This window comes from Clostridium saccharobutylicum DSM 13864 (assembly GCF_000473995.1).
Classification (GTDB): Bacteria; Bacillota; Clostridia; order Clostridiales; family Clostridiaceae; genus Clostridium; species Clostridium saccharobutylicum.
This window is the reverse complement of sequence record NC_022571.1, coordinates 4,226,343-4,341,685: the sequence shown is the minus strand read 5'-3', so window position 1 is coordinate 4,341,685 and position 115,343 is coordinate 4,226,343. Positions and strand designations below refer to the sequence as shown.

Here is a 115,343-nt window from a genome sequence, read left to right as displayed (position 1 = left end):
AATAAGTGAAATTATGACTGGATTAATTTTGGGATACATAACAAATTTAGTTTTTGAAATTGCAAGGCTTGCAGGGTCATGGATGGATATTCATGCTGGATTCTCAATGGTTACTATATTAGATCCAACAAGTAAAACTACAACAACATTGCTTGGAAATTTATCATATTTTCTTTCAATGGCATTTTTCTTTCTAGTAGATGGTCATCATGTAATTATAAATATGATAGCTGAAAGTGTAAAGATAGTACCGATTGGAAAAACGATAGTGTATCAAGAAACTATGATGGGAGTAATGCAAACAATATTTAATTATTTCACTTTAGGAATAAAGATGGCTATACCATTGGTATTAATAATTGTTATAACAGATGTATGTTTTGGATTAATTGGAAGAACAGTACCAACAATTCCGATTATGGTTTTGGGAATGCCTATTAAAAATTTACTGGGACTTATTACATATATAATACTAATGCCGGTCATGTTAAAATTAATAAGTACTGCAATATATAATTTGCCGAATATTTTCAGGGAAATAATTAATGTATTGCCAGCAGCACCATTGGTGTTAATTTTTGCTGGAGATGATAAAACAGAAGAAGCAACTCCAAAGAAAAAATCTGAATCAAGAAAAAAAGGTCAAATTGCTAGAAGTAAAGAAGTTGGAGTTGCACTTACAATGATTATATGTACAATGCTTATTTCAACGCTATGGGGAATGTTAACAGATGGATTTAAAAGCGTAATTATTTATTTTCTTCAATTTCCAATGTTAAAAAATTTTGATGAAGTAACAATTTTTAATATATCAACGACTGTGGTGTTAAAAATAGGGGCACTACTATTACCTTTTACATTACCAATAATGTTTGGAGGAATTGTAGCCAACTTGATGCAAACAAGATTTTTATTTACAACAGAACCATTAAAACCTTCCTTTGGAAAATTAAATCCATTATCAGGAATGAAAAATATTTTTTCAAAAAGAAGTCTTGTAGATTTAGGAAAAAATTTGATAATAGTTACAATAATATCAGTAATCGCTTATAAATATGTGAAGTCGAACTATCAAAATATATTAGGAATTTCTAATTTATATTTACCATCATTATCAAATGAGATTAGAAATTTAGTTTTGGGTATTTTTAAGCAGATTTGTATAGTTCTTGTTATCATTGCAGCTGTTGATTATTTTTTTCAAAATAAAATGCATGGTTCAGATATGAAGATGACAAAACAAGAAATTAAAGACGAATATAAACAACAAGAAGGAGATCCTCAAGTAAAAGGCAAAATTAAGCAAAAGCAAAAAGAGCTTGGGATGAAAAGAATGATGCAAAATGTTGCGGATGCTACAGTTGTAATAACTAATCCTACGCATTTAGCGATTGCATTGAAATATGAAGAAGGTGGGAACATGGAAGCTCCAAAGGTTGTAGCAAAAGGGGCAGATTATGTTGCCATTAAATTAAAGGGGATAGCAAAGGAACATGATGTTCCTATTATTGAAAATAAGCCACTAGCAAGAATGATGTATGAAAGAGTAGAAATAGACGAAGATATACCACAAGATTTGTATCAAGGTGTAGCTGAAATTTTAGCAGTGGTAATGAAGCTTAATAAAAAGTAATTAATAATAAATATGCAAAATACTAATGAGTTTTGATAGATGATAAAAATATGCAGTATGATTTTTTTAAATTGCATATTATGCATTGAAGAGAGGGATGTGTGAAATTTGGTGCTTGGTGGCAAAAAGCTAGATATAAAAGAAAATTTAGATATAATAGTAGCATTTGGTGTTATAGGTATAGTGCTTATGATAATAATACCATTACCGAAGATATTGCTAGACTTACTTTTAGCATTGAATATAACGATATCTATAATTATAATGCTGATAACTATGTTTACAACTAATGTATTGCAACTTTCAGTTTTTCCTACATTGCTGTTAGTTACAACATTATTTAGATTGGGGCTTAATATATCGTCAACAAGATTAATATTAACAGAAGGAGATGCAGGTCATATTATTACGGCTTTTGGTAATTTTGTTATACGTGGTAATTATGTAGTTGGTATTATTATATTCTTAATTATAGTTGTAATTCAATTTATGGTTATTACTAATGGTGCTGGAAGAGTTGCAGAAGTATCAGCAAGATTTACACTTGATGCTATGCCAGGTAAACAAATGAGTATCGATGCTGACTTGAATTCGGGTATGATAGATGAAGCTACTGCAAGAAAAAGAAGACAGGATCTTCAATCAGAAGCGGATTTTTATGGATCTATGGATGGTGCGTCTAAGTTCGTAAAAGGGGATGCAGTGGCAGCTATTATAATTACAGTTATTAATATATTGGGTGGTATTGTAATAGGTGTACTTCAAAGAGGATTATCAGTAGGGGATGCAGCTGGAACTTACGCTATATTGTCTGTTGGTGATGGACTTGTAAGCCAAGTACCAGCGTTATTAATATCAACAGCTTCTGGTATTTTGGTTACTCGTTCGGGAAGTGCTGACAATTTTGGTAAAACTATGACAGCTCAATTAACTGCATTCCCTATAGCTACTGGGGTAGCTAGTGCTATAATGTTATTTCTAGGCCTTGTACCTAATATGCCTAAATTAGCATTTTTCACAGCTTCTATAGCAACTGGAGTATTAACTTATATGCTTTATAAGGAAGAAGCAGCTAAGCAAGTAGAAGAGTATGTAAGTGAAGAAGAAGAGATTATACAAGCAGAACGTAAGGAACCTGAAAATGTTATGAATTTAATATCTGTGGAATCAATGGAAGTTGAAATTGGATATGGACTTATACCATTAGCTGATGAAGCATCTGGAGGGGATTTGCTTCAAAGAATTGCATCTGTTAGAAGGCAATGTGCTATAGAAATGGGAATTGTGGTTCAACCAATAAGAATTAGGGATAATCTTCAACTTAAAACTAATGAATATATAATAAAGATTAGGGGTACAATGGTTGTTTCATCAGAGTTGATGCCAAGTATGTTATTATGTATGGATCCAACAGGAGAAAATTCAGAAATACCAGGAATAAAAACAATAGAGCCAACTTTTGGGTTACCTGCAATTTGGATAAACAAAGATCAAAGAGAAGAAGCGGAAATTAAGGGATTGACAGTTGTTGACCCAACAACAGTTATGGTTACACATTTAACTGAAACAATAAAAACTCATTCCTATGAATTACTTGGAAGGCAGGAAGTTCAGCTTATTGTTGAAAATGCAAAAGAAAAATACAGTGCAGTTGTTGAAGAACTTATACCAGATTTGTTAACTATTGGTGAGCTTCAAAAGGTATTACAAAACCTATTGAGAGAGAAAGTTCCTATTAAAGATATTGTAACTATAATGGAATCATTGGCGGACAATGCCAGAAATACAAGAGATCTAGAAGTTTTAACTGAATATGTTAGATTTGCATTAGCGAGAACGATTTGTAATCAAGTAATTGATGAGGAAAGAAAAATTACAGTAGTCACATTAGACCCTAATGTAGAAGAGATAATAGCAAATAATATCCAAAAATCAGTTCAAGGATCATTTCCAACAGTTGATCCTGATACAACTACTAAAATACTTACAAGTATAAAAGAAACTTTGGAATCAGTTTATTTTTATAATAATCAACCAATTATTTTGGTATCACCTAATATAAGAGCTGTATTTAGAAAATTAATAGAAATGGTATTTCCTCATGTTATGGTAATTTCATTGAATGAAGTGCCAAATGATGTTCAAATTAATAGTGAAGGAGTTGTGCGATTATAGATGGTAATAAAAAGATATCTTGTAAGTAATATGAATGAAGCATTAACAAGAATTAGATATGAATTAGGAAAAGATGCTATCATAATAAGTCAAAGAAAAGTTAAAAAGTCTGGAATTAAGGGTTGGTTTTCAAAAAAAGTAATTGAAGTAACAGCAGCAGTTGAAAATTTTGAAGAAGAAAAATCTACTTTAAATAGCGAGCAAGAATTTAGAAATTCATTAGAAAATATTAAAAAGTTAATGGAATCAGAAGTTAGGATTAAAAAAGATGTTGAGAATGTAAAAGATACTATAAATAATAGAATCTTAGAGCATAATGCCAATGTAGAAAAGGAATCTCCTAAGGCCACAAAGTACCAAGAAAATTATATGGAAAATATTAATCACGTTAATGATAAAACAAGTATTATCCAAAGTGAAAATAATATGGAACAATCAGGTGATAAACGTGATTTTGAATCAGTACATAAAGAAGTAAGTGATTTGAAGAGTCTTTTAAATAAAGTGATACAAAATACGTCAGTTGATGAAAATCCAATAAATTATTTACAAGAAAAATTAAGCCAACTAGATATTGATGAGAAATTTCATGATGAAATTATTAAATCAATTGATGAAGAGTTTAGTAAAGAAGTAGATGAAACTGAGAGGTTAAGGGATATTTTTGAAAGGAACGTCTTAGTATCTAAAAAAAGATTGAATGGTCGTGTTGTGTTAGTAGGTCCAACAGGAGTTGGAAAAACAACTACTATAGCAAAGCTTGCAGGAAGACTTGCGCTTGTTGAAAAAAAGAAAGTTGGACTAATTACAGTAGATACGTATAGAATTGGAGCTATAGAACAATTAAAGACTTATGCAGAAATAATGAATATTCCATTTAAAGTTGTTATTACAATGAAGGAAATGGAAGATGCAATAGAATTTATGGAGGATTGTGATGTTGTACTTATTGATACTACTGGAAGAAGTAGTAAGAATACAATGCAAATATCAGAGCTTCGTGCTTTTGTTCAAAAGGCAAATCCACAGCATATAAGTATGGTAATAAGTGCAACTACCAAAAATAAAGATATAATGAGTATTTTGAATGGATATTCAGAATTGAGTTATGATAATATTATAATTACAAAATTAGATGAAACAACTGTATACGGATCTTTATATAATATATCTAAAAGTGCTAACAAACCAATTAATTTTATAACTACAGGGCAAAATGTTCCGGATGATATAAGAACATCAAGTAAAGAGGAAATTGCTAGATTTATATTAGGGGAGGAGACCTTATGCTAGATCAAGCAGAAACACTAAGACAATTAATCACAAAAGAAGAAGAAAACATTAAAAAAGAACAAGAAAATGATTATGCAAAGATAATTACAGTAACATCTGGAAAAGGCGGAGTTGGAAAAAGTAATTTTGTTGTAAATTTAGCTATATGTCTTAGCAATAGGGGAAAAAAAGTTCTGATTTTTGATGCAGATTTAGGTATGGGAAATGATGATATTTTAATGGGAGTTTATCCTAAGTATAATATATTTGATATTATAGGTACTGATTTAAAGTTAGAGGAGATAATCATAGAAGCATCTAATGGGGTATCTTTAATTCCTGCTGGATCTGGATTAAATAAGGTGCAAGAATTAACAGAAGCAGAAAAAAAAATGTTTATTGAGAAGCTTGGGGAATTAGGAGAGTATGATTACATATTAATGGATACAGGAGCGGGAGTAAATCGTGATGTTTTATCATTTGTATCAGCTTCAGAGGAATTGATTATAATAACAACACCTGAACCGACAGCACTTACGGATGCATACAGTTTAATGAAGGCAACAGATCATTTTAAACTTAAGAGCGAGGCAAAAATAGTTGTAAATAAAGCCTTTACTAAGGAAGAAGGTAAAGAGACTTATGATAAATTTGATAAAGCGGTAAAACGATTTTTAAGTATGAAAATCAGTTATTTGGGATGTATACTAGATGATAGAAAGCTAGTACAGAGTGTAAGGCAACAAAAGCCGTTTACAATGTTATTTCCAAATTGTGATGCATCAAAATGTGTAGATGAAATTGCAATGAAAATTATTGGGCAAAATATAAATTCAACTGGTGGAGTAAGAGGCGTATTTAAAAGACTATTTAATATTTTTTCATAGGGGGAGTTTGTATGCATAGTTTTAATCTAGAAATTAATGATAGAATCGAAGTTATAGTGAATGAAAAACCATATAAAAGTTTAGTTATTGATATAGATGATGATGTCATAAAAATAAATTTACCTGCAAATGAAGGGCAATATTTGATGTTACACTCAGGAGAAAAAATTGAAGTGAATGCATATTTAGAAAATGGAAATTGCTTTAATTTTTATTCTAAAGTAATTTCAAAAGGGAAAGATGGAAATATATTATATTATGAATTAGAAGAACCATTTAATATTACTGCAATCCAAAGAAGAAACTTTTTTAGAGTCGGTATGGTAAATTCAGTACAATATAAAAACATTACTAATATTCATGAAGAAGATTTTGAAGATATTCCTTTTAAAGAAGCATTAATGGTAGATTTAAGTGGCGGAGGCATAAAACTTAAATTGAAAGAAAAAGTAAGTAAAGATGATTTGTTTTTTATTAAGATGAAAATAAAACAAAAAGAATTTTTATTAAAAGGTGATATTGTTAGAATTGAAGAGACTTATGATAATGAAAGATTATGTGGTATAAGGTTCTTAGATATTACAGAAGCACAAAGCGATATAATAATTGAAGAACTTTTTGAAATAATGAGAAAGCAAAGAGCTAGATCATAAGTAAATATGATGAAAAGAAAGTTGTGGAGGGTAATGGGTTGAACACTGCAAGAGAAGTTGATGGAAAAGAACAAGTCATACAAGAATATATTCCGCTAGTAAAGTATATTGCCTCTAGAGTTATGTTTAGTAAAAATAAATATATGGAATATGAGGATCTGGTAAGCTATGGTATGATTGGGCTTATGGATGCATTAAATAAATTTGATAATACTAAGGGAATGAAGTTTTCATCTTATGCATCTATAAGAATTAAAGGTGCAATGATAGACGAGTTAAGAAAAAATAGACCCTTATCTAAGGGGGCTATGGATAAATTAAATCGATATAATAAAGCTATTGATGATTTGCAAGGACAATTATTAAGAGAGCCAACTGATAATGAAATTGCAAAGTACTTAAATATTTCATTAAATGAAATAACTGAAATAGAAAATTATATAAATTATATTTCAATGGTATCACTAGAAAATGTTATTTTTTCTGAAGATGAAGATATAAATTTTATGGGTATTATTGAAGATAAAAATAGCCCTAGTCCTGATATGTATGTACAAGATAAAGAGCAGCTTGAAATTTTAACACAAGCGATAGAACTTCTCAAAGAAAAAGACAGGACAATTTTAAATTTATATTATTATGAAGGCTTAACATTAAAAGAAATAGGAAACGTATTAGGTGTATCAGAATCTAGAGTTTGTCAATTACATAGCAGAGCCATTCGTAATCTAAGAGAATCTATGAAGAAATTACATTATATTGATTAAATACCTCGAGGTGAATTTTCCTCGAGGTATATATTTGAAATGAGGGATTTTATGCCAATAGTATTGATAATAATTGGTGTTGTGTTGATAATTTATAATTATAGAGCAATAAAAAGAGAAGAAAATACTTCGAATTTTTCTTTTGAAAATATTCTTAATAATAATAAAGAAGATGTAAATGATTATAAGATAGAACTGGGCATTATTAGAAGAGATATTGCAGAAAGTTTAACAGAATTGCAACAAGAAATTATAGAAATAAAAAATGAGTTAAATATATTAAAGAATGTTGAAGAAGTATACGAAAATAAAGCTGAAATAGAAAATAATAAAAATGAATATACTGAATCTAATGATGATAATAACGTTGAAGAAAGTAACATTGAGATTAACTTAGATATAGATAAAGAAGTGATTTCAGAAATTAATTTTTCTGAAATCAAAAAAAATATAGATAGTTCAAAAACAGAGAGTATAAAGAAACTTTTACTAGATGGATTAACAGAAGAACAAATATGTCGTGAATTATCTATAAGCAAGGGGGAAGTACTATTAGTAAAAGGTTTATTCAAAAAATAAAAGTAAAAATGTCTTTTTTTATAGATAAACGAATATTTTTAGGAATAGGCATAGGATTAATTTTAGGTGTTACATTCATGATTGGATATAAATATACAATAAGTCTTTCTGATAGTCAAATTGAGCAAAGAGCTAGGGATTTAGGTATGATTTATGAAAATGAACGTAAGTCCATTTTAAAAGGAGAGGGTTAAAATGATAAGAGGGTTTTACACTTCACTATCAGGGTTAATAACATTACAGAATGAACAAGAAACAATCACTAATAATATTGCAAATGTAAATAATACTGGTTATAAAAAACGTGAATTAACAAAACAAAGCTTTGAGGATGTTATGATATCTAATAGGCAGAAGCTTTCTGGAGATCAATATGTTAGAAATGACTTAGGCACGCTAAATTTAGGCGTAAAAACTTATGATGTGAAAACAGCTTTTACACAAGGAACGTTTAAATCAACAGGTAATATGACTGATTTTGCTATAAGTGGAAGAGGATTCTTTGTTGCACAAAGTGGTAATAAAGAAGTTTATACGAGAGATGGAAATTTCAAAATTGATCAGCAAGGATATTTAATAACAAATGATGGAAGCAAAGTTTTAGGTGTAAATAACACAACTGGAGCTCATGAACCAATATATGTAGGTGATAAGAAGTTTTCATTAGATGCAGATAATAATATTAATATTGAAGGAACAGGCGCAACTGATAAATTATTAACAGCTGATTTTAGTGGTAGTGATTATAAAAAGTTAGAACCAATGGGTGATAATTATATAACAGATCAAAGTCCTACCTATAATGCAAAGGTTGATGTTACACAAAATACACTTGAAGGTTCTAATGTAGATTCAGCCTCAGAGTTAATAAAGCTCATGGAAGTAAAGAGACAGTTTGAAACAAATCAAAAATTTGTTAAGATGCAAGATGAAACTGTACAAAAAGCAGCAACTGAACTTGGACGTGTATAATTAAGGGGGAATATTTATGTTTAATATTTTTGCTACTGGGAAAAGTGGTATGAGTGCATATCAAGAAAAACTCGATTATTTATCAAATGATTTAGTAAATAGTCAAACTATAGCTTATAAAAATACTGATGTAGGTTTTAAAGATCTTTTAGTAGAATCATTGGATAGACAAGGTACTCCGCTTGTAACTAAAACTGCTGTAAATGGTACTGGTGTTAAGCTCGGAACTAACTATGCTGTCAATAAGCAAGGAAATCTAAAAAATACAGGAATAAAAACTGATTTAGCAATAGATGATGGTACTGGTCAAGGATATTTTGCTCTTACACAAAGTGATGGAAGTATAGCGTATACTAGAAATGGTAATTTTAAGATTGATTCTAATGGAGTTTTAGTTGATGCAACTGGAACCAAAGTTTATATAAATTATGAAGCAGGAATGTCAGAAGGAAGTCCTCAGTTAGAAAGTGAAAAGATATCTGTAGATGAGCAAGGTGGATTGTACATGAATTCTGGAACGGATATGGTTAAAATAGGAACCATTCCAGTTTTCACAGCAATAGGAGATAAGGCTTTTATACCTCAAGGAAATAGTCATTTTGTACCAAGCGCGGATGCACAGATTACACAAAGTACAAATTATGATATAAGACAAGGGTTTTTAGAAGCTTCAACAGTAGATCCTACTGAAGTATTTTCAGATGTTATATTAACTCAAAGAGCTTTTCAGCTTAGCTCAAAAGCAATAACTGCAGCAGATGATATATGGGGAATGATAAATAACATGAGATCATAATTATAAATAAAAAAATCTGAGATGTAGTCTTGGATTTTTTTGTTTTATTGAATGTGCATTGTATATTTTGTATGATTTCTTAATTATATATTTATTTACGTTTGAATGTTTTGATTTCGAGTTAATATATTGAAATATTACACAATTAATTTACGCTTTACATTAGTAGACTTTACAAGTACAATAAATATTGTATAAATTATATGAAAATTGAGGAGGAACTATTTTGGAAAATGTAGTTTATGTAACAGGGCATAAAAATCCTGATTCAGATTCCATTTGTGCTGCATATGGCTATGCAGAATTAAAAAATAAGACTAGTGATCTTCCTGCTGTACCTGTAAGATTAGGTAATGTAAATGCAGAAACGCAATTTATTTTAGATTATTTTGGAGTTAAAGCACCAAAATTATTAGAAACAGTAAAGCTAAAAGTGGAAGATTTAGAAATAGATAAAATTTCACCAATATTACCAAGTATTTCTTTAAAAATGGCATGGAATATTATGAGAGATAATCATAGCAAATCTTTGCCAGTTGTAGATGAAAATGAAAGATTGTTAGGAATTCTTTCAATTTCAAATTTAACATCAGCATATATGGACATATGGGACAATAACATATTAGGCAAGAGTAACACATCAATAGAGAATATAATAGACACACTTGCAGCTACGCCTATATACATAAATGAAAATGTTAAAACATTCGATGGAAAGATTGCAGTTACTGCAATGCAACCAGAAAGTTTAAGAGAAATAGTAGATGAAGGAGATATTGCAATCGTTGGTGATAGACCTGATGTGCAACAAGCTCTTATTGATATAAAGACTTCATTAATTATAGTTACTGGTTCTCATAAATTAGATGAAAATTTACTTTCTGAGGCTAAAGAAAATGGAGTTACTGTAATAAGTACACCACATGACTCTTTCACTGCTTCAAGATTAATAGTTCAAAGTATACCGGTAGGATATGTTATGGCTACAGAAAATTTAATATCATTCTCAAACGATGAATTAGTTGAAGATATTAAAGAAGTTATGGCTGAAACTAGATATCATAGTTATCCTGTAACTGATGCAGATAACAAAGTTGTAGGAACTGTTGCAAGATATCATCTTATTTCTAATCATAAGAAAAAAGTTATACAAGTTGACCATAATGAAAGAGGTCAATCTGTTGATGGGTTAGAAGAAGCAGAAGTTCTTGAAATTATAGATCACCATAGAGTTGCAGATATTCAAACAAATAATCCAATATATTTTAGAAATGAACCAATAGGAAGTAGCTCAAGTATAGTTGCTAAATGTTATTTTGAACATGGTGTTACACCATCTAAAGAAGTAGCAGGATTATTATGTGGAGCTATTATTTCAGATACTTTATTATTTAAGAGTCCTACTTGTACAGAGCAAGATAGAACTATTTGTACTAAATTAGCTGAAATAGCGGGAATTCAAAGTTTAGAAGATTTTGCAAAGGAAATGTTTAAAGCTGGAACTTCTTTAGTAGGTAAGAGTGTAGCTGAAATATTCAATCAAGATTTTAAGCCTTTTTCAATGGGAGAAGCTAAAGTCGGAGTAGCTCAAGTTAATACTATGGATATTGAAGGCTTTATGCCATTAAAAGATGAAATGTTAAGTTATATGGCTAGTGAAGCAGACAATAAAAAATATGATGTAGTAATGCTTCTTTTAACTGATATATTAACAGAAGGCTCACAAGTTCTAGTAGCTGGTAATAGACCAGATTATGTTGAAAAGACTTTCAACGTTACATTAAAGGATTCAATGGCATTTTTACCAGGTGTATTATCAAGAAAGAAACAAGTAATACCACCACTTACTAATGTAGTTAATTCAATGAAATAATAATATAAATATAAGATATCTTAGAATGATTAATATATCATTTTAAGATGTCTTTTTTTATGTGAAAAGATCTTAATAGTGCTAGCGCACTTTTTTAAAATGTGAGAAGATCATAATGTGCTAACGCACTTTTTTTAATGTGAGAAGATTATAATGTGCTAGCGCACTTTTTTTAATGTGAGAAGATTATAATGTGCTAGCGCACTTTTTTTAATGTGCATAACTTTTATAAAGGAAAATATATATATGATATAAGGCATATTCAAAAAATAATGAATCAGCATATGAGTATAATTTTGTGTGATATTTTATCTGTATATTATATAAGGAATAAGATTAGTAAGATATAAGGATAAGAGTGGTGCTTGGGGTCAATATACAAAATATATTATATGTTTGAAGTGTCATATTCTTTAATATGCTTAAGTTATGTATAAGGAGGAAAAGGTGTGATACAAGAAAAGGAATTGACCGCTGGTCTTAGCACGAAGGAAGCAGAAAAGCGAATTGAGAAATTTGGATTTAATGAATTACAACACCATAAAAAAGCATCAGCATTTAAAATATTTTTATCACAATTCAATAATTTTATTGTTTGGGTATTAATTGCTGCAACAATAATTTCTGGGATAATTGGAGATAGAGCAGATGCTATAACTATACTTATAATAGTTGTTATTAATTCGATACTAGGATTTATTCAGGAGTTTAAAACTGAAAAATCATTAGAGGCATTAAAGGATTTAGCAGCTCCAACATGTAAAGTACTCAGAGATTCAAGTATACAAATTATAAATTCAATTTATTTAACTATAGGAGATGTTGTTATATTAGAGGCAGGAGATAGAATTCCTGCAGATGGCTTTTTTATTGAGAGTTCAGGTATAGTTGTAGATGAATCATTATTAACTGGAGAATCAGTAGGGGTTAATAAGGATTCTAAAAATAAAAAAGCTAATAGTGGATTTATGGGGACAACAGTAGTTAAGGGAAAGGGATTATTTAAAGTTGATTGTATCGGAATGAAAACTGAAATGGGAAAAATAGCTGATTTAATCCAGAATATTGAGGAAGAAAAATCACCTTTAAATAAAAAATTAGATTCGCTAGGTAAGATTTTAGTTGTAATTTGTCTTGTAATATGTGCTATTGTTACAATAATGGGAATAATGAGAGGCAATGATATAACTGAAATGTTTTTACTTGGTGTAAGCCTTGCAGTTGCAGCTATACCAGAAGGATTAGCTGCTATTGTAACAGTTGCATTGGCTCTAGGGGTATCAAGAATGCTTAAGAGAAATGCACTTGTTAGAAAGCTTCCAGCAGTAGAAACTTTAGGATGTACATCAGTTATATGTTCGGATAAAACAGGAACATTAACTCAAAATAAAATGACTGTAAAAGAAGTTTATCTAAATGGACGTATTTATGAGTTAGATAAAGAGAAGTTAAATGACTATACAAAATTTATGAAGTGTCTTGTTTATTGTAATGACTGTAATTATGATTTTACTAAAAAGAAAATGAGTGAAGCACTTCATGGTGATCCAACAGAAACTGCATTGATAAATATGTTTTTTAAAGAAGTACCAGTATTAGAAAGTTTTCAATCAAATGCTAATAGAGTTTTTGATATACCTTTTGATTCAACTAGAAAGATGATGTCTGTCATAGTAAATGAAGGTGGAAAAGAAACTTGTTATGTTAAAGGTGCTCCAGAAAGAATGATTGATAAATGTGAATTTATATTAGAAAATAATAAAATTAAACCTTTCACATATCAGAAGAAAAAGCAAGTCTCTCAATTTATCACAGCTATGTCATCTAGAGCATTGAGGTGCTTAGCAGCAGCATATAAGGAAGAGAATTTGGTTAAAAGTGAAAAATTAGAGAATAACTTGATTTTTTTAGGAATCACAGGTAGCATAGATCCTCCAAGAAAGGAAGCTGTAGATGCAGTTTTAAAATGTAAATTGGCAGGAATAAAACCTGTTATGATAACAGGCGATCATCAAAATACAGCTCTTGCAATAGCAAAATATTTAAATATTTGTAGCACAGAAGATCAAGTTATGACTGGACAACAAATTGAAGCAGTAAGTGATTCAGAATTAGAAAAGAGAGTAAAAAAGGTAAGGGTGTTTGCAAGAGTTTCACCTAGTCATAAATTAAGAATTGTAAGAGCATTTAAGAAAACAGGAAATATTGTGGCAATGACAGGTGATGGTGTAAATGATGCACCTGCAATAAAAGAATCTGATATTGGAATTGCTATGGGAATATCGGGAACAGATGTAACTAAGGAAGCATCATCTATGATACTTATGGATGATAATTTTTCAACTATAGTTGCAGCAGTTGAAGAGGGAAGAATAATATATGATAATATAAGAAAATTTATTAGGTATCTATTATCATGTAACTTGGGTGAAGTATTGACAATGTTTTTAGCTACATTATTTTATCTGCCAAATCCTTTAAGCCCAATACAGATATTACTAGTAAACTTAGCAACTGATGGACTTCCAGCAATTGCACTTGGTGTTGATCCAGCAGAATCAGATATAATGAGACAGCAACCAAGAGAAAAAGGCGAAAGTATATTTGCTAGAGGATTAGTAGAAAAAATAATAGTCAGAGGTACGCTAATAGGATTATGTACACTATTATCTTTTATGGTAGGAAGATATTATGGAATGAATTTAGAAACATGTAGAACGCTAGCGTTATGTACATTAGTAATGTCACAACTTATTCATGTATTTGAATGTAGATCAGAAAGACACTCAATTTTTGAAATAAAGCTATTTACAAATCCATGGTTAGTTGGAGCAGTTTTAATATCAGTAATATTAATTTGCTCAGTACTATATGTACCATTTTTACAACAAGTATTTCATACTGTACCATTATCAGTTAAACAAGTGTTAATAGTAATGTTTTTCTCAGGAATAATAGCATTCATCAATAGTGTTTATCTTTTGATTAAATCTAAGTATTAAACACATTGCGAAACATTAGAGTTTTGAAATATCTCACCGAAATTAGCCACATATTTGTTTCATAGGACTAAGAAAATTTCACTGGGAGCATCTAAATGTTAGGTTGTACCCACTTCAGTTTGCTCCAAATATAAAATTTGGACAAACTAAAGTGGAACAACCTGACATTAAGATGTTCCAGCAGTTTATTTTCAAGGCCTATTCCACAAATATGTGACTAATTTCTCTGTTTATTGGCAACTTTAAATAAAATTTTGATAAGATTGAACATCTGAATATATTAAACTAAAATATTTAGATACTGAAATAAACTTTATTTAAGGTACATGAAAGAAAATAATAAGTTGGATTTGTAAAAGTTTTCTGTAAAACAAGACTGTAGATTGATGAAAAATATGTTAAAAGGTGAACCTGCTATTTTTTTAATTGTGCCTAAAGTATCAATCTAGCTTTATCGAAAAAAGTTTATAGTTTTGATTTCTGTTTAGAGCATGAGATATATTTAGATATTTATATGCAAAATAATTAAAGTTATCGTAATACAAAGAAAGAGAATACATATATGTGAAGTAGACATTGAAAAATAAGCCGCTGGTATATCTAAATGGGAAGCTGTTCCACTTTTAGATTGTCCCAATCTTGTATTGGGAGCAATCTAAAATGGATGCAACTTTCCATTTAGATATACCCAGCGAGTTTTTTCTAGTATACGGAACATATGTGTATTCTCTTTCGGTTGTTTATTACCAAACTTTAAGTAAAGCTCTATCTTCTCATATTCATTGCTTGTTGACGAGATTTTCTTATTTGACTGTGGTCAACTGGTACTAAATCTTTTTTTGTTGTAAGGTTAAGTACATTCATAATTTGGACTTCTTGAGAATTTTCTTTTTTACTATTTTTTTCTCCTGTAACTCCCATAATTATAACTTTATGGCCTTGCTTTACAAGAATAAATTCAGGTTTCTTGAACCATCTATTCTTTTTATACCAACATTTAACAACCTTCTTGCCGACTTCAGGTTTGATAACCATTTCAATAACTAAACTTTTCATTATAAAATAATTCTTTTCAAGAAATTTTACAGATAATACAGTCCCAGATACACTTGTTATTCTATCACCATATTTTTGCATATAAGCATTTTGAAAATAATTGCTGAATTTACTACTTAATTTATCTTTAAGACTCATAATTATTACTCCTTTTCGTAAAAAAATATCAATAATAATGCTATTATAACATAGCTTAAAGAACTTTTGGTAACTTTTTTAATAGACCAGTTAGAATGAATAATGACGGATAATATCCAATTTAGAGCTTTCTAAAAATATATTTTAATAAAATTTTATAGAAATTTCACCAGTAGTAATCAATTATTCATTATTGATTCTTCAGTTTTAATTAATCCTGACACTAATTTGTAATAATTATAGTTTAATATGTACTTATAAGAAAAAATTATGCATAAGTACAAATATTGAAAGTAAAAAGTTTTATAAAAATATAAATTTTGTGGACATATATTGATAGTAGCAGTATAATACAACAATGAAAACGATTTTATTGTTGTTGATTTAGATGGGGGGACAGTTATGAATAACAGAATTAAAGAGGTTTGTGATATTACAATAAAAAATTATAAACATGCAATGCAAAACTTAAGATATGATGGAGATTATATTAATCATTTTTCAGCATTACTTAATGGATATCATAAAAACAAAATCCCTGTAGATAAGGTCAAGGAAATAAGAACTTTTATTAAGAAAAGCACATCAAAGATGTCTGTGTTTAGGGGAGATATGCTTTACATATTATCCTTTCTAATTGCAAATCAGGAGAAAGAAAATTTTGAAATAACTAATAGTGTTTTGGATACTTTTAATTTATTAGTTGAGGAAGGTTTTAAAGAATGCGAATATTTAACCTTAGTCTCATATTCAATAGTTAAATATTGTGATCATGAAAATAGATGTATTATAATAAAGAGAATGAAAAATATATTTAATATAATAAAACAGAAATATGGAAATTTAACAAAAGAAGATGATTATTTATTATGTGCATTATTAGCTATCAGCGGTGCAAAATTTGATTGTATGACAGAATATATGGAGTTTATTTTTAATTATATTAAAGATCTAAAATTGTTCTCAAATAATGGAGTTCAAGGATTAACTAACTCTATATTATTAAATAGTAATGAAAATGCTGCAGATAAGGCATCACAATTAGTAAAAGCATTAGAGAAAAATGATATTAAAATTGGAAATCAATTTCTACAATTACTAGGTGTTTTAGTAGGAGAAGAAAATATAAATGAGAGTATAGGTTTGATTAAACAAACTATAGAATATTTATGTACAGAGGAAAGTGAATACAATTTTTATATAGATAAGGATTTTAGAAATATGATTGCATTTGTAATTGTATTTATGGATAATAGAGATAAAGAAATGAGATATGTAGATGAGCTAATGGCTTTTGGGACATATTCGTTTTTAGTAAGTAAAAATCAAGGTATTTTTAATGAAATACTTGCTTGAGAAACTTAGAAATTAATCTAAGAAAGCTTATAAAATGTAATTTAGAATTAGGGACATTCAAATGACATTTTTGACTTGTCATTTGAATGTCCCTTAATTAATGGCTAGGAAGAAATTCGCTAGCTTTGTTTTTAGATACATTAAAAAATAACAAGTCCATTTGATGGTCTATATTTCATCACTTGTTATTTATTTTCATGTGCCTTATGTAGAAAAGACAAGAGGTGATATTCAGAATGGAAAATAAAATATTACATGTGGATATGGATGCTTTTTTTGCGTCGGTGGAACAAAGAGATAATCCAGAACTCAGAGGGAAACCTGTTATTGTTGGTGGAGTAAGTGAAAGAGGTGTTGTATCCACTTGTTCTTATGAAGCTAGAAAATATGGAGTTCATTCAGCAATGCCTATTTTTATGGCAAGAGAAAAATGTCCTAATGGAATTTTTGTTAGTGGAAGATATGGAAAGTATACTAAGGTATCTCAAGAAATATTTAAGCTTTTTAACGAGCTAACTCCTTTAGTTGAACCAGTATCTATAGATGAAGGATTTTTAGATTTATCAGAAGCCAAAATTAAGGATGGAATGGAAGCAGCGCGCTATATTAAAAACAGAGTGTATAGAGAAATTGGACTAACATTATCAATTGGTATATCTTACAATAAGTTTTTAGCTAAGCTTGCATCTGATTGGAATAAGCCTAATGGAATCAAGGAAATAACAAAAGAAATGATTCCGGACATACTTCTACCTCTTTCTATATCAAAAGTTCATGGATTGGGGAAAATATCAGTAGCAAAATTAAATAATATGGGGATATATTATATAAAAGATTTATATAACATGCCTAAGGAGTTTTACCTTGAGTATTTAGGAAAAAGTGGTATTGATATCTATAATAGAATTAGAGGAATAGATAATAGAAAAGTTGAAGTTGTCCGTGAAAGAAAATCTGTAGGGAAAGAAAGAACTTTGAAGTTTGATACAAAAATTAAAGAAGAATTATTAGAGTACATAAAGGAATTTTCATTTGAAATAGAAGATATTTTATCTAGGAAGAATGTTATGGGGAAAACTGTAACTTTAAAATATAAGACCAAAGATTTTGAAAACCATACAAGAAGCAAAACATTAAATTATTATGTAAATACTCAAATTGAGATATTTGAAATCGCAAAGGAACTGCTAGAGGCAGAGCAATTAAAAGATGAGATAAGGTTAATAGGGGTAAGTGTTTCTTCATTTAAAGAGAATGAACTTCAACAAATTACATTATTTTAGTTTAGGCACATTCAAAAAAATAGCATGCCCATTTATCAGTCTATTCCTAATCATGCTATGTGAGTAAATTGACCTAAAATAAGATACCTTGGTAAAAAATATAAATGGTAAATTGAACTTGCTATTTATTTTCACGTGCCTTAGACAAATGAACTTGTTATTTTTTAAAATGTACATTAGATAGGTTCTTAAATAAATTTAAATCAATATATTAGAAAAGAAGGAAATCGTTAATAAGTTGTTGAATTAAATATTATCTAGTATTTAAGGGGGAGTATATATGAATAAGAGAAAAATATTAATACCTATAGATGGGTCAGAAAGAAGTATGCATTCTTTAGAGTTTGTAAAAGAGATATTTCCCAAAGGATCAGTTGATATTATAATAATGAATGTTAAGGAATTAGTATTAATAAATGAAATGATAGTTGCAGATGAAATAAAGCTTGCACAAGAGCTGGGAAAAGACATATTAGAAGCAGCTAAAGAAAAAATGAAAGATTATAAAACAGAAACATATTTTGCTTTTGGTTACCCAGCAGATGAGATAATAAAAAAAGCAAAAGAAGAAAATATAGGCATAATTGTTATGACTAAATCTACTAAGAAAGGTTTAACTAGAATGATAGGGTCAGTAACTGTAAATGTTGTGAAACGTGCTAAATGTATTGTGATGATTGTTCCAAATGATTTTACAATAAGTATTAGATAGAAAAATTATATGTCATACTTTATAAAGATAACGTTTAAAATAGCATGGCTAAAAAGTTTTTAATAGCAATACAATCTAGAATTTTAAACTATTTAATGGTATAATATAAGCAAATAACTATTAATAGTTAAAAGCCAAAATTTCTTATAAAAAAATTAAAACATAAAAAATACTTTTTACATTAAGGAGAATAAAATGAGAGCAGTTTATAGAAACCCAAGAGAATTAGCAACATGTTTAAAGGATATTGTAGATACGTATTATGATGATTTAATTTCATATGAAAAGATGGAGGAAAAAATATTAAAAATTGTTGAAGCTAATAAGGATGCTATCTACAAAGAAAAAAGTATGTCCACAAAGATTGCTAATGTTTTAGGAAACAAAAGAGAAGCAATTATCGATGAAATTGTAGAAAAGAATAAAAAAGAAGCATAAAAACTTAAATAGTTTATAATTAATTATTAAGATAAATTATATATATTTTTTATTAACAAAAAGATTGACATTTTTTTTCTTAAGAATTAATATTTTATTAAAACAAAATATTATGTAATCCAATGATGAGGAATAGTAATTAAATTTAGGTTCGAAAAGAGAGTTAGGGATGGTGTAATCTTAACATGAAAGAATTTAACGAATGGACCTTTGAGGAATAAAGGGAAATCTAAAATTTTAATAAGTTTAGAGAGTATCGGATATGGGTGTCTGCACCTTATAGCAGATAAAGTATTAATGTACTTTAAGTTAATTAAGACTATCTAAATTAATATATTTTGTATAATATATTAATTTATGTAATAATGTAATTTAGGTGGTATAACGGATATATACTCCGTCCTATTTGTTTAGGATGGAGTTTTTTTATTGCTTATTAGGAATAATAAAAAATAATAAGGCACATGAAAGAAAATAACAAGTCCAAAATGTCATGATCATTTTTTTGAATGTGCGTAATATACAGTTTATGAATAATTTTAAGGAGTGAATTATTAATGGATAAAAAAATAATATTAACTGGAGATAGACCAACAGGTAAATTACATATAGGACATTATATTGGATCTTTAAAAAACAGAGTTGAACTTCAAAAATCAGGTTTATATGAAAGTTTTATAATGATTGCAGACCAACAAGCTTTAACTGATAATGCTAGAAATCCAGAAAAAATAAGAAATAGTTTAACAGAAGTTGCATTAGATTATTTAGCAGTTGGACTTGATCCTGCAAAGTCTACTATATTTGTGCAATCACAAATACCAGAATTAAATGAGCTTACAATGCACTATTTAAATCTTGTTACATTATCAAGATTAGAAAGAAATCCAACAGTTAAACAAGAAATAAAACAAAAGAATTTTGAAAATAGTATTCCAGCTGGATTTTTAATTTATCCTGTAAGTCAAGCAGCAGATATTACAGCATTTAAAGCAACAACAGTACCAGTAGGGGAAGATCAATTACCTATGATTGAACAGACTAGAGAAATTGTTAGAAGCTTTAATTCTATTTATGGAGATATTTTAGTTGAACCAGAAGCAGTACTTCCACCATCAAATGCTGGAAGATTACCTGGTACTGATGGAAAAGCTAAAATGAGTAAATCAATTGGAAACTGTATTTATTTATCTGATGATGCAGATACAATAAAAAAGAAAGTAATGTCAATGTATACTGATCCAAATCATATAAGAGTAGAAGATCCAGGTCAAGTAGAAGGAAATACTGTATTTACTTATTTAGATGTTTTTGCTAAAGATAAAGAAGTAGTAGAGGAAATGAAAGAGCACTATAAACGTGGTGGTCTTGGTGACATGAAAGTTAAAAGATATTTAAATGAAGTATTACAAGCTGAACTTGAACCAATAAGAAATAGAAGAATGGAATTTGAAAAAGATATGGATGCTGTATATGCTATGTTGAAGGACGGCAGTGATAAAGCAAGAGCAGTAGCATCTCAAACTTTAAGTGAAGTACGTAATGCGATAGGAATAGAATATTTTAAGTAAGAATTTTAATATAGATAAACAACGTAGAATTTAGAATTATCAACGCACACTACGTAAAATAGTCCCCTTTCTTTCTAGTAGGGAATATATCTTAAAGTTTAAATCCAGTTCGTAGTTTGTTTATATATATATTAATTTATGAGAAATATATATAAGGGACATGAAAATAAATAACAAGCCCAAAGTTGCCATTGATATTTTTTATCAAGCAAGGAGGCAAATTATTCTCTTTTTGAATGTGTAAAAATAGCCATCAAGTTGTTAATAAATGACTTGATGGCTATTTTTATATGTCTTTGATTGTATATGTTAAAAGTAAATAAGAGCGGAATTTATCCCTAATAAAAATTTTCTATATATTCATATAGTCTGAAATAGATTAATAAGATAGAATATGTAAACTTTTATATACCTAATCTTAGAAGTGATATTTGATTTTAGCGTAATTTAAGTAATTATTTTTGTATCATTATTATGAATAATAGAAGGATACAAAATGAATTCATGTTTAATAGAAAAGGGGATTTTAATATGACTTTAAGAAAAAAAGAAATGAACAATAGGAAAGAAGAAGGTACTAAGAGAGAAAATCTGAATAAGTTGGAATCAGAAAAAGAAACAAATGAGTATAACAAAGAAGATTTGAAAGCATTAGAAGAACGTAATATAAAAAATGATGATAATGAAAAGAAAAAATTAATAATAACGAATGAAAAAAGTTTTATACGTGGAATGATTGTTTTAATGATGATGATTTTTTTAGGAAATGGAGCAATTTGTAAGGCTTGTGCACAGGCAGGCAATAACAATCCGATAAGTTTATTTCAACAAAATGATAGTAAGGAATCAGATAATAAGCAAAAGGATACTGAAGAGAAAAAAGATAGCACTATGGTAGGAACAAGTGAAGAAGGTAAAAAATATGCTTATGATGCAGTAGAAGTAGAAAGAAAATTAAAAAATTATGATTATTCTAATAATGGTAAAAAGATGGTGTTTTTAACTTTCGATGATGGAGCTTCAACAACTGTTACTCCTAAGATCTTAGAAACATTGGATAAATACGATGTTAAAGCAACTTTTTTTGTTATGGGTAAAACTATAGAAGATGGAGGAGAAACAGCAAAAACACTTATAAGAAAGGAATTTAACAGTGGACATGCAATAGGTAATCATTCATATAGTCATGATTATAAGGTATTATTTCCAGGTAGGTCTCTAAATTTTCAGGATTTTAAAGCTGATTTTGATAAAAATGATAAAATACTTAAAGATATTTTAGGTGATAACTTTTCAACTAGAGTTATTAGATGTCCTGGTGGTCATATGTCATGGAAAAACATGGCGCCTCTAGACGAGTATTTGAGTGATAATAATATGGCATCAATAGATTGGAGTGCCTACGATTCTGATGCAGAAGGTAAAAAGAAAACTGCTAATGAATTAGTGAATTATGCTATAAAAAGTGCAAAAGGAAAGGATATGGTAGTAATGCTTATGCATGATACCTATGGAAAAGAAGAAACTGCTAAAGCACTTCCTCAGATAATAGAATATTTTAAACAACAAGGATATGAATTTAGAACTTTAGCATAAGATAAATAAATTTCACATATGTAGTAACTTATCGAAAGAAGCTGTATTCTTTTTCTCGGTTGCTATATAACTTGGCTGTGGATTTCTAACAGCAGAAGTTGTTCCATTCCTGCATGTTCCTCAAATAAATTAAGGACAAGCAAGAAAGGAACAATTTCTATTCAAGAAATACTTACAGCCAAGTTATAAATGCAACACTCAGAAAAAGAATACAGCTTCTTTCTAGTATATAATATATCTGCGTCAGTAAATTGACCTAATAGGTCGACTATGAGGTTAATTTACCTCCTTGCCTGATGAAAAATATCTATAGCAAATTGCACTTGTTATTTATTTTAAAGTGCCTTAATTTTTGTCAGTTAAATGGATTATAATTGGTTAACTTTACACCTGTGTTTTGTTTAGCTATATGTTAAAGAGATAATAATTATCATTTAATCCATGTGAAAATTAAATGAATTAAAAAAATGAAACGATACCATTGAGAAATTGATAATATTTAACAAAAGTCATTGAAAATCATTTTCAATAGATACAAAAAGTGCTATTATTAATACGAAGATATTAATAAGAATCATTATCATATGATTATGATTTTAATTAATGACTTTTGAAATAATTTTATATGTAAATATTAAATACAATTAGATATTAATTACATGAATTTTATATTTAAAATTTTATTAAATTTATGGGGGGAAAAGATATGCCATTAATATTAGCTAACTTAGGAAGTCAAATGAACATTAAAAAGATTAAAGGAAATGATGAAACGAGAAGATTTTTAAGCAGTCTGGGTTTTATTACTGGAGAGGTTGTAACAGTTATTTCTGAATTTGGAGGAAATCTGATAATAAATGTGAAAGATACCAGAGTTGCTTTAGATAAAGGAATGGCAAGTAGAATTATTGTATAGGGAGGAAAGTATAGTGAGTACATTAAAAGAGGCAAAGTGTGGAGAAACTGTTAGGGTTAAGAAAGTAGATGGCGAAGGTGCAGTTCGTAGACGTATTATGGATATGGGAATTACAAGAGGATGTGAGATATATGTTCGTAAGGTAGCACCGCTTGGAGATCCTGTGGAAGTAACTGTGCGTGGGTATGAATTGTCGCTTAGAAAAGCAGATGCAGAAATGATAATTTTACAATAGTTTGTGGCTATAAAAAAAGATTGGTTGGAAAATAGCAAAAATTAAAATTTAGTTTTGAGGAAAGTTAGTATAACTAATATCAAGGAGGAAGAAAAAATGGCAATTAAGATAGGGCTAGCAGGTAATCCAAACTGTGGAAAGACAACTATGTTTAATGAACTTACAGGTTCAACACAATACGTTGGTAATTGGCCTGGAGTAACAGTTGAGAAAAAGGGCGGTAAGTTAAAAGGACATAAGGATGTAGAAATAGTTGACTTACCAGGGGTATATTCATTATCACCATATACTCTTGAAGAAGTTGTAACACGTGATTTTATGATTAATGATAAACCAGATGCGGTAATTAATATTGTAGATGGATCGAATATTGAAAGAAATCTATATTTGACAACTCAAATTTTAGAACTTGGGATTCCAACAGTTATAGCACTTAACATGATGGACATTGTTGAAAAAAATGGAGACAAGATTGATTTAAATAGACTATCTCAAATACTTGGATGTCCAGTTGTAGAAACATCAGCTCTTAAAGGCAATGGTGTTAAAGCTGTAGCTGAAAAAGCAATTGAAGTTGCAAATAAAAAACAAAAACCTAGATTTGCTTTACCATTTTCAGATGAAGCTAAGGAAGCATTTAAAGAAATAAAAAACATAATACTAGAAAAAGTTTCTTATGAAGATTATGAAACTAATTGGCTTTCAATTAAACTTTTTGAACGTGATTCTAATATAATAGATAAATTAAAAATTTCAAAAAGTGCTTTGGATGAAATTGAGGGAATAATAAAAAAATGTGAAAATGAATTCGATGATGATAGCGAAAGTATTGTAACAGGTGATAGATATTCGTTTATTGGAAGTGTTGTTTCAGAGGCTGTTAAAAAGAAAAATAAATTAAAAGAAAATACATCAGATAAGATAGATAAGGTTGTTACCAATCGTTTTTTAGCATTACCAATTTTTGTGGCAATTATGTTTACTGTTTATTATGTAGCAATAACAATTGGAACACAAGCAACTGATTGGATAAATGATACTCTTTTTACAGATATAATTCAAGGGAATGTTTCAAATTGGTTAGTAAGTTTAAACGTAGCTGATTGGTTACAAGGATTAATAATAGATGGGATAATTAGTGGAGTTGGATCTGTACTTGGATTTGTACCTCAAATTGCGCTTTTATTCTTATTCTTATCTATACTTGAAGATTGTGGATATATGGCTCGTGTTGCTTTCATTATGGATAGAATTTTCCGTAAGTTTGGTCTTTCTGGTAAGTCGTTTATACCAATGCTTATTAGTTCTGGATGTGGTGTACCAGGTATTATGGCAACACGTACTATGGAAAATGATAGAGATAGAAAAATGACAATTATGTTAACAACATTTATTCCTTGTAGTGCTAAGTTACCAGTTATAGCGTTAATTGGAGGAGCGTTCTTTAGTGGTTCACCTTGGGTTGCGCCATCAGCTTATTTTTTAGGGATAATAATGATTATCATTTGCGGTATCATATTGAAGAAAACTAAGTTATTTGCTGGAGATACATCACCATTTGTTATGGAATTACCACAATATCATATTCCTAAATTAAATAGTGTTGTAATGCATATGTGGGAAAGAGTTAGAGCCTTTATTAAAAAAGCAGGTACAATTATTCTTGTTTCTTGTACTGCAGTATGGTTCTTACAATCATTTAACTGGTCATTTGAAATGGTAGATGCAGGAGATAGTATTTTAGCAAGCATAGGTAATTTGATAGCTCCTATATTTGAACCAATTGGTTTTGGAAATTGGCAATCTGCTGTTGCAACTGTTACTGGTCTTGTTGCTAAAGAAAATCTTGTTGGTACATTTGGTGTCTTATATGGTGTATCAGATGCAAGTGAAAGCGATCCGGCGCTTGTAAATAATGTTGCAGCAATGTTTACAGCAGCTAGTGGATTTGCATTTATGGCATTTAATTTACTTTGTGCTCCTTGTTTTGCAGCAATTGGTGCAATAAGACGTGAAATGGGAACATGGAAATGGACATTTATTACTTTAGGATTCCAAACATTAACTGCATATATAGTTGCACTTGTAATTAATCAAGTAGGTAATTTTATATTAGGAGTTGGAAGTTTAACAGGAGCTATAACATCAGTAATAATAGCAATAGCTGTTGTTTTAATAGTTGTAAGCACTGGAAGAAGTTCAAAAGAAAATAAAATTGATGGACAATTGAGTTATACAAAATAGATTTGTTATTTTTTGATTGTACCTAAATTAACATAGCATTATAAAATGAAAGGAGTCTGATTTTATGTTAGCAACATTTATAATTGGGATTATTATATTTGCATATATTGCTTTTATAATAAAAAAACAAGTTAAGAAGACAAAAAGTGGACAAGGCGGATGTGGGTGTGGCTGTTCAGGTTGCTCCTCAGCCAGTATATGCCATGGAGTTACAAAATCAAAAAAGTAGATTTAACAATATAATATATACGATATAAGTATAAAAAATTCGAATAATAAATACTTATAGTTTGAAATAGTTAGATATAAAGAATAATTTAAATAAATATAGAATATCAAAAGATACCAAATAGAAAATGTACAGTTCTATTCGGTATCTTTTTTTAGTATTGAATCTTATGTATAGAGTAATGTTTTGATAAGCTAAAATATCAATTAGAGAGGGGTAATAATTTAGCTTTCAAGGTATAGTATTTATTATTTAATGAAATTTATACTTATAGATATGCAAACTATAAATTATATTTATGTAGTGAATAACCGAAATGAGAAATATTTTTGTTACGTAAAGTAGACTTTTTAAACTTTTCTTTATATAAATAATTTGGGACATAATCAAATGTGGTAAACTAAGACATTATCATAAATGAATCAGAAAATTTATAAATTTAAAATTAAAAAATATTGACAAATTGAAAAAAATAGCATATAGTATAAAACAAACAAATCTTATAGAAATAGTATGAAATAAAATTGTTATATATAATATAAAATTTATTTAATTAATAAAAAAATTTAGAATACTATTGAGTATAAATTATATTTAGTAAGCAAATTTTTTATATATTTATTAGAGTTAAGTATATATTATTCATTTATATGGGGCATTTTTAAACTTAATCCCTACTAAACATATAAGAAAAATTGAAAAAGTCTGAATTAAAATGGGGGTAAGAGTATGAAAGCAATAAGAAATTTATCCTTGATGCTTATAGTGGTTGCAGTTGTAGGAATATTTTCGGGATGCGGAAAGCAAAGTTCAAATGGTGAAAAGAAATCTGTAGAGCTATTGAATGTATCGTATGATCCTACAAGGGAATTATACACAAAGTTTAATGATAGTTTTGAAAAGTACTGGAAAGAAAAAACTAGACAAGATGTAACAATAGATCAATCTCATGGAGGGTCTGGTTCACAAGCACAATCAGTTATTGGAGGGTTAGATGCAGATATTGTAACTTTAGCATTGGGATATGATATTGATGCTATAAGTAAACAAGGAATTATTAATAGTGATTGGCAGAGTAAATTAAAAGATAATAGCGCACCATATACATCAACTATTGTTTTTCTTGTTAGAAAAGGAAATCCTAAGAATATAAAAGATTGGGATGACTTAACAAGAGATGATGTTTCGGTTGTAACTCCAAATCCAAAAACTTCTGGAGGTGCTAGGTGGAATTACTTAGCAGCATGGGCGTATGCATCAAAGAAATATAATGGAGATGAACAAGCTATAAAAGATTTTATGTCTAAATTATATTCAAATGTAGTGGTATTGGATTCAGGATCTAGAGGAGCTACTACAAGTTTTGTAGGAAGAGGACAAGGGGATGTGCTTATAGCGTGGGAGAATGAAGCTCTTTTATCTCTTAATCAGCTTGGAAAAGATAATTACGAAATAGTGATGCCTTCATTGAGCATTTTAACTGAACCTTCGGTTGCAGTAGTAGATAGTGTAGCGGATAAAAGGGGAACTAGAGAAGTTGCACAAGGTTATTTAGATTATCTTTACTCTAAGGAAGGTCAAGAAATAGTAGCACAAAATTATTATAGACCTAGAGATAAGGAAGTTGTAGAAGAATACAAGGATACATTTCCAGATATAAATTTAACTACAATAGATGACCCGTTATTTGGAGGATGGGCAAAAGCTCAAGCAACTCATTTTTCAGATGGAGGAACATTTGATCAAATATACATTCCAAAGAAGTAACGAAGGATTAGGAATAAAAGATGAATAGTGAATTAAAAATGAAAAAGCTTCAACAGTAATCATTGAGTATTAATTATTTATCAACATTAATCATCAACTAAAAAATAAGAGTGGGGGATAGATATGGGCAAATCAAAAAGAGTTATTCCAGGCTTTACACTAACAATGGGTTTCTCTCTTGTTTATTTAAGTCTTGTTGTTTTAATTCCTTTATCGGCTTTAATTATAAAGTCAGGAGGAATGGGAACTCATAAGTTTCTAAGTACAGTTTCAGATTCTAGAGTATTACATGGATATTTAGTTAGTTTTGGATGTGCATTTATAGCAGCAATAATAAATAGTATATTTGGAGTAATTTTAGCATGGGTTTTAGTTAGATATGATTTCCCATTCAAAAGATTTATAGATGGAATAATTGATTTGCCATTTGCTTTACCAACAGCAGTTGCGGGTATTTCTCTTACTACACTATATTCTGAAAATGGATGGATAGGAAAAATGCTTTATTCTGTTGGAATAAAATCTTCTTTCTCTCTTTTAGGAATTGTTATTGCATTGACATTTATAGGAATTCCATTTGTTGTAAGAACAATTCAACCGGTATTAGAAGATTTAGACGGCCAGTATGAAGAAGCAGCAATGATGCTTGGAGCTAGTAAAATAACAACATTTTTTAGAGTTATATTTCCAGAAATAGCAGCACCGTTATTAACAGGTTTTGGCTTGGCTTTTGCTAGAGGCGTGGGTGAATATGGTAGTGTTGTTTTTATAGCAGGAAACATTCCAATGAAAACTGAGATCGCACCTCTTCTAATCATGTCAAAACTAGAACAATATGATTATAGTGGAGCAACAGCAATAGCATTAGTCATGCTATGTGCATCATTTTTGATACTATTTGCGATAAATGGAATTCAATTATATAACAGTAAATTAAAACAGATATGAGGTGAATAGTAAGTGAAAAAAACATTAATGCATAAAGACGAAAATAAAATCTTGAAATATGGATTAATAGGTATAAGCGTATTATTCCTTATATTAATGCTAATTGTTCCATTGATATCGATAATTTCAGAAGCTTTATCAAAAGGATTTGATTCATATATTAAAGCTGTTTCAGACGGATATACCATTAAAGCTATGAATCTTACATTGATAGCAACAATAATAGCAACAATAATGAATACTATATTTGGTATATGTGTTGCATGGACACTTACAAAGTTTAAATTTAAAGGTAAGAACTTACTGGGAACGTTAATTGACTTACCATTTGCTATTTCTCCAGTTATTGCAGGATTAATCTTCGTATTAACTTTTGGAAAAGGAGGTTTTTTAAATAGTATTCTAGTTGAAAATAATATAAAGATAATATTTGCTGTACCAGGAATAATATTAGCTACAATATTTGTAACATTTCCTTTTGTAGCAAGGGAGATAATCCCATTAATGAATGCTCAGGGAACTGATGAAGAAGAAGCAGCTGCTATGATGGGAGCAGGTGGATTTGAAATATTTAGAAAAATAACTCTTCCTAATATTAAATGGGGACTTGTTTATGGAATAATACTTTGTGCAGCAAGAGCTATGGGAGAATTTGGGGCTGTATCAGTAGTGTCAGGGCACATAAGAGGAAAGACAAATACTCTTCCATTACACATAGAAATCTTATATAACGAGTATCAGTTTTCAGCAGCTTTTGCTGTTGCTTCTATATTAGTTATTATTGCAATTATTGTTCTAATATTACGTAATATTGTGGAGTGGAAAAGTAATAAGGAGGGCTAGAATATGTATGTTGAGCTAAAGAATATTAGTAAAAACTATGGAGATTTTAAAGCGTCAGATAATATTAATTTTACAATAGAGCAAGGAAAACTAATTGGACTTTTAGGACCAAGTGGAAGTGGAAAGACAACAATACTTAGGATGATAGCAGGTCTTGAAACACCGGATAAAGGTAAGATTATAATTAATGGCGTAAAAGTCAATGATGTGAAACCAGGTAAACGTGGGATAGGATTTGTATTTCAAAGTTATGCTTTGTTTCGCCACATGACTGTTTATGACAATATAGCATTTGGTCTTTCAATACAAAAAGTGGATAAGAAAATTATAAAAAATAGAGTTAATGAACTTATAGAACTTATTGGATTAAAAGGTCTTGAAAAGAGATATCCTGGTCAATTATCAGGTGGACAAAGACAAAGGGTTGCATTTGCAAGGGCACTTGCACCAAATCCTAAATTATTATTATTAGATGAACCTTTCGCAGCTATAGATGCAAAGGTAAGAAAAGAGCTTAGGAGATGGCTAAAAGAAACTATATCTAAGCTTGGAATAACTAGTATTTTTGTAACTCATGATCAAGATGAAGCAGTAGAGGTTGCAGATGAAATAATTATTACAAATAAAGGTCGTATAGAGCAAAAGGGAAGTCCAGTGGAAATTTATAAAAATCCTAAGACACCATTTGTAGCACAATTTATTGGAGAATCTAATCTAATAGAAGATTATACAAAATTTAAAGGATTTGAAGTGGAAGAAAAATTAAGTGAAACAAAAGCTATAATAAGACCGGAATTTATAGAAATTGCTAAAGATGATACAGAAATATTAACTCCACTTGCAGCAGAAAAGGGAATTGTAAAATCAATTTCATTTGGAGGTAATAATATTCAAATAGATGTACAAGTTGGAAATGAAATATTTAATGGATATAGAAGTTTAGAGCAGGAAGAGCTAAAGGTAGGTCAGGAAGTGCTTGTTTTAATTCATAGAGTATATACATTTAATGAAAAACAGGCAAAGGTTGTAGAAAATAGAATTAAATCAGAGCAGGTATCTGTAGTTATTTAGATACAATCAAGAAAATAATATACCATTATGATTTTAGATTATTTTTTCTAATGTGCCTAAAAAAGGAGATATGATATGAGCAAGAACGTTCAAGTAAAACAATTAGAAACAGATATATTAATTATTGGAGGAGGGACTGCTGGATGCTATGCAGCTATAACTATACGGGAAAAATCTGATGCATCCGTACTTATCCTTGAAAAGGCTAATATAAAAAGAAGTGGATGTTTAGCAGCAGGAGTAAATGCAATTAACGCATATATAGTTAAAGGAAGAACTCCTGAGGACTATGTGGATTATGCAAAAAAGGATGCAGATAATATAGTACGTGAAGATTTATTGCTTACAATGTCACAAGGTTTAAATAAAGCAACAAAAAAACTAGAGGATTTAGGTCTTGTAATTTTAAAAGATGAAAATGGTGAATATGTAGCTAGAGGAAATAGAAATATAAAAATTAATGGTGAAAATATTAAACCTATCTTAGCAGATGCAGTAAAGAATCTTCAAGATGTTACAGTTATGAATCAAGTTAATGTTATTGATTATATTGTAAAAGATAATCATATACTTGGAGCATTTGCAATTGATGTGGAAGAAGAAGTTTTATATGAAATAAGAGCAAAAAAAGTAATATGTGCGACTGGTGGAGCATCAGGTTTGTATAAGCCTAACAATCCAGGATTTTCAAGGCATAAGATGTGGTATCCTCCTTTTAATACTGGAGCAGGATATGCTATGGGAATAAAAGCAGGAGCTGAAATGACAACTTTTGAAATGAGATTCATTGCTTTAAGATGCAAAGATACGATAGCACCTACAGGTACAATTGCACAAGGGGTAGGAGCAAAGCAAGTTAATTCAAAAGGCGAAGTATATGAAACAAAATATGGATTAACTACTTCAGAAAGAGTTTATGGGACAGTAAAAGAAAATCAAGAAGGTAGAGGACCTTGTTATTTGAGAACAGAAGGTATTAGTTCTGCTCAAGATGAGGAGCTTAAAAAAGCGTATTTAAATATGGCGCCTAGTCAGACCTTAAAGTGGATAGAAAGTGGTAAAAATCCAAGTGAACAAAATGTAGAGATTGAGGGAACAGAACCATATATAGTAGGAGGACATACTGCTAGCGGATATTGGGTTGATACTAAGAGGGAAACAACAGTAAAAGGTCTTTTTGCAGCTGGTGATGTTGCAGGTGGGTGTCCACAAAAATATGTTACAGGTGCATTAGTAGAAGGTGAAATTGCAGCAAAAGCAGCAGTAGAATCAATAAATACTGATGAAAAAAATTATATTAAGTTATTAAAATCGGAAGAAGATTTACTTGTAAAGAACAAGAAAGAAGAAGTTGAAAAAGTGTTGAATTTTGAAAATCAACTGTTCAGCGTAGAGCAGCTAGAGGAAGCCATGCAAAAAGTGATGGATACCTATGCAGGTGGAATTGGAACTAATTATCAGTTTAATGAAAAACAATTGGAATTAGCAGCTGAGAAAATTGAACAAATTGAGAAATTGAGTGAATGTCTTCATGCAGAAGATATGCATGAATTGATGTTTGTATATGAATTAAAAGAGAGACTTACAGTTTGTAAATCTGTTATTGCTCATTTAAAGGCTAGAAAAGAAACTAGATGGCATAGTTTTGCAGAAAATCTGGATTATCCAGATAAAAGCAATGAATGGCTTAAATATGTTAATTCAAAGCTTGTGGATGGAAAACTTACAATTTTATATAGAGATTTAGTTAAAAGAGGTGAAGTTTATGAGCATAGCAATTAATAAGGATAAATGTATTGGATGCAAAAAATGTTTATCTGTATGTCCAGGAAGTCTTATAAAATCAAGTGAAGATGGAAAAGTTTATATAAAGTATCCGAAGGATTGTTGGGGCTGCAGCTCTTGTATAAAAGAATGTCCTAAAAGAGCAATTTCATTATATTTAGGAGCAGATATTGGAGGAAGAGGAAGTAGACTAACAGTTAAATTGGAAAAGGATATTGTTCATTGGAACATTGAAGAAAGTGATGGAACTGAGCATTCAATTGATATAAATCGTAAAGATTCAAATAAGTATTAGTGACATCAAAGAAAAAGTAATAAAAAATAAAAATTAATTTCTAAATGTTTTAAATAAATTTTGGAAATTTAAATTATTATAGATAACAGGGGGACTAATATATGAGTGAATTATCACATCTTGATAAATTAGAAGCAGAAGCAATTTATATTATTAGAGAAGTAGCTGCAGAATGTGAAAAACCAGTAATGTTATATTCTATTGGTAAAGACAGTTCGGTTATGCTACATCTTGCAATGAAAGCATTTTATCCTGAAAAGCCACCATTTCCTTTCATGCATATAGATACAACATGGAAGTTTAAAGAAATGATCGAATTTCGTGATAAAACAGCAAAAAAATTAGGAATAGAAATGATTGTCCATTCAAATGAGGATGGTATAAAGCAAGGAATTAATCCTTTTGATCATGGTTCAGCGTATACTGACATTATGAAGACACAAGCCTTAAAACAAGGATTAACTAAATATGGTTTTACAGCAGCTTTTGGCGGTGGACGTCGTGATGAAGAAAAATCTCGTGCTAAGGAAAGAATTTTTTCGTTTAGAAATGAAGCACAAGCATGGGATCCTAAAAATCAAAGACCAGAAATGTGGAAACTTTATAATACAAAAATTAATAAAGGTGAAAGTATGAGAGTTTTCCCAATTTCAAATTGGACTGAAAATGATATTTGGCAGTATATAAAGCGTGAAAATATTGATATTGTTCCTTTATATTTTGCAAAAGAAAGACCTTGTATTTCTCGTGATGGCAATATTATTATGGTGGATGATGATAGATTGAAGTTATTACCAGGTGAGAAAATTGAGTATAAAAAAATACGATTTAGAACACTTGGATGCTATCCATTAACAGGTGGTTTTGAATCAGATGCAGTTACTCTAGATGCGATTATTGATGAAACTCTTAGTGCTGTATCATCTGAAAGAACAACCAGAGTTATTGATAGTGAAGCAGCAGGCAGTATGGAAAGAAGAAAGAGAGAGGGGTATTTCTAAAATGAAGAGCTTATTAAAGTTTATAACATGTGGTAGCGTAGATGACGGAAAATCTACACTTATTGGGCATATTTTATATGATTCAAAGCTTTTATATGCAGATCAAGAAAAAGCTTTGGAATTAGATAGTAAAGTTGGAAGCAGAGGCGGAGCTATAGACTATTCTTTATTATTAGATGGTTTAATGGCTGAGCGTGAACAAGGGATTACAATAGACGTTGCATATCGTTATTTTACAACTGATAATAGAAGTTTTATTGTAGCAGATACTCCAGGACATGAAGAATATACTAGAAACATGGCGGTAGGTGCATCATTTGCAGAACTTGCTATTATATTGTTAGATGCCAAGCAAGGTGTACTAGTTCAAACAAGAAGACATGCAAGAATTTGTTCATTAATGGGTGTAAAACATTTTGTATTTGCAGTTAATAAAATGGATTTAGTAGGATATAGTCAAGAAAGATTTCTAGAAATTCAGGAACAAATTAAAGAATTAGAAAAAGAACTTTCGTTAGAAAATGTTTATATAATTCCAGTATCAGCTACAGAAGGAGATAATGTTACAAAGAAGTCAGAAAATACTCCATGGTATAGTGGGGAGGCTCTTTTACCATATCTAGAAAATGTAGAAATTGATAGTAAGTCAGAAGAGGGATTCTATATGCCAGTTCAAAGAGTATGTAGACCAAATCATACTTTTAGAGGATTTCAAGGAGAGATTGAAGCTGGAAGTATTGCTGTAGGAGATGAAATTACAACGCTTCCTAGTAATGAGAAAGCATTAGTAAAAAGTATTCATATTACAGATAAGGAATCACAAATTGCAGGAAAAGGACAGGCAGTCACAATACAGCTTAATAAAGAAGTTGATGTATCAAGAGGCTGTGTACTTACAAAAGGAGCAAACATTGTAACAAGTAAATCAGTTAGTGCAAAAATCCTTTGGATGGATGATTCAGAATTAACAGCAGGAAAAGAGTACTTTGTAAAAGTTGGTACTAAGATGTTAACTGGTGTTGTTACAGATGTGAGATATAAAATTGATGTAAACACAGGAAAACATTTGCCTACTGGATATTTAACAAAAAATGAGATAGCAGCATGCGATATTTTACTTTCTGAAAAGATAGTTGTTGATAAATTCGATGAGCATAAAACATTAGGAGAACTTATTTTAATAGATCGTATTACTAATATGACATCAGCTTGCGGAGTTATTGAAGATGTTCATAATAGTGATGGTAAAAATGAAAAATTTGCTTTTGAGTATAATGAATTAAAAGCAAGAGGAGATATTTTTGAAGAATTCTATTATGATACAGAAACATTGTCTATATTCAAATATAAACCACAAGAGCAAACTTATACTGTAGGTGATAAGCTTCCAACAAAAGGCGAAAGCTTTGAATATCCAGAGAATTTTGATTTATTAGTTCTTCGTGACTGGGTGGCAATTGAAGTTCGTGATAAGAAAATTACTAGTATTAAATCTATTTATGACTATAAGTATCAAGAAGTTTCAGTTATTAATGGTAGAGGATTTGAAGTGAAGGTAAATTCTAATGAGGAAGTTACGAAATTTTTAAATGAATATAAGGAAATTAATGAAAAATCCCAAGGTGATTTCTTTAACAAATGGGTTAAGTTTGAAACTTATAGAAAAGTAGTGTTTCATAGTACCAATTAGAATAAATAAGAATTGGTGATTAATAATGAAAATGTACTGACAAATTAGATAAAGTGACCATCAATAGATATGTATTTTTTACAATCTATTGATGGTTTTTAGCTTTTTAAACTGTGTTATTTTGTAAAAAAAGTTGAAATTTACTTTTTGTTAACATAGATGAATATTTCTATTATAATAATTATGCATTTTGTTGAAAAATAATACTTAATTGGTTAAAATAGTATATATGGAAAATTAGACTGTAGATATCAAAATGTTATTAAAACATTATTGTTAAGGAGAGATAAACCAATGAAAATAAGTACGATTTTAAGACATATGATAGGAATTTTAATTATAATATTATTTATAAGTAATGTAATATTATTAAATTCTATAGATGTTATGCAAGGAGATGGAAAAGTTATTAATTATGCTGGAACTGTAAGGGGAGGCACACAAAGGTTAGTTAAGCTTGAATTATCTAATAAGCAATCAGATAAATTGGTAGAAAAATTAGATAGTATAGTTAATGGACTTATAAATGGAGATGAAACTTTAGGATTACCTAAAGCAACAGATGAAAAATTTATAAATAAAATGAATCAGGTACAAACAAAATGGAATAACCTGAAAGATAATATTTATGCTTTTAGAAATGGAAAATCTACTGAAGATTTATTATCACAAAGCGAGGAATATTTTAATTTAACAGATGAAGCTACTTTAATTGCTGAGGAAGTTTCAAATAATAAAGTAAATAAACTAAAAAATATACAAATAGCGTTACTAACTATCGATATACTAATATTAATTGGATTTGGAGTTGTTATAAGTAGAAAAATTTCAAAGCCACTTAAAAATTTAATTAATCAACTCGAAAAAGGAAATATGGAAGAAAAATTAGGGGACAATCTGTTAACTAGAAAAGACGAAATTGGTGTATTGTCAAGAACATTAGATACAGCTATGGAGAGTTTAAAAGAAGCTATTGTTAAAGAAAAAGAAGCGTCAAATAATGTTAAGAATTTCTCAAAAGTATTAAATAATAATATACAAGTATCTTCTAAAAATGTAGATGAAATTAAGATAATAATGGACAAGATGATTAAAGATGTACAAATACAATTAGAATGTATAGACAAGGGGGTATCAAGCAGTAGTTATTTAGAAGACTTAATAAAAAATCAACAAGAAGTTCTAGATAGGCTTAATATTGGAGAAAAGCAAGTGTCAAGACTTAATGAAGATGGTAAGGATATGATGGATGCGCTTCTGGAGAAGACTACTCAATTGATACAACTTTCAAAGCAAATAGAAGGCTCAGTGCAGCAAAATAAGAATAGTACAGAAAAAGTACTTTCAGCTAGTGAAATGATTAAGAGCATTGCGGAGCAAACAAATTTATTAGCACTTAATGCTAGTATAGAAGCTGCCAGAGCTGGAGAAAGCGGAAAGGGATTTGCTGTTGTTGCTGAAGAGATTAGAAAACTTGCAGAAAATACTAACACATTTGTAAATCAAATTGACCAATCAATTAGTAACTTAGCAGATACTACAGATGAAACAGGTTATAAGATAGGAAGTGTTTTAGAAAAAATAGATGAACAAAAATTAGTAGTGGAGGAAACACATAAAAAGTTTATAAATATATCGGAAGCTGTTGAGAATATAAAATCTATAGGTTTAGAGTTTGATAAAGTGAGAAAACAGATGGAGATACAAAAAACTGATATTATAAGTGTAATAGAAGATATACATAACTCATCTGAAGGTTGCACAAATGGCTTGAAGGATCTAGAGAATTCGATTGAAATACAAAATGAAACTACTTTAAGATTAGAAGAAGAAGGAGAGCATCTAGTTAATTTAGTAGGAGCAATAAATTGTTAGGCAGTATAGAGATTATTATAATAAAAAATACTATAAAGATTAAATTGCTAAATAGATATTAAAACAATTTGTAAATAATAAAAATGATTTTTTTAACTTAAATATTGAAAGATGTTTTATGCACTAAAATTTTTTGTATGAAGGTAAATAATGTATTAATGTAGAAATAAGATAGCAGATAGTATAAAAGAACACAATATTATCTGTTATCTTTATTTTTATTATTAAATAACAAAATGGAAAGTTAAGAATTTGTGGTTATATAGGAAAAAATATAATAAGAATTATATAGGAGGCATAAAATGGCTAAAATTATGATAATAGAAGATAATGAAAATATTAAAAAAGAACTTATAGAATTTCTCGTTCGTTATGGTTATGAAGCTTATGCACCAACTAATTTTGAAAATATAGTAGAAATAGCAGTAAAGGATGAACCGGATTTAATTTTGCTTGATATAAATCTTCCTTATTATGATGGGTATTATATATGTAGAGAAATTAGAAAAGATAAGGACATACCTATAATAATAGTAACAAGTAGAGATAGTGAAATGGATGAAATTATGAGTATGAATTTAGGTGCAGATGATTTTGTAACTAAACCATATAATACTCAAATATTACTCGCAAGAATATCAGCTGTTTTGAGGAGAACTTGTGGGAATAATGCGTGTTATGAGATTATTGAACATAAGGGATTAAAACTTAATGTTACTAATGCAAGTATAAGTTTTAATGGAAAAGAAATTGAACTTACAAAAAATGAACTTAAAATATTACTTTGCCTTATGAAAAATAAGGGATGCATAGTTAGCAGGGAAGATTTGATGGATTATTTGTGGAATTCCGATCTGTATATTGATGATAATACATTATCGGTTAATGTCACAAGACTTAGAAAGAAATTACAAGAGATTGGTTTTAAAGATGGAATAGAAACTAAGAGAGGACTTGGGTACATATTATTATGAAAATAAAAGAATACTTTTTTTCAAAATTACCTTATATAATAATTAATTTGATAATATATCTTTTATTTTTAGTTTTTATGAGCATAGCTGGAATGTCTTCTATAATATTGTTAAGTATTTTTATTATTTGGTTTTTTCCTTTAATAATTTATATTATAATGGATTTTATTGTGAAGAAAAGATTTTATGATGATATATGTGGAATTATTAATGAATTAGATAAAAAGTACTTATTGCCTGAGGTCATAAAATCACCTAATTATTATGAGGGGAAGATTATTTATGAAGTATTACGTGAATGTAATAGAAATATGCATGAACATGTTAATTTTTATAAAAATCTTCAAAAGGAATATAGAGAATATATTGAGGCATGGGTTCACGAAATAAAGACTCCTATATCATCTTCAAAGCTGATTATAGAAAACAGTGAAAGCAGAGAAAAAAACTCAGTAGGAGATGAACTTAGAAAAATTGAAGAATATATAAATCAAGCACTTTATTATTCTAGAAGTACAGATGTTAACAATGATTATATAGTGAAAGAATTTGAAATAAAAGAAGTTATTAAAGAAGTTATTAGAAATAATAGACGTGATTTTATAAATAAGAAGATTTCTGTTGATATTGAACAAGTTTTAGGAAAAGCAATAACAGATATTAAGTGGATAAAGTTTATTGTAAATCAGATAATTATAAATTCAATAAAATATTGTAAAGATAGAAATGCATTGTTAAAAGTGTATACAAACGAAGGAAAGGACAATGTAATATTAACTATTGAAGATAATGGAATTGGCATACCTATAAATGATGTTGGTAGAGTTTTTGATAAAGGATTTACAGGAGAAAATGGAAGAGTATATGGGAAGTCTACAGGCATAGGACTTTATCTATGTAAAAAGCTTTGCGAAAAATTAGGGATTGGAATATCATTATATTCTGTAGAGGGTGAAGGCACTAAGGTTAATATAATCTTTCCCATAGGGAAATTTACGAGTTTTAAGTAATATGAAATGTAGCCTCTTTTTATAAGGCACATGAAAGAAAATAACAAGTTCAAAATGTCATGGCTATTTTCATCAGGCAAGGAAGCAGATTTGTCTCATAGCGAGCTATTAGAGGGATTTGCTGATGAGCAGAGAACCCAAATCTATGATTTGGTGTGAATCGCTTACTCAGTGAGCGTATGCGAATCGAGCTTCCTCTTATGAAAAATAGGCTTGGCAGATGGATTTGTTATTTTTTTGAATGTGCCTAATGTTATCTTACAATAATGTAAGATGGTTGAAAGATACTTCGATATGAGAAATTACTCTATTGAATTAGAATATATTCATAGAGTTAAGACACATGAAAAATAATTATAAGGATATTATATTTGGAGGGAAACAATGGGAAATATATTAAACGTAGAAAATATAGAAAAATATTATGGAAACAAGGAAAATGTAACTAAAGCAATTGATAATATAAGTTTTAAAGTTGAAAAAGGTGAATTTGTTGGTATTATGGGACCTTCGGGAAGTGGAAAGACTACTCTTTTGAATTGCATATCTACTATAGATAATGTAACAACAGGAGCTATTATAATTGATGGTGATGACATCACAAGATTAAAGAGTAAAAAACTTGAGAGGTTTAGAAGGGATAAGCTTGGATTTATATTTCAGGATTTTAATTTATTAGATACGCTAACAGCTTATGAGAATATTGCTTTAGCTTTGACTATAGCAGGGAAAAAAGGGACTGAAGTAGACGAGTTGGTTAAAAAATCTGCTGAGAATTTAGACATATCAAGTGTTTTGAATAAATATCCATATCAGATGTCTGGAGGACAAAAACAAAGAGTAGCAGCAGCAAGAGCAATTGTAAATAACCCTAAACTTATTTTAGCAGATGAACCAACAGGAGCACTTGATTCTAAAGCCGCTAAACTACTTTTAAATTCAATTGAAAAATTAAATAAAGAACTAGAATCAACTATATTAATGGTAACTCATGATGCATTTACTGCAAGCTATGCCCATAGAATTTTGTTTATAAAGGATGGAAAAATATTTAATGAACTTATTAGAGGAAATGATTCTAGAAAGGAATTCTTTAATAAGATAATAGATGTTGTTACTCTTCTTGGAGGTGACTCTAAAGATGTATTTTAAGATATCGTTAAATAATGTAAAGAAAAGTTTCAAGGATTATGCTATTTATTTTTTAACATTAACATTTGCAGTGTGTATATTCTATAGTTTTAATTCAATTGATTCACAATCCGTTATGGCAGATATGAATAAAGGTCAGCAGGAATATGTTAAGACTATGGGACAAATAATTTCAACTATGTCTATTGGTGTATCTGTAATTCTTGGAGGATTAATAATATATGCAACTAAATTTTTGATTGATAGAAGAAAAAAAGAATTTGGTATATATATGATTTTAGGCATGTCTAAAAGAAAGATGTCAAAAATATTATTTTTTGAAACATTATACATGGGAATTGTATCATTATTAGCAGGACTTTTACTGGGAGTATTATTTGCGCAAATATTATCAATATTTACAGCTAAACTTTTTGCAGTTGAAATGACCAAATATAGTTTTGTTATTTCGACTAGTGCAATCTTAAAAACAATTTTATATTTTGGTCTAATGTACTTAGTAGTCATGATATTTAATGTAATTATTGTTTCAAGGTACAAATTAATTGATCTTATTCGTGCAGAGAAGAAAAATGAAAAAATAAAAGTTAGAAATCCTTATTTAGCAACAGGAATATTAATTGTTTCGTTTATTGCGTTGGGATATGCATATTACTTAGTAAATAAGGTTGGTTTAAATTTTTTAGATAATAAATTTAAATTGTCAATTATACTTGGGGTTATAGGAACAGCATTTTTCTTTTATGGAATTGCCTCGGTTACATTTTTTATACTTGAGAAGAACAAAAATTTCTATTTAAATAGATTAAATATCTTCAGTGTTAAACAGATTTCAAGTAAATTTAATACTAACTTCATTTCCATGACAATTATCTGCTTAATGTTGTTTATAACAATAGGAACTTTAGCAAGTGGACTTACTATTAAAAATTGCATGGAATCTGAATTAAAAAATCAGACACCATTTGATGCATCTGTTCAAGTGTTTGACAGGGAAAATGATAATGTACTTTCACCAGTTAATATACTAAAACAATTAAATTATAACTTGGATGAATATTCAAATTATACTGTACTTAATCAATATGTATATAATATGAGTACTAGAGATTTATTAGAAAAATATACAACAACTAATGATCAAAAAGAAATTTTAGATATTAGAACATTTGATAAAACCAATATGATTAAATTATCTGAGTATAATAATATGCAAAAGATAAAAGGTGAAGCACCCGTAGATTTAAAAGATGATGAAGTATTGATGTGTTCTAATTATGAACCACTAAAGAATATTTTAAATGCATTTATGGAAAAAGAAAATTCAATAAAAATAGGTGATAAGGAATTTAAAATAAAGGAAAAGAAAATTAAAACTGAAGCTTTTTCAACATCACCTTCAAGTGATAGTTTATTTACTTTAATAGTCCCAGATTATGTGGTAAGTGGATTAAAATCATCAGGAGAAGTACTGAATTTGAATTTTTCTGGTGATAATAAAGTAGAAGGTAAAGAAAAATTAACTACTATATTAAATGATTTTAGATTTGATGGAGAAAAATATAAGGATTTGAGTTATGGTATCTATGGTGAAACTAGGGAAATGGCATATGATGCTAATAGAGGAATATCATCAATAGTATTATTTATAGCTGTTTATATAGGAATAATATTCTTATTAGCAAGTGCAGCAGTGCTTGCACTACAGCAATTATCTCATTGTAATGATTCAATAGAGAGATATAGAGCATTAAGAAAAATTGGTGCAACCAAAAGTATGGTCAACAAAAGTATATTTAAGCAGGTATCAGTGTTTTTTGCATTACCTTTAGCAGTTGCGATAGTTCATTCATATGTTGGAATCAATGTGGTAAACAATTATCTAATTGCATTAGGAACAGGAAGTGAATTAAATTCTATATTAGTGACAGCCTTAATAATGATTATAGTTTATGGTGGATATTTATATGCAACATATATAGCGTATAAGAATGTTATTGATAATGAATTTAATTAAAAATATAGGTTAGTAGGAACATTAAAAGATAACAAGTCCATCTGTCAGAATATTTTTCATGATCTAGCGTCGGTAAAATACTACAATAGATTTACTATGATGGCACTTTGCTTAATTATCTGATGAAAAATATTCATGTTAGATTTGGAATTGTTATTTTACTTTATATACCGTATTATAAATCGGCTATGTAGATATATTGGGTATCTATATAGTCGATTTATTTTTATTTATAATATATTCTATATTGAAAAATAAATTTAAGCTTATAATTATGTTATTGTTAAAAATATTAATGAATTTTAACATAACAGGTACCTAATTTGTATTTTAAGTTTGTAATATGTAACAAGTAAATTAAAAAATTATATAATTGAAAATAATGTTAGTTATATGGATGTATTTACTTTAGTAGACGTTTTAGTTAATAAATAGTAAAATTATATATAAGTGATATAATCAGAAATAAAGGGGAAAGTTAAGTTATGCAACAAGTTGATATGTTAAAAACATATAAGTTATTTTTAAATAATTTGCCTTGGCCAGTTTGGATTGAAGGAATTGACTCTAAAATATTATATCTAAACAAACATTATGAAGATAAGTTTAAGATAAAATTAGAAGAGGCCATTGGAAAATATAGTGAAGAAGTTTTTTTGCCAGAAAAAGTTAACATATATAACAAAAATGTAAAAGAGTGTTTGCAAAGTTCAAATGTATGTGTAGTAGAAGGAATAGTGAACGGCTCATTTATTGAATGTTATATATTCCCCATAAAAGATGATAATGGCCATAATAAAGCGGTAGCAGGCATCGTTATGGATATAAATGATAGAAAAGAAAGAGAAATTTATATAGAAAATCAAAAGAATATATTGAGAACAATAATAGATGCAGTGCCAGAATCCATTTTTTATAAAGATACAGAAAGTAGATTTATAGGATATAATAAGAAGTTTAGGGAATTTTATAATAAAAAAGGCGTAACTGATATAATTGGGAAAAGCGATATAGAAATATATGACGATAAGGAAACGGCAGTAAAATTTATAGAACTAGATAAAAAAATTATTAGTACGAAGAAAGCTAAATACTATGAAGATAAGGTGAAGGATGAAAATGGGGAAGAAAGAATAGAAGAAAATATTAAGATACCTGTCATAAATGATGATGGAGAAGTTTGGGGGGTAGTTGGATTATCTAGAGATATAACTGAAAGAAAGAACATGGAAGAAAAGTTAAGATATCTAAGCCAAACTGATATACTTACAGGAACATATAATAGATATAGCTTTGAAGAAAAGATTAAAGAATTAAACTATGAAAAGTATCTTCCATTGGGAATAATTATGGGAGATGTTAATGGTCTTAAGTTAGTTAATGATACATTAGGCCATTTGGAAGGCGATAAATTATTAAAAAATATATCTAATATATTAAAACACATATGTGATTTACAAGGATATGTATTTAGATGGGGGGGAGATGAATTTATAATTCTGTTACCAAATAGTGGCCAATCTAAATGTGAAGCAGTTATTAGAGATATTCGAAGGAAATGTGAAGAAACGGAATCAGATTTCATACAATTAAGTATAGCACTTGGGGAAAGCGTGAAATATGATTTGAAAGATGATATATACAATTGTATTAAGAAGGTAGAAGAAAAGGTATATCGTCAGAAGCTATTGGATAAAAAGAGTATCAAAAGTTCAATTATGGAATCCCTTAGAAAAAGTTTAGAAGAAAAGAATATGGAGACTAATGAACATGCTGAACGAGTACAAAAATATGCTCTAGCTTTAGGGGAAAAAATGAAACTAAAAATTTCAGATTTAGATGAATTAATTTTAGTAGCAAGTCTTCATGATATAGGAAAGATAGGAATTAATGAAGAGATTCTATTAAAGCCTGGAAAGCTTACAGATGAAGAGTTTGAAATAATGAAGACTCATACAGAAATTGGATATAGAATCATTAATGCGTCTAGTGAACTTGGAAATGTAGCTAAGAGCGTATTAACACATCATGAAAAATGGGATGGAAGTGGATATCCTTTAGGTTTAAAAGGTGAAGAAATACCATTAATGGCAAGAATAATAAACGTAGTAGATTCCTATGATATTATGACTCGGGATAAGATCTATAGAAAAGCGATTGATAAAAAGAAAGCCATAAGTGAATTGAAAAAACATGCAGGAAAGCAATTTGATCCAGAAATAGTTAGACATTTCATAGAGTATATTGAAGATAATGAAGTATAAACTGTATCTTTATAATAAGACATGCTAAGTATATAGATTATTATATACAATGATGTAAGTATCCATTGTTAAACTATTTAAAGAACAATTTGACAATTAGCATATGTTAGGCTAAAATATTTTCTAGAAAAATAAGAGGAGTGGTTATAATGATAAAAGAAAATGGTAATATTTCAATTGATACAGAGAATATATTTCCCATTATTAAGAAATGGCTATACTCTGACAAAGACATTTTTATTAGAGAAGTTATAAGTAATGCATGTGATGCAATAAGTAAGTTTCAAAGACTAGTTTCTTTAGGCGAAGCTAATATAGATAAAGAGGAATCGTATAAAGTGACTGTATCTATAAATAAGGAAAATAAAACTTTGAAATTTATAGATAATGGTATTGGAATGACTGAAGAAGAAGTAAAAAAATACATTACTCAAGTTGCTTTCTCAGGAGCAACAGATTTTGTGGAAAAATATAAAGATAAAATGGATGAAGGTAAGGATATAATAGGTCATTTTGGTCTTGGATTTTATTCAACATTCATGGTTTCTGACAAAGTTCAAATAGATACATTATCATATAAAAGTGAAGCTGAAGCAGTAAAATGGGTTTGTAATGAAGGTGGCACTGAGTATGAAATATCTACGTCTGAAGAGAGAACTACAAGAGGGACAACTATAACATTATATATTAATGAAGAAAGTAAAGAGTTCTTAGAAGAATATAAAGTTAGAGAAATAATAAAGAAGTATTGTTCATTTTTACCTACAGAAATATATTTAGAAGATGAAAATAAACCAAAAGAAGAACCTAAATATGTAACAAAGAAAAAGGAAGATGGTACTGAATATCAAGAATTAGTAGAGCCAGAAGCACCAAAACCTTTGAACGATACAAAGCCTTTATGGATTAAAGCACCTAAAGATTGTACTGATGAAGAATATAAAGATTTTTACAGAAAAGTATTTATGGATTTTAATGAACCATTATTTTGGATTCATTTAAATGTTGATTATCCATTTAATTTAAAAGGAATATTATATTTTCCTAAATTAACTCATGAATTTGAAGCAACAGAAGGGCAAGTAAAACTTTATAATAATCAAGTGTTTGTTGCAGATAATATAAAAGAAGTAATTCCAGATTTCTTATTATTACTAAAGGGAACTATAGATTGTCCGGATTTACCTCTAAATGTATCAAGAAGTTTCCTTCAAAATGATAAAGAAGTTTCTAAGATTTCTAACCATATAATTAAAAAGGTTGCAGATAAATTAGTTGACTTATTTAAAAATAGTAGAGAAGAATTTAATAAGTTTTGGCCAGATATACAAATATTTATTAAATATGGTTGTTTAAGAGATCAAAAATTCTATGAAAAAATTAAAGATATAATAATCTTTAAAAACTTAAAAGACGAGTTTGTAACATTAAAAGATTATCTTGAAGCTAACAAAGAAAAGCATGAAAATAAAGTATTTTATGTCAATGATGAAAAACAACAATCTCAATATATTAAAATGTTTAAAGAATATGATTTGGATGCAGTGATATTGAATTGTAGTTTAGATGATCATTTTATTTCATTTTTAGAAATGCATGAATCAGGAGTGAAATTTAATAGAATTGATTCTGATATTTCAGATACTTTAGGATCAAAGACTGATGAAAATGATGAAACTCAAAAAGCATTAAATAAGGAAATAGAACATGTATTTAAGACTGCTCTTGGTGAAAAGGTTAATAAATTATCAGTTGAAGCATTGAAAAATACAGAAACACCAGCACTTATTTTAGTTTCAGAAGAATCAAGAAGAATGGCTCAAATGAGCAAGATGTATGCAAAATCAGGAATGAATTTTCCAGGAATGTTCAATGAAGAAAAAACTTTAGTAGTAAATAATAAAAATACTATAATTAAGAAGCTTGTAGAAGTTTCTAAGGATGATTCTAAAAAAGATGAAGTTAGGACAATTTGTGAACATATTATGGATTTAGCTAAAATAGCTAATAAGGAATTGGATGCAAATGAAATGGATGAGTTTATAAAGAGAAGTAATCAACTTTTAAGTAGAGTTATTGAATTATAGAATTTTTTGCGGATAATATTTACGCACATTTAAAAAAAATCATGATATTTTGAACCTGATATTTTCTTTCATGTGTCTTAAAACACAATAGTAAAATTATACATTATAAGTAGTCTTCAACATTAACTTGTCTTTAATGTTGAAGACTATTTTTATTTTTTTAGAAGTGAATAAGAATTAACAAAGATTCTAGCGAGATGGCAGAAGCCTTTTATACTGTAGGTATGAATTAAGTTAATAATAAAAGTTCAATTAATAGTACAAACTATAAATTTGATGAAGCTGGAATTGCTATTCGTATATCATATAAAGACTTTAATATGAACAGTTAAATTATACAAAAGAAAGGTTTGAAGTTGAGTATTAGGTGTGGTAAAGTATTGGTATGTAATTTAGAAAACTATATAATATGTATATTAATATTAAAATGTGTAGTATTATTTGGAATAGTATGGTAGTTTATAAACATAAAAATTTAATTATGTTACTAAGCATAATGATTTATATTAAGGGTGATAATTATTTATGACGAAAGGAATCTTTAGGCCTAAATTAGTACATAGAAAGCGTATTACTAGTATGTTATCTCAAATTTTTGAGGTGCCTGTGTTTTTTATTTCAGCACCCATGGGATATGGTAAAACAACTTCAGTAAGAAATTTTTTGGAAAATAAAAAAGAAATACAAACTATTTGGTTTGATGTAGGTAATAAAAAGAACGATGATATTTGGATGTGGTATAAATTTTGTAAATCAATTAAAAGCTCAAATTTAAGTCTTAGTGAGAGACTTAGTGAGTATGGATTCCCTAAAAATGATAATTATGTCTATGAAATTATAGATATAATAAAGGATGAATTGAAGCAAAAAACTGTTATAGTTATCGATGACTGGTATGATAAAGAAAATGAATATATTAATGATTTTTTAAAAACTATATGTTTAGAAGAAATATTTAATTTACATATTGTTATAATAAGTCGTAATAGACCATCAAATGAATATATTGAGCTTGAATTAAAGCAAAAATGCATAATAATGTGGCAGGATGATATATCATTTACATTTGAAGAAACTGTAGAATTCTTTAAACTTAATGGAATAAAATTAAGCTATAAAGAAAAAAAAGAAGTATATGAATATACGGGTGGATGGCCATCTGCTACTTATCTTGCATTACTTCAATATCATAATGAAAATACTTTTGATGATATACCAAAAGCGACGGAATTGATTAAAATTGCTGCGTATGATAAGTTTGATGAAACAACAAAAGAAATACTTTTAAAACTTGCATTAGTTGAGAACTTTACATTAGAGCAAGCTATATATATTACTGGAAATCAAAAATGCAGGTTAATAATTAAAAATTTAATCTCAAATAACTGTTTTATAAGATATGATTCGAAATCGAAGCTATATACAATGCATTCTATTTTAAAGAGTGCATTACAAGAAGAACTTTTATATTCTAATATAGATTTTAATAAAGTAAATAATGCAAGCGGTGATTGGTATTCAAAAAATAACGAAGATATACAAGCAATAAAATATTATTATAAAGCAAAGAACTTTAAGCGCGTTCTTGATTTAATGGAAAGAAATTATACAATAGATCTTACCAGCCTATGGCAAAGAATTATAAATTCAGTTTTTGACGAATTAAATATTAACGAAAAAATAAATAGGCCTGTAGCTTATTTAACATATTTATTTTTTTACATACTTTATGGGAATGGTGTGATTGCTAGGGAACGTCTATATGAAGCAAAATCTATCTATGAGAAAGATGAAAATCTTAAAGATAAGAACCAAGTGCTGGGTGAAATTGCATTCTTGGAGAGTCTTTTAAGCATGAATGATGTAGAAAAGATGATTGAGTATCATAAGAAAGCTTATGAATTTTTTAATGGGGGAACTTCTAAGATAGCAAATGATAAGATGCCAGTTACTTTTGGATCTCCACATTTTTTATGCTTATATTATAGGGAACGGGGAAAATTAAAAGAATCAGCAGAGTGTTTTGAAAAAGGAATAAAGTATTTCATTCGCATATCTAACGGTGGAGCTACAGGATCAAATTATTTAATAAAAGCAGAATATCTTTTTGAAACTGGAAATGTAGATGAGGCAGAATTGTTTGCGTATAAAGCATTACATAAAGCAAAAATAAAAAAACAGACAAGTATTATAATTTGTTCACTTTTCCTTTTGATGAGGATTTGTTTGAATAAAAATAATAGACGTGAGGCTACAAGTAAGCTAGAAATATTAATTAAGGAATATCAAAAACTTAATATTCCGAGTTTTCTAAAAGGTGAAGAAATACCTATGGGATATATATATGGAATTACTGGAAATTTAGAAGAAATAAATAAATGTGTTAAAAATTATGAAAGACCTAAGATGCAAAATATTTCACCGGTTATAACTTTGAGATATATTGTATCAGCATTAGCTATGATGCTTAAAGAAAGCTATATTGAATTAGAAGTTCAAGCAGAAACAATGTTAGAAGTTTGTAAAAATAAAAATGGTATGTTTGGAATTATATATTCATATATATTTGACTCAATTGCAAAATATAATCTATACGGGATTGAAAAAGCTAAAGATTCATTAATGAAAGCTATATCGTATGCTAAAGAGGATCATGTTGTAATGTGTTTTGCAGAGTTAGCACCGTATATATTACCTATTTTGAGACATATAGAAAAAGAAGAGGAATATGTGAAAGTTTTGCTGCCTAATTGTGAAAAGTTTAACTATATGTACATGAAAAATTATAGTGATGATGAAAAAATAGAATTAACACCAAGAGAAAGTGAAGTAATGAATTTAGTGAATAAAGGATATAAGCAAAGTGAGATTTCTGAAAAACTAAATATTGCTTTGATTACAGTAAAGAAGCATATTGCAGCTGTTTATTCTAAACTAGAAGTAAAAAATAAAACAACTGCATTAAATATTTTAAAAGAAAAGGGCATAATATAGTTCTATTAGTTTCTTTTAGGCACATGAAAGAAAATAACAAGTCTAAAGTGTCATTATGAAAAATGGGCTTGGCAGATGGATTAGTTATTTTTAAAAATATGCTCTATGTTATTAAAAAGTATACTTTAGTATAATATACAAATAGAAGAAATGTAGATATAATTTACGCATAGGTGTTAATTAAAAGCCTAAGGGGTAAATAATATTAAATCAACTGTGGTTATGACATATTTATAGTATTATATATGCTTAAAGATTAAAAACAGATATTTGAAATTAATATAATTCAGATTACACATTTATAATTAATTCAATTAATTGTAATTCTAACTACACAATAATATAGGTATGTTAATATTAGGGAAAGATTTATAAGAGTATAATAAATACTTGTTTTATAGTATGAAAAATTTAGATACACATATGTGCAGCTATTTTTAGTACTATTTAGCAAGTATTTATTTTTGTATGGTTTATTTATAAAAATGAATAATTTGTGTCTATATTTGATAAAAAGAGATAGCACTAATTCTTTAATAGTGATGGATATTATGCTATAATTATCTAGTATATTTAAAAATGGAGGGTTTTTGTAATGAAACACATAAAAACTATAAACAAACCAAATATTAAGAATAGTTTATGTAAACCAGGATGTAAGGAATGTGCAAACTCATGTCAATCAGCTTGTAAAACATCTTGTACAGTTGCAAACTTAGAGTGCGAAAACTAATTTTTCGAGCAGTAACTATATAGTTGCTGCTTACTTTGTATATTAGGAGGAATTTAAATTGGCTTTGATACATAAATTCAAACAAGGCGAAAATTATTTTGTTTTAGATGTAAATACTGGTGCAGTTCATGTAGTAGACGAATTAGTCTATGACATATTAGATGATGATAAATTAAGAAATAAAAAAGAAATATTGGAAAGTCTTAAAGGCAAGTATGATGAAGAAGAACTTTCAGAAGCTTATGATGAAATTCAAGAATTAGCTGAGGATGGAATTCTATATTCAGAAGATCAATATGAAGATATAGCTCATAGTTCTATGGAAGATAGAGATTATATAAAGGCTATTTGTTTAAATGTAATTCATGGATGTAACTTAAGATGTAAATATTGCTTCGCAGATGAAGGTGAATATCATGGACATGGTGGTGTCATGAGTGCTGATACTGCTAAAAAAGCTATTGATTACGTAATTAAGAGAAGTGGTCCAAGAAAAAATATAGAAATTGATTTATTTGGTGGAGAACCAACTTTAATCATGGATACTATAAAAGAAATAATTGCGTATGCAAGAGATAATGAAGAAAAATGGGGTAAGAGAATTAGATTTACTATGACTACTAATGCTACCCTTTTAACTCCTGAAATGATGGATTATATGGATAAAGAAATGGGAAATATAATTCTTTCTTTAGATGGTAGAAAAGAAGTTAATGATAATGTTAGAATTAAACCTGATAAGAGTGGTTCTTATGATGATATAGTTCCTAATATTAAAGAAATGATTAAGAGAAGAACACCAGGAAAGACTTACTATGTAAGAGGGACTTTCACAAGAGAAAATACTGATTTTTATCAAGATGTGATGGCTATGGTTAATGAAGGTTTTAGGGAATTATCTATAGAGCCTGTTGTTTTAGAAGATGGACATCCACTTGCTCTTAGAGAAAGTGATATTGATACAATATTTGATAACTATGATAAGTTATATGAAGAAATGGCAACAAGAAAAAGAGAAGGAAATGATGAATTTAAATTCTATCACTTTAATATAGATCTTCAAGGTGGACCATGTGTTTATAAGAGAATTTCAGGCTGTGGTGCTGGATTTGAATATGTAGCAATAACTCCACAAGGAGAAGTATACCCATGTCATCAATTTGTTGGAAAAGAAGAATTTAAGTTAGGCAGCATTTATGATGATACATATGATACTGATCTTGCTAAGAAGTTTAAAAAATCTCATATATATAATAAACCTAAGTGTAGAGAATGTTGGGCTAAATTCTACTGTAGTGGTGGATGCCAAGCAAATAACTTTAATTTCAATGGTGATATGAATATTCCATATGAAATTGGATGTAAAATGCAAAAGAAGAGAATTGAATGTGCTATTGCATTAAAAGCTGTAGAGAAATAGTTGTATACAAATAGGCAAGTTGTAATTTAGATATATGTAAAAGCTTACCGAAAGAACTGGTAGTCTGTTGCTTGATTGCTAGAGAATATGGCTGCGGATTTCTAACAGTAGGAGTTGCACCCATTTTAATTTGTCCAAGTGTAAAATTTGGACAAATTAAAATGGAACAACTTCTACTGTAGAAATACCTGCAACCATATTCTCAATGCAATACTGCACAAAAGACTACCAGTTCTTTCTAGTATGATATATATTTCAATGTATAAGGTACATTCAATCAAGAGTTGCCTATCACAGATAAATAAATTATAAAATTTGTAGGGAGGGAAAATAATTGCAAGAATATATTTTTGAAAATAATTTTAAATTAATATATAAGCATACTGATTCAGAACTTACATCAATTTGCATATCAATAGATGCAGGTGCAGGAGTTGAAAATGAAAAGTATGGTGTAGCTCACGCAACTGAACATATGGTGTATAAGGGAACTAGAAATAGAACGGAGAAACAAATAAATGAAGATTTAACTAATGTTTTTGGATTTAACAATGCTATGACAAATTATCCATATGTGATTTATTATGGGACCTTGCTTGGACCAGATTTAGAAAAAGGTTTAGAATTATTATCAGATATAATTATTAATCCTACTTTTGGAGATGATGGTTTTAAAGAAGAAATGGATGTAATAAAACAAGAACTTGAAGAATGGGATGAAGAATTAGAGCAATATTGTGAAGATAAACTGTTTTTTAATTGTTTTAATAGTAGAAGAATAAAGTACCCAATTATAGGAACTAAGAATAGTTTAGAGAGTATGACATTAAGTGATATAAAGAAATTTTATAATAAATATTATTTCCCACAAAATACTTCTATTGTGGTAATTTCATCAAGAGAATTTGAAAAAGTTAAATATATTATAAATAAGTATTTTGGTCAATGGAAAGTAAAGTTGGATAAAAATGATGGAAGCAATAAATTGAATTGTAAGAAAATCGAATATGAATATCCCAAAGTAGAAGTACTTAATAATAAAAGAAATGGCATCAAAACATGTAGGGTTGAAATAATATGTCCAATAGATAACCTAACTAGTATAGAAATGAAAAGCCTTAGAATTTTCAATCAATATTTTGGTGAAGGAGTTAATTCACTTCTTTATGATATACTTAGGACTGAGAATGGACTTATATATGATGTGATTACTAAAATTGCAAATGAAAATTATATAAAATTATATAAGATAACTTTTAACACAGCTAAGGAAAATGTAGATAAAGCTATAAGTTTAATTAAGGAATGCATAGGAAAAGTGGAATTATCACAGTATCATATAGATAGAATGCAAATGGAACAATTAATAAAAAGTTTTAAATTAAAGAGATTGTTTAGAGAAGAACAAAGCATAGTGTTAGCAAAAGAGTTAGCTACATATGATTCTATGTTTGGAGACTATAAAATATATATTGATGAAATTAATGGATTAGATGAATTGACAGAGGAAATGATATTTGAAGTTGGAAAAAAAGTATTAAAAAATTTATCAATACAAATAATTGAAGTGTGTTCATAAAATATATGTGTTGTAGATAAACAACTTGGAATTTGAAGTTATGTGATAACTAACCGAAATAGAGGTCATGCTTTTGTTTCGGTTACTGAAAATTTTGAGGTAACACTACACAAAAGCATGACCTCTATTTCTAGTTTAGATATACATTTAAAACATACATATAGTCCGTAGTTTGTTTATTTATATAGAATGGGAATAAAGTAAATTTCATGACTATAAATAATTGTTAAAAGTATGAATTTATAAGATTTTATTCAGTGTGAAATCTTAGCTAATTACATCTGCCTTATAGAGATTCAAGTTGAAAATAGTATTTGATTTTGATTAGTTATTACATAAATTTAAGTTCTATGTTAGATATTTATATGAAGTATTCTTTATTAGAGTTAGATGGATTAATGTTTAAAAAAATTAATAACATAGGTGGAGGTTATATTATGTACAGTTTTAGAAATGATTATAGTGAAGGGGCGCATTCAAGAATATTAAATGCGCTAGTAGAAACAAATTTAGAGCAGACAGAAGGGTACAGCACAGACTGCTATACTCAGAAAGCTATAGACTTATTAAAAAGGAAAATTGATCGTGATGATGTAGATATACATTTGCTAGTAGGTGGAACACAAGTGAATCTTACTGCAATATCTGCTTTCTTAAGACCACATCAAGCAGCAATAGGAGCAGATACGTCTCATATCAATTGCCATGAAACAGGTGCTATTGAATCTACAGGACACAAGGTTATTACTATGAAAACTAATGATGGAAAACTTACATCTGATTTAATTCAAAAGGTTGTAGATGCTCATACGGATGAACATATGGTTCAACCTAAGTTAGTATATATATCAAATTCTACAGAGCTTGGAACTTTATATACAAAATTAGAATTAGAAGAGTTACATAAGTGTTGTAAAAGAAATAACTTACTTTTATATTTAGATGGTGCACGTTTAGGATCTGCACTTTTATCAGAAGAAAATGATTTGACATTATGTGATATAGCTAATTTAGTAGATGCTTTTTATATTGGCGGAACAAAAAATGGAGCTCTTTTTGGAGAGGCACTTGTTATATGTAATAATTCTTTAAAAGAAGATTTTAGATATTCTATAAAGCAAAAAGGGGGATTGCTTGCAAAAGGAAGATTGCTCGGAATTCAATTTGAAGAATTGTTTAAAGATGATTTATTCTTTGAACTTGCAAAACATGCTAATAACATGGCTATTTTATTAAAAAATGCCTTGAAAGAAAAGGGATATGAATTTTTGACAGATTCATCTACAAATCAACAATTTCCTATTTTGCCTAATGATATAATCAAGAAATTAAGTGAAAATTATTCATTTAATATTGAAAGAGTTATTGATGAAAAATATGCTGCGATTAGATTAGTAACATCATGGGCAACTGATGAATCTAGTGTTTTAAAATTTATTGAAGATTTAAAGAAGATGTAGATAAACAACTTGGGGTTTAGAGTTATGTAATAGTTAACCGAAATAGGGAGCATGCATTTGTTTCGGTTACTGAAAATTTTAATAGATGGTTTTAAGATTGTATGTTCCATCAAAAATTTCATAAGTCCGATGAAACAAATATCTATGATTTCCGTGAGTGGCTACATAAATCTAAGTTACAAGTTGGTTATGTATATTTCGTTTATATAAACTAAACTTTAGATAGGAGAGGTATTTTTGAAGTTACCATTGTTAGAAGAATTACTTAAATATCATGATGAAAAAAATTTACTTCTTTCAATGCCAGGAAATAAATGTGGAAGCGCATTTTTAGGAAATGAAATTGGAGAAGAGTTTGTTAAAAGATTAGGCTTTTTAGATATAACAGAAGTTGATCCCCTAGATAATCTACATTGTCCAGAAGGTGTTATAAAAGAAGCACAAGAATTGTTGGCTAAAACTTACAATGCTAAAAAAGCATATTTTTTAGTTAATGGAAGTTCTTCAGGAAACTTGGCAGCGATATTTTCAGCTTTTAATGAAGGGGATGAGATTTTAGTTGAAAGAAATTGTCATAAATCAATCTATAATGGACTTATCTTAAGAAAATTAAAAGTTAAGTATATTGAGCCTATTATTGATAACGAAAATGGAGTTTTTCTTCCACCTAATAGAGAAAATATATATAAAGCATTAAGCTGTTGTAAGAATGTAAAAGGGATTATATTAACTTATCCAAACTATTTTGGAATTACATATGATATTGAAGAAATAATATTGGATTTAAAGAAAAAAGGATTAAAAACAATTATTGATTGCGCTCATGGAGCTCATTTTGGAATAAATAAGAGATTGCCAAAATCAGTTTCAAGTTTAGGGGATTATGTGGTTTTAAGTGCACATAAAACTTTACCAGCTTTAACACAGGGGTCATACCTTTTAGGTAATGAAGAAAATAGCATGTTAGAATTTTATTTAAAAACTTTTATGACAACATCACCATCGTATTTAATAATGGGATCATTAGATTATGCTAGATATTATTTGGATAATTACGGTGATAAAAATTATGAAAAGTTAATAGATAGAGCAGAAATTTGGAAAGAGAAAATGGAATCTACATGCAAGGTTCATATATTAAATAAATTCGATTTAAATAAACAATATAAGGATAAGAGAAATAATAAATTTGAACAATATGATATTGATTTGTCTAGATATGTATTAATATTGCCAGAAGGTTATAGCGGACATAAATTTCTTGATTATCTAAGAAGTAAAAAAATACAAGCAGAAATGAGTTTTTCAAGAGGTGTTGTTTTGATATTATCTCCTGTTAATACAGATGATGATTTTTATAAGATATACAAAGCAATATTAGATTTAGATATAGAGAATATAGCTGGAGATTCAGGGTCAAAATATTATAATACTATTCCAGAAAAGAAATTTGAGCCGCATGAAGTGTTTAGTTTAGATAGTGAATTGTGTGAAGTTGATAAATGCAAAAATAAAATTGCAAAAGAATCAATAATTCCATATCCACCAGGAATACCTTTAATATGTCCAGGTGAAATTATATCAGAAGAAGCGATAGATATAATAAAGGATTATATTGTAAATAAAAGAAGTATAATAGGTGTGGAAAATAACGAAATAAGTGTAGTAAAATTAGTTTAGACACATGAAAGAAAATAACAAGTCCAAAATTTTATGATTATTTTTCATCAAGCAAAGAAGTGGATTTGTTTCATAGCTGGCTATTAGAGAAATCTCCTAATGCAGCATGATGAAAAATGGGTTTGATATATGGAAGTGTTATTTTTTTGAATGTGCTTTAAACATAAATTCATTGGTATGAATTTTAATATTGTGATAAAATGTAGCTATTTAAAATAATATATATAGTCGATATTAAAGTACAAGGAGTGATGAAGTAATATATTATGGAAACTAACATTGCAACAAAGCAAAAAGATAAAGTAAAGATAAAGAAACCTAAAAATTACAAAGTGGTTATGTATAATGATGATTATACTACCATGGAATTTGTTATTAATATATTAGTATCAGTATTTAATAAAAATTTAATAGAAGCAGAAAAAATAATGCTGGATGTGCATCAAAAAGGAAATGGTATAGCTGGAATCTATAGCTATGATATAGCAATGACAAAAGTTGCTAATGCTATGTCTTTAGCAAAGGAACAAGGATTTCCATTTAAGCTTACTGTAGAGGAGGTGTAGAGTATGAAAATTACAGATGAGGTTAACAACATATTACTTAAAGCTTATGAAGAGGCAAAGGAAAGGAATTCGGAATATATTACACCTGAGCATTTACTATATGCAGCAACATTTGATGAAAATGTAGAACATGCAATTAAGGAATGTGGTGGAAGTATTGAAAATTTACGATATAATCTGAAAACATATATAAAGACATATGTGAATACAACAAGAAATGGTGAGCCACAAGAGAGTATAGAGTTTCAGAGAGTTATTTTAACAGCTAATGAACAGATTAAATACAGCGGAAAAGAAGCTATAGGAGTAGATCATATACTTTCTGCAATGTTTAACTTGGAGAATAGCTATGCTCTATACTATTTGCAGCAAGAAGGGGTTAATAGAAGAGATTTATTATATTTGTTATGCCATGAAGCAGATACGAGTAATGAAGAAGAAATATCAGAGTATGATGAAGAAACTCATGAAGATCTTGAAGAAGAAGAGATTCCATCAGAACCTATTAATAGTGAAGAAAAGACTAAAAAGAAAAAAGAAGATGCGTTTTTACACAAATTCACAGTTAATCTGATAGAAAAAGCAAAAGAAGAACATTGTGATCCTTTAATAGGACGAGAAGATATCCTAGAAAGAAGTATTCAAATACTTTGCAGAAGGATAAAAAATAATCCTATCCATGTAGGGGAATCAGGTGTTGGAAAAACAGCGATTACTTTAGGACTAGCAAAGCTTATTAGTGAAGGAAAAGTTCCTGAGAAATTAAAGGGAAGTTCTATGTTTTCGCTAGATATTGGATCAGTAATTGCTGGTACAAAATATAGAGGAGACTTTGAGGAAAGAATAAAGAGGATTTTAGATTTAATAGGAAAAGAGCACAAGCCTATAGTTTATATTGATGAAATTCATAACATAGTTGGTGCTGGATCGTTGAATGGTGGAGCATTAGATGCATCTAATTTGTTAAAACCATATTTAACTGATGGAAAGATTAAATTTATTGGAGCAACTACTTTTGAAGAATACAAAAAATTCTTTGAAAAAGATAAAGCATTAACAAGGAGATTTCAAACTATAGATGTGAAAGAACCGTCTATTAATGAAGCTATACAAATCTTAAATGGACTTAAGAGGAATTATGAAGAATATCATAATGTAAGTTATACAGATGAAGCAATTGCAGATGCAGTAAAATTAAGTGATAAATATATTAATGATAAATATTTACCTGATAAAGCTGTTGATATAATTGATGAAGCAGGTGCTTATGCACGTATGCATAACGAAAATTTAGATGAGAAAATTATAGTTGATGAAAAAATCATTGAAGAAATAATATCTAAGGTATGTAGTATTCCAAAGCAAACAGTGGAAAGCAGTGAAATAAGTTCGTTAAAACATCTTGAAGCAGATTTAAAAGAAAATATATTCCACCAGGATAATGCAATTGAAGAAGTTGTAAGATGCATAAAAATGTCTAGATCAGGATTGAATGAAGAAGATAAACCAGTAGCATCAATGCTATTTGTTGGCCCTACAGGAGTTGGTAAAACTGAAATCGCAAGATGTCTTGCTAAAAAGATGGGCATAGAACTTATTAGATTTGATATGAGTGAATATGCTGAAAAACATGCAGCTTCAAAGCTTATAGGATCACCTCCAGGATATGTCGGATATGAAGAGGGCGGATTACTTACAGATTCTATAAGAAAAAAACCTCACTGTGTATTATTGCTTGATGAAATTGAAAAAGCACATCAAGATATTTTGAGTGTACTACTTCAAGTAATGGATTATGCTACTCTGACAGATAATAAAGGTAGAAAAGCTGATTTTAGAAATGCAATAATAATAATGACTTCAAATGCTGGTGCAAGAAATATAGGTAAGAGACTTATAGGTTTTGGTGATAGAGAAGTTAAAGGTGAAGCTATAATGGAAGAAGTTAAGAAGTTCTTTAGTCCTGAATTTAGAAACAGATTAGACAAGATAGTTGTATTTAACAGTATGAATGATTCTATGGCATTAGATATTGCTAAAAAACAATTAAATGACTTTAAAAATAAGCTTGCGGCTAAGAAAATAAAAATTAACTTTAATGATGAGTGTATTAGTCATGTAGCAAAAATAGGAACATCACAGGAATTTGGAGCTAGGGAGATTGCTAGAATAATAAGCTCTAAGATAAAACCACTATTAGTTGATGAAATTTTGTTTGGTAAATTAAGCGAGGGTGGAAACTGTTCTATAAAACTTGAGGATGAAGAATTTAAACTTGTAGTTGAAAAATAAATTATAAAAATGAATATTTATTGAAGATTAAGGGATACTATTAATATTAAAGTGAAAACTTTAAGTTAAAAGAGGAGGTGAACTGTTGCAAAGTTATTATACTTTGGCAATAGAACATTAAAATGGAAGACAAAAAAATAGTATGTAAAGATTGTGGAGAAGAATTTATTTTCACAGTAGGAGAACAAGAATTTTATAAGGAAAAAGGCTTTGAAAATGAGCCAGTGAGATGCCCAGCATGTAGAAGAGCTAAAAAACAACAGCATAGATAATGAATTATAATTATTAGTTGTTTAATAGAGAGTTATAAGAGACAAAACTTATGACTCTCTTTAAATTTATAAATTTTATTTTAAGTTTATAAATTTATGAGTTGATTATTAATATGTTAAAATAATATATAAAATAGTATTGAATTATTTATATAATTGAGTTTATAATATAAATAAGTATTTAAGTATTTAAGTATTTAAGTATTTAAGTATTTAAGTATTTATATTATAAAAGCATGCACAATGACGTTTTTTATTATAATTAGTTTAAATTAATAGTTGTTTTATTTATAACTAATTATTATTGTTTTATATTTTAAAAATAGTGATAAGGAATAGTATATTTAAGTGAACTTTTTAGAGAGCTAGAGTTTGGTGGAAGTCTAGTAAGTAAGCTTTATAGAAGCAGCCTTTGAATTTCATTACTAAAAAATAAGGATTAACAGTAATTTTGCATTTATGTGTTCAATTTTTAATTAGGTAATGACGTGTTCCTCACGTTATAGAGGTGGAGTATTAATGTTTTAGATACTCCAGCTGAGTGAACAATATTTATATTGTTTATTAGGGTGGTACCGCGAAGTAGTTCCTTCGTCCCTTGTTTGGGATGGAGGACTTTTTTTATGTATATAAAATTATATAATTTTAGAACTGTTATAAGGATAATTAAATCTAGATATTAATTATTCATCATTCATTTATAAAAATAAGGAGGGCATTTGCAATGGAGGAAATACTTGAAATATTAGAAAAAAACAGTAGGTATAGCGATGAACAAATTGCTACTATGACAGGTAAAACTGTAGAAGAAGTCAGAGAAGCTATTAGAGATTATGAAGAGAAGAGTATAATAGCAGGTTATACAACTCTTATAAATTGGGAAAATACCGGAAGTGAAACAGTTACTGCATTAATAGAAGTAAAAATAACACCTCAAAGAGGAGAAGGTTTTGATAAGGTAGCAGAGAGAATTTATAAATTTTCACAAGTTAAAGCTTGTTATTTAATGTCTGGAGGATTTGATTTAACTGTTATTATTGAAGGAAAAACAATGAAGGAAGTTGCACTTTTTGTTTCACAAAAATTAGCAGTGCAACAATATGTGCTTAGCACAGCAACTCATTTTGTATTAAAGAAATATAAAGAACATGGAACAATATTTAAGGAAAAGAAAGTAGACGATAGGGAGGCAATATTTATATGATATTAGAAAATATGATTTTAGATAATGTAAAAAAAATGCCTCCATCAGGCATAAGAAAATATTTTGATATGATAAATGAAATGGAAGATGTAATTTCATTAGGAGTTGGGGAACCTGATTTTGTTACTCCTTGGAATGTTAGAGAAGCTGGAATTTATTCTATAGAAGAAGGACATACTCATTATTCTTCTAATGCTGGATTTGTTGAATTACGTAATGAAATTTCAAAATACCTTTATAGAAGATTTGACTTAAGCTATAATCCATTAAATGAAATATTAGTTACAGTTGGTGGAAGTGAAGGAATTGATTTAGCACTAAGAGCTTTAGTAGGTCCAGGAGATGAAGTTATAATTCCAGAACCTAGCTTTGTAGCATATAAAGGATGTACGGCATTTACAGGTGCTACTGCTAAAGTTTTAAACCTTAAAGCTGAAGATGAATTTAAGCTTATGCCAGAGGATTTGGAAGAAGCTATTACGCCTAAGACAAAAGTAGTAATAATCCCATTCCCTAACAATCCAACAGGCGCAATTATGAATAGGGATGAGCTTGCAGCAATAGTTGAGGTGTTAAAGGATAAAGATATCATTGTAATTTCTGATGAAATATATGCAGAACTTTGTTATGGAGATAAGCATGTTTCGATAGCATCATTTCCAGAAATGAAAGAAAAAACATTAGTTATAAATGGATTTTCTAAATCATATGCGATGACAGGATGGAGACTTGGATATGTTTGCGGACATCAAATTTTAATCGATGCAATGAAGAAAATACATCAATATGGAATTATGTGCTCTCCAACAACTGCTCAATATGCAGCTATAGAAGCATTAAAAAATGGTGATGATAGTGTTATAGAAATGACGAAGGAATATAACAGAAGAAGAAGAGTGTTAGTAGAGGGATTCAGGAAAATTGGATTAGAATGTTTTGAACCTTTAGGAGCATTTTATGTATTCCCAAGTATTAAATCTACAGGGATAACATCTGATGAGTTCTGTGAACAATTGCTTATAAGTGAAAAAGTATTAACTGTTCCAGGAAATGCATTTGGAGAATGTGGAGAGGGATTTATTAGAGCATGTTATGCTTCGTCTATGGATAATATTATTGAAGCATTAAAGAGAATAGAAAGATTTGTTAATGGTTTAAGAAAATAAGGCTATGATATTATTTGAAAATATAGTATAATATTGAAGAATAAATATCACAAGGGCGTGAATTTAAGGATACTGCTTAAATTTATGCCTTTAATTATAAGTACTACAAATTAGACACATTCAAGTAACAAGTCTACTTACTAATCTATTTCCAATCATGCTGCGTCGGCAAATTGACCTAATGGACTCACTATGAGCGCAATTTACCTCTTTGCCTGATGAAAAATAATTATGGCGTTTTGGATTTGTTATTTTTTATGTAATATAAATAAATTTTCTTATATTAAAAATATTTTGTTTTTAGGACTTGAAAAAAGTATGATATATATTATACTTAAAAAGTATACTCGAAATCCTATATTTCTTATATTGTGATATACAATATAAGATTACTATACTTGGATGACGAAGTACTATATATATTATAATTACTATGGAACCGCTACCATTTCTTTGAATTATGACTTTTATTATATAAATATAATCTAGAAGGTATGTAATGAGGTGAATTGTATGTCAATAACAATAAATGATATTGCAAAAATAGCCAACGTTTCAGCATCAACAGTATCGAGAGTATTAAATAATTCTGGATATGTAAAAGAAGACACTAAAAAACGAATAGAGGCTGTAATAAAAGAAATGAATTATATTCCAAGTGCTATTGCTAGAAGTTTATCTAAAAGTGAGACTAGCACAATTGGTGTAATTGTTCCTGATATAACCAATTCATATTTTGGAGAAATTATAAAGGGAATTAGTGAAATAGCTGAAAAAAATAATTTAAATATAATTTTGTTTAACACAGATAATTATTTACATAAAGAAGTAAATGCACTTAAACTTCTTAAAGAACAAAGAATACAAGGGATAATAATGACTCCAGGTTTTGGCGAAGAAAAATTTAATGATGATTATATAAATACAATTCATAATTTAAATATACCAATAATATTAGTATCAGCAGATATAACGTTTACCAATTTGAATGGAGTTTTTGTAGATAATGTTAAAGGTGGATTTGAAGCAACAAATTTATTTATAAAAGAAGGACATACTAAAATAGCAATTATAACTGGATTGTTGAGTTCAGAGCCAGCAATGGATAGATTAATTGGATACAAAAAAGCATTAGAGATTAATAAAATTCCAGTTGAAGAAGAGTATATTTTAAGTGGTGAGTTTAAATTAGAAAAAGCATATGAGTTAACTAAAAACTTATTGAAGCAAAAAGATCATCCAACTGCTATGGTTGTTTGTAGTAATATGATGACTATGGGAGTTATAAAAGCCATAAATGAAGAAAATAAAAAAATACCAGATGATTTATCAATAATAGGGTTTGATAAAAATGAGTTTTTAGACATGGTAGGATTGAACATTACATATCTAGAGGATTGTCCTGTTGAATTAGGGATAAAAGCAATGAACATGCTTTGCGATATAATTGATAAAAATGGTAAAAATGAGGTGCAAAGACTGACAGTTGCACCACAAATAATAATTAAGGGATCAGAAAAAATTATAAATAAGTAATTTTTTTAAATATATTTATAAGTATTTGCACATATACATATTTTAAGTTAAATCTCGAATACTAAATTTAGTGCACTTTTTACAATAAATATCAAGTAAATGACATAGCTATTAAAACAGAATTTGGGAATTGATATTTATTATTTAATTAGGATATTAATAATTATTAACTAAAAGCAGTTAAATCATAAAAACTTTATGATTTACAATATTATTTAAAATTATATTTTAGGAGGAAGGCACATGAAAAAGAGATTATTATCATTATTAGCAGTTTCAGCAATTTCAATGTCATTATTTGCAGGCTGTGGAAATTCTTCAGGAACTAAGGATGGTTCAGGATCAGGGGAAAAAATTAAAGTAGGTATGGTTACAGACTCAGGAACTATAGATGATAAATCATTTAACCAAGGTACTTGGGAAGGAATACAAAAAGCACAAAAAGAATTTAACTTAGACGAACCTAAGTATTTAAAACCAGCTGGTGAAACAAAAGCTGATTATATGAAGGAAATTGGAAATCTTTATGATTCAGGATTTAAACTTATAGGTGCACCAGGATTTAAGTTTGAAACAGCAATTTATGAAGCTCAAGATAAATATCCAGATGCTAAATTCTTTATAATTGATGGTACTCCAAATGATGGAGCTGATAAACCAACTACTAAAGTAGCAGATAATGCAGTTTCAATTTTATTTGCAGAACAACAAGCAGGATTCATTGCTGGTGTTGCAACATCAGTTCAACTTAAAGAAGGTGAACTAGGATTCATAGGTGGAATGGAAATTCCAGCTGTACAAAAGTTTAACTGGGGATACCAACAAGGTGTAGCTTATGCTAATGAAAAATTAGGAACTAAAATGTCATTAAAACCTGAAAATGTAGTATATCAAGGAACATTTAACGATACAGCAGCAGGACAACAACTTGCTAATACAATGTATGGTAGAGGCGTCAAGGCTATATTCTGCGCAGCTGGTGGAGTTGGAAATGGAGTTGTAAAAGCAGCTCAAGAACAAGTAAAAGCAGGAAAGAATGTATGGATGGTTGGTGTTGATAGAGACCAATATCAAGATGGTGTTTATGAAGAAGGTAAATCAGTAGTTCTTACTTCAGCTATTAAGAAAGTAGATTCAGCAAGTTACAATATAGTTAAAGATTTAAAAGAAGGAAACTTCCCAGGTGGCCAAACTTTAACATTTGATGTAACTAAAGATGCTGTTGGTATACCAACAGAAAATCCAAACTTAAGTGCAGATACAATGAAAACAGTTGATGATATATATGCAAAACTTAAAGATGGTTCAATTACAGTTGCTGATAACAACAATGATGGAAAATTAATGAAATAATTTACATTAAGTAAGTTATTTATACATTAAATTAATGGCAATGAAGGTTAAATATTTTATAAGTATGCCTTCATTGTCAATTTAATGAGTAAAAGGGGAGAATATTTTGGGGTTATGTTAATTAGTGTACATTTTGAGTTGACAATTGACAATGAACAATACTATATATTAAAGCTAATAGAGAAGATGTATTGAAGCGGGAAATTTTAGAGTGAGTCATATTGTTTATTGTCAATTGGCAATTATTAATTGTTAATCAAGGCACAATCAAAAAAATAGCAAGTCCATCTGTCAAGCCTATTTTTCATAAGAAGAAGCTCGATTCGCTATGTTCACTAAGTAAGCGATTCATACCAAATCATAGATTTGGCTTCACTGCCCACATCAGCAGATTGAGCTAATAGGCCCGCTATGAGACCAATCTGCTTCTTTGCCTGATAAAAAATAATCATGGCATTTTGGACTTGTTAGTTTCTTTCATGTGCCTAAAAAAAGGAGGACTCTGTGATGGAATATGTAGTTGAAATGCTAAATATCCGTAAAGAATTCCCAGGTATAGTGGCTAATGATAATATTACTCTCAGATTGAGAAAGGGAGAAGTTCATGCACTACTTGGTGAAAATGGAGCGGGTAAATCTACTTTAATGTCAGTTCTTTTTGGAATGTATCAACCAGAACAAGGAATCATAAAAGTAAGGGGCAAAGAAGTAAAAATTTCAAATCCCAATATTGCAAATGATTTAGGAATTGGAATGGTGCATCAACATTTTAAATTAGTGCACAATTTTACAGTAACTGAAAATATCATACTAGGTTGTGAACCTAAAAAAGGATTGTCAGTTGATGTTAAGAGTGCAGCTAAGAAAATACAAGAACTATCTAAAAGATACGCATTAAATGTTGATCCATATGCAAAAATAGAAAATATATCAGTTGGTATGCAGCAAAGAGTAGAAATTTTAAAAATGCTTTATAGAGATGCAGAAGTATTAATATTAGATGAACCAACGGCAGTACTTACACCACAAGAAATAGATGAGCTTATTAAAATTATGAAAAATCTTATAAAAGAAGGTAAATCAATAATAATAATAACACATAAGCTTAAAGAAATTAAAGCTGTTGCAGATCGCTGCACAGTTATAAGACGAGGAACTTATATAGGAACAGTAGATGTAAAAGACACATCGGAAGCAAAAATGGCAGAAATGATGGTTGGAAGACCTGTAAGTTTTAAAGTTGATAAGAAAGACAAGACTCCTGGAGAAGTAATTTTAAAGGTAGAGAATTTATCTGTACTAAATAATAAAAAGGTTCTTGGAGTTAAGAATTTTTCTATTGAAGTTAAAGCAGGTGAAATCCTTGGTATTGCAGGAGTTGAAGGTAATGGTCAAACAGAATTAATTGAAGCCATTACAGGAATGAGAAGTGTTAAATCAGGCAGTGTATACTTTAAAAATAAAGATATAACTAATCTATCAATTCGCAAGCGTATAGATAGTGGAATGGCTCATATTCCAGAAGATCGTCAAAAAAGAGGATTAGTACTAGATTATACAATTGAAGATAATATGGTATTAGAAATATATGATAGAGAACCATTTTCAAAACATGGATTATTGAACAAAAATGCAATACATAATTATGCTGAAAAAATAATTAAAGAGTTCGACGTAAGATCAGGTAAAGGTGGAGCTTCAATTGCAAGAACAATGTCAGGCGGTAATCAACAAAAAGCTATAATTGGACGTGAAATAGAGTTAGATCCTGATTTATTAATTGCAGTTCAACCAACAAGAGGACTTGATGTAGGTTCAATTGAGTATATTCATAAAAGATTAGTGGAACAAAGAGATGAAGGAAAGGCTGTCTTACTTGTTTCATTGGAACTTAGTGAGGTTATGAATTTATCAGATAGAATTGCAATCATTAATAGTGGAGAATTAATTGGAACAGTAAAAGCTTCAGAAACAAATGAAAATGAAATTGGATTAATGATGGCTGGTATCCAAAAAGGAGGAAGGTCGCATGAGTAAAAAGGATGCTTTAAATTCTATACTTGCAGTTGTTTTAGGATTGCTTGCAGGAGCAATTTTAATGTTGTTAATTGGAAGTGATCCTATAGAGGGATATGCTTATCTTTTTAAAGGTGGACTTATGAATTTAAAAAGATGTGGTGACACTATAGCAACTGCAACACCATTAATACTTACAGGGCTTTCAGTAGCATTTGCATTTAAAACTGGTCTTTTCAACATAGGAGCACCAGGACAAATGCTTTTTGGAGGATTTTGTGCTACAATAATTGGATTATTATATAACTCAAGTATTCCAGGTCCAGTATTAATATTAGCGATGATAATTATAGGTGGAATTGCTGGAGCTATTTGGGCATTTGTACCAGGATTATTAAAAGCTAAGTTTAATGTTAATGAAGTTGTATCTTCAATCATGATGAACTGGGTTGCTTATTGGATAGTATATTATGTAATACCAGCTTATTTTAAAGGTTCAAGTGAAACAGAATCGAAGAATATTCCAGCGATGGCATCATTGCAAACTACATGGCTTAAAAGTATTTTTAATGGATCATATATAAATCTAGGAATATTTATTGCTATTTTAGCTGTAATCATAATTGGTTTTATTTTAAATAAAACAGTTTTAGGTTATGAATTAAAAGCTGTAGGATTTAATAGAGACGCAGCAGAATATGCTGGTATGTCAGTAAATAAGAATGTAATTGTTGCTATGATGATTTCAGGAGCTCTTTCAGGTCTTGCAGGAGTTGCACAATATGTAGGAAATGCATCTAATATTCAAATAGGAGTAATGCCATCTCAAGGGTTTGATGGAATCGCAGTATCCTTACTTGGAGCTAATAGCCCAGGAGGCGTTTTAGTTTCAGCATTATTCTTTGGATTGTTGTATTCTGGAAAAGGATTTATGAATGCTAATACAAGTATCCCACCAGAAATAGCAGATACAATAATTGCAACTATAATATATTTTGCAGCAATAAGTGCAGCAGTACCAATTGTAGTAAATAAAATAAAGAAAAGAAAAGCAAAAAAAGCAGGAGACAGTGGAATTGGTATATTACCATCCGAAGGTAATATAGATGAAGCTGAATTAAATAATGATGAGAAAGTAAATACGAACAAGGAGGAAAAATAATATGTGGACAATAATGCAGCAAGTTTTTCCATATGCTATTCAATATACAATTCCTCTACTTATAACAGCACTTGGAGCTTTATATTGTGAAAGAAGTGGAGTTATAAACATTGGATTAGAAGGATTTATGGTAATAGGTTCATTTTCTGGTGCTTTGACAATATATAAGTTACAAGATGTGATGCCAAATAGTAGCATTCCACTTTGGATTGGACTTATAGTGGCTGTAATAGTTGGAATGTTATTTTCGCTTTTACATGCATTTGCAAGTATAAATTTAAATGCAGACCAAACAATTAGTGGTACTGCTATAAATATGATGGCAGGAGCCTTAACTATATTTTTAGCAAGAACTATTTCAGGAAGTGGACGTATAAGAATTCAAAATGGATTTTATCCAATAGATATTCCATGGCTTTCATCAATTCCTATACTAGGACCTTTATTCTTTACAAAGACATATGTAACTACATGGCTAGTTTTAGTAATACTTTTATTAACTATATTTTTAATATATAAAACTAGTTTTGGATTAAGACTTAGAGCTTGTGGTGAACATCCTCAAGCAGCAGATGCAGCAGGTATCAATGTATATCGTATGAGATATTTTGGAGTATTACTTTCAGGAGGGTTATCTTCACTTGGAGGAGCGATAATCCTTGTAACATATTCTGGAGAATTTAATGGAAGTGTTGCTGGAATAGGATTCTTAGCATTGGCAGCATTGATATTTGGTCAATGGAAACCACTTGGAATTCTTGCGGCTACATTATTCTTTGGGTTTGCAAGTACAATTGCTAATGTATCACAAGTAATACCAGCACTTGGATCAATTCCACCAGTGATATTAAAGATATTCCCATATGTAGTGACATTGATTGCACTTGTAATATTCTCTAAATCTTCACAAGCACCAAAAGCTTCAGGAGAACCTTTTGATCCAGGTAAGAGATAGAACTATATATTATAAATAATAATATTGTGCTTTTACATTTAAAATATTTTAATAGCAATGCACAGTTCGTGAAATAATAAAGAACTGTGTATTAATTTAGGCACATTCAAATAAATAATAAATCCATCTGTCTAATTTTAACTTATAAAAAAGGAATTATCACTGTATATAAAGAATTTATTATAAGAAAGATATTATATATAAAAAAGAATTAGGGAGGAAATATTATGGATTATAAAAAACTTATCAATGTAGCTTTGGACTATAGGAATAGAGCATACTCACCTTATTCTAATTTTAAGGTAGGGGCAGCAGTACTTTTTGAAAGTGGAAAAATATATGGTGGATGTAATGTAGAAAATGCATCTTTTGGAGCTACAAATTGTGCTGAAAGAACTGCAATATTTAGAGGAATATCTGAAGGAGAAACTACGATTAAATCTATAGCCATAGTTGGAAGTTTAAATGAATACACATATCCATGTGGAATTTGTCGTCAAGTAATTTCTGAATTTGGTGATGAAAGTATAGAAGTCATACTTGCTAAAAGTGAAGATGACTATATTATAAAAGACATGAGAGAAGTATTACCAGGAGCTTTTAAAAAAGAAGCACTAGGTAAATAAAAAAGATAAATAATTACTTAAATAACGGAGGTAAAAAGATGAGCGTTCATATTAATGCACCACAAGGTGCTATTGCAGAAAGTGTATTATTACCAGGAGATCCTTTAAGAGCTAAGTTTATAGCAGATACATTTTTAGAAGATGTAGTTTGTTATAATGAAGTTAGAGGAATGTATGGTTTTACAGGCACATATAAAGGAAAGAGAATTTCGGTACAAGGAACAGGTATGGGAATACCATCAATATCTATTTATGCTAATGAATTGATTAATGAATATGGTGTTAAAAATTTAATAAGAGTTGGTACTTGTGGTGGATATCACGAAGATGTTAAAGTTAGAGATCTTATAATAGCAATGTCAGCTTCAACAGATTCAAATCTTAATTTAGTAAGATTTCAAGGAAGAACATTTGCACCAACAGCAAGTTTTAAACTTTTAAAACCAGCTTATGATATAGCTATAGCAAAAGGATTAGATCCAAAGGTTGGAAGCATATATAGTTCAGATGTATTTTATGGAGATGATAATGAAGATTGGAAGAAATGGGCTAAGTTTGGCTGCCTAGGAGTTGAAATGGAAGCAGCAGGATTATATACTGTTGCAGCTAAATATGGAGTTAATGCATTGGCTATAATGACAGTAAGTGATCACTTCATAACAGGAGAAGTTACAACTGCTGAGGAGAGACAAACAACATTTACAAATATGATGGAAGTTGCTCTTGATACAATAGTTGAATTAGATAAATAATAAATTAAGGCATATTCAAAAAATAACAAGGTTTTAAATATTTAAGGAGATAAAATTAGATTTATGAATATACAGATATTTGGAACAAAGAGATGTTTTGATACTAAAAAAGCAGAACGTTTTTTTAAGGAGAGAAAAGTTAAATTTCAATTTATCGATTTAAATGAGAAGTCTATGAGTAAAGGTGAGCTTACCAGCATACTCAAATCAAAGAATATTAATGATTTGATAAATACTAAATCAAAAGATTATGCAAAATTAAATTTTGGTAGTATAAGAAGTTCGGAAATAAAAGCTGAACTATTGCTTAAAAATCAAAAAGTAATGATGACACCAATAGTTAGAAATGGAAAAGAAGCAACTGTAGGATATGAAATAGATGTTTGGAATAAATGGATAAATGAACAAGTATAATACTTGCATATTATCTAATCTTTTTTAGAATACTAAGATTAAAAGTATTGTAGAAAGGGTGAAATAGTTATGGCAAAAGCAGGAATGAGAAGACCAGATCCAAGTGATCCACATGGAACAGAAAGTAATCATAAGAATAAGATTAAGAAAAATGATGTTAGAGAAGTTCCAACAGAGATTCAAGGTAAGGCCAAGACTGGAAATGATAAAGCAAGTACTATATTATAAGTATAAATTATTAGTATTAAGTTTGTAAATAAAAGGTGGAATTTTAATTAAAGCTCCACCTTTTATTAATTTATTAAGCTATCCTTTGACAAAAAGTGAAAAGTATTGAATAATATAGATATAAATAGGAAAGTATGGAAAATAAGTTAAAAAGTATATGGATTGTTTTGTTATTTTTTATTAGTTTTAATGGTAGGAGTTAATGATGATGAATGCAAAAACGAGAATTGTGAGTATTAATAATGTAGAAAAAGGTATGGTTATAGCCAAGGATGTAGAAGAAAATGGAAAACTATTATTAAAAAAGGATTCAACAGTCACTGAATTAATAATAGAAAAATTAAAAACAGTCATATTTGTTGGTAATATTGAAATATATGATTTAAAAGAAGAAAATGAAAAATTAGAAGAGAAAAAAGAAAATTCAGTGCTACAAAATAAAAAACAAGAAGAGTATAATAAAGTCGATGAAGAATTTAAATTAATATCTTCTAAACTACACGCAACATTTTTACAGATAGCTAACCAGGATACTGTATGTATGGATGAAGTAAGAGCGTTTTCTAAAAGAATTCAGAATGAATTAAATCCAAGTAATATTGTTATAAAAAATATCGTTCTTCATGGTAGTGGTACAGATTCTATTTATAGACATGCTGTAAATGTAGCAGCACTCAGTGCTTTATTAGGAAAATGGGTAGGACTTGAGAATACACAATTAAATTTATTGGTATATTCAGCAATTCTTCATGACTTTGGAAAAACAAAGATAAATGATGAAATTATTAGTAAAAATGACTGCTTAAATTCAAAGGAGTTTAATGTAGTTAAAACTCATGCACAGATTGGATATAATATTGCTAAAGAAATTCCTTTTTTGGATAAGTCGGTTAGTTATGGCGTGTTGATGCATCATGAAAGAGAAGATGGTTCTGGATATCCATTAGGATTAAAAGGAGATTCAATACATAAATTCGCTAAAATAATTGCCATAGCTGATGTTTTTGATGCAATTAATTCAAATAGGGGATATAAGGATAAGAAACCACCATTTGAAGCGTTACAAATTGTAAAATCAGAAGGTTTGGGTAAATTAAACTATGAATATGTTAAAGTATTTTTAGAACATGTATCGAACTATTATATGGGAGAAAAGGTTCTCCTAAATACAGGAGAAAAGTGTAAGATAATACAAATGAACTTAAATAATATAGATAAACCTTTATTATTAAAAGGTGATAATTTTATAGATTTGGAGAAAGAAAAACACTTGCATATTAAGGAAATGCTTTTATAATTAATATAAAGAATATAATTATGTAGGTTATGTAAAAATTTTATTTACAGAGTAGATATTTGTGCGTTAAGTGTTAAAAGAACGGGAAGTTGTCTTTTAAACGAAAAATTCTTTGAATTTGCGGTACAAATATTGCATTCCGCTGTTATGTAAAAGAGAATCTCTCTTTTATTTCAGCAAATGAATTATGTTAATCAACTTTCTTTGGCAAGATTATTAATCTTTGCTTTAAGTTTAGCTGAAATAATAAATTTTAGTTATTTATTACTAAAAATTTAATATGAGGAGAGGTTTTTATGAAGAATTTTTACAATTCAGTTTTGTGCTCATCACGGGAATTAAAAAACGTTAGAAATTTAGTTACTGCTAGTTTATTAATTACTATTAAATTAATACTAGATTTGTTTACAATTCAAATTTCACCAGTTTTACATTTAAGTTTTGAGTTTCTAGCATCATCAACTATAGGAATGTTATTTGGCCCGGTTGGTGGGGCTGTTTGTGGAGGATTGTCTGATATAATTAACTATATAATTAATCCCAAGGGAGTGTTTTTTCCGGGATTTACTATATCGGCAATGGTTTTAGGAATGATATATGGGACTTTATTATATAAGAAAAAAGTTACATTTATTAGATGTATAATTGCTGAGATTTTAGTAGTGTTAATCGTAGATATAATCTTAAATACATTTTTTTTATCGTTATTATATGGAAAAGCATTTGCTTTATTACTTCCAGCAAGAGCATTTAAGAATGTTGTAATGATTCCAATAAATGCATCAATGATGTATTTTATACTGAAATTAGTAAATAGAATTAAAGAACAAAATTTTTAAATATAGATAAATAACTTATAGATTAGATTTATGTGATGATTAATCGAAAGAAAGGAGACTATTTTACTCGGTTGCCAGATAATTTTGCTGTGGATTTCTAACAGCAGAAGTTGTACCCATTCCTGCATGTTCTCAAGGCAAGCGTTCACAGGGAAAGTTCGAAGAACGAAATGTAAAATTTCGATTCTCACTTTTGTGACAAGCAAGAATGGAACAACTTTTACTGAAGAAATACCTACAGCCAAATTATTAGCGCAACACTGCGTAAAATAGTCTCCTTTCTTTCTGGTATGGAATATATTTCGAAGTTTGTTTATTTATATATTTATTTATAGTTAAGAATTCTAAAATTATATGAATTCAAAGTGATATCTATACTAGAAATCATATGCATATTTGTGAAAGTTTCATAAGTTTGATAGAACAAATATATATCTAATTTCGGTTATTCACTACATAAATCTAAGTCTTGATTTGGATATCCACATCAATTTGGTGTTGAAACTAAATTAATATATGGTGTAATATTTTAACATAGATTTTATAATATATTTTAGGAAAAAGTACTATATTAAAATTAGAGAATGTTTAAAAATAATTCTATATATTTTGGGATTGTGATTTAAGCAGTAGTTAGGAACAATTCAAAAAATAATAAGTCCATCTGTCAAGTCTATTTTTAATCATACTAAGTTAGCTAACTATGAGACAAATTTTATTCATTGCCTGATGAAATATAATCATCGCATTTTGGACTTGCTATTTTCTTTCATGTGCCTTATCAATAAAATTGTAGGAGATTGTTTATGAAAAAGTGCAATAGTAATTCTAGTATAATTTCAGAATTAGATTTTAAAATTAAGAATGTGGAAAAATACATTTCCCATAGTAAATATAAAGAAGATATGATTAACAAAGTTGAACCATACTTAAAGAAAAAATTAGAGAATGGGTATATTATAGGAGAGAAAGGCTTAAAATTATATTACGAAAAGTTTATATGTGAAAATGCAAAAGCGAACATAGTTATTTGTCATGGATTTGGAGAATGTACTGAGAAATATTATGAATTAATATATTATTTTATTAATGAAGGATATTCAGTTTTTATTATAGAACACAGGGGAAATGCTAGATCACAAAGATTAGGAATAGATGATTATCAGATTAGCGTTGATAAATTTTCTTACTACATTGAAGATTTTAAAAAATTTATTGATGAGGTAGTTATTCCGAATGGAAATGATAAGAAGTTGTTATTATTTGCTCATTCTATGGGTGGAGCAATAGGAACTATGTTTTTGGAAAGATATCAGGAATATTTTTCGGGAGCTGTTTTAAGTGCACCAATGCATGAAATAAATACAGGAAAAGTACCTAAGTTTGTAGCTACATCTATAGCTAGAATAATGAAACTTTGCGGACGGGGTAATCAATATTTACCTGGTCAAGAAACTTATAATGGTGAGAAGAGAGTTTCAGCCAGATCTACAAGTTGTAAGGAAAGATATGAATACCAATTTAATAAAGTTAAGAATACTAAATCATATCAAACTGGTGGATCATCTGCTGGATGGTATCTTGAAGGAGCAAAGGTAACAAAAGAGATGGTAAAGAAAAAGAATGCTTCAAAAGTAAAGATACCAATACTGTTATTTCAAGCAGAATATGATACACATGTAATGCCAAGAGGACATTATAAATTTGCAGGCTATGCTAAAAACTGTAGAGTAATATATATAAAGGGATCTAAGCATGAACCTTATTTTGAAATAGATAAAATAGCTTTTGCATTTATTGAAAGAGTACTATCTTTTTATAGTGAAATAATTAATTAGAATATTTTCAGGTGTTTAAATTATGATAATATATTTAAAAGAAGATAATGACGTTAATTTATAATATTGTTTTTATTATATTAGTTTTCAATTTGTAGTATAATTAACCACCTGCATGGACAGGTGGTTTCTTTCATATTTATCTTAGAAATTCTTTGAAGATATCTTTACTTGAAAGGTTACCATCAATTATATTTTTATATTCATTTAATTTTGCCTCTTCTTCATCAGTTAATTTAGATCCAGAGTGTTTCTTTTCCATTAAGCATTTAAAACTTTTATATTTTTCATTTCCTAATTTGCCTTTAATTATAGAATCCACAATCGAATGTAAAGACTCCATTTGTTCTTTTGTGAGTTTAGTACCTTTTTCTTTACACTCTTTAAGTTCTTTTAATTGCTTTTTTTGTTCAGATGAAAGATATTTAGAATTTTGACTACTAAATATATCAAGTTTTTTCTCATTCTTATTTTTATCAGATTTATCCTTGTCAGCAATGTAAGTTGAATCTTCTAAATCGGTTGTAGCGCTAAAAAGCGTATAGGCTACTGCCTTTTTGGGGATAAAAGACATGCAACTAAGAACAGCTAAAGAAGTTGCTATAAGTTTTATGTTTTTTTTATTCATTGTCATACCTCCGTAGATGTTTGATTTCAATAATAGTATGTCAAAAAATAAAAAAATTATTAATAAAATGAAAAGTAATTGTAAAAGATATGATATAGATAAACAATTTATGATTTAAACTTAGGTGTTAATTTACCGAAAGCAAGCGGAATCTTTTACTCGATTGTTATAGAATATTGCTATGGATTTCTAACAGTAAGAGTTGTTCCATTCTTGCATGTTCCCAAGGCAAGCTTGTGACAAGCAAGAATGGAACAACTTTTACTGAAGAAATATCTATACCAATATTCCAAATGCAATGCGGTGCAAAAGATTCCACTTACTTTCTAGTTTTGAATATATTTCAGAATTTAAGTTTAAGTGATAAATTGTTTATACATGGAAAAAAATTATTGGCTGAAAAATCAATATATGGTAAATATTTTAGTAAAAATATAAGTTCTAAATTTTATTATCCATATATAACAATAAAATTATTAAATTTTTATAGAATCTAAGGATATCAATAAGTGTAAAAATTTTCTAAAATATGAACTACACTTAAACTTTGAAATATACTCTATACTAGAAAGAAGCTGTATCCTTTTTCGGAGTGTTGCATTTATAATTTGGCTGTAATCATTTCTTCAGTAGAAGTTGTCCTATTCTTGCTTGAGGAGCAGGCAGGAATGGGTGTAACTTCTGCTGATAGAAATCCACAGCCAAGTTATATAGCAACCGAGAAAAAGAATACAGCTTCTTTCGGTAGGTTACATCATAATTCTAAGTCATAAATCTTTTATCTATATTTATAAATTATTACTTATCATTAGAATTACTTGTAAATAAGGAACCTATTGAATGGAAGAAACCTGAAAAAAGATCCCCTAATTTATCAAAAAAGCCTTTTGCTTCAGCGCTACTTAGCTTATCTTTTAATTGATTAGTAACATCATTTAACTGATCTTTAATACTATTATAGTTAATATCTAATTGATTAATTTTATTCATTACAGATTTAATTTTTGCTATATCATCATCGGTTAATTTTGTCTTATATGGTTCTGCATCTTTATCAACCAGCTTATTTAAATCTGAATCAGTTTTAGGCTTTTCTTTTACTACATCTTTCTTTATGTTATTCATTAAGTTGGCGGCATCGTTTTGACCTATTTTATCTCCTAGATCTCCTGTAACAACAAGTTCTTCATTAGCAGCCTGTTTTGCGTTTTCATCAATTTTTTTACCAGAACTACTATTTTCAAATCCTTTTAATATACCAGTAAGAGCAGCAGTTCCAGATACTTTGAAAGGTGCAGATGCTTTTACATTTGCATTTTGAATACCAGCTGTAATTAAAGCGTTTTTAATCATTCCATCAGTAACCCAAGTAAGATTATTAGTGGTTATATTTAATCCACCTTTATCTGTAGGTTCTACATAAGAACAAGATATTGATTTATTACCTAATTGAGATTCTGTAGCAACTTGTCCTAAATATTTATGTTCTTCTGCTGAGGTAACTTCTAGTATGTTTGCATCATTTTTTGTTACTTCAAAATATTTTAACATTTCATTTTTTTGTTGTTCACTTAAATCAGCACCAATGGTTACAGATTTAAATGAATCAGCGTGAGCGATTGAACTTGGCATGGAAGTAACTAAAACACCTAATGATAAAAACGCTATACAAGTTTTACCTATAAGTTGTTTAAATTTCATAATTGTCAGTCTCCTTTATTTTGTGTAAGTATGTTTGTAAAGAAAATTAAAGTATTATTACATTGACATTATATCATATAAATAAGTAATTTCTAGTTTTTGTTATATTACGTTTATATTAATAATTTTATATATTTCTTTTGAAATAAAAATGAGAAAAGTTTTAAATATATTTTAAATGAACTAAAAGTTATATATAATTGTAATATGTTTATGTATTAATTTTCATAAAATGTTATTAATATGTTAATATTGGGAAAAATATAATTTAGATGTTAATAAAATTATGAAGTGCACAATACTTTAAATATATAGAAAAAAATGGTGTATATAATAAAATCATGTACAATATTAATTAAATAATAATCAATACCATTACTACTGCATAAATTAGTATTAAGATAAATAAAGAACATCCCCAAATATTAATTTATCAATTTGATTTATTATATATTAGTTTAAGTAATTTCATAAAACATTTTATGAAATTTATATGGTATATAAAGCACAATAAAGAAGATAATAGACTGATTTTCGCTTAGTTCATGCTTGATGCAAATGGGCGTCGCATATTTAGGCTGTTAATTTTCTTAAGAAAGGGAGATGATGTTATGAATTTATGGATCAGAGATAGTGTAATATATGAATTTTATACACTTGGGTTTTGTGGGGTTTTAGAGCCAGGCAAAGTGTATGAAAAGAAGAATAGATTAACTAAAATTGAAAAGTGGATACCACACTTAAAAGAAATGAGTGTAAATACCATTTATTTTACACCAATTTTTGAATCAAGCAATCATGGATATGATACTAAAGATTATTATAAGATTGATGAGAGACTTGGAACTAATGAAGATTTTAAGAAACTATGTGAAAAACTTCATGAAAATAATATAAGAATAATATTAGATGGAGTGTTCAATCATGTGGGAAGAGAATTTTGGGCATTTAAGGATGTACAACAAAGAGGTAGAAGTTCTAAATATTGCGATTGGTTTTCAGGATTAAATTTTGGTAGTAGAAGTCCAATGGGAGATGATTTTAATTATCAAAGCTGGAATGGCTGCTATGATTTAGTAAAACTTAATTTAAGAAATCAAGAGGTTTTAGATCATTTATTAAATGCAGTAGGAAGTTGGATAGATGAATTTGATATAGATGGGTTACGATTAGATGCAGCAGATAGTATAGATTTTGAATTCTTTAAGATTTTAAGAAAATATGTAGATAGTAAAAAGAAAGAATTTTGGTTAATGGGTGAAGTAATTCATGGTGATTATACAAGATGGGCAAATACAGAGATGTTAGATTCTACTACAAATTATGAATGTTATAAAGGCATTTATTCAAGCCATAATGATAAAAATTATTTTGAAATAGCATACTCATTAAATAGATTATTCGGTAATGGTGGAATTTATAAGAATCTATATCTTTATAATTTTGTAGATAATCATGATGTTAATAGATTGGCAAGTACGTTAAAATTGCCAGAATATATATATAATGTTTATACATTATTGTATACAATGCCAGGAGTACCAAGCATTTATTATGGTAGTGAATATGGTATTAAGGCGGTTAAAGGAAATGGAACAGATTTACCTTTAAGGCCAGAATTAGACCTTGGAAAAATAGATTCAGCAAATGAAAAATTGTTTAAGTTAATTAAGAAGTTGGGTAATATCAGAATGGAAAGTGAAACTTTAAAATATGGAAGTTATGAGCAGGTTTTAGTCAAAAATGAACAACTTGTATTTTCTAGAATGTACAAACAGGATAAAGTTTATATACTTTTGAATTTATCTGATAAAAATAGTAATTTAGAGTTTGAACTACCTTTTAATCAAGGAATAGATTTACTAGATGACAATAAAACTATAATTAATGGTGGAAGAATAAGTATAACAGTACCATCATTCTCAGCTAAGATAATAAAAAAACTTAAATAAGGCACATTCAAAAAAACAAGTTCATTTGCTTGCCTATTTTTCATCAGAGGAAGCTCGACTCGCATACGCTCACTGAGTAAGCGAGTCACACAAAATCCATTTGGAATTGAGGTTAACTCATAAATGATTTAACTAAGTTCAAGAAACCAAATCATAAATTTGGACTTTCACTTATCTGCTAATGAGCAAATTGCCGTAATAGGCTCGCTATGATAGCAATTCATCTCCTTGTCTGATAAAAAATATCCGCAGCAAATTGGACCTGTTATTCCTGTTTTATGTGCCTAAATTAAAAATGTTTAATAAAACTAACAAAGGGGTAGTAATATAATGAATTTATTAGGTAATGATTATAATAATTATAGCGGCAAACTGGGAATGCAATATTCTAAAGAAAGCACTAAGTTCATATTATGGGCACCAAATGCAAATAATGCACGATTAGCCTTATACGGAAAAGATGGAAGAAGTTATACTAATGCTCCTGAAAGAATTTTAGATATGAACAGAGGAGAGCAAGGTACTTGGAGCATAGAAGTTAAGGAAGATTTAAATGGAGAATTTTATAATTATTTAGTCACTAATAGCGGAAGTGAAAGAGAAGTAGTAGATCCTTATGCTAAGGCATTAGGGGTTAATGGAAATAGAGGTATGGTAATAGATCTCAGGGCTACTGATCCTATAGACTTTGATAAAGATGAAAAGCCAGAATTGAGTAGTGCTGCGGGATCTGTAATATATGAAGTGCATGTAAGGGATTTTTCAATAAATGAAGAATCAGGCATAAAGCCTGATGTAAAGGGCAAGTTTCTTGCTTTTTGTGAACATGGAACCACAGTACAAGGAAAATATACAAAGACAGGAATTGATTATCTAAGGGATCTTGGAATCACACATGTGCATTTACTTCCAAGTTTTGATTATGAGACTGTTGATGAAACTAAATTGAATTTACCCCAATATAATTGGGGATATGATCCTAAAAATTATTTTGCTCCAGAAGGTTCGTATTCAACAGATCCTTATAGTGGAGAAAAGCGAATTAAAGAATTTAAAGAGATGGTTAAGTGTCTTCATAAATCTGGGATAAGAATTGTAATGGATATGGTTTATAATCATACTTATAAAACTTATGATTCTAATCTTAATTTATCAGTTCCGGGATATTATTATCGCCAGGATTCAAATGGATATTTTTCAAATGGATCTGGATGTGGAAATGAATTAGCATCAGAGAGATATATGGTAAGAAAACTTATTGTTGATTCGGTTATTTATTGGGCAAAAGAATATCATATAGACGGATTCAGATTTGATTTAATGGGACTTCATGACATTGAAACTATGAAACAGATTAGAACAAAGTTAGATGAAATAGATCCTTCTATACTTATGTATGGAGAAGGATGGACTGGTGGTGGAACACCACTTAGTGGAGAATATGCAGCAACAAAACAAAATGTTGTTAAGTTTGATAAAATGCAGATTGCAGCATTTAGTGATGATACTAGAGATGCTGTTAAGGGACATGTATTTAACATCAATGAGCGTGGATATGTTAATGGGAGAACAGGTCTTGAAGAGACAATTAAATTCTGCATAGTAGGAGCAACAGGACAAAAGGATATAAATTATGATAGGGTAATCTATTCTCATTGGTCTTGGGCAAATGAACCTTATCAATGTATAAACTATATATCGGCACATGATAATTATACTCTTTGGGATAAATTGGCGATGTCAAATAAAGATTCTTCTGTAGAAAAACGTAAAAGTATGAATAAGCTAGCAGCTGCAATTATTTTGACTTCTCAGGGAATACCATTCTTTCAAGCAGGAGAAGAATTCTTAAGAACTAAGAAAAATGATGATGGTAGCTTTAATCATGATAGTTATAATTCACCAGATAGAATAAATAATCTAGAATGGAAGAGAGCATTCGAGTATAAAGATATAGTTAATTATTATAGAGGTTTGATTAAGCTTAGAAAAAAATATAAAGCTTTTAGAATGAATTCTTGTGAAGAAATAAAAAAGAATTTGATATTTTTAGAAAAAGGTGAAAGTTATTATAAAGAAAATGTGGTAGCATATAAAATAGAAGATAATAGTGGAAAAAATTTATGTAATACTATAGTAGTAATATTTAATCCAAATGATGAGGAAGCATTTGTTGATTTAAAAGACTGTGGATGGAGTGTACTTGTTAATAAGGAAAAAGCTGGTGTAGATGAAATTTATTCTATAGCAGGTAATAATATTACTGTTCCTTCAAAGTGTGCTCATGTTTTAATCAAAAAATAAATTTAGATGAAAGGTTTTAGGTGAATATGGATGGAGCAAGAAAAATACCTGGTATTCCTAAATCATATTAATAGAGATAAGCCTAATGATTTTAGAAAAATAAATGTAAAAGAATGTCCATTTTGTAATAGAGAAAAGCTTGTAAACATTATTGATAAAAGTGGTCCATTTATATTATTAAAAAATAAGTACCCTACTTTAGAGGATACTTATCAATTAGTCCTTATAGAAACCTATACTTGCGATACTGATATGGGAGAATATGATGTAGAATATATGGATAAATTAATACGATTTGGGGTTAAACATTGGTTAAAGCTTGAGGAAGATAATACCTATAAATCAGTTATATTTTATAAAAATCATGGTCCTCATTCTGGAGGAAGTTTAAAACATCCCCATATGCAAATTGTAGGACTCAAAAATATTGATTATAAATTAAACGTAAAAGATGAATATTTTGAAGGAATAGAGATTTATAAAAGCGAAAACTGTTTGGTAAACTTATCGAATAAGCCAATTAATGGGTTTACTGAATTTAATATTATTATAAATGATGACTTATATGCATTAAATGAACTTTCATATAATATAAGAAAAGTTGTTCACTATGTATTAAATAATTATTTTGTAAAGTGTGATAGTTTTAATATATTCTTCTATCATTGGAAACAAAGAATAATATGTAAGATAACACCTAGGTTTACAACATCACCATTATTATTAGGATATGGAATAAAACAAGTATCTAGCATTGAGCATGATATAGCAGATAAATTAAGAACTATGTATTTTCAGTAGATAATTACTAAAAAATAATTTTATTGATATATTTGATGCTATTTATGATTAGAAATAAAAATGTATGATATAATTGTTAAAAATACAGGTATATTAAGAAGATGATAAAACAAGTATATAAGGCACATTCAAAAAATAATAAGTTCATCTGGCAAGCCTGTTTTTCATCGTACTGCATCAGCGGATTGCTCTAATAGGTAAAATATGAGATCAATCTGCTTTCTTACTTGATGAAAAATAATCATGGCATTTTGGATTTGATATTTTTTATGTGTCTGACGCTTACTTTTGAGGATATAGTATGATAAAGAATAGCATGTGTCCTTGTTATTTTCTTTTATATATCTAATCTATAAATTTAGGTTTAGGAAGGTACATAATGAAAGAAGTAACACTTACAGTAAAAAAAGAATTTGTAAATAGATACAAGAAAGGATACCCTTTAATTCTTGAAGAAGCCTTGGAGAATAGTAAGGTTTTAAAGGATGAAGGGCAACTAATAACTCTTGTAGATAAAGATAAAACTTTTTTAGGAAAAGGGTATTATGGAAAACAAAATAAAGGCTGTGGCTGGATTTTAAGTAATAGTAAGAATAGTAATATAGAATATAAGTTTTTTTATGATAAATTAAGAAATGCATTTTCTAAAAGAATGAAGCTTTATCATTCAAAAGATACTACTGCATTTAGAGTATTTAATGGAGAAGGAGATGGAATTGGAGGTATAACCATTGACTACTTTGATGAATATTATCTAATAACTTGGTATAGCAAAGGTGTTTATGTTTTTAAAGAGCATATAATTAAAGCTATAAAGTCATTGGTATCTTTTGATGGAATCTATGAAAAAAAGAGATTTGAAGAAAATGGTATGGTTGTAGATGAGGATAGTTATTTGATTGGAAGGAAAGCACCAGAACCCCTTGTAGTTAAAGAAAATGGAGTTAATTTTGCAATATATCTTAATGATGGTGCAATGGTTGGAGTATTTTTAGATCAAAAAGAAGTTAGAAAATCTATTAGACAGAAATATTCTAGGGGAAAGAGAGTTCTAAATACTTTCTCGTATACAGGAGCATTTTCCATGGCAGCTGCAAAAGGTGGAGCTATTACTACAAGTGTGGATTTAGCAAGTAGAAGCTTAGAAAAGACGACTGAGAATTTTAGAATAAATGGTATTAATCCTGAGGAACATGATATAGTAGTTGAAGATATTTTTCTTTATTTTAAACATGCCAAAGAAGAAAATTTGAAATTTGATGTAGTTATACTTGATCCACCAAGCTTTGCAACATCTAAAGATAACAGATTTAGTGCTGCAAAAGATTATAAGGATTTAGTTAAATCTGCTATAGCTATAACTGAAGATGAAGGGGTAATTGTATCATCTACAAATTGTGCTACATTTAATATGGATAAGTTTAAGAGATTTATAGATCAGGCATTTAAAGAATGTAATAAAAATTATGAAATATTAGAAGAACATAATCTTCCAGAAGACTTTGCGGTAACAAATAAATTCCCAGAAGGAAATTATTTGAAGGTTGTATTTGTAAGAGTTTATTAAGGCACATTCTAAAAAATAACAAGTCCATTTTGCTAGAATGTTATCAGAAGAAGCTAGACTCGTATAAGATCACTGAGTACTCACAGAGTAAGGGATCATCATCAAATTATAGATGTCCACAGGGAAGGTTAGAAGAGCGAAATATAAAATTTCCATTCTAACTTTTGAGATGTCTGCTTAATCGATTCACATCAAATCATAGACAAATTGCCCTAATAGGTGAGCTATTAAGGCAATTTGTTTCTTTGCATGATTAAAAATATCAATAGCAACTTTGGACATGCTATTTTTTTGATGGTACCTAATTCATAGACTTATGAAATATATATTATAATTAGGTATGCAATAAATGCAAGATTTACAATAGACTATATTAAAAAATAGTTATGAGGTGTTAAATTGAATAAATTTATAATAACTACAGATTCAACTTCAGATTTACCATTAGAATATTTAGAAAAAAATAATGTTGGATTATTGTCTATTCATGTTCAAATTGGAGAAGGAGAATACTTGGAAGATGGCTCTTTAAATATTAAGGAATTTTATGACAATATGCGTCAAGGAATTATGCTTAAGACATCACAAGTTAATCCAGAGCAAGCAAAAATAAAATTTGAGCAATACTTAGAAGAAGGATATGATATACTACACATTTCATTTTCGTCAGCACTTAGTGGAAGTTATAATAGTAGTAGAATTGCTGCTGATCAATTACAAGATGAATATAAAAATAATAAGATTGTAGTTATAGATTCTCTATGTGCGTCTCTAGGTGAAGGTCTTTTAGTGTATAAAGCTTTGGAATTAAAAAAAAGTGGAAAAAGTATAGACGAAATATCTAAATGGATAGAAGAGAATAAGCTTAATGTATGTCATTATTTTACAGTAGATGATCTTAATCATTTGTATAGAGGTGGCCGTATATCTAAAAGTACTGCAATTCTTGGAACAATGATTGGAGTAAAACCAATACTTAATGTTGATAATGAAGGATGTTTAAAAGCAGTTTCTAAGGTAAGAGGTCGCAAAAAATCACTTATTACACTGGTTGATAACATGGAGAAACTTATTAAAAACTCTAAATATAAAAATGATATTGTATTTATAGGACATGCAGATGCAAGTAAAGATGCTGAATTTGTTGCTAATAAAATAAAAGAAAGACTAGGCATTGAGTCATTCTTCATTGCGCCTATTGGAGCTGCCATTGGAACTCATACAGGACCAGGAGCTGTTACATTATTTTTTATGGCAGAAAATAGATAAACAACTTTGACTTTAGAATTAAATGATAGCTTACCGAAAGAAGCTGTATTCTTTTGCTCGATTGCTATAGAATAGGACTATGGATTTCTAACAGTAAAAGTTGTTCCATTCCTGCGTGCTCCTCAGATAAAACTGAGGACAAGCAAAAATGGAACAACTTTTACTGAAGAAATGCCTATAGCCTTATTCTAAATGCAATGCTACGCAAAAGAGTACACCCACTTTCTAGTTTTGAATATATTTCATAAGTCTGCTTTGTTATTGGTTTATCCATAAGAATAATATGACTAATTAATATTCTCAACTTAATGAATACTTATAGATAAATGTTATTATTGATTTTTTGTGGCTATATTAAAGAAAGATAAAATAAATGGATAGAATATCAATTATAAGAATTTAGTGAATGTAAAACTTTTTTGATAATATTCTTTATATGTAGGCATACTAGTATATATATTTATGTGTTGAATATATAGATAAAATTAGAAATTAGGAATATGTTTTGTGAAGTGTTTCTAAGGAATTTTTATGGTTGTGATTCTTAGAGTATAAGTTGTTCCAAATGTGCTAGTTCATAGCTTGCTTTGAGGCTAGCACTCTGGATGCAATTTATGCTCTTAGAATCACCCATAAAAATTCCTTAGAAACCGAAACAAAACATATTCCTAATTTCGGTTAATCACATCATAACTCTAAATTCTAACCAATGTAATTTCTTACTTTTACTATTTCGTTATTTTTGATGTAAACTCTAGGAATTCTTTCTTTTAGCATACAAAGAATTTCATAATTAATAGTTCCCATTATTTCTGCTAAATCATCCGCATTCATTTTTAAATTTCCATCTTCACCAAGAATAATGACTTCATCATTGATTTTAACATCCTCAATATCTGTTACATCAATCATACATTGATCCATGCAGATTCTGCCTACTACTTTTGCAAATTTACCATTTATAATTACTTTTGCATTAGGGGCTAGCAGTCTAGAATATCCATCAGCATAACCTATTGGAATTGTGGCAATTATGCTTTTTCTTTCTGTTTTGAAAGTTCTTCCATAACTTATATACATATTTTCATCCATTTCCTTGATATGAGCAATACGAGTTTTTAAAGTTAATGCTGGTTTTAATGATAAATTTTCTTTATTAATATCATTAGAAGGATAATATCCATAAAGTATAATTCCAGCCCTAACTGAATCTAAATAAGTTTCTTTCAGGTCAATAATAGCGCCACTATTTGAAACATGTTTTAAAGGTACTTGAATTCCACGTTTTGAAAGATTAGTAACAAAGTCAGTATATTTCTTAAATTGTTCATAAGTATAATCTTTATTTTGTTCATCAGAAGTTGAGAAGTGAGTGAAAATTCCAATTACATCTAATCCGCCTAAGCCACATATCTCGGTTACAGCATCTAAAGATTCTTGACTAGGAATAAAGCCAATTCTGCCCATTCCAGTATCTAATGCAATATGAATCTTTGCTTTTTTATTAAGTGATAATGCTATTTTAGATAATTCTTTTGCATATTCTAAGTCATAAACAGTTTGTTCTATATCATAATTTATTAATTCTTCACCAAAATCTGAAGGAGTATATCCAAGAATCATAATAGGTTCTGTGACTCTACTTTTCCTGAGTTCAATGCCTTCAGATAAAACGGCTACTGCAAGTCTTGAAGCTCCGTTTTCAATAAGTATAGGGGCTACATCTACAGCACCATGTCCATAGCAATCAGCTTTGACAACGGCTATTACTTCTTTATCTTGTGCTAATTTTTTTATATTCTTCATATTAAAAGCTATTGCATCTAAATCTATTTCAGCCCATACAGGTCTAAGTATTTTCTCCATAATTACGCCTCACAATATTATTTATTTGAATGTATTATATTTTAAATAAAACTCTATTTTAGCTAGAGTTTAAAGTTGGAATATTTATTATAACATATACATTTTAATAAATGATTGGAAAGAATAAAAGGACCACTAAGTATTTAAATTATATTGGTTGTGGTTCCATAAAAATTCAATTTATTATTTTTTTAATGTGACTTCGATAAGGCTCAGTCCACAAATATACGGTGTCTCTTTGATTCATTAGCCTTTTAAGTGCCTAATAATTTTAAATTGTCACCAATTATTTTTATACCTTTTACTATATCTTCGTCACTAACTCTTCCAAATCCAATTCTAAATGTGTCTAATCCATGGTTTTGATCTTCGTAAAAAATATCTCCAGGCATAAATATAACTCCATCATTGTAACATAAATCTAAAAGTTTTCTTGAGTTTATATTATTTTTAAGCTTAATAAATATATGTAAGCCACCTTCACCTGTTACATATTCATATGGTATATATTTATTAATCATATTCATTACCAGATTATATTTATCTCTGTAATATTTTCTTACATTTTTTACATACCTATTAAAAGCTCCACTCTTTAAATAATAATAAAAGGCACTTTGATCTAAAAATGATGAGTGAATAGTTTTGCCTCTTTTTACACTTTCTAATATATCTATAAGTTTTTCGTCAGCAAAAATCCATCCAATTCTAAGACCTGGAAATAGTATTTTTGAAAGACTTCCAATATAAATGACCCCATTACCATCACCACATAGGGATGCTATTGGCTCAATAGGAGAGCTGGAGTATAGTAATTCTTCATTAAAGCCATCTTCTATTATTGGAACGGAATATTTCCTAAAGAGCTTGTAAATTTCTTTTCTTCGTTCAGTTTTAGTTACTATCCCTGTTGGATTATTATAGGATGGTATTAAATATCCAAACTTAGGTACACAATCTCGTAAGTTTTTATTAAGCTGCTCTAAGTTTAAGCCTTCTTTATCCATATCTATTTGAATAATCTTTAGTCCATAGGATTTCATAATTTTTAAAGCTGTATTATGAGTTGGTTTTTCGCATAAAATAACATCTCCAGGTTTAGTCAGGGAACCTATAATTATATCAAAGGCTTCGGTAAAACCATTTGTTATTAAAATATCTTTATTATTTACCTTTACACGTTTATCTTTCATATAATCAAAAAAGTAATCAATCAAAGGTTTATAACCTTTGGCATATCCATAATTTAATAGATTTGATTCCTCAAAGTTCCAAGCGTCTAAAAGAGACCTCTTAAAATCATCAAGATTAAAAAGGTCACTTTCCGGAGAAATAGATTTAAAAGAAATCATTCCTTTTTTATAAGGTAATTCACTTTTAATAATATCAAGTTTTCTAAGTGTATATGCATATTCATTAAGTTTTGATGTAAAATCTACAGTATATTCATAACTTTCAGTTTCTCCTTCAATAGAAACAAATGTACCAATACCTCTTTTAGTAGTTATTATTCCTTTACTTTCTAATTCTTCATATGCAGAAATAACAGAATTCCTACTAATATTTAGAAGTTTACTTACTTCCCTTGTTGACGGAAGTTTACTATTTTTCTTTAATTCACCTTTGTTTATTCCATCAAGAATATGTTTTTCTATTTGTAGATAAATAGCTTCATCTTTATTTATTTCAAGGTTAGAAAATATCAATTTAATCACCTCACATTTAATTATACTAAATTTTGAACAAGTATATTTAACTTAAGGCATTTTTAAAAATATGCCTAAGTATATAGGATTTATCATTGTTTAATATTATATCAACTATTTATTAATGTTTACAATTAAATATTCTATATGATTATCTTAAAATGAGTTTAGTTTTTCATGTATAATAGTAGTATACAAATACAAAGAATAACGTAATTGTTATTTATTTTCACGTGCCTTATGCGCGTTACAAATGGAGGAAATATGAATAATAAAAATATAGAAATGATGAAAAAACTAATAGAAGAAAAAAAGCAAAGAGGAAATAATTCTAAAAACAATAGAAAAGTTAACAAAGTTACAGGAAGAGCATCAAAAGTTATGGGAAGAGAAGCTTCAAAGGGAGTTAAAGTTGGAAATGGTGGGGGATTATTTGATAGGTAATTGATATAGATATATAAGGACTTATTGAATTTTTAGATGTTATTAACTCGAAATATTTTTGTCTTTAAATATCTTACACAATATTTAATTAATATTTGAATCTAGATAATAGGACAATAAACGCATATATTAGTGAATATTATATAAGAAAGAAATATATAATATATATATTATGGTGAAAGGTGGTTGATAACATGGTAACATTCTATCGTTGTGAAACATGTGGAAATATTGTAGAACTTATTAAAAATGGTGGCGGAAAGTTAGTTTGTTGTGGAAAGGAAATGACAAAGCTTGAACCAAATACATCAGATGGTGCACAAGAAAAGCATGTTCCGGTTGTAGAACGAAAAGATGGTAAAATACATGTGAAAATAGGTTCTGTAGAGCATCCAATGACTGATGAACACTATATAGAATGGATTGCAGTGGTTACAGATAAAATTATCGAAAGAATTTCATTATCACCAGGAGAAAAACCAGAAGCTGTTTTTGCCGATAAAGGGCATGGAACTGTTTATGAATATTGTAATATTCATGGATTGTGGAAAACAGAAATATAAAAATCAGGATGAAAAAGAACATCTAATAATACTATAATTAAAAAAACAAGTATCTATATAATTCCCAATTTATATAGGTACTTGTTTTATATTTGTAGTATTTAAAAATTAGTTATTAATTTTAAGAATTCTAGACAAATAAATTTAAAGTTAATTTAAATAATATATAAATTTGACTCATATATTTAAGGAATTTGGTCAAAATTAAAGTAACAGCTTAAATAAATGATAGCGCAGATATTTATTTAAATATAATATTTAGGGGTGATGATTTGAATAATAAAGATAATATTTTGGATTATGAAGATAAAGATTTAAATACAACTATTGCTAATGAAAAACAAGCTAATAATGATGTTAAATATAAAAAAAATGATACTCTTGAGTCAGCATATTTTAATAAAAACAAAGTAAATGGTAAATTAAAACATAAACCAAATTTCCCCAAAAAAAGAAACGTATTAAAAATAATTCCACTAGGTGGATTAGGGGAAATAGGAAAAAATATGACTGCATTTGAGTATAAAGATGAGATAATAGTCATAGATTGCGGATTAGCATTTCCTGATGAAGACCTTTATGGGATTGATATTGTCATTCCTGATGTAACATATTTAATAAATAATAAAGATAAGGTAAAAGGCTTTTTTATAACACATGGGCATGAAGACCATATAGGTGGTTTGCCTTATGTATTAAAACAAATTAATGTACCAATATATGGAGCAAAGTTAACTATTGGTTTAATTGAAGGTAAATTAGAAGAGCATAAAATGTTAAGAGATTGTACATTACATGTAGTTGAAGTAGGAGAACTCATAAAATTTGAAAATTTTAAAATTGAGTTTATAAGAACAAATCATAGCATACCAGATAGTTGTTCTATTGCATTATATACACCTATAGGTACTATTGTACATAGTGGAGATTTTAAGGTTGATTTTACACCAATTGATGAACAAGTACTCGATTTACAACGATATGCACAGCTTGGTAAAAAGGGTGTATTACTTTTAATGGCTGATAGTACTAATGCACTTCATAAAGGTTACACTATGTCAGAGAAGACTGTAGGTGAAACATTAGAAAATCTTTTTGAAAAGGCAACTGGAAGAATTATAGTGTCTACATTTGCGTCTAATGTACATAGACTACAGCAAATTAGTGATTGTGCTAGAAAAAATAATAGGAAAATAGCCTTTAGTGGAAGGAGTATGGAAAATATTTCTCGAGTGGCTATTGATTTAGGATATCTGTTTATACCAGAAGGTATGATAATAAGTTTAGATGAAATTCAAAATTATGAGAATAATAGAATTACAATTATAACTACTGGAAGTCAAGGTGAATCTATGGCGGCGCTTACTCGAATAGCATCATCAACTCATAGAAAAATACAAATACAAAAAGGGGATATGGTTATTATTTCAGCATCTCCAATACCTGGTAATGAGAAAGCTGTATCAAATGTGATAAATGATTTAACTCAAAAAGGTGCAAATGTAATATACAAAGCTATAGAGGATATACATGTTTCAGGTCATGCTTGTGAGGAAGAACTTAAATTAATGCAAGCATTATTAAAACCAAAGTTTTTCATACCATTGCATGGTGAATATAGGCATTTGATAGCACATGCTAAAATAGCACAAACTATGGGTGTAGATAAGTCAAATATATTCATTTTAGATACTGGTGATATATTTGAATTATCAAAAAACAAAGGTGAAATAATTGGCAAAGCTCCATCAGGAAGAATTCTTATAGATGGAATGGGAATTGGTGATGTTGGAAATATGGTATTACGAGATAGAAAGAATTTAGCTGAACATGGAATGATAACAGTAGTTGTTACTATAGATAGGAGAAGTAAAATTGTATTAGGCGGGCCTGATATAATCTCAAGGGGATTTGTATATATGAGAGATTCAGAGGAATTAATTAGGGAAATAAGAGGAATAGTTCTTAAATGTGTTGAAGGCTGTTTGGAAAGGAACATAACTCAATGGGCAGAGATAAAAAATACTATAAGAAGAGAAGTAGATAATTTCGTTTATATGAAAATGAAGAAAAAACCTATGATATTACCTGTAATTGTTGAAATATAAGTTTAAAAAGCTATTTTGAAATATAATATTCAAAATAGCTTTTTAGGCACATGAAAGAAAAAATGATAAGTTATAATTATTTCTTCAAAGTATTTAATATATCATGTTTTTATTTATAGTCTATTGGAATTACAGTTACCCCTTTATCTTCAAAACCTTGAATACTGTTTTGATCAATATCGCAATCTGTAATAAGACAAGAGATTTCATTTATATCTCCACTAGAAAAGTTATTTCGTTTACCAACTTTTGAACTATCAGCTAAAATATATATTGGTCCACTACAACGATTGATCATTTCATGGTTAATTAATGTTTCTTGAAGCACTGTAGTACTTATTCCAGAATCAGAAGCAATTCCGCTAACACCTAAAAAACATTTGTCAGCTGTTACTTTAGAAAGAATGTAAGTTGCAAATTCACCAACTAAAGATTGTTTTCTTTCGTAAACTTGACCTCCAGTTAATACTAATTCAATATTAGGGCCTATAGTTGCATGCAACGCTTTGCCATTATTGGTAATAACATTGACTCTTTTATCATCTAAATATTGTAATATTAACAGTGCTGTAGAACTAGAATTTATAAATATAGTATCACCATCGTTTATCAAAGTTGCTGCATATTTTGCAATGCTTTGTCTTTTTTTTATACGTTTTAATTTAAAATCATTGTTTTCAATGTCGTTATTATCAATTATGTCATCGTTTACAGAGTCAGCTAGTTTTGCGCCACCATAATATCTTACGATTATACCTTCTTCATCTAAAGCTTGTAAATCTCTTCTTAAAGTAAGAGGAGAAATATGTAGCCTTTCTGCTAATTCATTAGTATTAATTGATTCATTTGTTCTAAGGTAATCTAATATTTTCTCTCTTCTTTTTGATACGATGCTTTGTGTTTTTTTCATATTTACCTCCACCTTTAACTAATATTTATACCATATTTGGACTTGTTATTTTATTTCATGTGCCTTATTTAAGGCACAAGCAAATAAATAACAAGTACATTCAACATCATATTTTCTGTCATCATTCTTCGGTAGATTGCTATAATAGTCCTCTATGAAGGCAATTTTACTCATTGCCTGATAAAAAATATTCATAGCAACTTTGGACTTGTTATTTATTTTCATGTGCCTAAATTTAGTAGTTTGTTTAAATCAAAATATAAATAATCAAACTAATATATATGTTGTAATGTGATTGATATAATTGACTTAGTTTTAATGTACCAAATTAATTAGAATTTATATAGATTTTAATTTTCAACATATATACATTATTATTTAAAATAATTTGTTATCAGTAGTATAATACAAATGTGCAAAAAGTTCAACTTAAATAATCAAATAAACATATAAAATAATGAAATTTAAAAAAAGTTCAAAAAGTACTTGTCTTTTTTGAATTTTTGATGTATTATTAACACATAAACAAACAGAACATTCAAACAAACAGACACAATGTTCAAAAGCAACAAAAATTGTAAAGAATAAAATATAAATAAAAAATTATGATAATGTAAGGGGAGATTTAAATGTCAAACGTACAAGATATTACAAGAGAATCATGGATACTTAATACTTTTCCAGAATGGGGAACTTGGTTAAACGAGGAAATAGCAGAGGAAAATGTAAAGCCAGGAACTTTCTCAATGTGGTGGTTAGGATGTACTGGTATATGGGTTAAATCAGAAGGAGGCACAAATCTATGTATAGATTTCTGGTGTGGAAGTGGAAAGAATACAAGAGCAAATCCTTACATTAAACCACAACATCAAATGGCTAGAATGTGTGGAGGAAAGAAACTTCAACCGAATTTAAGAGTAGCACCTTTCGTATTAGATCCATTTGGAATTAAAGAAATTGATGCAGTAATTTCAACACATGATCACAATGATCATATCGATGTAAACGTTGCGGCGGCAGTTATGCAAAATTGTGATTCGAGCGTTCCTTTCATTGGACCACAAGCTTGTGTGGATAAATGGACTGGCTGGGGAGTTCCAAAAGAAAGATGTATAGTCGTTAAACCAGGAGATACAGTAAAAATTAAAGATATAGAACTAGTTGCATTAGAATCATTTGATAGAACAGCATTAATTACAGAACCACCAACAGGAGACATAAGAGGAACAATGCCAATTGATATGGATATAAAGGCAGTTAATTACTTAATCAAAACTCCAGGTGGAAACATTTATCATAGTGGAGATTCACATTATTCAAATTATTATGCAAAGCATGGAAATGACTACAAGATTGATGTGGCATTAGGATCATACGGAGAAAATCCAAGAGGTATTACAGATAAGATGACATCAGTAGATATTTTAAGAATGGCAGAAAGTTTAAAGACAAAAGTAGTTATTCCATTCCATCATGATATCTGGTCAAACTTCCAAGCTGATACTAAAGAAATATTAGAACTGTTCGATATGAGAAAGGACAGGCTACAGTATACATTTAATCCATTTATATGGCAAGTTGGAGGAAAATTCACATTCCCACAAGATAGTACAAGAAGAGAGTACCATTATCCAAGAGGATTTGAGGATTGCTTCTCAACTGAAATAAACATACCATATAAATCATTCTTATAAAAATAATATGAGGGTTAGGAGTAGCCTAATCCTCAGCTAAAAAGGGGGAAACGGAATGTTACAAGAATTAATTGAGAAAAAGAGATATTCATTTCATGAAGGATTTAATAATTGGGAAGAAGCAGTTGAGGCTTCGTGTAAACCTTTAATTGAAGACGGAGCAATAGATCACGATTATGTTGATGCGATAATAGCTAATGTAAAAAAATATGGACCATATATAGTTATAGCTCCTGATATTTGCATTCCTCATGCCCAAGAAGGTGTAGTAGGAGTTAATGAAACAGCAGTATGCTTTATGAGAAGTAAAAATCCAGTTCATTTTAGTGATGATCCAGATCAAGATGCAAGATTATTCTTTGTATTAGCATCAACAGATAATAATGTGCATTTAGAAAACTTATCTAAGCTAGTTGGTTTAATAGAAGATGAATCTACAGTAGAAAAATTAATTGAAGCAAATTCTGTAGAAGATTTAAAAGCAATACTTGAAATTTAAAACAAAAGTAGTATAAAAAAATGAATCTTTATCAAATACCAAAAGAGAAAACTATATGAAAGTGATTACGTAAGAATAATTTTATTAAAATAATATAGGGGGAATTGAAATGGAAATATTAATGAGCATGTGGAAGTTTTTCCAGGTAAATATTTTGACAAACCCAGCATTTTTTATAGGCTTTATAGTACTTATAGGTTATTTATTATTACAACGTCCAATTTATGAAGCTATAGCAGGATTTATAAAAGCAACAGTTGGTTATTTAATTTTGAATGTAGCAGCTGGAGGACTTGTAAGTAACTTCCGTCCAATACTAGCCGGATTGAAAGATCGTTTTAATTTAACGGCTGCAGTTATTGATCCTTATTTTGGTCAAACAGCAGCGCAATCGGCAATAGAAAATGTAGGTAGATCTTTTTCACTTATGATGATAGTTCTGCTAATAGCATTTATTTTTAACATAGTATTAGTATTGTTTAGAAAACAAACAAAAGTAAGAACCGTGTTTATTACAGGTCACATAATGGTTCAACAATCTTCAACAGCTTTATGGATGGTATTATTCTGTTTTCCAAACATAATAGACACTCAAGCCGTAATAATGCTTGGATTATTACTTGGAGCTTATTGGGCAGTATCATCAAATCTTACAGTTGAAGCTACTCAAGAATTAACAGAAGGTGGTGGATTTGCAGTAGCCCATCAACAAATGTTTGGTATTTGGCTTACAGACAAGATTGCAGGAAAGATTGGTAATAAGGAAAAATCAATAGAGCACCTTAAATTACCTGGATTCTTATCAATATTTAATGATAATGTAGTTGCAACTGGAATTCTAATGATGTTCTTCTTCGGAATTATCATGGGAATATTAGGACCAGATTTATTACATCAAATAGATAAAACAGGTTTTGCAGCAGATAGAAACTTCTTATTCTATATAATGGAAAAGTCATTAAACTTTGCAGTTTACTTAAGTATATTACAACTTGGTGTTAAGATGTTCGTTTCAGAACTTACAGAATCATTCCAAGGTATTTCAAATAAACTTTTACCAGGATCAATGCCAGCTGTAGATTGTGCAGCAACTTATGGTTTTGGTCATGCTAATGCAGTAACAATTGGATTCTTATTTGGAGCATTAGGACAATTCATATCAATTATAGGATTGGTAGTATTCCATAGTCCAGTATTAATAATTACAGGTTTCGTACCAGTATTCTTTGATAATGCGACATTTGCAGTATATGCAAACAAAAAAGGTGGATTAAAAGCAGCTATGATAATTCCTTTTGTATCAGGAATTATTCAAGTATTAGGTGGAGCATTTGCAGCACATTATTTCCAACTAGCACAATTTGGTGGATGGCATGGAAACTTTGACTTTGATACGGTATGGCCAGTAATTGGAGTACTAATGAAGAACTTCCAATATGTAGGCTTTGGAATTGCAGTTGTAGCATTACTTGCAATACCACAAATTCAATATATGAAGAATAGAAAAGGTTATTTTAAAATAGCAGAAGATTATGATGACTATCTTAATGAAATTGAAGAAGCATCATAAAAAATATAAAAAAGGCAAAAATATTAATAGTAATCAAAATACAAATAAAAATATAATGTAAAAATTAAGGGGGATTTAGAATGTTAAGAGTAATAGCAGCATGTGGAAGTGGAATGGGTTCAAGTCAAATAATAAAAATGAAAATAAATAAGGTATTTAAAAAACTAGGTATTGATGTAACAATTCAACACAATAGTGTAGGAGAAGCAAAAAGTCAGGCATCAAACTTTGATGTGGTATTTTGTTCAGAAGTTTTAAAATCAAACTTTAAAAGAGCAGAAGATTCTGGAACTATAGTTATAGGATTAAAAAATGTTTTATCAGAAAAAGAAATAGAAGAAAAGATAGTAGAGCATGTAGTTAATAAAAAGTAGTTTGTTTAATAGCTAAAAATTACTACAGTATAGTGATAAGATTAGGAAGTTGTATAAAAGGGTAATGGGTTGATTCTAAGGTTTATATGGAATTGATAAATCAATTCCATATAAGGCACATGAAGATAAATAACAAGTCCAATTTACTACGAAAAATAGGCTGTCAAATGAACTTGTTATTTATTTGAATGTACCTTAACTAAAGAATGTTTGAGAACATATTAACTAAAATAGGTTAGCGTAAGTTGAGGTGAATGTAATATGAAAATTATAAAAAAGCATTTAGATGAAATGTATCGTGCATATGCAGCGAGTTCAATTGAGATAGATGGTGAGTTAAACTTGCTAGTAGCTTCTGAAGAAAAAGGACATCCTTGTTATGCATATAGTGGCAAAGATTTTAATCACCGTCACACAGTTTGGGATAATGGTGGAGGATGTATGTCAATCATTCCTATTCCAAATCGTAAGAATGAATTTTTAGCTGTTCGTGACTTTTATTTAAAAGAAAGTCCAAGCAGTGCTCGTCTAGTATGGGGACATTTAGTGGATGGTGAATGGGTTATTGAAACTGTTATTAAATTACCTTATTTACATCGTTTTGATGTATGGGATGTTGATGGAGAAATCTATGTTGTTGGAGCTACTATAGCTGATGTAAAATCATCTAAAGATGACTGGAGTCACTCAGGAACTATCTATTATGGTAAATTACCAGATGTACCAACAGATGGAATAGATCTTAAAGTTCTTAAAAAAGGTTTGTTTAAAAATCATGGATATATTCGTCATATGGTAGGTGGTAAGCCACGTGGTACTTTTGGCTGTGATCAAGGAGTATTCGAAGTTATTCCGAATAAAGATGGAGAATGGCAAGTTAATCAATTAATGGAAGGTAATATTAGTGAAGTCGCTTGGTGTGATTTGGATAACGATGGTCAAGACGAATTGATGACTATTGAACCATTCCATGGAAATTCAATGAAAATTTATAAGTTTATCGATGGAAAGTATACTGAAATTTATACTTATCCATATGAAATTGATTTTGCTCATACATTAGTGGGAACAACACTTTGCGGTGTACCAAGCTTTGTTGGTGGCGTAAGACGTGTAGATTCTGAATTATTCTATATCCAATGGGTTGATGGAAAATGCAAAGAGACAATTATCGAAAAGGGCGTTGGTCCAGCTAATGTAGCGGTTATAAATTTGAAAGATTGTGATTTAATTGTTTCAGCTAACCACACAAAGAACGAAGCTGCAGTGTATACAGTGTTAAAAGAGTAATTTGTATATACTCAAAATGCTTTAAGGCGCATGAACTTGTTATTTTTTGAATGTGCCTAAAATAAACAAAACTAAAATTTAATAAGCTCATAATTTAAATTAATAATAGGAGTGTGGATGTTAAAAAGATATCCATGCTTCTAAATAAAAGGAATTAATAAAACTTAAATGATTATTATATTTTAAAATTACAAAACCTAATATTTCAAATTTAAAGTGAAATTTATTCACATCTTAAAATCTTGTCACAAATACAAAGTTGACTTTTTAAATCAACTTAATTCTAATTGAAATTCACATGATTATAGAGAACAAAAAAATTCAGATTATTTAAATTTAGGCATACTCAAAGAATAATAAATAATTATATTAGGCTATTTGGTCTTATGATTAATTAATGTGTTTACATACTAAATAGGTTGAATTTTTTATATCCATTTATCTTATACAAAAATAAAAACACATTTCAAAATGACTATTTTCTTTAACTTGCCTTATCAACATAAATAAAATTGAGCATTTCAATGTAGAGTGTTTAGGAGGAATAGTAATGTTAGAAGAATTAAAAAAAGAAGTTTATGAAGCAAATATGCTTTTACCAAAATATAATTTAGTAACTTTCACATGGGGAAATGTTTCAGCTATAGATAGAGAAAGTGGATTAATTGTAATTAAGCCATCAGGTGTCGATTATGAAATAATGAAGCCAGAGGATATGGTTGTAGTTGATCTAGATGGAAATGTAGTAGAAGGAAAATACAAACCATCATCAGATACACCAACACACGTAAAACTATACAATGATTTTACGGAAATTGGAGGAGTTGTACACACACATTCTAGATGGGCTACTGTATTTGCACAATCAGGAAAGAGCATAAAACCATATGGTACAACTCAAGCAGATTATTTTTATAATGAAATACCTTGTACAAGAGATATGACACCTGAAGAGATAAAATCAAACTATGAATACAATACTGGTGGAGTTATTGTTGATGCATTTAAAGATTTAAATCCAACATACGTTCCAGCAGTTCTAGTTAAAAATCATGGACCTTTTACATGGGGAAAAGATGCAATGGAAGCTGTTCATAATGCAGTTGTTTTAGAAGAAGTAGCAATGATGGCGTTAAACACAGAACTTTTAACAAATCATACAGCGAAAGTTATGCCAACAGATTTAATAGAAAAGCATTTTAAGAGAAAACACGGACCAAATGCTTATTATGGACAAAACTAAGAAGGTGGTGATTTTATGAAGGAATATACATTAGGATTATATGAAAAATCAATGCCAAACAATTTGACTTGGGAGGAAAAGTTAAATTGTGCAAGAGAATGTGGATTTGATACGGTGGAAATAAGTATAGATGAAACAGATGAAAAGTTATCAAGATTAGACATGAGTAAAGAAGAAAGAAAATCACTTATAGAGCTTATGTTTAAATGTGGTGTTGAAATAAGAACTATGTGTCTTAGTGGACATAGAAAATATCCATTAGGAAGCTTAAATGAAGAAACTAGAAATAAAGGTATGGAAATAATGAAAAAGGCAATTGAACTTTCTGATGACTTAGGAATTAAGATAATTCAGTTAGCTGGCTATGATGTTTATTATGAAGAAGGAAATGAGCAAACAAGAAAGTATTTTGAGCAAAATTTAATAAAATCTGTTGAAATGGCAGCGAGTAAGGGAGTAATACTTGCTTTTGAAACTATGGAAACAGAGTTTATGAATACAGTGGAAAAAGCGATGGAATTTGTAAAGCTTGTTGATTCTCCTTACCTTCAGATTTATCCAGACTGTGGAAATGTAACTAATGCTACATTAAATTATGGGACAAATCCGCTTGAAGATTTCAGTAAAGGAAAAGGACATATTTCAGCAGTACATTTGAAAGAAACTGTACCAGGAAAGTTTAGAGAAATAACTTTTGGAACTGGTCATGTTAATTTTGAAGAAATAATAAAAAAATCATGGGAACTTGGAGTAAGAAAGTTTACAGCAGAATTTTGGTATACAGGAAATGATGATTGGAAAGATGTAATTATTGACACAAAAAATTTTATGGATGAAAAGTTTAAAGTGGCTTTAGGTTAATCTTAAAATAAAAATTTCATTATAAAAGTAATTTGATTTGTGTATTTAAGGTACTAAAAAATACGATTGGTTGGTGAAGATATGAACAAAGAAAAATTAATTTCTATATCAAAAGAAGTTAAAAAAGATATTGTAGAAATGATTTATGAGGCAAAATCAGGGCATCCAGGTGGATCTTTATCTTGTAGTGATATTATAACTTATCTATATAATGAAAAAATGAATGTAGATGTTAATAATCCTAAGGATCCTAATAGAGATAGATTTGTTTTAAGTAAGGGACATGCAGCTCCAGCAATTTACTCTGTGTTGGCTGAAAAAGGTTATTTTCCTAAAGAAGAATTAAATAAATTAAGAAAAGTTGGAGCACTTCTTCAAGGACATCCAGATTCTAAGCATGTGCCAGGCGTTGATGTTTCTACAGGTTCACTTGGACAAGGAATATCTAATGCAGTTGGAATGGCATTGGGACTTAGAGCTCAAGGTAATAATGCAAAAGTGTATGTGGTTTTAGGTGATGGTGAATTGCAAGAAGGGTTAGTTTGGGAAGCTTCAATGGCAGCAGCTCATTATAAATTAGATAACTTAATTGCAATCATTGATAATAATGGTCTTCAAATTGATGGTAAGAATGAAGAAGTAATGGGAATTTCTCCTTTAGATAAAAAGTTTGAAAGCTTTGGCTGGAATGTAATTGTTTGTGAAGATGGTAATGATTTTGATAGTATTCATGAAGCATTTTCAAAAGTAGATGAAGTTAAGGAAAAGCCAAGTGTTATTATTGCTAAAACTGTAAAGGGCAAGGGCGTTAGCTTCATGGAAAATAATGCAGGATGGCATGGACAAGCACCTAATGAAGAAGAGAAAAATAAAGCATTAAGTGAGCTTGAAAGATAGGAGGAATTTTTTATGGGTAAGGCAACAAGAGAATCATATGGAATAGCATTATTAGAACTTGGTCGTGAAAATGATAAAGTAGTGGTTTTAGATGCTGACCTTTCAAAATCAACAAAAACAAATGGTTTTAAAGGTGAATTTAAAGATAGATTTTTTAATGCAGGTATTGCTGAACAAAATTTAATGGGAATGGCAGCGGGATTTGCTAATGTTGGATGTATACCATTTGCAAGTACATTTGCTGTTTTTGCTACAGGAAGAGCTTTTGAGATTATAAGAAATTCAATTTGCTATCCTAAAATGAATGTTAAAATAGCAGCTACTCATGCAGGAATAACAGTTGGAGAAGACGGTGGTTCCCATCAATCAATTGAAGATATAGCACTTATGTGTTCACTTCCTAATATGACAGTAATAGTACCAGCTGATGATAGAGAAGCTAGATCAGCAGTAAGAGCAGCAGCGGAATTTGAAGGGCCAGTATATTTAAGATTTGGAAGATGTAATACTGAAGATATATTTGATGAAGATTATAAATTTGAAATTGGAAAAGGTGTTGAAATAAGAGAGGGAAATGATGTAGCTATTATTGCTACAGGGATGATGGTTCAAAAAGCTATAGAAGCTTCTAAAATATTAGAAGATCAAGGAATTAAAGCAAGAGTTATAAACATTTCAACTATAAAACCAATAGATAGAGAAATAATTTTAAAAGCTGCAAAAGAAACTAAGGGAATTATAACTGCGGAAGAACATTCAATTATAGGTGGACTTGGAGCTATGGTTTCACAAGTGGTATGTAGTGAATGTCCAACTAAGGTTAAAATGGTTGGGATTGAAGATACATTTGGGGAATCTGGAACACCAGATGAGTTAATGGAAAAGTATAAATTAACTAGTGAAGCTATAGTGGAAAAAGTTAAAGAAATATTAGAATAAAGTTTTAAAAAAAATACTTTTCAAACATAGAAATGCTTAGGGGTAATAAATAAAATAAATTTATTTTACTAGGATTATGTAAAATATGTAGTTAAGATAATTGATAGTAATTAATGATGAGCGGTTAGGGGAAAATCATTTCAAGATTTATTAAGAGTTTAATTAAAATGTATGTAGAGGAGTGCTAATAATGAAAATTTTTGTAGATACAGCTAATATAGAAGAAATAAGAAAAGCTAATGCTTTAGGAGTTATATGTGGAGTTACAACAAATCCATCACTTATTGCAAAAGAAGGTAGAGATTTTAATGAAGTAATTCAAGAAATTACAAGCATTGTTGATGGACCTATAAGTGGTGAAGTTATTTCAATGGAATGTGATGGCATGGTTAAGGAAGCTCATGAAATAGCTAAGATTCATAAAAATATGGTTATAAAAATTCCTATGTGTGAAGAAGGATTAAAAGCAGTAAGTATTCTTAGTAAAGAAGGAATTAAAACAAATGTAACACTAATTTTTTCAGCACTTCAAGCATTACTTGCAGCTAGAGCTGGCGCAAGCTATGTAAGTCCATTTTTAGGAAGATTAGATGATATCGGAAGCACTGGAATTTCATTAATTGAAGATATTTCAGAAATATTCCAAATTCATGGCATTGAATCAGAAATTATTTCTGCAAGTGTTAGAAATCCAATTCATGTATTAGAATGTGCTAAGGCAGGATCTGATATAGCTACAATTCCTTATAATGTAATAGTGCAAATGATAAATCATCCACTTACAGATGCAGGAATTGAAAAATTCAAAGCAGATTATGCTAAAGCATTTGGAAAATAACATGAAAAGCATTTAATTATTTTAGAATATTTTTTGTTAGGGTAGAGAAAAATCTCTGCTCTAATTTTTATTGTCTTTAAAATACAAGCAATAAAACTTTCAATATGATTTTTTAAGACTAACATATGCAGAAAAACTAGCATATGATATTTATGAATTTAACTAAATAAATTGAGAATAGGATTAAATTATATTGGTGGTGATATATATGAAGAAAGATTTTCATACTGTAAGAGGATACGAAAATATTAATTCAACAAGAAAGCTTTTAACGCCATCTATGGAGGATTACGTAGAAATGATCTATAGATGTAGTAACGAAGAAAAATTTGTTAGGTTGAATAAAGTAGCACAAATGTTGCATGTACGTGATTCATCAGCATCTAAGATGATGAAAAAACTTAAAGAATTGTCTTTTATAACATATGAAAAATATGGAGTCATTACATTAACGGAAAATGGAGTTACTGTAGGAAAATACTTATTGGAGAGGCATAATATAATAGAGACTTTTTTAGAAAACTTGGGTGGTGACGATGAAGTATTTGTTGAAACAGAGCTTATAGAACATGTTATAGGTAATAAAACAGTTGAGAATATAAAAATGCTGAATATGTTTTTTGAAGAGAATGAAGATGTATTACAAAAATACAGAGAATTTGCAAAAAATAAAGAATAATTTAGAATGGTAAAGTAGCTATGGATATCCAAATCAAGACTTAGACTTATGTAATAACTAACCGAAATAAGGGGAATTCTTTAGCTCGGTTGCTAGATAATTTAGCTGTGGATTTCTGACAGCAGAAGTTGTCCCATTCTTGCATGCTCCTTAAACAAGTTAATTACAAGCGAGAATAGAACAACTTCTGCTGAAGAAATCCTACAACTAAATTATCAACGCAACGCTACGCAAAAGAATTCCCCTTATTTCTAGTATGGAAATACATTCTAATTCTAAGTTTAATTCTTAAATTGTTTATCTATATGGATATCCAAACTATAAATCATACTTATGTGGTGAATAGCCGAAATAGAGGTGAAGCATAAGTGTGATTTATAAATTGGATATATATAGTAACATCATTGCACTAATTTGTATTTTAGACATATGAAAATACAAATTAGTGTAATTTGCCTCCTTGCCTAATTAAGAATAGGCAAATAGATTTGTTATTTTTTTGATTGCGCCTTAAGGCACATCATCGCTTATATATTAAAGAAAGGGAAATACAAGAGTTGATATAGATTCTAATATCTTTGTTTTTGTACTTCTATTTAAATATTCATTTAAAGTTAGCAAATGACAATCTTCCTGGTCTTTAAGGAAAATATCTTCATGATTTTTAGCAATAATTGTATCATAAATTATTGCATTGATTTCAAAATTTAGCTTAAAGCTCCGTATATCTAAGTTGGCTGTTCCTACGCTAGAAATGCAACCATCTGCAACAATAGTTTTTGAATGAATAAATCCATTTTTATATTTATAAAATTTTATTCCAGACTTAATTAAATTTTCAATTGAAAAGCTTAAGGCCCATGCCATAAAAAAATGATCAGCATTGTTTGGAACCATTATTCTAACATCAACACCGCAAGAAGCAGAGAGTTGTAGCGCTGTTATCATAGGTTCATCTAATACTAAATAAGGAGTTTGAATAAATACATTTTTCTTAGCGTTATTTATAATTTTTAGATATGAATTTCTAATGTACTCTTCCTCATTATCAGGACCTGACGATACAATTTGAATACCAACATTACTAAAATTATTAGTGTCATGTTTAGTTATATCATTATTTACATCATTAATAGTAGAAATTTTATTAATATTATTGGAAGTATTTTGTTTATAGTCTATATTTTCCTTTGAAGCATACTCCCAATCGAATATAAAGCGTTTATTTAATTCAATAACTGCATCTCCAACAATTCTAAGATGAGTATCTCTCCAAAATGAAAATTGTTTACCTTTATTTATATATTCATCACCAACATTAAAACCACCTATATAACCAATTTTATCATCTATTACAACTATTTTTCGATGATTTCTATAATTTATTCTAAAGTTTATATAGGGAAGAATGCTTGGAAAAAATACTGAAAATTTTATTCCTATACTTTCAAAATATTTTCTTTGTTTTTTGTTTATATATCTAGAACCCATTCCATCAACTAGCAGCCTTACTTCAACACCCTCTGAGATTTTATTTTTTAATAAATTTATAATAGATTTGCCTAAATTATCATATTTAAAGATATAGTATTGAATATTTATGAAGGACTTTGCATTTTCTATATCTTCAAATAAATCTCTAAATTTATTTTCTCCATCTATATAAGTTTTTACAACATTATCAAAGGTACATATGCTACCATTTGAATTAAAGTTCATTTTAGCCAAATCTAGACATTCTTTTTTGGCATGATGTAAAGAATTTTTTTGTTTAAATTTATTAACAAGCTTTGTTAATCTATTTTTGTCTATAGCAGCTTTCTTATTAAAAATTTTTTCTTTTGAAATATTCTGACCAAGGCATAAGTACAATATAAATCCTATATGTGGAAATGTGAAAAGAATTAAAAGCCATGCCCATATTGTTGTAGAATCACGCCTTTCAATAAATATTATTGAGATAGCACAAGAAAAATTAATTATTAGTAGAAATAGCTTTAAATAAAAATATGAATTCATGATAACTCACCTTATTTAAGCACAATCAAATGAATAACGAGCCCATTTATCAGCCTATTTTCTATAATGGTGTGTTCGTAAATTGACTTAATAGACTCGCTGCAAGGTCAATTTACCTCTTTGCTTGATGAAAAATATCCATGGCAAATTCGACTTGTTATTTATTTTCACGTGCCTGAGTATAGTTTTTTAAAAAATAAATTATTAATAATAGCATTTTCTATAACTAATAAATTTATACGTATAATTGTAACTTAATAAAGATATATAAAAGCTTTTATGAAATACATAACTATAATGGATGGAATAAGTGTGAATTATTTGAATTATATTTAATAATCAGATGTATAAAATGTAAAAAAGCGACTATTAATTACTATATTTTTTGAAAATTCCTATATAAATTGGATATTAATTATATTTTGTATAATTTATGACAATACAATATTTACAAATAATGACCAATACTGTATACTCAAAGAATAGAATTCTATTTTACAAAAAGATGAAAAAATAATAAAATTTACATATTTGCGCAATAAGACAAAAAATATAGCGTATATATTTTTTAATATTGAATATATAAGGGGGATTTTTAATGAATTTTAAAAAAATTAAAGTAATTATTTCAACGTTATTAATAGCAACTTCTCTTATAGTATCTAATTCATTTTGTGGAGTTTTGACAGCAAAAGCAGAAGCGGCCACAACAGGTGGATATGCAAATGTTACAGTTTCTAATGAAGCTAAAACTATAGTTCGAAATTTAGCAGAACTTCAAAAGGCATTTAATGAAAGGAAACATCATATTGTTATCTCAGGATTCATAAGTGCAGGTTCATCTTTAAAAACATTCACTTTTCAGGATACAGGTTGGAACAATGTAACCATAGAAGGGGAAAATGGTGGAAATGCTGTATTAGAAAATATTCAATTAAAATTTAGTGGAGAAATGCTTCCAAGTGGTACTAGTATTAACAATGTAGTAGTTAGAAACATAACTTTCCGTGGTAATATTAAATATCTGCAATCATTAAAGGGAGCTGATACACAACCTGGCGGTGCAGGTACTAATTATATGGGAGTATCGTTCCGTCGTATTACAAATGGTTGGATTGATCATTGTACAATGTATGATATAAGTGATGATTTAATGTGTGTTACACTTGGATCAGATAAAGTAACTTTATCATATAATCATTTTTATTTTACAAATGAATGGCTAAATATGAAACCAAATCCTAATACATGGAATTGGGTTGGTAAGAATCAAGATTTAGCTTCTGAGCGTTTAGCTATGGTTATTGGTGCAAATCGTAATGATTCATTTGCTTACGGGGGAAATAAGCTTCATGTAACAATGCACCATAACTGGTTTGGACCAAATATAAAGGGACGTCCACTCATTCGTGGATTTGTGCATGAATATAATAACTATTTTGATAATAGTTCAACACCTTCTGGATATAATTCAGCAAGAGCACCACAACAACAATATACTGCAAACCAAATTGGAAGTGGTAGTGTTATTTATTCAGAAGAAAATTATTTTTATAAGACTAATCAAAGTAATCAAGTAGGTCTTGATATAGCTAGTGATTCTCATAAGTTCTATGAAAAATATAATACTTATAATGGAACAACTGGCGCATCTGAAAAAGGAATGGCATTTCCGAATAATACAAACTTTGGATATTCATACGTGCCAGAAGATACTAGTAAGGTTCCAGCAGATGTTCAAGCTAATGCGGGAGCAAAGTAAGGCTTAAACTTATGTAGTAGCTAACCGAAATAGAAGTGATGCATTTGTTTCGGTTACTGAAAATTTTGATAGATGCTTCTAAGAATGCAAGTTGTACCCGTAATGCTTGCTTCACAGACACGCTGTGAACAAGCATATGCGGAACAAAAATGTATGAATCTAATTTATATATCAATAATAAACTTTTTTATATTAGGCACAATCAAAAAAATAACAAGTCCCTCTGTATGCCTATTTTCAATCATATTGCATGAGCAAAGTGCCATAATAGACCAGCTATGATGTCAATTTGCCTGCTTACCTGATGAAAAATAGTTATTGCAGCTTTGGACTTGTTATTTATTTTTATGTGTTTTATTATAGATTAGCTAATGTTTTATTTCATATCTGATAACACTTTTTCCATATTAGCAAAGTCTTTATCGACTGATTCATCTGGCTTTTTAGTCATAAGGCTAACAAATATAACTGATAAAAGTGATAGTGAAAATCCAGGAATCATTTCATATAAATAATGAGATAATCCGCAAACAATCCATATAATAACTGTTAAACCACCAACAATCATTCCTGATAGTGCTCCCCATTTATTCATTCTTTTCCAATGAAGACTTAATAGAAGAACTGGGCCAAAAGCAGAACCAAATCCAGCCCACGCTTGACCAACTATATCAAGTATAGTTTTATTTGGCAAGTAAGCAAGCACTGTTGCAAAAGCTGCAACTACAACCACAGATAATCTGCCTATTACCATCTGCTGATTTTCAGAAGCTTCTTTATTAAAGAAAGCTAAGTAGAAATCTTTTGTAATTGAACTTGAGCAAACTAAAAGCTGAGATGAAATAGTGCTCATAATTGCAGCAAGTACTGCAGATAATATTATTCCAGTAATAAATGGATGAAATAAAATATCTCCAAGACGAAGGAAAACTGTTTCTGGATCACTTAATGGGCTGTTATGTTCAGTAAAGTATACAAGTCCGATAAGACCACTTGCAACAGCACCTAAAAGACCAATAGCCATCCAGCTAATTCCTATTCTTCTTGCTGATTTTAATTCACTTGCAGATTTTATTGCCATAAAACGTACGATAATATGTGGTTGACCAAAATATCCAAGTCCCCAAGCCATAAGGCTAATAATAGCAGTTATACTAGTTCCTCTAAACATATTAAATAATTGAGGATCAATATCTACCAGCTTATGAACAAAAGTGCCTGGAGTTACACCTATGTTAATATATGTTACAACTGGAACTGTAACTAAACAGATAAACATTAAAGTTCCTTGGAAGAAGTCTGTAAGGCTCACTGCTAAAAAGCCACCAAAATATGTATAAAGTACAACAACAGATAAGGTAACTACTACTCCCATTGTATAAGTTAATCCAAATGTGTCTACAAATAATTTTCCACCAGCTACTATTCCTGATGAAACATACAGAATAAAGAAAACGAGTATTACGATTCCTGATACAAGTCTAAGCATATTAGACTTATCTTTAAAACGATTTTCTAAATAATCAGGAATAGTTAAAGAATCATTTGCAACTTCCGTATAAACTCTGAATCTTGGAGCTAATAGAAGGTAGTTTAAGTATGCACCTAATGTTAAGCCTATTCCAAGCCAAAAGTTAGATATTCCAGTCAGATAAACAGCACCAGGAAGTCCCATAAGCATCCAACCACTCATATCACTTGCTCCAGCAGATAGTGCTGTAACTAATGGGCCAAGGCCTCTATCACCTATCATATAGTCTGAAATATTAGTCGTTTTTCTGTAAGAATAATACCCTATTCCAAGTAGAATTAGTAAGTATACTCCAATCGCTGAGATGGACCATAATTGCAATTTTTATTCCCCCTTTAATTATTAAATTGTTATTTTTAAAAATATTGCCCAAAAAATAGTTTTTTTATAAAAACAATATGAATATATTAACACATTAATTAAAAAACCACAATTTAATTTACATATATGATAAAAGTGATTTTCTACAATTTGGCAATGTGACTCAAAAATTAGGTACATTCAAAAAAATAATAAATCCATTTGCAAATCTATTTTTCATCAGAGGAAGATTGACTTGTATTTGATCACTGCACACCAAATTGGATTTGCTATTTATTTTCACGTGCCTTAATAAAAATATATTACATAGTATTATATTTCTTAGGATAAGCTATATTTATAAGTTTAAAAAGGTGGTGGCGTTAAAGATGAAAAAGTTAACTACTTTTATAATATGTTTTCTCATTGCTTTTAACATGCCTATAACCTCAAAAGCAGTTGAGGATAAAAACTATGAAACAGAAATGAAACAAGATATTTTAGTTCTTATGTTAGCCTATCCACAGTACATCGTAGGAGTAGAAAAGAAAAGTGATGATGAAATTTATTTAATTATGAAGAGTGGTAAGAAAATTATTTATGATGACAAAAAACAAAAAAGCCATGAAGAAAAGCTTAATAATCCAGATCTTCAAGATATGTTAGAGCAAGTTTATCCACTTGATAAAAGTGCAGATATTATGGATAAAAGTTTTGATCCAGGCAGAGCTAGACATTATGAACTTTTGAGTGAAGTTTATGGGGGTTCAAGACAATCTATTGAAAAAAACTTGACTAGCTTACATTATGGATATACAAATTATCAATTCAATAGTAAAAATAAAGCCAATATATGTTTGGAAGCAGCGTTAAAGGAAATTATGCCTTTAGCAAAAACAAGAGGTGATATATCGAGTATTCTTTATCCAGCTAGCGGAACTTATAACTATAGGGTTATCGCAGGTACTGGACGATTAAGCCCTCATTCTTATGGTATAGCTATTGATTTAAAAAGTGATAAAAGAGATTATTGGAAGTGGAGTTCTGAGAAACAAGGGAAGACTAGATTAGCAGATTATCCAAAAGAATTAGTTGAAGCCTTTGAAAAAAATAATTTTGTTTGGGGAGGAAAATGGGGACATTTTGATATTTTACATTTTGAATATAGACCTGAAATAATATTAAAAGCTAAATATTTTGGAAACTTTAACAATGATAGAAAGTGGTATGAAGGTGCACCCGTTGAAGAATATACAAAGAAATGTATTGATATAATTGAAAAAGAATTGTGCTCTGCACAATGAAAAAAACAATAAATTAGAAAGGGGTATTAAATATGCAGCTCTCTAAACTTAAGAGGAATTCAATAATATTTATCAATGTCATTATATTTACTTTAGTGTATTCATTAGTTGGGGGTATTTCAGAAGAAAAAGTTCTAGCAGATGTTAATAGTGATAATGAAATAGTAAGTTTTTTAGAAAATATATTTACAATAAGAAATAAAGCAATATTAAGTCAGGATTTAGAATCATTAGAATCTATATATGCAACTGATACCAAATTTGGTCAATGGGCTTATGAGTATGAGCAAAGAAAGGTAAAATACATAAATAATTGGGCAGAGAAACAAGGTGTTAATTTTACAGATATAATACCTAAATTAGTAATTAGAAAATCTAAAGTTAGAGATGATAAGGGGTATTTCAATATATTATGTAATACAGAATATAAATATGTTTACAAGGATCAGCCAGACAAAGTTAACAGTTCAAGAATTGGAACATATCATTCACTGCAATTAACTAAGAAGGATGGAGAATGGATAATAACTAAGGAATGGTATACAGATCCTTTTGCAGATTCTTTAAGTTTAGAAGATATTAAAGCAGATGCTATTAAAGAATATATAAATTCTGAGCAGCCGAGAGATCTTTCTAATATTAGTGATAGAAGAAAAAAAGCATTGGAATATGCGGAAAAATATTGTGGAGCAGCAACATGTGAAGAATATGGATATAAATATAATAAACAATATAGAAACTTTAATCCACAGGGAGGCGACTGTGCAAACTTTGCTTCTCAAATATTACATGAAGGAGGGCAATTCAAAAAAAATTCTACATGGAATTACTCTAAGGGAAGTGCATCAGGACCTTGGGTTAATGCAGATAAATTTACGTATTACATGCTAAATAGTGGAAGAGCTTCAGTTATTGCACATGGCAACTATGAAAAGGTGTATAAAGCTTCTTACAAGTTACTTCCAGGAGATTTTGTTGCTTATGAGAAGAAAGGTGATATAACTCATATATCTGTAGTTACTGGAGCTGATTCAAAAGGATATTCTCTAGTAACGTGCCATAATACAGATAGAAATAATGTTCCTTGGGATTTGGGGTGGAGTGATAAAAAAATAAAATTTTGGATAATTAGAGTAAACTATTAATTATAAGAATGCCTTAAAGAGTAAGCGATACTATTTAAGGCATTAATTATTTATATTTTAAATTTATCTATTGCTTGTTTCAGATTACTTGATAATTCTGCAAGGACATTCATAGATGATGCTACTTCTTGAATTGAAACTGTTTGTTCTTGAATTGAAGAAGCAATTTCTTCTGTACCTGTCGCATTTTCTTCTATTATATATGCAATATTTTTAATAGAATTTTCTACTGATATTGCATTTTGATTAATTTCTTTTGTTTCAGCAGAAACTTCTTTTATTTTGTTTGTAACTTCAAAAACAGATTTTTGTATAAGTTTAAAGGAATCATCAGTAAGTTTAAGTGAATCTGCTTGTGCATCTATTGAATCATTTGTAGTTGCAACTTCAATAACTGCATTTTCAATATCATTTTGTACCTCTGAGATAAGATTACTTATTTTTTGTGTAGATTCTTTTGATAATTCAGCCAGATTTTTAATTTCATTAGCAACTACCGTAAATCCTCTACCAGCTTCACCAGCTCTAGAGGCTTCTATCGAAGCATTTAATGATAATAAATTTATTTGTTCTGTAATTCCATTTATAGCTTCTACAACTTTTCCAATTTCATTTGATTTTTTTGATAGCGCAGAAATTGCTTCGTTAACATTCTGAGATGAATTTTTTGTATTAGACATTCTATCAATTTGATGTTTTAAAATATCAGTACCATTAGCAACAGTATCCATTGCTTTACTTGCTAATTTATTTATATAAACTGTATTTTCGGTTATACGATTTACGCCATTAACAACATCTTTAACAGAACCATTACTTTTTTTAACTAATTCAGTTTGTTTAGAAGCACTTTCTGCCAGATTATTAATAGTAGATGCAATTTCATCAGATATTTTTCCAACTTGATCAGATGTTTCCGTTATATCGTGGGAAGAAGATACAACTGTATCACTTGAATCTTTAGCGTCAGAAATTAAATTCCTAATTTTATATATAAATCTATTGAATTTTTCAGTAAGCTCACCTAATTCATCTTTCTTATGTAATTCCCCATTAATTGTTAGGTCTCCATTTTCAGCTTTTTCTAACAATGTTTTAAATTGATCTATAAATTGTGTAATACCCTTATATGTATTTATAATCAAATAAGTAAACAAAATAATCAAAATCATACCAAGAATTGCAATGCAAATTAAATTTTTATTAAAGTTATTAGAATCGATATTAGATTGTTCTAACATATTATCTGTTTCTGACTTTGCTTTATCTTGTATTTGTTTTACCAATAAGTCCATGTCATCAGTAGGTTTTCTATCAATTCCTGTAACTAGTTTATCTACTATACGATAACTTTCTGTGTTATTTGGATCAAAATTTTTAATTGCAACATTATACTTGTTATATAATTCTTTGTGTGCGCTTAATAATACATCAACTGATGAAGTATCAATATTTTGTTGTGTCATATCTTCTTTAAGCTTTAATAGTTGTTTTTCAACATTATCATTTTCTTGCGAAAATTGAGAAGAATATTTTTTTAAGGATTCAGAATCATAACCTCTTAAAAGCATGTCTTTCCATTCTTGTACTTGTTTTTTAAAATCCACTTGAGCTTGTCTTGCTTCGTCAACGATTTTAATATATTGAGTAGTTACCTGTAATCTGTTTTTATATTTTTCGTTAAAGCTTTTAAATTGGATCCATGAAAAGCTACATATACCTAGTATAAATATTATGACAAATATTATTAATAAATATAGTTTAGTGCCTATTCCTTTATTAGTCTTCATTTTAAAGTATTTCCCCCTATACCAATATTTATTTTATTATTGATATATATAATATCATAATATATTAACTGTATTGTAAAAATTATGTTATATTTACGTTATATTTGTATTTTTTATGAAAATAGTAATTATATTTTATATAGCTATAATAATAAAAACAAATTTAGAAATTTAGTAGGATTTTGTATATATTCTACTAAAGAAGAAGTTATAATTTCAGCACAAGAAGTAGATGTAATTAATGATGAACTTAGGAAATATGCGAATAACCTCAAGGAAACATAAGATAAACTAAAGAAACCAATAATAAATTTGATCTTTAAATTTTCATATATTGACAGTGAATGATAAAAGAAGTATAATCCTAATATAGTTTAGACAAGGGCGTTTAAAGAAGATAATTCTTTAAACGCTTTTTTTATTATTTAGGAAATTTTAATGCAGTTAAATCTGTGGGTAACTTTGGGAAGCGTTATAAATACGAGGCTAGTAAAGCTAAGGCACATGAAAGAAAATAACAAGTCCAAAATGTCATGATTATTTTGCATCAGGCAAGGAAGTGGATTTGTCTCATAGCGGGCTATTAGAGGAATCCGCTAACGCAGCATGATGCAAAATAGGCTTGGCAGATGGACTTATTATTTTTTTGAATGTGTCTAAGTTAAATATGAGTAAAATGTTAACACAGAAAAACATACCTGCGAAGTGGATTTTCTTGTTTGTATAAATAGGATGCAGTATGAAATATGCGATGAATAAAAAATAGAGAAAATTAATGACAATGGCGTCAAATAATAAATTTGCCCCATTGTCTTTTTTTATGCACATGAAAGAAAATAACAATTCGAAAGCTGGCATGAATATTTTTCATCAGGCAAGGAGGCAAAGTGCTATCATAATGGGCTTATTATGAGATTTTGCTGACGCAGGATGATGGAAGATATACACATTAAAGATGAGCAGCTATGATGCATATAAAAGCATTTCTGGCAGATGGACTTGTCATTTTTAATATCCCTTATATCTAGAAAAGAGGTGATTTGATATTTTAAAAAGTGAAATATATAGCATAGGAGTTGATATTGGGACATCAACAACTGAGGTTATAATAAGCAAACTAAAAATTAAGAATGTTTTAAGTTCTTCATTAATTAGAGAAACTGTAATTGAAGACAAAGAAATAGTATATAAAAGTCCTATAGTGTTTACACCCCTTCTGGATGAAATTACCATAGACTTTGCAAA

Annotated in this window: 95 protein-coding genes, 1 riboswitch and 1 other annotated feature (2 of these 97 cut by a window edge); of the genes, 86 read left to right on the top strand and 9 right to left on the bottom strand. The window is 28.9% G+C overall.

Annotation, left to right across the window (positions count from 1 at the left end):
* The 12 genes from CLSA_RS18850 to CLSA_RS18800 all read left to right on the top strand — a co-directional run.
* Positions 1 to 1,633: the 3' portion of a fused FliR family export protein/FlhB family type III secretion system protein gene (locus tag CLSA_RS18850; protein WP_022749135.1), read on the top strand. The gene continues 209 nt to the left of window position 1, outside the view; only the last 1,633 of its 1,842 coding nucleotides appear in the window; its start codon lies beyond the left edge, outside the window; the stop codon is at positions 1,631 to 1,633.
* A 108-nt stretch (positions 1,634 to 1,741) separates the two neighbouring features.
* The gene (gene flhA, locus CLSA_RS18845; RefSeq protein WP_022749132.1) at positions 1,742 to 3,808 is read left to right on the top strand and encodes a flagellar biosynthesis protein FlhA; all 2,067 of its coding nucleotides are present in this window, start codon (positions 1,742 to 1,744) and stop codon (positions 3,806 to 3,808) included.
* On the top strand, positions 3,809 to 5,101 hold the full coding sequence (gene flhF / locus CLSA_RS18840) for a flagellar biosynthesis GTPase FlhF (RefSeq protein ID WP_022749128.1): 1,293 nt from the start codon (positions 3,809 to 3,811) through the stop codon (positions 5,099 to 5,101).
* Positions 5,095 to 5,967 (top strand): MinD/ParA family protein, encoded by an 873-nt coding sequence (locus CLSA_RS18835; protein ID WP_022749126.1) that lies wholly within the window; start codon positions 5,095 to 5,097, stop codon positions 5,965 to 5,967. The genes flhF and CLSA_RS18835 overlap by 7 nt, the downstream gene beginning before the upstream one ends.
* 11 nt (positions 5,968 to 5,978) lie before the next feature.
* Entirely contained in the window at positions 5,979 to 6,620 is a 642-nt protein-coding gene (locus tag CLSA_RS18830) for a flagellar brake protein (RefSeq protein ID WP_022749122.1), read from the top strand.
* 38 nt (positions 6,621 to 6,658) lie between these two features.
* Complete coding sequence (locus CLSA_RS18825) at positions 6,659 to 7,387, top strand: FliA/WhiG family RNA polymerase sigma factor (RefSeq protein WP_022749119.1); 729 nt, start codon at positions 6,659 to 6,661, stop codon at positions 7,385 to 7,387.
* Between the two features lie 51 nt (positions 7,388 to 7,438).
* Positions 7,439 to 7,966, top strand: coding sequence for a hypothetical protein (locus tag CLSA_RS18820; RefSeq protein WP_041716366.1), 528 nt, complete (start codon positions 7,439 to 7,441; stop codon positions 7,964 to 7,966).
* 8 nt (positions 7,967 to 7,974) lie between these two features.
* Complete coding sequence (locus CLSA_RS23235; RefSeq protein WP_022749112.1) at positions 7,975 to 8,160, top strand: hypothetical protein; 186 nt, start codon at positions 7,975 to 7,977, stop codon at positions 8,158 to 8,160.
* A 1-nt stretch (position 8,161) separates the two neighbouring features.
* Positions 8,162 to 8,938 (top strand): flagellar hook-basal body complex protein, encoded by a 777-nt coding sequence (locus CLSA_RS18815; protein ID WP_022749108.1) that lies wholly within the window; start codon positions 8,162 to 8,164, stop codon positions 8,936 to 8,938.
* Positions 8,939 to 8,954: 16 nt separating this feature from the next.
* The gene (locus tag CLSA_RS18810; RefSeq protein ID WP_022749104.1) at positions 8,955 to 9,734 is read left to right on the top strand and encodes a flagellar hook-basal body complex protein; all 780 of its coding nucleotides are present in this window, start codon (positions 8,955 to 8,957) and stop codon (positions 9,732 to 9,734) included.
* A 226-nt stretch (positions 9,735 to 9,960) separates the two neighbouring features.
* Complete coding sequence (locus CLSA_RS18805) at positions 9,961 to 11,607, top strand: putative manganese-dependent inorganic diphosphatase (protein ID WP_022749100.1); 1,647 nt, start codon at positions 9,961 to 9,963, stop codon at positions 11,605 to 11,607.
* A gap of 449 nt (positions 11,608 to 12,056) precedes the next feature.
* Positions 12,057 to 14,609 (top strand): calcium-translocating P-type ATPase, PMCA-type, encoded by a 2,553-nt coding sequence (locus CLSA_RS18800; RefSeq protein ID WP_022749097.1) that lies wholly within the window; start codon positions 12,057 to 12,059, stop codon positions 14,607 to 14,609.
* A 765-nt stretch (positions 14,610 to 15,374) separates the two neighbouring features.
* Here CLSA_RS18800 and CLSA_RS18795 read toward each other — a convergent pair.
* Entirely contained in the window at positions 15,375 to 15,803 is a 429-nt protein-coding gene (locus CLSA_RS18795) for a hypothetical protein (protein WP_022749094.1), read from the bottom strand.
* 402 nt (positions 15,804 to 16,205) lie between these two features.
* Between CLSA_RS18795 and CLSA_RS18790 the strand changes: the two genes are divergently transcribed.
* The 48 genes from CLSA_RS18790 to CLSA_RS18565 all read left to right on the top strand — a co-directional run bounded on the left by CLSA_RS18790 (position 16,206) and on the right by CLSA_RS18565 (position 75,544).
* Entirely contained in the window at positions 16,206 to 17,159 is a 954-nt protein-coding gene (locus CLSA_RS18790; RefSeq protein WP_022749092.1) for a DUF4003 family protein, read from the top strand.
* 236 nt (positions 17,160 to 17,395) lie between these two features.
* A complete protein-coding gene (locus CLSA_RS18785) occupies positions 17,396 to 18,442 on the top strand; it encodes a DNA polymerase IV (protein WP_022749088.1) in 1,047 nt (348 codons plus the stop codon).
* A 280-nt stretch (positions 18,443 to 18,722) separates the two neighbouring features.
* Positions 18,723 to 19,154: a universal stress protein gene (locus tag CLSA_RS18780; protein WP_022749084.1), complete on the top strand. Its 432-nt coding sequence runs from the start codon at positions 18,723 to 18,725 to the stop codon at positions 19,152 to 19,154.
* A gap of 195 nt (positions 19,155 to 19,349) precedes the next feature.
* Positions 19,350 to 19,592: a TIGR04540 family protein gene (locus CLSA_RS18775; RefSeq protein ID WP_022749080.1), complete on the top strand. Its 243-nt coding sequence runs from the start codon at positions 19,350 to 19,352 to the stop codon at positions 19,590 to 19,592.
* A gap of 557 nt (positions 19,593 to 20,149) precedes the next feature.
* Positions 20,150 to 21,163: a tryptophan--tRNA ligase gene (gene trpS / locus CLSA_RS18770; protein ID WP_022749076.1), complete on the top strand. Its 1,014-nt coding sequence runs from the start codon at positions 20,150 to 20,152 to the stop codon at positions 21,161 to 21,163.
* A gap of 531 nt (positions 21,164 to 21,694) precedes the next feature.
* On the top strand, positions 21,695 to 22,759 hold the full coding sequence (locus CLSA_RS18765) for a polysaccharide deacetylase family protein (protein WP_022749072.1): 1,065 nt from the start codon (positions 21,695 to 21,697) through the stop codon (positions 22,757 to 22,759).
* 706 nt (positions 22,760 to 23,465) lie between these two features.
* Complete coding sequence (locus CLSA_RS18760) at positions 23,466 to 23,675, top strand: FeoA family protein (RefSeq protein ID WP_022749069.1); 210 nt, start codon at positions 23,466 to 23,468, stop codon at positions 23,673 to 23,675.
* A 13-nt stretch (positions 23,676 to 23,688) separates the two neighbouring features.
* On the top strand, positions 23,689 to 23,910 hold the full coding sequence (locus CLSA_RS18755; RefSeq protein ID WP_022749065.1) for a FeoA family protein: 222 nt from the start codon (positions 23,689 to 23,691) through the stop codon (positions 23,908 to 23,910).
* A 96-nt stretch (positions 23,911 to 24,006) separates the two neighbouring features.
* Complete coding sequence (gene feoB, locus CLSA_RS18750; protein ID WP_022749061.1) at positions 24,007 to 26,154, top strand: ferrous iron transport protein B; 2,148 nt, start codon at positions 24,007 to 24,009, stop codon at positions 26,152 to 26,154.
* Between the two features lie 64 nt (positions 26,155 to 26,218).
* Complete coding sequence (locus tag CLSA_RS22685; protein WP_022749058.1) at positions 26,219 to 26,383, top strand: FeoB-associated Cys-rich membrane protein; 165 nt, start codon at positions 26,219 to 26,221, stop codon at positions 26,381 to 26,383.
* A gap of 729 nt (positions 26,384 to 27,112) precedes the next feature.
* Positions 27,113 to 28,150, top strand: a complete 1,038-nt coding sequence (locus CLSA_RS18745; protein ID WP_022749055.1) for a sulfate ABC transporter substrate-binding protein — start codon at positions 27,113 to 27,115, stop codon at positions 28,148 to 28,150.
* 123 nt (positions 28,151 to 28,273) lie between these two features.
* A complete protein-coding gene (gene cysT, locus CLSA_RS18740) occupies positions 28,274 to 29,098 on the top strand; it encodes a sulfate ABC transporter permease subunit CysT (protein ID WP_022749051.1) in 825 nt (274 codons plus the stop codon).
* A gap of 27 nt (positions 29,099 to 29,125) precedes the next feature.
* Positions 29,126 to 29,941 (top strand): sulfate ABC transporter permease subunit CysW, encoded by an 816-nt coding sequence (cysW, locus tag CLSA_RS18735; RefSeq protein ID WP_022749047.1) that lies wholly within the window; start codon positions 29,126 to 29,128, stop codon positions 29,939 to 29,941.
* A 3-nt stretch (positions 29,942 to 29,944) separates the two neighbouring features.
* Positions 29,945 to 31,012, top strand: a complete 1,068-nt coding sequence (locus CLSA_RS18730; protein ID WP_022749044.1) for a sulfate/molybdate ABC transporter ATP-binding protein — start codon at positions 29,945 to 29,947, stop codon at positions 31,010 to 31,012.
* 75 nt (positions 31,013 to 31,087) lie between these two features.
* The gene (locus CLSA_RS18725) at positions 31,088 to 32,794 is read left to right on the top strand and encodes an adenylyl-sulfate reductase subunit alpha (protein ID WP_022749042.1); all 1,707 of its coding nucleotides are present in this window, start codon (positions 31,088 to 31,090) and stop codon (positions 32,792 to 32,794) included.
* Entirely contained in the window at positions 32,778 to 33,092 is a 315-nt protein-coding gene (locus tag CLSA_RS18720; protein WP_022749039.1) for a 4Fe-4S dicluster domain-containing protein, read from the top strand. Before CLSA_RS18725 ends, CLSA_RS18720 begins: the two co-directional genes overlap by 17 nt.
* A gap of 101 nt (positions 33,093 to 33,193) precedes the next feature.
* Positions 33,194 to 34,093, top strand: a complete 900-nt coding sequence (cysD, locus tag CLSA_RS18715; protein ID WP_022749035.1) for a sulfate adenylyltransferase subunit CysD — start codon at positions 33,194 to 33,196, stop codon at positions 34,091 to 34,093.
* A 1-nt stretch (position 34,094) separates the two neighbouring features.
* A complete protein-coding gene (locus CLSA_RS18710; protein ID WP_077393818.1) occupies positions 34,095 to 35,783 on the top strand; it encodes a sulfate adenylyltransferase subunit 1 in 1,689 nt (562 codons plus the stop codon).
* 294 nt (positions 35,784 to 36,077) lie between these two features.
* Positions 36,078 to 37,658 (top strand): methyl-accepting chemotaxis protein, encoded by a 1,581-nt coding sequence (locus CLSA_RS18705; RefSeq protein WP_022749027.1) that lies wholly within the window; start codon positions 36,078 to 36,080, stop codon positions 37,656 to 37,658.
* A 302-nt stretch (positions 37,659 to 37,960) separates the two neighbouring features.
* Positions 37,961 to 38,632: a response regulator transcription factor gene (locus CLSA_RS18700; protein WP_022749023.1), complete on the top strand. Its 672-nt coding sequence runs from the start codon at positions 37,961 to 37,963 to the stop codon at positions 38,630 to 38,632.
* Positions 38,629 to 39,642: a sensor histidine kinase gene (locus CLSA_RS18695; RefSeq protein WP_022749019.1), complete on the top strand. Its 1,014-nt coding sequence runs from the start codon at positions 38,629 to 38,631 to the stop codon at positions 39,640 to 39,642. The genes CLSA_RS18700 and CLSA_RS18695 overlap by 4 nt, the downstream gene beginning before the upstream one ends.
* Positions 39,643 to 40,026: 384 nt before the next feature.
* Positions 40,027 to 40,794 (top strand): ABC transporter ATP-binding protein, encoded by a 768-nt coding sequence (locus CLSA_RS18690; RefSeq protein ID WP_022749011.1) that lies wholly within the window; start codon positions 40,027 to 40,029, stop codon positions 40,792 to 40,794.
* Entirely contained in the window at positions 40,784 to 42,811 is a 2,028-nt protein-coding gene (locus CLSA_RS18685; protein ID WP_022749007.1) for an FtsX-like permease family protein, read from the top strand. Before CLSA_RS18690 ends, CLSA_RS18685 begins: the two co-directional genes overlap by 11 nt.
* A gap of 485 nt (positions 42,812 to 43,296) precedes the next feature.
* A complete protein-coding gene (locus CLSA_RS18680; protein WP_022749004.1) occupies positions 43,297 to 45,075 on the top strand; it encodes a sensor domain-containing diguanylate cyclase/phosphohydrolase in 1,779 nt (592 codons plus the stop codon).
* Positions 45,076 to 45,224: 149 nt separating this feature from the next.
* Positions 45,225 to 47,162: a molecular chaperone HtpG gene (gene htpG / locus CLSA_RS18675; protein ID WP_022749000.1), complete on the top strand. Its 1,938-nt coding sequence runs from the start codon at positions 45,225 to 45,227 to the stop codon at positions 47,160 to 47,162.
* 525 nt (positions 47,163 to 47,687) lie between these two features.
* Complete coding sequence (locus CLSA_RS18670; RefSeq protein ID WP_022748997.1) at positions 47,688 to 50,156, top strand: helix-turn-helix transcriptional regulator; 2,469 nt, start codon at positions 47,688 to 47,690, stop codon at positions 50,154 to 50,156.
* A gap of 595 nt (positions 50,157 to 50,751) precedes the next feature.
* Positions 50,752 to 50,889, top strand: a complete 138-nt coding sequence (gene scfA, locus CLSA_RS18665) for a six-cysteine ranthipeptide SCIFF (RefSeq protein WP_009172015.1) — start codon at positions 50,752 to 50,754, stop codon at positions 50,887 to 50,889.
* Between the two features lie 58 nt (positions 50,890 to 50,947).
* Positions 50,948 to 52,309: a thioether cross-link-forming SCIFF peptide maturase gene (gene scfB, locus CLSA_RS18660; protein ID WP_022748994.1), complete on the top strand. Its 1,362-nt coding sequence runs from the start codon at positions 50,948 to 50,950 to the stop codon at positions 52,307 to 52,309.
* Positions 52,310 to 52,643: 334 nt separating this feature from the next.
* Positions 52,644 to 53,888 (top strand): M16 family metallopeptidase, encoded by a 1,245-nt coding sequence (locus CLSA_RS18655; protein WP_022748990.1) that lies wholly within the window; start codon positions 52,644 to 52,646, stop codon positions 53,886 to 53,888.
* Positions 53,889 to 54,325: 437 nt separating this feature from the next.
* Positions 54,326 to 55,348, top strand: a complete 1,023-nt coding sequence (locus tag CLSA_RS18650) for a threonine aldolase family protein (RefSeq protein ID WP_041716364.1) — start codon at positions 54,326 to 54,328, stop codon at positions 55,346 to 55,348.
* A gap of 237 nt (positions 55,349 to 55,585) precedes the next feature.
* Complete coding sequence (locus CLSA_RS18645) at positions 55,586 to 57,028, top strand: aminotransferase class I/II-fold pyridoxal phosphate-dependent enzyme (RefSeq protein WP_022748984.1); 1,443 nt, start codon at positions 55,586 to 55,588, stop codon at positions 57,026 to 57,028.
* 266 nt (positions 57,029 to 57,294) lie between these two features.
* Positions 57,295 to 57,594, top strand: coding sequence for an ATP-dependent Clp protease adaptor ClpS (locus CLSA_RS18640; protein ID WP_022748982.1), 300 nt, complete (start codon positions 57,295 to 57,297; stop codon positions 57,592 to 57,594).
* Positions 57,595 to 57,597: 3 nt separating this feature from the next.
* On the top strand, positions 57,598 to 59,886 hold the full coding sequence (clpA, locus tag CLSA_RS18635) for an ATP-dependent Clp protease ATP-binding subunit ClpA (RefSeq protein WP_022748979.1): 2,289 nt from the start codon (positions 57,598 to 57,600) through the stop codon (positions 59,884 to 59,886).
* A 122-nt stretch (positions 59,887 to 60,008) separates the two neighbouring features.
* The gene (locus tag CLSA_RS18630; RefSeq protein ID WP_022748978.1) at positions 60,009 to 60,158 is read left to right on the top strand and encodes a zinc-ribbon domain-containing protein; all 150 of its coding nucleotides are present in this window, start codon (positions 60,009 to 60,011) and stop codon (positions 60,156 to 60,158) included.
* A 316-nt stretch (positions 60,159 to 60,474) separates the two neighbouring features.
* Positions 60,475 to 60,760 (top strand) — a binding site (T-box leader).
* A 122-nt stretch (positions 60,761 to 60,882) separates the two neighbouring features.
* A complete protein-coding gene (locus CLSA_RS18625; protein WP_022748975.1) occupies positions 60,883 to 61,362 on the top strand; it encodes an Lrp/AsnC family transcriptional regulator in 480 nt (159 codons plus the stop codon).
* On the top strand, positions 61,359 to 62,528 hold the full coding sequence (locus tag CLSA_RS18620) for an aminotransferase class I/II-fold pyridoxal phosphate-dependent enzyme (RefSeq protein ID WP_022748971.1): 1,170 nt from the start codon (positions 61,359 to 61,361) through the stop codon (positions 62,526 to 62,528). The genes CLSA_RS18625 and CLSA_RS18620 overlap by 4 nt, the downstream gene beginning before the upstream one ends.
* A gap of 513 nt (positions 62,529 to 63,041) precedes the next feature.
* The gene (locus CLSA_RS18615; RefSeq protein WP_022748968.1) at positions 63,042 to 64,064 is read left to right on the top strand and encodes a LacI family DNA-binding transcriptional regulator; all 1,023 of its coding nucleotides are present in this window, start codon (positions 63,042 to 63,044) and stop codon (positions 64,062 to 64,064) included.
* Between the two features lie 243 nt (positions 64,065 to 64,307).
* Complete coding sequence (locus CLSA_RS18610) at positions 64,308 to 65,417, top strand: BMP family lipoprotein (RefSeq protein WP_022748964.1); 1,110 nt, start codon at positions 64,308 to 64,310, stop codon at positions 65,415 to 65,417.
* A 507-nt stretch (positions 65,418 to 65,924) separates the two neighbouring features.
* Complete coding sequence (locus CLSA_RS18605; RefSeq protein WP_022748961.1) at positions 65,925 to 67,454, top strand: ABC transporter ATP-binding protein; 1,530 nt, start codon at positions 65,925 to 65,927, stop codon at positions 67,452 to 67,454.
* On the top strand, positions 67,447 to 68,595 hold the full coding sequence (locus CLSA_RS18600) for an ABC transporter permease (RefSeq protein ID WP_022748958.1): 1,149 nt from the start codon (positions 67,447 to 67,449) through the stop codon (positions 68,593 to 68,595). The genes CLSA_RS18605 and CLSA_RS18600 overlap by 8 nt, the downstream gene beginning before the upstream one ends.
* A gap of 1 nt (position 68,596) precedes the next feature.
* Positions 68,597 to 69,550 (top strand): ABC transporter permease, encoded by a 954-nt coding sequence (locus tag CLSA_RS18595; protein WP_022748956.1) that lies wholly within the window; start codon positions 68,597 to 68,599, stop codon positions 69,548 to 69,550.
* Positions 69,551 to 69,777: 227 nt separating this feature from the next.
* On the top strand, positions 69,778 to 70,176 hold the full coding sequence (locus tag CLSA_RS18590) for a cytidine deaminase (protein WP_022748953.1): 399 nt from the start codon (positions 69,778 to 69,780) through the stop codon (positions 70,174 to 70,176).
* A gap of 38 nt (positions 70,177 to 70,214) precedes the next feature.
* Positions 70,215 to 70,928, top strand: a complete 714-nt coding sequence (gene deoD / locus CLSA_RS18585; protein ID WP_022748948.1) for a purine-nucleoside phosphorylase — start codon at positions 70,215 to 70,217, stop codon at positions 70,926 to 70,928.
* A 63-nt stretch (positions 70,929 to 70,991) separates the two neighbouring features.
* Positions 70,992 to 71,342 carry an arsenate reductase family protein gene (locus CLSA_RS18580; RefSeq protein WP_022748944.1) on the top strand — a complete coding sequence of 117 codons (351 nt, stop codon included), beginning with the start codon at positions 70,992 to 70,994 and terminating at the stop codon, positions 71,340 to 71,342.
* Between the two features lie 69 nt (positions 71,343 to 71,411).
* Positions 71,412 to 71,570, top strand: coding sequence for a hypothetical protein (locus CLSA_RS23520; protein ID WP_022748939.1), 159 nt, complete (start codon positions 71,412 to 71,414; stop codon positions 71,568 to 71,570).
* A 208-nt stretch (positions 71,571 to 71,778) separates the two neighbouring features.
* Complete coding sequence (locus tag CLSA_RS18575; RefSeq protein WP_041716362.1) at positions 71,779 to 72,867, top strand: HD-GYP domain-containing protein; 1,089 nt, start codon at positions 71,779 to 71,781, stop codon at positions 72,865 to 72,867.
* Between the two features lie 45 nt (positions 72,868 to 72,912).
* Positions 72,913 to 73,014: riboswitch (THF riboswitch) on the top strand.
* Between the two features lie 149 nt (positions 73,015 to 73,163).
* Complete coding sequence (locus CLSA_RS18570; protein WP_022748929.1) at positions 73,164 to 73,706, top strand: folate family ECF transporter S component; 543 nt, start codon at positions 73,164 to 73,166, stop codon at positions 73,704 to 73,706.
* Positions 73,707 to 74,512: 806 nt separating this feature from the next.
* Positions 74,513 to 75,544 (top strand): alpha/beta fold hydrolase, encoded by a 1,032-nt coding sequence (locus tag CLSA_RS18565; RefSeq protein ID WP_022748925.1) that lies wholly within the window; start codon positions 74,513 to 74,515, stop codon positions 75,542 to 75,544.
* Positions 75,545 to 75,683: 139 nt separating this feature from the next.
* Here CLSA_RS18565 and CLSA_RS18560 read toward each other — a convergent pair whose 3' ends face one another.
* Complete coding sequence (locus CLSA_RS18560; RefSeq protein WP_022748921.1) at positions 75,684 to 76,172, bottom strand: hypothetical protein; 489 nt, start codon at positions 76,170 to 76,172, stop codon at positions 75,684 to 75,686.
* 236 nt (positions 76,173 to 76,408) lie between these two features.
* Here CLSA_RS18560 and CLSA_RS23230 point away from each other — a divergent pair, with 236 nt between their 5' ends.
* Both CLSA_RS23230 and CLSA_RS23225 read left to right on the top strand, forming a co-directional pair.
* On the top strand, positions 76,409 to 76,669 hold the full coding sequence (locus tag CLSA_RS23230; protein WP_022748917.1) for a hypothetical protein: 261 nt from the start codon (positions 76,409 to 76,411) through the stop codon (positions 76,667 to 76,669).
* Between the two features lie 111 nt (positions 76,670 to 76,780).
* The gene (locus CLSA_RS23225; protein WP_155738361.1) at positions 76,781 to 76,945 is read left to right on the top strand and encodes a hypothetical protein; all 165 of its coding nucleotides are present in this window, start codon (positions 76,781 to 76,783) and stop codon (positions 76,943 to 76,945) included.
* Positions 76,946 to 76,970: 25 nt separating this feature from the next.
* Here CLSA_RS23225 and CLSA_RS18550 read toward each other — a convergent pair whose 3' ends face one another.
* A complete protein-coding gene (locus CLSA_RS18550; RefSeq protein ID WP_022748912.1) occupies positions 76,971 to 77,873 on the bottom strand; it encodes a DUF1002 domain-containing protein in 903 nt (300 codons plus the stop codon).
* 611 nt (positions 77,874 to 78,484) lie between these two features.
* Here CLSA_RS18550 and CLSA_RS18545 point away from each other — a divergent pair.
* From CLSA_RS18545 to CLSA_RS18525, 5 genes are all read left to right on the top strand, one after another.
* Positions 78,485 to 79,825 (top strand): alpha-amylase family glycosyl hydrolase, encoded by a 1,341-nt coding sequence (locus CLSA_RS18545; RefSeq protein WP_041716360.1) that lies wholly within the window; start codon positions 78,485 to 78,487, stop codon positions 79,823 to 79,825.
* Between the two features lie 330 nt (positions 79,826 to 80,155).
* The gene (pulA, locus tag CLSA_RS18540) at positions 80,156 to 82,129 is read left to right on the top strand and encodes a type I pullulanase (RefSeq protein WP_022748904.1); all 1,974 of its coding nucleotides are present in this window, start codon (positions 80,156 to 80,158) and stop codon (positions 82,127 to 82,129) included.
* A 30-nt stretch (positions 82,130 to 82,159) separates the two neighbouring features.
* Positions 82,160 to 82,930, top strand: a complete 771-nt coding sequence (locus CLSA_RS18535) for a DUF4931 domain-containing protein (RefSeq protein ID WP_022748900.1) — start codon at positions 82,160 to 82,162, stop codon at positions 82,928 to 82,930.
* A 379-nt stretch (positions 82,931 to 83,309) separates the two neighbouring features.
* Positions 83,310 to 84,497: a class I SAM-dependent rRNA methyltransferase gene (locus CLSA_RS18530; RefSeq protein WP_022748896.1), complete on the top strand. Its 1,188-nt coding sequence runs from the start codon at positions 83,310 to 83,312 to the stop codon at positions 84,495 to 84,497.
* A 399-nt stretch (positions 84,498 to 84,896) separates the two neighbouring features.
* Positions 84,897 to 85,766: a DegV family protein gene (locus CLSA_RS18525; protein WP_022748892.1), complete on the top strand. Its 870-nt coding sequence runs from the start codon at positions 84,897 to 84,899 to the stop codon at positions 85,764 to 85,766.
* A 702-nt stretch (positions 85,767 to 86,468) separates the two neighbouring features.
* Here the strand turns inward: CLSA_RS18525 and alr are convergent.
* Together alr and CLSA_RS18515 are read right to left on the bottom strand one after the other, a co-directional pair.
* Positions 86,469 to 87,632 (bottom strand): alanine racemase, encoded by a 1,164-nt coding sequence (alr, locus tag CLSA_RS18520; RefSeq protein ID WP_022748888.1) that lies wholly within the window; start codon positions 87,630 to 87,632, stop codon positions 86,469 to 86,471.
* Positions 87,633 to 87,886: 254 nt separating this feature from the next.
* On the bottom strand, positions 87,887 to 89,338 hold the full coding sequence (locus tag CLSA_RS18515) for an aminotransferase-like domain-containing protein (RefSeq protein WP_022748885.1): 1,452 nt from the start codon (positions 89,336 to 89,338) through the stop codon (positions 87,887 to 87,889).
* A gap of 264 nt (positions 89,339 to 89,602) precedes the next feature.
* On the opposite strand from CLSA_RS18515, the gene CLSA_RS18510 reads away from it, so the two are divergent.
* From CLSA_RS18510 to CLSA_RS18500, 3 genes are all read left to right on the top strand, one after another.
* Positions 89,603 to 89,782: a hypothetical protein gene (locus CLSA_RS18510; RefSeq protein ID WP_041716359.1), complete on the top strand. Its 180-nt coding sequence runs from the start codon at positions 89,603 to 89,605 to the stop codon at positions 89,780 to 89,782.
* Between the two features lie 194 nt (positions 89,783 to 89,976).
* Entirely contained in the window at positions 89,977 to 90,345 is a 369-nt protein-coding gene (locus CLSA_RS18505) for a desulfoferrodoxin (protein WP_022748878.1), read from the top strand.
* Positions 90,346 to 90,812: 467 nt separating this feature from the next.
* Complete coding sequence (locus tag CLSA_RS18500) at positions 90,813 to 92,453, top strand: ribonuclease J (protein ID WP_041716815.1); 1,641 nt, start codon at positions 90,813 to 90,815, stop codon at positions 92,451 to 92,453.
* 109 nt (positions 92,454 to 92,562) lie between these two features.
* On the opposite strand, the gene CLSA_RS18495 is transcribed toward CLSA_RS18500, so the two are convergent.
* The gene (locus CLSA_RS18495; protein WP_022748871.1) at positions 92,563 to 93,363 is read right to left on the bottom strand and encodes a DeoR/GlpR family DNA-binding transcription regulator; all 801 of its coding nucleotides are present in this window, start codon (positions 93,361 to 93,363) and stop codon (positions 92,563 to 92,565) included.
* Positions 93,364 to 93,992: 629 nt separating this feature from the next.
* On the opposite strand from CLSA_RS18495, the gene ulaG reads away from it, so the two are divergent.
* The 11 genes from ulaG to CLSA_RS18440 all read left to right on the top strand — a co-directional run bounded on the left by ulaG (position 93,993) and on the right by CLSA_RS18440 (position 104,247).
* On the top strand, positions 93,993 to 95,057 hold the full coding sequence (gene ulaG, locus CLSA_RS18490; protein ID WP_022748862.1) for an L-ascorbate 6-phosphate lactonase: 1,065 nt from the start codon (positions 93,993 to 93,995) through the stop codon (positions 95,055 to 95,057).
* Positions 95,058 to 95,112: 55 nt separating this feature from the next.
* On the top strand, positions 95,113 to 95,556 hold the full coding sequence (locus CLSA_RS18485) for a PTS sugar transporter subunit IIA (RefSeq protein ID WP_022748857.1): 444 nt from the start codon (positions 95,113 to 95,115) through the stop codon (positions 95,554 to 95,556).
* Positions 95,557 to 95,665: 109 nt separating this feature from the next.
* The gene (locus CLSA_RS18480) at positions 95,666 to 97,126 is read left to right on the top strand and encodes a PTS ascorbate transporter subunit IIC (RefSeq protein WP_022748853.1); all 1,461 of its coding nucleotides are present in this window, start codon (positions 95,666 to 95,668) and stop codon (positions 97,124 to 97,126) included.
* Positions 97,127 to 97,206: 80 nt separating this feature from the next.
* Positions 97,207 to 97,500, top strand: coding sequence for a PTS sugar transporter subunit IIB (locus CLSA_RS18475; protein ID WP_022748849.1), 294 nt, complete (start codon positions 97,207 to 97,209; stop codon positions 97,498 to 97,500).
* A gap of 261 nt (positions 97,501 to 97,761) precedes the next feature.
* Entirely contained in the window at positions 97,762 to 98,790 is a 1,029-nt protein-coding gene (locus CLSA_RS18470) for a hypothetical protein (protein ID WP_022748846.1), read from the top strand.
* A gap of 550 nt (positions 98,791 to 99,340) precedes the next feature.
* Positions 99,341 to 100,033, top strand: a complete 693-nt coding sequence (locus CLSA_RS18465) for an L-ribulose-5-phosphate 4-epimerase (protein ID WP_022748843.1) — start codon at positions 99,341 to 99,343, stop codon at positions 100,031 to 100,033.
* A 15-nt stretch (positions 100,034 to 100,048) separates the two neighbouring features.
* Entirely contained in the window at positions 100,049 to 100,894 is an 846-nt protein-coding gene (locus CLSA_RS18460; protein WP_022748840.1) for an L-ribulose-5-phosphate 3-epimerase, read from the top strand.
* Between the two features lie 81 nt (positions 100,895 to 100,975).
* Positions 100,976 to 101,791 carry a transketolase gene (locus tag CLSA_RS18455; protein ID WP_022748836.1) on the top strand — a complete coding sequence of 272 codons (816 nt, stop codon included), beginning with the start codon at positions 100,976 to 100,978 and terminating at the stop codon, positions 101,789 to 101,791.
* Positions 101,792 to 101,803: 12 nt separating this feature from the next.
* Positions 101,804 to 102,730: a transketolase family protein gene (locus CLSA_RS18450; protein WP_022748833.1), complete on the top strand. Its 927-nt coding sequence runs from the start codon at positions 101,804 to 101,806 to the stop codon at positions 102,728 to 102,730.
* Positions 102,731 to 102,920: 190 nt separating this feature from the next.
* Positions 102,921 to 103,568 carry a fructose-6-phosphate aldolase gene (gene fsa, locus CLSA_RS18445; RefSeq protein WP_022748830.1) on the top strand — a complete coding sequence of 216 codons (648 nt, stop codon included), beginning with the start codon at positions 102,921 to 102,923 and terminating at the stop codon, positions 103,566 to 103,568.
* A gap of 208 nt (positions 103,569 to 103,776) precedes the next feature.
* Positions 103,777 to 104,247, top strand: coding sequence for a metal-dependent transcriptional regulator (locus CLSA_RS18440; protein ID WP_022748829.1), 471 nt, complete (start codon positions 103,777 to 103,779; stop codon positions 104,245 to 104,247).
* A gap of 534 nt (positions 104,248 to 104,781) precedes the next feature.
* Here the strand turns inward: CLSA_RS18440 and cls are convergent.
* Positions 104,782 to 106,266 (bottom strand): cardiolipin synthase, encoded by a 1,485-nt coding sequence (cls, locus tag CLSA_RS18435; RefSeq protein WP_022748826.1) that lies wholly within the window; start codon positions 106,264 to 106,266, stop codon positions 104,782 to 104,784.
* Positions 106,267 to 106,864: 598 nt separating this feature from the next.
* Here cls and CLSA_RS18430 point away from each other — a divergent pair.
* Positions 106,865 to 108,028, top strand: coding sequence for a pectate lyase/Amb allergen (locus tag CLSA_RS18430; protein ID WP_022748822.1), 1,164 nt, complete (start codon positions 106,865 to 106,867; stop codon positions 108,026 to 108,028).
* 376 nt (positions 108,029 to 108,404) lie between these two features.
* Here the strand turns inward: CLSA_RS18430 and putP are convergent, their stop codons facing one another.
* Positions 108,405 to 109,880: a sodium/proline symporter PutP gene (putP, locus tag CLSA_RS18425; RefSeq protein WP_022748819.1), complete on the bottom strand. Its 1,476-nt coding sequence runs from the start codon at positions 109,878 to 109,880 to the stop codon at positions 108,405 to 108,407.
* Between the two features lie 368 nt (positions 109,881 to 110,248).
* Between putP and CLSA_RS18420 the strand changes: the two genes are divergently transcribed.
* Both CLSA_RS18420 and CLSA_RS18415 read left to right on the top strand, forming a co-directional pair.
* On the top strand, positions 110,249 to 111,163 hold the full coding sequence (locus CLSA_RS18420; protein ID WP_022748815.1) for a M15 family metallopeptidase: 915 nt from the start codon (positions 110,249 to 110,251) through the stop codon (positions 111,161 to 111,163).
* Between the two features lie 32 nt (positions 111,164 to 111,195).
* Positions 111,196 to 112,308 (top strand): amidase domain-containing protein, encoded by a 1,113-nt coding sequence (locus CLSA_RS18415; RefSeq protein WP_022748812.1) that lies wholly within the window; start codon positions 111,196 to 111,198, stop codon positions 112,306 to 112,308.
* A gap of 50 nt (positions 112,309 to 112,358) precedes the next feature.
* On the opposite strand, the gene CLSA_RS22680 is transcribed toward CLSA_RS18415, so the two are convergent.
* Positions 112,359 to 114,098, bottom strand: coding sequence for a methyl-accepting chemotaxis protein (locus CLSA_RS22680; RefSeq protein WP_022748809.1), 1,740 nt, complete (start codon positions 114,096 to 114,098; stop codon positions 112,359 to 112,361).
* An 84-nt stretch (positions 114,099 to 114,182) separates the two neighbouring features.
* On the opposite strand from CLSA_RS22680, the gene CLSA_RS23220 reads away from it, so the two are divergent.
* Together CLSA_RS23220 and CLSA_RS18405 are read left to right on the top strand one after the other, a co-directional pair.
* On the top strand, positions 114,183 to 114,383 hold the full coding sequence (locus CLSA_RS23220) for a hypothetical protein (RefSeq protein WP_022748806.1): 201 nt from the start codon (positions 114,183 to 114,185) through the stop codon (positions 114,381 to 114,383).
* 760 nt (positions 114,384 to 115,143) lie between these two features.
* Positions 115,144 to 115,343: the start of an ethanolamine ammonia-lyase reactivating factor EutA gene (locus CLSA_RS18405; RefSeq protein ID WP_041716356.1), read on the top strand. Its footprint extends 1,210 nt past the window's final position; 200 of the gene's 1,410 nt are visible here — the first part of the coding sequence; its start codon is at positions 115,144 to 115,146; its stop codon lies off the right edge, out of view.

What these genes read in the sequence shown, in the direction of transcription:
- flhF (WP_022749128.1), top strand. Translation starts at nt 3,809, where the DNA reads ATGGTAATAAAAAGATATCTTGTAAGTAATATGAATGAAGCATTAACA.
- CLSA_RS18835 (WP_022749126.1), top strand. Translation starts at nt 5,095, where the DNA reads ATGCTAGATCAAGCAGAAACACTAAGACAATTAATCACAAAAGAAGAA.
- CLSA_RS18830 (WP_022749122.1), top strand. Translation starts at nt 5,979, where the DNA reads ATGCATAGTTTTAATCTAGAAATTAATGATAGAATCGAAGTTATAGTG.
- CLSA_RS18820 (WP_041716366.1), top strand. Translation starts at nt 7,439, where the DNA reads ATGCCAATAGTATTGATAATAATTGGTGTTGTGTTGATAATTTATAAT.
- CLSA_RS23235 (WP_022749112.1), top strand. Translation starts at nt 7,975, where the DNA reads ATGTCTTTTTTTATAGATAAACGAATATTTTTAGGAATAGGCATAGGA.
- CLSA_RS18815 (WP_022749108.1), top strand. Translation starts at nt 8,162, where the DNA reads ATGATAAGAGGGTTTTACACTTCACTATCAGGGTTAATAACATTACAG.
- CLSA_RS18810 (WP_022749104.1), top strand. Translation starts at nt 8,955, where the DNA reads ATGTTTAATATTTTTGCTACTGGGAAAAGTGGTATGAGTGCATATCAA.
- CLSA_RS18795 (WP_022749094.1), bottom strand. Translation starts at nt 15,803, where the DNA reads ATGAGTCTTAAAGATAAATTAAGTAGTAAATTCAGCAATTATTTTCAA.
- CLSA_RS18790 (WP_022749092.1), top strand. Translation starts at nt 16,206, where the DNA reads ATGAATAACAGAATTAAAGAGGTTTGTGATATTACAATAAAAAATTAT.
- CLSA_RS18785 (WP_022749088.1), top strand. Translation starts at nt 17,396, where the DNA reads ATGGAAAATAAAATATTACATGTGGATATGGATGCTTTTTTTGCGTCG.
- CLSA_RS18780 (WP_022749084.1), top strand. Translation starts at nt 18,723, where the DNA reads ATGAATAAGAGAAAAATATTAATACCTATAGATGGGTCAGAAAGAAGT.
- CLSA_RS18775 (WP_022749080.1), top strand. Translation starts at nt 19,350, where the DNA reads ATGAGAGCAGTTTATAGAAACCCAAGAGAATTAGCAACATGTTTAAAG.
- trpS (WP_022749076.1), top strand. Translation starts at nt 20,150, where the DNA reads ATGGATAAAAAAATAATATTAACTGGAGATAGACCAACAGGTAAATTA.
- CLSA_RS18765 (WP_022749072.1), top strand. Translation starts at nt 21,695, where the DNA reads ATGACTTTAAGAAAAAAAGAAATGAACAATAGGAAAGAAGAAGGTACT.
- CLSA_RS18760 (WP_022749069.1), top strand. Translation starts at nt 23,466, where the DNA reads ATGCCATTAATATTAGCTAACTTAGGAAGTCAAATGAACATTAAAAAG.
- feoB (WP_022749061.1), top strand. Translation starts at nt 24,007, where the DNA reads ATGGCAATTAAGATAGGGCTAGCAGGTAATCCAAACTGTGGAAAGACA.
- CLSA_RS22685 (WP_022749058.1), top strand. Translation starts at nt 26,219, where the DNA reads ATGTTAGCAACATTTATAATTGGGATTATTATATTTGCATATATTGCT.
- CLSA_RS18745 (WP_022749055.1), top strand. Translation starts at nt 27,113, where the DNA reads ATGAAAGCAATAAGAAATTTATCCTTGATGCTTATAGTGGTTGCAGTT.
- cysT (WP_022749051.1), top strand. Translation starts at nt 28,274, where the DNA reads ATGGGCAAATCAAAAAGAGTTATTCCAGGCTTTACACTAACAATGGGT.
- cysW (WP_022749047.1), top strand. Translation starts at nt 29,126, where the DNA reads ATGCATAAAGACGAAAATAAAATCTTGAAATATGGATTAATAGGTATA.
- CLSA_RS18730 (WP_022749044.1), top strand. Translation starts at nt 29,945, where the DNA reads ATGTATGTTGAGCTAAAGAATATTAGTAAAAACTATGGAGATTTTAAA.
- CLSA_RS18725 (WP_022749042.1), top strand. Translation starts at nt 31,088, where the DNA reads ATGAGCAAGAACGTTCAAGTAAAACAATTAGAAACAGATATATTAATT.
- CLSA_RS18720 (WP_022749039.1), top strand. Translation starts at nt 32,778, where the DNA reads ATGAGCATAGCAATTAATAAGGATAAATGTATTGGATGCAAAAAATGT.
- cysD (WP_022749035.1), top strand. Translation starts at nt 33,194, where the DNA reads ATGAGTGAATTATCACATCTTGATAAATTAGAAGCAGAAGCAATTTAT.
- CLSA_RS18710 (WP_077393818.1), top strand. Translation starts at nt 34,095, where the DNA reads ATGAAGAGCTTATTAAAGTTTATAACATGTGGTAGCGTAGATGACGGA.
- CLSA_RS18705 (WP_022749027.1), top strand. Translation starts at nt 36,078, where the DNA reads ATGAAAATAAGTACGATTTTAAGACATATGATAGGAATTTTAATTATA.
- CLSA_RS18700 (WP_022749023.1), top strand. Translation starts at nt 37,961, where the DNA reads ATGGCTAAAATTATGATAATAGAAGATAATGAAAATATTAAAAAAGAA.
- CLSA_RS18695 (WP_022749019.1), top strand. Translation starts at nt 38,629, where the DNA reads ATGAAAATAAAAGAATACTTTTTTTCAAAATTACCTTATATAATAATT.
- CLSA_RS18690 (WP_022749011.1), top strand. Translation starts at nt 40,027, where the DNA reads ATGGGAAATATATTAAACGTAGAAAATATAGAAAAATATTATGGAAAC.
- CLSA_RS18685 (WP_022749007.1), top strand. Translation starts at nt 40,784, where the DNA reads ATGTATTTTAAGATATCGTTAAATAATGTAAAGAAAAGTTTCAAGGAT.
- CLSA_RS18680 (WP_022749004.1), top strand. Translation starts at nt 43,297, where the DNA reads ATGCAACAAGTTGATATGTTAAAAACATATAAGTTATTTTTAAATAAT.
- htpG (WP_022749000.1), top strand. Translation starts at nt 45,225, where the DNA reads ATGATAAAAGAAAATGGTAATATTTCAATTGATACAGAGAATATATTT.
- CLSA_RS18670 (WP_022748997.1), top strand. Translation starts at nt 47,688, where the DNA reads ATGACGAAAGGAATCTTTAGGCCTAAATTAGTACATAGAAAGCGTATT.
- scfA (WP_009172015.1), top strand. Translation starts at nt 50,752, where the DNA reads ATGAAACACATAAAAACTATAAACAAACCAAATATTAAGAATAGTTTA.
- CLSA_RS18650 (WP_041716364.1), top strand. Translation starts at nt 54,326, where the DNA reads ATGTACAGTTTTAGAAATGATTATAGTGAAGGGGCGCATTCAAGAATA.
- CLSA_RS18640 (WP_022748982.1), top strand. Translation starts at nt 57,295, where the DNA reads ATGGAAACTAACATTGCAACAAAGCAAAAAGATAAAGTAAAGATAAAG.
- clpA (WP_022748979.1), top strand. Translation starts at nt 57,598, where the DNA reads ATGAAAATTACAGATGAGGTTAACAACATATTACTTAAAGCTTATGAA.
- CLSA_RS18630 (WP_022748978.1), top strand. Translation starts at nt 60,009, where the DNA reads ATGGAAGACAAAAAAATAGTATGTAAAGATTGTGGAGAAGAATTTATT.
- CLSA_RS18625 (WP_022748975.1), top strand. Translation starts at nt 60,883, where the DNA reads ATGGAGGAAATACTTGAAATATTAGAAAAAAACAGTAGGTATAGCGAT.
- CLSA_RS18620 (WP_022748971.1), top strand. Translation starts at nt 61,359, where the DNA reads ATGATATTAGAAAATATGATTTTAGATAATGTAAAAAAAATGCCTCCA.
- CLSA_RS18615 (WP_022748968.1), top strand. Translation starts at nt 63,042, where the DNA reads ATGTCAATAACAATAAATGATATTGCAAAAATAGCCAACGTTTCAGCA.
- CLSA_RS18610 (WP_022748964.1), top strand. Translation starts at nt 64,308, where the DNA reads ATGAAAAAGAGATTATTATCATTATTAGCAGTTTCAGCAATTTCAATG.
- CLSA_RS18605 (WP_022748961.1), top strand. Translation starts at nt 65,925, where the DNA reads ATGGAATATGTAGTTGAAATGCTAAATATCCGTAAAGAATTCCCAGGT.
- CLSA_RS18600 (WP_022748958.1), top strand. Translation starts at nt 67,447, where the DNA reads ATGAGTAAAAAGGATGCTTTAAATTCTATACTTGCAGTTGTTTTAGGA.
- CLSA_RS18595 (WP_022748956.1), top strand. Translation starts at nt 68,597, where the DNA reads ATGTGGACAATAATGCAGCAAGTTTTTCCATATGCTATTCAATATACA.
- CLSA_RS18590 (WP_022748953.1), top strand. Translation starts at nt 69,778, where the DNA reads ATGGATTATAAAAAACTTATCAATGTAGCTTTGGACTATAGGAATAGA.
- deoD (WP_022748948.1), top strand. Translation starts at nt 70,215, where the DNA reads ATGAGCGTTCATATTAATGCACCACAAGGTGCTATTGCAGAAAGTGTA.
- CLSA_RS18580 (WP_022748944.1), top strand. Translation starts at nt 70,992, where the DNA reads ATGAATATACAGATATTTGGAACAAAGAGATGTTTTGATACTAAAAAA.
- CLSA_RS23520 (WP_022748939.1), top strand. Translation starts at nt 71,412, where the DNA reads ATGGCAAAAGCAGGAATGAGAAGACCAGATCCAAGTGATCCACATGGA.
- CLSA_RS18575 (WP_041716362.1), top strand. Translation starts at nt 71,779, where the DNA reads ATGAATGCAAAAACGAGAATTGTGAGTATTAATAATGTAGAAAAAGGT.
- CLSA_RS18570 (WP_022748929.1), top strand. Translation starts at nt 73,164, where the DNA reads ATGAAGAATTTTTACAATTCAGTTTTGTGCTCATCACGGGAATTAAAA.
- CLSA_RS18565 (WP_022748925.1), top strand. Translation starts at nt 74,513, where the DNA reads ATGAAAAAGTGCAATAGTAATTCTAGTATAATTTCAGAATTAGATTTT.
- CLSA_RS18560 (WP_022748921.1), bottom strand. Translation starts at nt 76,172, where the DNA reads ATGAATAAAAAAAACATAAAACTTATAGCAACTTCTTTAGCTGTTCTT.
- CLSA_RS18550 (WP_022748912.1), bottom strand. Translation starts at nt 77,873, where the DNA reads ATGAAATTTAAACAACTTATAGGTAAAACTTGTATAGCGTTTTTATCA.
- CLSA_RS18545 (WP_041716360.1), top strand. Translation starts at nt 78,485, where the DNA reads ATGAATTTATGGATCAGAGATAGTGTAATATATGAATTTTATACACTT.
- pulA (WP_022748904.1), top strand. Translation starts at nt 80,156, where the DNA reads ATGAATTTATTAGGTAATGATTATAATAATTATAGCGGCAAACTGGGA.
- CLSA_RS18535 (WP_022748900.1), top strand. Translation starts at nt 82,160, where the DNA reads ATGGAGCAAGAAAAATACCTGGTATTCCTAAATCATATTAATAGAGAT.
- CLSA_RS18530 (WP_022748896.1), top strand. Translation starts at nt 83,310, where the DNA reads ATGAAAGAAGTAACACTTACAGTAAAAAAAGAATTTGTAAATAGATAC.
- alr (WP_022748888.1), bottom strand. Translation starts at nt 87,632, where the DNA reads ATGGAGAAAATACTTAGACCTGTATGGGCTGAAATAGATTTAGATGCA.
- CLSA_RS18510 (WP_041716359.1), top strand. Translation starts at nt 89,603, where the DNA reads ATGAATAATAAAAATATAGAAATGATGAAAAAACTAATAGAAGAAAAA.
- CLSA_RS18505 (WP_022748878.1), top strand. Translation starts at nt 89,977, where the DNA reads ATGGTAACATTCTATCGTTGTGAAACATGTGGAAATATTGTAGAACTT.
- CLSA_RS18495 (WP_022748871.1), bottom strand. Translation starts at nt 93,363, where the DNA reads ATGAAAAAAACACAAAGCATCGTATCAAAAAGAAGAGAGAAAATATTA.
- ulaG (WP_022748862.1), top strand. Translation starts at nt 93,993, where the DNA reads ATGTCAAACGTACAAGATATTACAAGAGAATCATGGATACTTAATACT.
- CLSA_RS18485 (WP_022748857.1), top strand. Translation starts at nt 95,113, where the DNA reads ATGTTACAAGAATTAATTGAGAAAAAGAGATATTCATTTCATGAAGGA.
- CLSA_RS18480 (WP_022748853.1), top strand. Translation starts at nt 95,666, where the DNA reads ATGGAAATATTAATGAGCATGTGGAAGTTTTTCCAGGTAAATATTTTG.
- CLSA_RS18475 (WP_022748849.1), top strand. Translation starts at nt 97,207, where the DNA reads ATGTTAAGAGTAATAGCAGCATGTGGAAGTGGAATGGGTTCAAGTCAA.
- CLSA_RS18470 (WP_022748846.1), top strand. Translation starts at nt 97,762, where the DNA reads ATGAAAATTATAAAAAAGCATTTAGATGAAATGTATCGTGCATATGCA.
- CLSA_RS18465 (WP_022748843.1), top strand. Translation starts at nt 99,341, where the DNA reads ATGTTAGAAGAATTAAAAAAAGAAGTTTATGAAGCAAATATGCTTTTA.
- CLSA_RS18460 (WP_022748840.1), top strand. Translation starts at nt 100,049, where the DNA reads ATGAAGGAATATACATTAGGATTATATGAAAAATCAATGCCAAACAAT.
- CLSA_RS18455 (WP_022748836.1), top strand. Translation starts at nt 100,976, where the DNA reads ATGAACAAAGAAAAATTAATTTCTATATCAAAAGAAGTTAAAAAAGAT.
- CLSA_RS18450 (WP_022748833.1), top strand. Translation starts at nt 101,804, where the DNA reads ATGGGTAAGGCAACAAGAGAATCATATGGAATAGCATTATTAGAACTT.
- fsa (WP_022748830.1), top strand. Translation starts at nt 102,921, where the DNA reads ATGAAAATTTTTGTAGATACAGCTAATATAGAAGAAATAAGAAAAGCT.
- CLSA_RS18440 (WP_022748829.1), top strand. Translation starts at nt 103,777, where the DNA reads ATGAAGAAAGATTTTCATACTGTAAGAGGATACGAAAATATTAATTCA.
- cls (WP_022748826.1), bottom strand. Translation starts at nt 106,266, where the DNA reads ATGAATTCATATTTTTATTTAAAGCTATTTCTACTAATAATTAATTTT.
- CLSA_RS18430 (WP_022748822.1), top strand. Translation starts at nt 106,865, where the DNA reads ATGAATTTTAAAAAAATTAAAGTAATTATTTCAACGTTATTAATAGCA.
- CLSA_RS18420 (WP_022748815.1), top strand. Translation starts at nt 110,249, where the DNA reads ATGAAAAAGTTAACTACTTTTATAATATGTTTTCTCATTGCTTTTAAC.
- CLSA_RS18415 (WP_022748812.1), top strand. Translation starts at nt 111,196, where the DNA reads ATGCAGCTCTCTAAACTTAAGAGGAATTCAATAATATTTATCAATGTC.
- CLSA_RS22680 (WP_022748809.1), bottom strand. Translation starts at nt 114,098, where the DNA reads ATGAAGACTAATAAAGGAATAGGCACTAAACTATATTTATTAATAATA.
- CLSA_RS23220 (WP_022748806.1), top strand. Translation starts at nt 114,183, where the DNA reads ATGTTATATTTACGTTATATTTGTATTTTTTATGAAAATAGTAATTAT.